The organism is Maribacter sp. ACAM166 (assembly GCF_005771495.1).
Classification (GTDB): domain Bacteria; phylum Bacteroidota; class Bacteroidia; order Flavobacteriales; family Flavobacteriaceae; genus Maribacter.
In genome coordinates, this window is sequence record NZ_VAUW01000016.1 from 1 (window position 1) to 84094 (window position 84094).

Here is an 84094-nt window from a genome sequence, read left to right on the forward strand (position 1 = left end):
CAGGGAAGTTAAGACCGTTTGCGCCGATGGTACTGCTATATCAAGTGGGAGAGTAGGTAGCCGCCTTTTTCGAAAGCCCCTTACAGAAATGTAAGGGGCTTTTTTTATACCCGAAATCCAGATGGCCCAAGCCATCGTCATTACCTTAAGGAATCTTATGTAGTAGTATAACAGCTTCCGCTTTGGTCACTCTGACCATGGATCAAGTCATAAAGTTGTGGGATTTAAGGATTAGGCAAAAATATTAGTTAGTATAAAGAGGAAGAATTCTACGTTTCTAACGCCTCTGAATTGTACCCTAAAAGACTTTATTTTAGCATTGAAAGATTCTGCCGAAGCATTTGTGCTTGGGTCTACACCTAACCCAATACATACCAGAACTTAATATTTTAATTATTTGTTCTATGTTTAATCGGTATCAAAATTTTTGCCTAGGAAAAAAGGGCATGAGCATACTAGAATAATGGCTTGTTGTAGACTGAATATGTAGCAGTGTCATTATTATAGATGCACAAGTACACTGTGGGTGTTAGTAATTAGGAGAATGATAATATACCTGTATAGGATAATAAACAGGGGATATGCGATTGTTGACTAGGTAGTTAGAAGTGTTTTGTGAGATTTATTACCAAATAAAAAAGCTCCCAATCAGTAAAATTGGGAGCTTTTTTATGATATTATAATTATTTTAAACCCTAGGTAAATCTCCATCCCCTTTTAAAGGTAATGCAGTTTCACCCATTAAATATTTATCTACGTGGTGAGCTGCTTGCCTACCTTCTGATATAGCCCAAACGATAAGTGATTGACCTCTTCTTTGGTCACCAGCTACGAATACGCCAGGAACATTTGTTTTGTAATTAATATCGGATGCTTTAATATTAGTTCTTGGATCCATATCTAAACCCAGTTGTTGAGCAACGGTAACTTCAGAGCCGGTAAAGCCTAAGGCCAATAATACCAAATCACATTTCCATTCTTTTTCGGTTCCTTTAACTTCTTTTAGTTGCGGTCGTTGGCCAGGAGTTTTAACCCACTCTATCTCAGAAGTAATTAATCCTTTTAAATTACCAGCGTCATCACCGATAAATTTTTTAGTTGATATACTAAAGAATCGTTCAGCTCCTTCTTTATGGGAAGAACTTGTTCGTAATCTCATGGGCCAAAATGGCCATGGTTGACCTTCTGGTCTTTCGCTTGTGCCCATCGGCATAATTTCAAAATTAGAAACCGAAGCAGCACCGTGACGAAAAGAAGTACCAATACAATCTGAACCAGTATCTCCACCGCCTATAACTACTACATTTTTATCGGTAGCTTTTATTTCTTCACCGAGCTCCTTTATACCACCAACTCGTCTATTATTTTGACCTAAGAAATCCATAGCTTGAACCACTCCTTTTAAATCAGAACCTTCGATGGGTAAGTTTCTTCTTATGGTAGCTCCTCCTGTTAAAACAATAGCATCAAAATCTTTTTTCAATTCATCAGCCTTAATGTCAACACCTATGTTAACTCCACAAGAAAACGTAATGCCTTCTTCCTTAAGAATTTCTAACCTTCTGTCGATTACAGTTTTTTCCATTTTGAAATCAGGAATACCGTAACGTAATAATCCACCTGGTTTTTCATCACGTTCAAAAACGATTACTTCATGGCCTGCTCTATTTAATTGTTGAGCAGTGGCAAGACCTGCGGGTCCTGAACCTACTACTGCAATTTTCTTACCTGATCTAGTTGCTGGAGGGTTTGCTGTAATCCAACCTTTTTTGAAAGCAGTTTCAACTATGTTTTTTTCAATATTTTCAATACTTACGGGGTCTTCGTTTATGCCTAGAACACATGCCTCTTCACAAGGTGCCGGACATAATCTTCCTGTGAATTCTGGAAAATTATTTGTTGAATGTAATATTTCACTAGCTTGTTCCCATTTACCACGGTAAACAGCATCATTAAAATCAGGAATCAAATTCCCCAACGGACAACCACTATGGCAAAATGGAATACCACAATCCATACAACGGGCACCTTGGTCTTTTAATTCCTTTTCAGGCATTGGCACTGTAAACTCCTTATAATTTTTAACACGCTCCTTTGCTGGTTCATATTGTTCCACTTTTCTATCGAATTCCAAAAATCCTGTAATCTTCCCCATATTTCGATTTTAAATAGTTTGTAAATTTTCTTCTTCTAATCTTATTAAAGCCAGTCTATATTCTTCAGGTAAAACCTTAATGAATTTAGGTAAATAGGATTCCCAGTTTTCTAAAATACGCTGAGCCAATGGACTTAAAGTTGAATTATAATGGCTTTCAATTAAATCTTTTAATTGTTTAACGTCAATATCTTCACTAACCTCTAGAAGATTTAATCCTTCCAGACTACATTGTTTTTTAAAAGTGTCATTGTTGTCTAAGACGTAAGCGATTCCGCCACTCATTCCAGCTCCAAAGTTTCTTCCAACCTCTCCAAGTATAACGGCTACACCACCGGTCATATATTCACAACCATGATCTCCAATTCCTTCTACCACCGCTTTAGCACCTGAATTACGAACACAAAAACGTTCACCGGCTTTACCGTTGATATATGCTCTACCTGCAGTAGCACCGTAAAGTGTTACGTTACCTGTAATGACATTGTCTTCAGGAATTATTGTTGATTTTTCTGGGACTTTAATTACAAGTTTCGCCCCTGAAAGTCCTTTTCCTAAATAATCATTCGTATTTCCATTTACGACCATTGTAAGTCCTCTTGTAGCAAAGGCACCAAAACTTTGGCCAGCAGATCCAGTAAAATTAAGACGAAGTGTATTGATAGGTAATCCTTCAGCACCATACGTTTTAGATATTTCATTACTTATAATTGCTCCGACGGCACGATCTGTATTGCAGATTGGATAATCTAAAGTTAATTTCTCCTTTCTAAATAAAGATGGATTAGCTTTCGCTATGATATCAAACTCGATTGATTTATCAATATCATGTTTCTGCTTTTCGGTATTGTAAAATTTAGTTCCTATTGGCACATCAACCTGGTGTAGGATAGGAGTTAAGTCAATACCAGCAGCTTTATAATGGTCGATAGCTTTATTGCGATCTAATTTTTGAACTTGGCCAACCATTTCATTGATTGTTCTAAATCCTAATTTAGCCATTATTTCACGCAATTCTTGAGCTACAAAATACATGTAGTTAACCACGTGTTCTGGCTTACCTGTAAATTTCTTTCTAAGATCAGGGTTTTGTGTAGCTATGCCTACGGGACAAGTGTTCAAATGACAAACACGCATCATGATACAACCGGATGCGACTAATGGTGCGGTAGCAAAACCAAATTCCTCAGCGCCTAAAAGACACGCGACAGCAACATCTCTTCCAGTTTTTAATTGACCGTCACATTCTAGAACGATTCTATTTCTCAAATCATTAAGTACAAGGGTTTGTTGAGCTTCGGCAATACCTAATTCCCAAGGTAGGCCTGCATGTTTCTGCGATGTCAATGGAGTAGCTCCGGTACCACCATCAAATCCAGAAATTAAAACAACATCTGCTTTAGCTTTAGCAACACCGGCAGCAACTGTACCAACGCCAACTTCAGAAACTAATTTTACATTTATTCGAGCTTTTCTATTGGCTGATTTTAAATCATAAATCAATTGTGACAAATCTTCAATGGAGTAAATGTCGTGATGTGGCGGTGGTGAAATTAATCCTACGTAAGGCGTAGAATTTCGAGTTTTGGCAATTTCTGGATTTACTTTAGGACCAGGTAATTGACCGCCTTCTCCAGGTTTAGCACCTTGTGCCATTTTAATTTGAATTTCTTTTGCATTAGTCAAATAATTGGAGGTTACGCCAAATCTACCAGAAGCAACTTGTTTAATGGCACTGTTTCTCCAATCTCCAGTTGCATTCTTATAAAAACGATCAGAATCTTCCCCACCTTCACCAGAATTACTTTTACCGCCAATACGGTTCATGGCAATGGCTAAATTCTCGTGAGCTTCCTTACTTATGGATCCATAAGACATTGCTCCCGTTTTAAACCTTTTTACAATTTCTGTCCAAGACTCAACTTCATCTAATGGTATAGGATCATAATTAGAAAACTCAAAAAGACCTCTAATGGTCATTAGGTTATGAGATTGTTCGTTAACCATATTTGAATACTCTTTGTAAGAATCTGGCTCATTATTACGAACGGATTGTTGAAGTTTTGCAATCGACAACGGATTGAACATATGTTTTTCTCCATCTCTTCTCCATCTATATTCGCCGCCAATCTCTAAATCTAAATCACCTGCAATTTCTTTTTTATTGTATGTTTTACTGTGACGTAATGCAATTTCTTTTTCTATTTGGTAAAGACCTATACCTTGAATACGAGTTGGTGTATTAGGAAAGTATTTTTCTACAACTTTGGTGTTGATGCCAATACATTCAAAAAGCTGAGATCCACGGTAAGAATTTAGTGTAGAAATACCAATTTTATTCATCACCTTTAAAATACCTTTTCCAACAGCTTTGTTGTAGTTTTTTATGGCTTCATCAAATGTGATTTCCGTGATATCATGCTCTTCAATTTGCTCAGCAATGATTTCATTTACTAAATAAGGATTTATGGCGCTTGCTCCAAATCCAAAAAGAAGTGCGAAATGATGAACCTCTCTTGGTTCGGCAGATTCTATAATCACACTTAATTTTGAGCGCTTTCCTAGTTTTTGTAATCCGCTATTCACAAATGAGCAAGCTAATAATGCTGGTATAGGTGCCATTTCTTCACTTACGCTCCTATCGGATAGTATTATAATATTTGCACCTTCATCAACTGCTTTCGAAGCTTGATTTAAGACAGATTCTAAAGCATCTTCCAATCCATTATGTCCTTTTTTAATTGAATATACAATTGGAATGGAAACCACTTTATAGTCTGGACTTTCGTCGTAATTTTTAATTTTATCCAAATCCTCTTTAGAGATAACAGGATTTTGAATCTTTAATTTTCTACAGTGTAATTCTGTAAATTCAAATATGTTATGGTCACTTCCTAACGTTAAACTAATATCTGTAATTAGTTCTTCTCGTATACCATCTAAAGGCGGGTTGGTAACCTGCGCAAATAATTGTTTAAAGTAGTTGTAGATTAATTGAGGGCGTTGTGATAAAACAGCAATCGGAGTATCTGACCCCATAGAACCTATTGGCTCTTTTCCTGCCTTTGCCATAGGTAAAACGATGGTGTCGATATCTTCTAAAGTATAACCAAAAACAGATTTCCTTTTCCCAAGAGTCTCTTCGCCTAAAAATAAAGGACAAACATTATACGGTATGTCTTTTAAATGAACCAAATTATCCTTCAACCATTTTTGGTAAGGATGTTTTTGAGCGATGTTTTCTTTTATTTCTTCATCATTAATAATTCTACCTTCTTCCATATTAACCAAGAACATTTTTCCTGGTTCTAAACGGCCATGAAACTCTACGTTTTCTGGGGCAATTTCAACAACACCTGTTTCTGAAGACATTACTACGTAATCATCTTTTGTTACGGTATATCGTGAAGGTCTAAGTCCATTTCTATCTAATACAGCTCCAATAAAGTTTCCATCTGTGAAGGGTATTGACGCAGGACCGTCCCAAGGTTCCATCATGCAAGACTGATACTCATAGAAAGCTCTTTTAGCTTCTGACATTTCTGCATTTTTTTCCCAAGCTTCAGGAACTAATATCATCATAACTTCTGGTAGAGATCTACCCGTCATCAACAATAATTCTACCACCATATCCATAGTGGCCGAATCTGATTTTCCAGGTAAAATTATAGGAAGTATATTTTTGATTTCATCACCGAACATATCGTTCTCTAACAATTCTTCTCTAGAGAACATACGTGTAACATTGCCTCTTAGCGTATTTATTTCACCATTATGACACATATACCTAAATGGTTGCGCCAAATCCCAAGTTGGGAAAGTGTTGGTAGAAAATCTTTGGTGTACCAATGCCAATCTGGTCACAACTCTAGAATCCATTAAATCTGAATAATATAAGCTAATGTCCAATGGCATTAATAGGCCTTTGAATATGATTATTTTGGTTGATAAACTAGGTACGTAGAAAAACTTGCTTTCCGATAATTTAGATTTAATTATAGTGTGCTCTGTTACCTTTCTGGCAATGAACAACTTTAAGTTAAATTCGAAATACGCTTGTTCTGAATTTTCTTTTGCAACAAAAATTTGCTTTACATAAGGTTCGGTTTCAGCGGCAATTCTACCGGGAATAGAACGGTTGACAGGTACATCACGCCAGCCTAAAAGCTTTAATCCTTGTTTTTTTATATTTTCTTCAAATACCGAGATGCAAAAATCACGTTGGTTTTCTTTTCGTGGAAAGAAAATATTACCAACCGCATAATCACCTACTTTTGGTAATTCAAAGTTACAAACAGCTTGAAAAAAGGCATGTGGAATATCGATAAGTATACCAGCTCCATCTCCAGTCTTTCCGTCAGCACTTACTGCACCTCTATGTTCTAAACGTTCAAGTATTTCCAACGCCTTATGAATAATGTCATTAGATTTTTTTCCTTTGAGACTGCAAATAAAGCCAGCCCCACAGTTGTCGTGTTCAAATTCTGGTAGATATAATCCTTGCTTCTTCAATGTCATCTTTGTGGTATTTCTTCAAAAATATCATTTTAAATGAATTATATTCAATGGTAAGAACGAATTCAAATAAAAAATTCAACGATTTCAATAAAACCCTAAAAAATCGCTAATTATCAATTTTTGATTGCTTCAATTTATCAGATCGATAAATTTAGGTTAGTATGATTTAATTTTAATAGTTTTTAAGGGGTGAAATTGATTTATCATAGATTTATAACAATTTCACCCTTGCTTATGTGGTGAATAACAAAACAAAAAAGGATAATTATGTAAGTAACCCCTAAGAATAATAGGGGTTAGAATTATTGTTGTTTAAATTAATTCAATATACTTCTCGAAATTACGATTTTTTGAATCTCTGAAGTACCTTCGTAAATCTGGGTTATTTTAGCATCACGCATCAATCTTTCTACATGATAATCTTTAACGAATCCATTTCCGCCATATATTTGAACGGCTTCTACCGTAGTTTCCATGGCTACTTTAGAGGCGTATAGTTTTGCCATAGCTCCTGAAAGTGTATAGTCTTTTCCATTATCCTTATCTAAAGCTGCTTGATATACTAAAAGTCGAGCGGCTTGAATTTCGGTGTGCATATCTGCTAATTTAAAAGCAATAGCCTGGTGATTACAAATTTCGGTACCAAAAGCCTTTCGTTCTTGTGAATATTTTAAAGCTAATTCATAAGCTCCTGCAGCTATGCCCAATGCTTGGGCTGCAATCCCGATGCGACCACCAGCCAAAGTTTTCATGGCGAATTTAAAGCCGAACCCATCTTCACCTATTCTATTTTCTTTAGGTACTTTTACATCATTAAAAATTAAAGAATGGGTATCACTACCGCGTATACCTAACTTGTTTTCTTTTGGGCCAATTTCAAACCCTTCTGCACCTTTCTCTACAATTAAAGCATTTATGCCCCTGTGTTTTTTTTCTTTATCAGTTTGAGCAATCACTATATATATTCCGGCAGAACTTCCATTGGTAATCCAATTTTTCGTTCCATTTAAAATATAATGGTCGCCTTTGTCGATTGCAGTGGTTTTTTGTGATGTTGCGTCACTACCCGCTTCAGGTTCAGAAAGGCAGAAAGCACCTAGTATTTCTCCTGTTGCTATTTTTGTTAAATATTTTTCTTTTTGTTCCTCTGTGCCAAATGCTTCTAAGCCCCAGCATACTAAAGAATTGTTGACAGACATGACAACCGAGGTTGATGCATCTATTTTTGATAATTCCTCCATCGCCAAAACATAGGATAAGGTGTCTAATCCACTACCTCCATACTTTGGGTCAACCATCATGCCTAAAAACCCTAAATCACCAAGCTTTTTAACTTCCTCCTTAGGAAAACGTTGGGCATCATCTCGCTCAATTACTTCTGGTAACAATTCGGTTTGTGCAAAATCTCTTGCAGCTTGTTGAATAAGTTTTTGTTCTTCTGTTAAAGAAAAATCCATGTAATTTGAGTTAAGGGGTTATGTTCTCAAAGATAAAGATATACGAACAGAAAATCTAGTCATAAAAGGGTGTAATATGCTATACTATAAGGTTGCTTACCTCTTATTAAGCTTAATATTTAAAAATCAGTATGATGTATTAGGCTACAACGATGTCAATAAAAACTTGTTAATTTTATATTAGATAGGTTTAAGTATTTGGATTTCAGATATCTTGGGTATTATTGTCAAATCATTAGGATTTCACATACAAATTTAAATATCTTTAAATAATTCACATTTTTGGAATTTGAACCTATATTTGACACCTTATTAGTAGTCATTAAAAAAACCAACGAAAATGGAAACCATCATTATTATTGTTTTTCTGGCAGGATATCTTGCCATTACATTAGAACACAACATTAAAATAGACAAGCTAATTCCGGCTTTAGCCATGATGGCCATATTGTGGGCTATCATAGCACTGAGTCATATGGATGTTTTTGAAGTTAATACGGTGCTTCAGGAGTTAGAACCCACCCACATTGATGAAATATTATTGCATCATTTAGGGAAAACGGCAGAAATTCTGGTGTTCCTGTTAGGAGCGATGACCATTGTAGAAATCATAGATTATTTTGATGGTTTTGCAACTATTAAAGGATATATAAGGACTCGAAGTAAAAAGAAATTACTTTGGTTGTTTGCTATTTTAGCTTTCATACTGTCTGCAATTATTGACAACCTTACGGCGACCATTGTATTGATCACTATTTTACAGAAAGTTGTTAGCGATAGAAATACACGCCTTTGGTTTGCTGGTATGATTATAATTACCGCAAATGCAGGTGGTGCTTGGTCGCCTATAGGTGATGTAACCACAACGATGCTTTGGATTGCGAATAAAGTGACTGCAGGGCAATTGGTTATTCACGTTCTACTACCTTCAATAGTTTGCATGGTAGTGCCTACATTTATTGCGAGTAAAAACAAGGCCTTTAAGGGGAATATAGATGGTGATTTAGTGTTGGAAGAAACAAAATCAAAGTATGGTTCTACAATGCTATACCTTGGTTTGGGTGCTATCGTTTTTGTGCCATTTTTTAAAACGATGACACATTTACCTCCTTATGTGGGTATGATGTTGTCATTAGCAGTAGTTGCTGCCTTTGCAGAAATATTTAGTAATAAAAAGTTTAGTATTTCTACAATCGATGGAGGCGAGCATGAAGAAGGTAGTCATCACAGTCCAGTACATCATTCGCTTTCCAAAATTGAACTACCAAGTATACTATTCTTTTTAGGGATTTTATTAGCTGTTGCTGCCTTAGAGTCATTAGGTATGTTATTCCATTACGCTCAAAGCTTGAACGAAGCAATACCGAATACAGATATAGTAGTATTGCTATTTGGTGTTGGTTCTGCTGTAATCGATAATGTTCCTTTAGTAGCGGCAAGTATGGGTATGTTCGGTCAGGCTCTTGATAGTCCGTTATGGCATTTTATTGCTTATTCGGCAGGTACTGGAGGTAGTATGTTAATTATTGGCTCTGCAGCAGGTGTTGTTGCAATGGGTATGGAGAAAATTGATTTTTTCTGGTATTTAAAGAAAATTTCTTGGCTGGCTTTCATAGGTTTTATTAGTGGTGCGGGTGTTTTTATATTATTAAGAGATTTTGTCCTTCACGGATAATTTAATTCACAAATCATCGTTATAAAGGCAAATTCAATACTTAAAGAACACTATGTTATTATTCCAGGATTTGGCTCAAGATTCGAGCGATGAAATATTATCAGAAGAGAAAACTCTTTCTGTTATAGATTTAATTATTAACGGGGGCACGGGTAGTGTAATCATTATTTCAGTGCTCTTCATTATGTTAGGGGTTGCTCTTTATATTTATTTTGAACGTCTTTTAGCGGTTAATGCGGCGTCCAAAATTGATAAGAATTTCATGAACCAGATAAGGGATTATGTAACCACGGGAAAATTAGAAGCAGCAAAGATTTTATGCACGCAAACTGATTCTCCTGTGGCCAGGTTGACTGAAAAGGGAATTTCTCGTATTGGTAAGCCACTGGATGATATCAACACCGCTATTGAAAATGCAGGTACGCTAGAAGTGTATAAGCTCGAGAAAAACGTTAGTATTCTAGCAACCGTTGCAGGTGCTGCTCCAATGATTGGATTTTTAGGAACGGTTATAGGTATGATTCTAGCTTTTCATGAAATGGCCAGCAGTGGTGGTCAGGCAGAAATGGGCTCGTTAGCATCAGGTATCTATACGGCAATGACAACTACAGTGGCTGGTCTTATCGTAGGTATTATTGCCTATGTTGGGTACAATCACTTGGTAAACCGTACTGATAAGGTAATTCATAAAATGGAGGCTAATGCTGTAGATTTTCTAGATTTATTAAACGAACCTCTTTAATTTTTTACTATGAAATTAAAAGGAAGAAATAAAGTTAGTCCAGACTTTAGCATGTCTTCAATGACAGATATTGTGTTCTTGTTATTGGTGTTTTTTATGCTAACGGCAAACTCACCGAATGCACTTGATTTGTTACTGCCAAAGGCAAAAGGTAAATCAACAAATACCCAAAATGTATCGGTAAGTATTGATAAGAACCTTCAGTACTTTGTGAATGATCAAAAAATTAATGGAGCGTATATTGAAATTGAATTAAGAAAAGTTTTAGCAGGTCAAGATAACCCAACTATTATTCTAAGAGCGGAAGAAAGCGTAGCTATTAAAGAAGCTGTTAGCGTAATGGATATTGCGAATAAAAATAATTACAAAGTTATTTTGGCAGTACGACCTAATTAAATGGCATTTTTAGATACAAAACATAAGAAAAAATCACTGACGCTTACAACACTGTTGTTAAGTGCACTCTTGTTGGTTTTATTTTATATTGGACTTTCCTATATGGATCCGCCCGAAGAGAATGGTATTTCTGTAAATTTCGGAACGACTGATTTCGGAAGTGGGCAAATACAACCAAAAGAAAAAATTCAATCTAAACCTTTAGATACTCCTCCTGTAGAGCCTACAAAACAGGAAATGGAAGAGGCAATTGAAGAGACAGAAGAGGTCGTTGAAGAGGCAGCCGAGAAAGAAGCGCCGTCTGAAAAGCTTTTGACGAAGGAAAGTGAAGAATCTATAAAAATAAAACAAGCTAAGGAGCTAAAAAGAAAGGCAGACGAAGTTGCTGCTGAAGCAAAGAGAAAAGCTGAGGCGGCTGAAAATAAAAGAAAGATTGAAGCTGCTAGAGTTGCTCAACAAAAAAAGGATGCCGAAGATAAGGCTAGGCGGGAGCAAGAAGCGAAAAAGAACCGTTTGGATGAAATGATGGGTGGTCTAAATAAATCTGACGGTACGGCTACAGGTAGTGAAGGTGATGATAATAAGGTGGGTGATAAAGGGCAGCCAGATGGCGACCCCTATGCTACAAGCTATTACGGTAGCCCAGGTTCTGGGAGTGGTACCGGAGGATATGGGCTAAATGGCAGGTCTCTTGTGAACAAGGGCAAAGTTCAACAAGAATGCAACGAGTCGGGTGTCGTAGTAGTTAAAATAGTTGTTGATAGAAATGGTAAGGTAGTAAGTGCAACACCTGGCGTAAGAGGTACTACCAATAATAATCCATGTTTATTAGAGCCAGCCAAAAAAACGGCATTTATGCATAAATGGAATTTAGATAGTAATGCGCCTAGTCAACAAGTTGGTTTTGTTGTGGTAAATTTCAAACTAGGGGAGTGACCTACAAGAAGACGTTAGATTGGATGTTCTCACAACTTCCAGTGTACCAAAATAAAGGTAAGATTGCATTTAATGCAAAAATGGACGGTATCATTTCACTTTCCAATCATTTAGATAATCCACACGAAAGATTTAAAAGTATACATGTTGCAGGAACCAATGGAAAAGGCTCTAGTAGCCACATCTTGGCATCTATATTGCAAGAGGCAGGATATAAGGTCGGTCTTTACACTTCACCGCATTTAAAGGATTTTAGAGAGCGAATTCGCATCAATGGAAAGAAGATTGGGAAAAAGAGGGTGATTGATTTCATTGATGCTAATAAATCCTTTTTAGAAAACCATAAACTGTCTTTTTTTGAAATGACCGTTGGTATGGCGTTTTCATATTTTGCAGCTAAAAATGTGGATATTGCCATCATAGAAGTCGGATTAGGCGGTCGATTAGATTCTACAAATATTATTACACCAGAGGTAAGTTTAATAACGAACATAGGGTTTGATCATACGGATATGTTAGGTGATACCTTAGCTAAAATAGCAGTTGAAAAAGCAGGAATAATTAAGGAACATGTTCCAGTTATTATCAGTGAGTTCAATGTAGAAACAGCACCTGTATTTATACAGATAGCAAAAGAATTAAATGCTGAAATTACATTTGCTGAGGACATGACTTATCAGGAGTACAAAATAGGATTACTAGGCTCATATCAGAAAAAGAATATTAAAGGAGTTCTAGCAACATTGGGTAAACTCGTAAATTTTAAAATTGAAGAGCAGCATATCACTCAAGGATTGAAAAAGGTTGTGGATAATACCAGCTTAATGGGCCGTTGGCAACAGTTAGGTGATAGTCCTACCATAATTTGTGATACCGCACATAATAAAGAAGGTCTATCTATTGTCTTAAATCAGGTATTAGAGCAAAAATATGACCAGCTACATATTGTAATTGGTTTCGTAAAAGATAAGGATGTCAGTGGCATATTGACTATGTTTCCGAAAAATGCCATCTATTATTTTTGTAAGCCTAAAATTTCAAGGGGACTTGATGAAAAAGTACTAGCTGAAATATTTCATCAATTGAATTTTGAAGGTGAAGCATATAAGTCTGTTAATAAGGCTTTTAAAGCTGCACAAAAGCAAGCCGGTAGTACTGATTTCATTTACGTTGGTGGAAGTAATTTTGTGGTATCAGAAGTTCTTTAATTTTTTATTGATTTTTCTTTTGGGGAATGTAAAACTATTATATATTTGCACTCCTTTTGGGGCTCTTAGCTCAGTTGGTTCAGAGCACCTGCCTTACAAGCAGGGGGTCACTGGTTCGAATCCAGTAGGGCCCACAGGTTAAAAGGCTTCCATGAAAATGGGAGCCTTTTTTAATTTTAGGATATTTTTTTTCTTAGATATGTACCTTCTTTTATCTTATCTTCGATTTAATGGGATATTAGCTCAGTTGGTTTAGAGCGCTGCCTTGACAGGGCAGAGGTCACCGGTTCGAATCCAGTATATCCCACTTTTCAATACCCTTCTGCTTTAGGTACTACATACCAAGTCTTTTTTGTTATACGGGTTTTGTTAAACTTCTCTTTAGTAGGTATTTGCCTTTGTGTATTCTTGTTATCCAGTGCTATTTTTGTAAAAAAAAAGAAGTACTTTAAAGAAAATTATTGGGTGTATGAAATTATATTCCTTCAAAGCAGCGCTAATTTCCATCGTATTTATTTCTTTTTTAGCGTTCAATCTTCCCGAACAGAGCAACAGGTTATTAAAAAAAATAACCGACAGTTTAGAAAAGTATTACGATATGGATGGTCCGGAAAAAGCCTTCTTGGAGACCGACAAGGATATGTATGTTCTTGGGGACACTATTTGGTTCAAGACCTATGTCGTGGATGGTATTACCCATCAAGCAAGCAAAAAGAGTAAGGTGGCCTATGTGGAGATGTTGAACGATAATGACAGTATCGTCGAAAAACGGAGACTTTTTGTAGAAGGCACTAGTGGTTTTGGTGATATTTTACTCTCTAAGATGTTAAACACGGGAGCTTATAGATTGCGTACATACACCAACTATATGTTGAATGACGAGTATGTTTCCTATTTTGAGAAATCGATATCCATTGCTACAAAGAGTTCATCAATGGTACAAGTTTCTTCAGAATCAGTTGAAATTGGCAATGAATCAAAGTTAGAGGAGGTTGATGCTATAGAAGTAGACCTAATGTTTTTTCCAGAAGGAGGTGATTTAGTAACAGGGGTTTCTGGGGTTTTGGGTATTAAGGCGCTTGACTCTAGAGGTGTAGGTCAAGCTTTGAAAGGAAGTATCCACTCAACTAATGGTGATTTGGTTGCCGAATTCGAGACCGCTGAATTTGGTTTGGGCAAGGTGAACATCATCCCAAAGAAAAATACGGACTATTATGCCCGTATCAATAAGGGCAATGAAGACAGGCGGTTCAACCTTCCCGTTGCGAAGGCAGCGGGGTATTCGTTGAACATTAAAAATTGGAAAGACAATCTATTACTACAGGTAACCACTACGAAAGGTAATTCGTTGGAAGGTACTCTTCTAATAGGTCATTTAAGGGGTGAGCTGATTTTTAAGAAATTGGGAACGGGCGTGGACAAAGATTCCTATGCCGTTCGTTTATTAACTGAGGAACTTCAGGAAGGAATAGCACAGTTCACACTTTTTTCATCAGATGGGAATCCTATTTGTGAACGTTTGGTATTCGTGGACCATCCGGGCATTCATGCCGAGGTGATTATCAAGACTAACAAGGATAACTTTGTAACCAAAGAGAAAGTGAATCTTGATATTTCAGTATTGAACAAGAAAGGTAATCCGTTACAAGGTGATTTTTTAACAAGTGTCATTCCTGCAACACATCAGTTAAAACAGGGTAATATGGGTCTCAAGGGTTGGCTATTGTTGAATTCCGATCTTGGGGGTACGGTCGTTGATCCTGATTTTTTCTTCAGTGAGGATACGAAGCAGAAACGTTTTCTTTTGGATGCCTTATTGCTAACTCATGGTTGGCGTAGGTTCGTGTGGAAAGAAATGTTGGGAGATGAAATTCAAAAAGATGTCGCTTATGTTCCAGAGAAGGGTATCATGATTAAAGGTACTATGGTCGATTATTATCATCCGTCCATGGCTAAGTCAGTAATAGCCAAGTTCAATGTACTAGAAGAAGCTTTATACGATGAGCAAGTGGCCGATGAAAAAGGGCAATTCAGTTTTGGGCCTTACTATTTCAACGATAGTATTACGGCCATCATTCAAGCTGTAGATACTACGATACGTGCAAAAAGCGCACAAAAAAATATTGCAATAATAGTTGAGGAATGGCCCGATATTCCGAAAACCGCCATATCGAAGGACAGTGTTGTAAGAGATTCCAAGATATTCAAAATAGAAGAATTCTATTCTCAAACGGAATACCCATCATCATATTTTCTAGATGAACAGGATTTGATTAAACTTAATCCTGTATCTATAAAGGCCAAAAAAATAAGTAGAGCCCGCTTTGTAGAAGAAGAATTAAATAAGACTACACCTTATGGAAGGCCAGATATTCGAGTATTCAGGGATTCGGTTTCAGGATGGCAGACTATGAGTGTATTGGGCCTTTTGCAGAGAAGAGGGGCTGTAACACGTGCTGGAACATCGATGATGACTAGTACTACATCTAATAGTATTTCAGCTGTGGGTCCATTGGTGTTGTTTAACGGAACTAGTACTAGTATTACTTTGGCCGAATTAAATATTATGAGAGCCAATGAGGTGGTTTACGTTGATATTATAAGAGGATATAACTCAGGCGCTTCAATGTATGGTGCTAGAGGTATGTTTGGTGTAATTGCAATTTATACGAATCCACCATCCATTGAGGGATTAGAAAAGTATAATAATCCTATTGATATTCCGGGTATAAAAACGGCAAGAATAACCGGGTTTTATAAGGCGTGCGAATTCTATTCGCCCAATTATTCAGAAGCCAGTACGTCAAAAACTGAGTTAGATTACCGAACTACACTTTTTTGGGATCCAAAGGTGAATTTGAGTAAAGATGGTAAGACACAAATACAATTTTATACAGGCGATGTAACCGGTGATTTTATGGTAAAATTTCAAGGTATTTCTGATACTGGCAAACTAGTGACCGGTAGTCATTACTTTACGGTAGATAATAGTTTGTAGTTTTATAGTACGGTAAACCCAACAAGATTAAAAAGTTGTAGCTAATTATAAATAATCCAAAACTCTTTCGAGCGCCATACCTCTTGAGCCTTTAATAAGTATCGATGAATTGGCCTGTAATTTGTTTTCAGTTAAATAATCTTTTAGCGCTTCAAAGTTTTTAAGCTTGATAGAATTCGTTTGTGTGCGGCAAAAATTTTCACCTACTAACAGCACTTTGTTAAAGTGTAATGTTTTTGTTAATTCAGCAATAGATTGATGCTCCTCATTGGCTGAATTACCCAATTCGAACATATCCCCTAGAATTAAAACCTTATCGGTCTTCGCTAACGCATTAAAATTTTCTAAGGCGACTTTCATGCTTGATGGATTGGCATTGTATGCGTCTAGAATAATATAATAGTCTTTTTTAGTTACTATTTGAGACCTGTTGTTGTCAGGAGTAAATTTTTCAATTGCACGTTTTATGTCATTCGTTGCCACATTAAAAAACATACCAATAATCACTGCAGCACAGCAATTATGAAAGTTATAGGCTCCAATAAGTTTTGATGCTATTTCTACATTTTCAAATTTTAGGCTTACAAATGGTTGTGCTCCTAAAAAATCGATTTTATAAAATTTTGAATTCCTTGCACTAAAGCCAAATTTTCTGGCGTATAAGCTTAACTTCTCTAATTGTATAGGGTCGTCTGCATTTAAGAAAATAGATTTATTATTTTTAATAAGATAATCGTATAATTCACTTTTACCTTTGATGACACCTTCAACGCCGCCAAAACCTTCTAGATGGGCTTTTCCGAAATTAGTGATATAACCAAAATCAGGCTCTGCAATTTCGCATAAAAACTGTATCTCATGTACATGGTTGGCGCCCATTTCTACAATTGCGATTTCGGTATCGAGTTCTATGGATAGTAGGGTTAAAGGAACCCCAATATGGTTATTTAAATTGCCTTTTGTGGCAATAGTATTGTAAGTGCTTGCTAGTACAGAATGAATCAACTCCTTAGTTGTGGTTTTTCCATTGCTTCCGGTAAGACTTACTATTTTAGCCTTGCAAAAATTTCTATGATAATTACCTAATTTTTGCAGCATTGCTAACGAATCATCAACAAGAATAGTTTTGTCATTGATATAGTATTCTTCTTGGTCAATGATTACATGGCTAGCCCCATATTTTAAAGCTTGTTTTGCATAGGTGTTACCATTAAAATTTTCACCTTTTAGGGCGAAGAAGATATCATTTTCTACTATTTTCCTGGTGTCGGTACTAACCGATGGGAACTTTAAAAAAATTGAATGTAAGTCTTGAACGTTCATGAAATCGAAGATAAAAAAAAGCCCTTTATGAAAAGGGCTTTTTTAAGATCGTAAGAAGAAAATTTATTTAGCTTTTTTCCCTCTAACAGTTTTGTTCTTGTTTTTTGATTTTGAACCGACTCTAGACATTGCACATCTAAATCCGATATTATCCGTAGCCATATACTGAGGCAGATATCTTCTCTGTGCTGGATCTAACCAATACGCTCTATCTCTCCATGAACCACCTTTATAAACTCTTACTTCATCATTGATAAGTGTTGTTCTGTTATTTGATTCATCATAGCCTTTGATAAGATTTCCAACAGAATCCCTTTCGACCGAATGTTTTGGGGAGTTGTACATTTTTTTGTTCTGACCCGGCTCTTCTTCATCGCTAAACCTGTCGTAAAATCTTGAAGAACCAGCATCTCCATCTCTATAACCTCTATTGTCACTAGAGGAAAAGTTGGTTCTTAAATACGTTTCTTCTTCATCAACAGGTACCATTTTAATTTCTCCTGGCAGATTCATTGCAACTACTTTTCCATTAGGTAAAGTGTCATAAATTATAGAGTCCCTTAAAATTTTAACCTTTCCATCTTCGCCGATAGCGCTTTTCATATAAATATTCCCTCTGTAGTAGTTGAAATCACTTACTTCATCATCAACAATTGGGCGGTATACATCGGCTACCCATTCAGCAACATTACCAGCCATATCGTAAAGACCTAAATCATTCGGTTTGTATGACATTACTTCAGCAGTAATATCGGCACCATCATCTGACCATCCGGCAATTCCGCCGTAATCACCTTTGCCTTGTTTAAAGTTTGCTAATTGATCTCCTCTACCCACTCGCTGTCCGCTTCGTGTGTAATCTCCTTCCCAAGGATATTTTTTTCTTCCACGGTAGTTGTTGTATTCTCTTTGACCAACTTGTGCCTGTGCGGCATATTCCCATTCTGTTTCAGTAGGAAGTCTATATTCTGGCATGATGATTCCGCTACTTCGTTTAGCAAAAACAGATACACTATCCTTTTTCATATCACCCTGTAAAGAATCTATTTGGCCACTATATACCGATTCAGGTCTTTTTAAATAAGCTTCCGTACTAAAAGTTCCTTGCACCTCTCCGGTTGAAGCTTGATACTTAGCGTCTTCAGATAAATACCCTTCGCGCTCCAACATCACTTCATTGACACGGTCAGTTCTCCATTCAGCAAATTGAGTTGCCTGTATCCAGTTAACACCTACAACCGGATACTCAGCATATGCCGGATGTCTTAGGTAGTTATTTGTCATTGTCTCATTGAAACCTAGTCTATTTCTCCAAACCAAAGTATCAGGTAGTGCACCAACATAGATGTTGGTGTATTTAGGATTTTCTGGTGGATATACACTTTTAAGGTAATCTAGATATTCTAGATACATTACGTTGGTAACCTCAGTCTCATCCATGTAAAATGATTGAACATGTTGTGACGTAGCAGTATTATTCCAATCATGCATCACATCGTCTTGAACTTTTCCTTTGGTAAATGTACCTCCTTCAACAAACACCAATCCAGGAGCTGTTTCTTGCTCTTTAAAATCAGTATTGTATTGAAAACCGCCTTCCTTGGCATTTATTTTCCAACCTGTAGCTCTAGACGTGTTTTTTGACGATGAAGATTTAGAACAGCTATTTACCGCTAAACCTCCTACTATAACCGTGCATGAGAGTACAACTTTTATTAAATGTTTTTTCATAATTAGGACTTGAGTTCAATTTGCATAAACTATAGTTGTTTCGCTTCTATAGCTTATAGTACTAGGTTTTATTTTAATTTGTTTGTCACTTTCGCTCAATAGAACGGTGTTTTTGTGAGATTATTTTATAATTGAAAATAATTTTAAGCTTCTTGATTCAAACTGATAATTAAAATTAGGTTCGCTTAAAGAGGTAAACGGCTAAATACGTTAAATAGTATGGTTTTTAATATTTCTTTTCAAGGCAATACAGTGTAATTAAATTGAAATGTCAATTGTTTTATGATTTCTGTATTTGAGTAAGATTGATTTTTTTTATAAAAATCTTAATATTCGTGCAAGATAACGGGAAAAAGTCCGTTTTCATGTAAAATATAAGAGCTGAAACATTGGAAACACTATATTTCGCCTTTTAAAATTAAGAACTATTCTAATGAGAAAAATATCAATAATTTTCTTTGTACTCGTAATCGGAAAAATATCTGCTCAAAACGATCAAAGAGTTATTACTACTGCCGTGCCATTCCTTACAATTGCAGCCGATGCTAGATCGGCAGGGATGGGAGATATGGGAGTTGCAACTTCCGCCGATGCCTTTTCCCAGCAATGGAATCCTGCAAAATTTGCATTTGCCGACCGAAAAATGGGTATTGGTATTAGTTATACTCCTTATTTGGAAAGTATTATTACCGACATATCATTGTTGAATGCGAGTTACTATAATAAATTAGACGAGCAGAGTGCATTTGCTGTGAGTTTGCGTTATTTCACTTTGGGTGAAATAGAATTACGACAATTCGCAAATGATCCAGGAACAATAGCAAAGCCAAATGAATTGGCTCTTGATGGTTCGTATTCGTTAAAATTAAGTCCGACATTTTCTATGGCGGTGGCGGGTAGATATATTAGGTCAAATTTAAAATTACCTCAAAATGGTTCTGAAGATTCGAAAGCTGCAGGGTCTTTTGCTGTTGATGTTGCAGGTTTTTACAGGTCTAGGGAGATAGCATACAATAATTTTGATGGTCGCTGGAGGGGAGGTTTTAATTTTTCTAACATTGGAGGGAAAATTCAATACGATGCAGGCGGACAGGAAAACTTTTTACCTAGTAACTTGAGGTTTGGTGGTGGTTTTGATTTTATTATGGATCAAGATAATGTGATAGGTATAACGACTGAATTCAGTAAACTCCTAGTTCCAACACCTCAAGATTTTGATAACGATGGTGATGTTGATGCACAGGATAATGATATTTATCAAAATGAAAGCGGATTCAGTGGTATTTTTAATTCTTTTTCTGATGCTCCAGATGGTTTCAGCGAAGAATTAAATGAGTTTACTTGGTCTTTAGGAGCAGAGTATACGTATCAAAATTCTTTTATGTTCAGAACTGGATATTTTAATGAGAGTGAGGAAAAAGGATCTAGAAAGTTCTTTACCTTAGGTGCAGGATTCAAGTTTAATTCCGCCCAAATTGATTTATCTTATTTGTTCTCAACATCACAAGTTAGAAATCCATTGGAGAATACCTTACGGTTTTCCCTTACTTTTAATTTAGGTGAAGAATATTACAATGACTAAAATCGGTTAGAAATACAGATTTAGAACCTGCAGGAATGCAGGTTTTTTGTGTTTAAACATTTCGGAATCAAATTAATTAATTTGTAGATTGACATTTAAATTGTGGATATGGCTTTTCAAAAGAAAATAAGTTTTGATGTGACAATATATGACTCGTTCGATGAATTGAGCGAAGGTGATAAATTGCTGATGTCTGCAGCGGTTAGTGCTAGAAAAAGGGCCTATGCACCTTATTCTAATTTTTTTGTTGGAGCTTCTATCTTATTGGAGAATGATGAAATCATAGAGGGAAATAACCAAGAGAATGCATCTTACCCCTCTGGTTTGTGTGCAGAACGGGTTGCTGTTTTTTATGCTGGAGCTAATTTTCCAGGTGTTCAAATAAAAACAATTGCTATTTCCGCTGCTGCCTTAAATCATGAAGTAAGTGAACCGGCAGCGCCCTGTGGTAATTGTAGGCAAGCAATTTCAGAGTATGAATTTAAACAGGCCAAACCGATTAAAATTCTATTAATGGGTGAAACTGGTGGAGTAATTGAATGTGATTCTGTGGCAGATTTACTTCCATTGGGGTTTAATAGTAGTTACTTGGAATAAACCCTTTATGAGAAAGGGTTAAGGATAACCACACTCTTTCCTGTTTTTGTTACCCATATAATTTCTTAATTGATTTGCTTCTATTATTTTTATCGATTCATTTATATGTGTATTTTTGTCCTTCTGCGATACCTAGGTCAATCGAACCTCTGGAATCTTTAGAGAATTTAAAACCTTTAGTTAAAATTGATGAAAAAAATCACCAAAGAAACGTATTTAAAATGGTATGAAGACATGCTGTTTTGGAGGAAATTTGAGGATAAATTAGCCGCTGTTTATATTCAGCAGAAGGTACGAGGATTTCTTCATTTGTATAATGGGCAAGAAGCCGTTTTGGCAGGTGCCCTTCATGCTATGGATCTTTCCAAAGACCGTATGATTACGGCGTATAGAAATCATGTGCAGCCCATTGGTATGGGAGTTGACCCTAAACGAGTAATGGCCGAACTTTTCGGGAAAGTAACGGGAACATCAAAAGGAATGGGTGGTTCTATGCATATTTTTTCTAAAGAACACCGTTTTCATGGAGGTCATGGTATTGTAGGTGGTCAAATACCTTTAGGTGCAGGAATGGCCTTTGGTGACAAATACCATGGAAGAGAAGCTGTTACTTTGTGTTATATGGGTGATGGAGCGGTAAGACAGGGTTCCCTTCATGAAACATTTAATTTAGCTATGTTATGGCAATTGCCTGTAGTTTTTGTTTGTGAAAATAATGGATACGCTATGGGAACTTCTGTTGCAAGAACTTCTTTTTCTACTGAAATTTGGAAACTTGGTTTAGGTTATGAAATGCCATGTGGTCCCGTTGATGGAATGAACCCAATGACCGTAGCTCAAGAAATGAGTAAGGCAATTGAAAGAGCTAGAAGTGGAGGAGGGCCAACGTTTTTAGAAATGAAGACCTATAGATATAGAGGTCATTCAATGTCAGATGCGCAGTATTATAGAACGAAAGATGAGGTTCTGGAGTACAAGAAGATAGATCCAATAACTCAGGTTTTGGATATTATAAAAGAAAACAAATACGCAACCGATACCGAAATCAAGGAAATTGATAAAAAGATCAAAGAAATGGTCAAGGAGTGTGAAAAGTTTGCAGAAGAATCAGATTATCCACCAGTAAACCAATTATATGATATGGTTTACGAGCAAGAGGATTTTCCATTTGTTCAACATAAATTGTAAGTAGATGGCTATAGTGATAAATATGCCCCGTTTAAGCGATACCATGGAAGAGGGTACCGTAGCTAAATGGTTGAAAAGTGTAGGTGATAAAATTGAAGAAGGCGATATATTGGCTGAAATCGAGACTGATAAGGCAACTATGGAGTTTGAGTCTTTTGATGAGGGTACTTTATTATATATTGGAATAAAAGAAGGAGAAGGTGCTCCTGTTGATACGCTATTGGCTATTATTGGCGAAGAAGGAGAGGATATTTCTTCATTGATTAATGGCGGTACCGAATCTAGTTCGGATGAAAAGTCTTCTAAAGAAAAGGTCGATACTGAGGTTAAATCTGAAGACGCTGATTCTGATGAAGCTGAAACTGGTTATTCAATTCCTGAGGGAGTTGAAGTAATTAATATGCCTCGATTGAGCGATACCATGGAAGAGGGTACAGTGGCAAGTTGGTTAAAGAGTGTAGGTGATGATGTTGAGGAAGGTGATATTTTGGCTGAAATCGAAACAGACAAAGCTACTATGGAATTTGAATCATTTTATTCCGGTAAATTATTACATATCGGTATTCAAGAAGGTGAGTCTGCTCTTGTAGATACTGTTTTAGCTGTTATTGGCCCAGAGGGAACGGATGTCGATGCTGTTTTAAATAATAAGTCTGGGGGAAGTAACAAGAAATCAAGTTCCGAAGCCAAAAAGGAAGAAAAGAAAGTAGAGGTTACATCTGAAATCAAAGAAGTGTCGAAATCAGTAACTGATGGTGATAGAATTTTTGTATCACCTTTGGCTAAAAAGATAGCTGCGGATAAAGGTATAGATTTGGCAAATGTTTCTGGTTCTGGAGATAATGGTAGAATTATTAAAAAGGATATAGAGAATTATAAGCCTTCTTCAGATTCTAAACCAACAAGTTCAAGTATTAAGACTGAGACTTCTTCTTCAAAAGTTCAACCTGTATCTACGGCTTTGCCATCTGGTGAAGAGGGTACTGAAGAGGTCAAGAATTCTAATATGCGTAAGGCAATCGCTAAGGCTCTTGGAAATTCTAAATTTAACGCTCCACATTTTTACCTTACCATCGAGGTAGATATGGATAATGCTAAGCAATCTCGTGTTCAAATAAATAGTCTGCCAGATACTAAGGTGTCTTTTAATGATATGGTATTGAAAGCATGTGCAATGGCGCTTAGAAAACACCCACAGGTGAATACATCTTGGAATGGGGATACAACGAAGTATAATAAGCACATTCATATGGGTGTTGCAGTTGCTGTTGATGAAGGTTTGGTAGTGCCAGTCGTGAAGCACTGTGATTTGTTGGGCTTAACTGAAATTGGAAGTGCAGTAAAAGATTTGGCAGGAAAGGCACGTAACAAGAAAATCTCTCCAGCAGAAATGGAGGGTAGTACGTTTACGGTTTCAAATTTAGGAATGTTCGGAATTCTTGAATTTACAAGTATTATAAATCAGCCAAATTCAGCTATACTATCTGTAGGTGCAATAGTCGAAAAGCCTGTAGTGAAAAACGGTGAGATTGTAGTTGGTAGTACTATGAAGTTAACTTTAGCTTGCGATCATAGAACAGTAGATGGCGCAGTTGGAGCTCAATTTCTTCAAACATTACGTTATTTTGTGGAAAATCCAGTAACAATGTTAGCATAGAAAACTATTTTTAAAAATAGAATTGTTAAAGCATCCTTTAAACGGGATGCTTTTTTTTATCTTTAAATTCTAAATTGATTTTGTTTATGAAACATTTAAGTATAGTCCTTTTTAGTTTTTTGGTACTAGGTTGTGGTGCAGCAAAAATTGAACAGACGACCGTATTAAATCCAACAAATAATCTTAAAGAAGTTCGTGGCGAAGTTGTGCCAAACCCAACTGAATCTAAGGATAATAGTGAGACTAACGCTTTGAAATCAACGTTAGAAGCGTTCAGTACGCCAGAGGATATTGAAAAGATTATGGTGTATCTAACTTCTAATGAATTACAGGGTAGGGATACCGGTAGCGAAGGTATTTCTAAGGCAGCAGATTTTATACAAAATGTATTTGAGGAGCATAACATTAAACCTTATTTTTCTTCATATCGAGATAGCTTGGTAAACTATGATAACGGAACGGCGTATAATGTAGTTGGATATTTACCAGGAACAGATTCAAAACTTAAAGATGAAGTTATTATCATAGGAGCTCATTATGATCATATTGGTTTATTAAGCGGTCAAATAGGAGATAGTATTGCAAATGGAGCGAATGATAATGCGTCGGGTACAACAACAGTTTTAGAGTTTGCCAAGTACTTTGGTAAAGTAAAGAGAAATAAACGGAGTATCATTTTTGCTATGTTTTCTGCTGAAGAAAAAGGCCTTTTGGGCTCCAAGCACTTAGCTAATAAATTGAAAGAGGAGAATATCAATCTGTATGCCATGCTAAATTTTGAAATGGTTGGGGTTCCAATGGTCGATAAAGATCATAGTCTTTATTTAACAGGCTATGAATTATCAAATTTGGCAGAAGTCAGTAATGCATACGCAAATAAAAAACTCGTAGGCTTTCTTCCTAAAGCAAAAGAGTTCAATCTTTTTAGACGGTCAGACAATGCTCCTTTTCATGATGTGTTTAATGTTCCTTCCCAGACTTATAGTTCATTCGATTTCACCAATTTCGGGGAGTATCATAAGGTAGGGGACGAAGCCTCTAAAATGGATTTTATTTATATGGCAACGATAGTCAACGAGGTTATTCCTGTATTAACGGGTATTGTGAATTCACCAATAAAGGAGATAAAATATAATTAATGGGATACATTATTATAACAGGTACTAGTAGAGGTATTGGCTTTGAGCTGAGTAAATTATTAGCAGATTCAGGACACAAGGTTTTGGCTCTTTCTAGAAACGAAAAGCCCATTAAGAATCTCAAGCATGAAAATATTGAGACGTTTTCATTTGATGTGTCTTCAATGGCGGATCGTGAAAAGCTAGCCAGTTATTTGAACGATACTGATGGTAAAGTAAGTGCATTGGTTAACAATGCTGGTAAACTAGTCAATAAGCCATTTTTAGAAACCACAGAAGAAGAGTTCAAGTCAGTATACGAAGTAAATGTTTTTGGGGTAGCGGAGATGACTAAATTGGTTGTGCCTTTTATGGAGAAAAGTGGTCACGTGCTTACAATAAGTTCTATGGGCGGGATACAGGGAAGTGCAAAATTTCCTGGTTTATCAGCATATAGCTCTAGTAAAGGGGCGGTGCTTACGTTAACCGAATTACTTGCGGAAGAATTTAAGGAGACGGGTCCATCTTTTAATGCTTTAGCATTGGGAGCCGTACAGACAGAAATGTTAGAGGAGGCTTTTCCTGGATATCAAGCCCCTGTTTCAGCAATTGAAATGGCTACATACGTAATGGATTTTACGTTGAACGGTCAGAAATTGTATAATGGTAAAATATTACAAGTAAGTAATAGTACACCTTAGAATGCAACAAACATTAGTAAAATATCTTCCAGAATCTGCCGTCATACCTAGTCTTGATCTAATTAAAAGTAGTCATGTACATTTAAAGATCGTTAATGAACGGGTAACCCGACATGGTGATTATAGGCGAGGAAAAGATGGTAATCATCAAATCACCGTTAATGCATCCCTCAATAAATATAGGTTCTTAATCACGCTAATTCATGAAATAGCCCATTTGGTGGCTTTTGAAAAGTATGGTAGGCATATTAAGCCACACGGATTGGAATGGAAGAAAACATTTCAATATTTAATGTTGCCCTTTATCCGTCCAGAAATATTCCCTTCTCAAGTACTCCCATTATTGGCTAGGCATTTTAAGAATCCAAAAGCAAGTAGTAGTACAGATGCTCATTTATCGATAGCATTAAAGCAATATGACGAGCAACAATCAGACAAGAATTACGTTTACGAATTACCTATAGGTAGCATTTTTCGAATGTATAATGGAAAACTCTTTAAAAAGGGAAACAGGCGAACTAAACGCTACGAATGTGTTGAAATATCATCCGGTAGGATGTTTCTGTTTCAACCAAATGCTGAAGTAGAACTAATAAAAAACTAACATGAATAAAAATTATTATGCCGTACTAATGGCGGGTGGTGTAGGGTCTAGATTTTGGCCAATTAGTACACGGGATAATCCAAAACAATTTCATGATATGTTGGGTACAGGCACCACCCTCATTCAGAAAACATTTGAACGACTTAACAAGTTTATTCCGACAGAAAATATTTTAATCCTAACTAATGAGCGTTATAACGATTTGGTTTTGGAGCAATTACCACTTGTTAAACAAGAGCAAGTAGTTCTTGAGCCTGCAATGCGTAATACGGCACCTTGCATACTATATGCTGCTATGAAAATTCAAAAAATGAATAAGGATGCAGTGATGATTGTTGCTCCTAGTGATCATTGGATTGAGGATGAAGTAGCCTTTGCTAATGATGTTACAGCTTGTTTTAAAAAGTGTGAAACTGAAGACGTTTTATGTACGTTAGGTATAAAGCCTTCTTTTCCAAATACTGGTTTCGGTTATGTAGAATATGATAAGGCTGATGCTGGGCGAATAAAGAAAGTGAATCAGTTTAGGGAAAAACCCGATTATGAAACAGCAAAAGAGTTTTTGTCTCAAGGTAATTTTCTTTGGAATGCGGGTATATTCATGTGGAGTGTAAAAACTATTGTGAATGCCTTTAAAAGTTATCAACCTGAACAATATCAGTTATTTCAAGATGGATTCTCGGTATATAATACAACCGAAGAAAATAAATTTATAGCGACCAATTATCCAAAAGCGGAGAATATTTCTATTGATTATGCCATATTGGAAAATTCCAGTTCAATTTATGTGTTGGAAGCAACCTTTGATTGGAATGATTTAGGTACTTGGGGCTCCTTATATGATAAATTGGATAAAAAGGAGAATAATAATGCGATCGTAAATGCTAAGGTTCTGACGCAAGATGCCAGTGGAAACATGATTAGGTCCAAGGCAGGCAAGGTAGTCGTTGTTGACGGGTTGAACGATTATATTATAGTAGATAAAGACGAAGTACTTTTAATCTATCCTAAGTCTAAGGAGCAAGATATAAAACAAGTACTTAATAAGGTTAAAGATGCCTTTGGTGATGAATTCGCTTAATTATGGAGAACAATCTTAATCAAGACAATAAAACCCCTTCGAATAATGAGGGTAATGGTGGTGAGGAAGTGAAAAAAAATTTTCAGGGTTTACTCGGCAGTACCAAAAAGTTTCTTTCGGAACTGCTTGATATACGTGCCAATACGGATCAGCAAGCTACTAAAGAAGCTATTATCGCAGATATTCCCTTTAAAGGGCATACGTCTTGGATCCTGATATGTTCGATTTTCATTGCATCCATAGGTCTTAATGCCAATTCAACTGCGGTGGTAATTGGGGCGATGCTAATTTCGCCATTAATGGGGCCTATTTTAGGTATAGGATTATCTGTAGCAATTAATGATATTGATACGTTAAAAAGATCTTTGAAAAATTTTGCTGTCATGGTGGTCTTGAGTGTAATCACTGCGTATCTGTTTTATCGTTTCTTTCCATTAAGGGATGAATCTTCAGAGCTATTGGCTAGAACTGCACCTGATATTAGGGATGTGCTTATAGCATTTTTTGGTGGACTGGCATTGGTTATTGCAAGAGCAAAAAAGGGTACCATCGCAAGTGTTATTTTTGGCGTGGCCATAGCAACAGCTTTGATGCCGCCTTTATGCACGGTTGGTTTTGGATTGGCAATAGGCAACTGGTCTTATGCTACAGGGGCACTATATCTTTTTACAATTAACACCATATTTATTGCTTTGGCAACGTTTCTGGTAATTAAACTTTTGCGTTTTCCCATGGTGCGCTATGTGAATTCTAAAAGAAGACGTTTAATAGGTAGGCTTGCCTCCTTGTTGGCTATTTTGGTTATGATTCCTGCTGGTGTGACTTTTTACAATGTTTTTCAAGAGTCTTTGTTTAAAAGGGATGCGGATAATTTTATAAATGAAAAAATAGTTCCATATCAATTTTCTGACGAGGGTAAATTTTTAAAGGATTTTAGTGAAATAGCCTATAATGATGTTGAGAACTCTAAAATTGAACTAGTTTTTATGGGGAATGAAGCCATACCAGACAATGTGATAGCGACATGGAGAAATCAGATGGCAGAATATAAGCAGTTGAAAAGAAGCGAATTAATTGTAGTACAGGGTTCTAGAAATGGAAATGCGAACGAGTTGAAATATGTGAATGAGCTTTACGAGTCTCAAAAAAGCATTTTAACAAGTAAGGATGAAAAAATTCAACTTTTAGAAAGCGAACTGATCCGTTTAAATCAAATTTCATCGAATCAAATTCCTTTTAAGGAAATCAGTCTTGAGGCCAAGGCTAATTATGAAAACCTAGAACGTTTGGGGTATGCGTATTTAATTTCTACGGATTTTAATAAGACCGATAGTATTCCCTTATTTGAGGTTACATGGAAAAAGGAAGTAAATAGGGCAGAAACTATAAAGAATATGAATAAGTTGCAGGAATGGTTGCGGCTGAGGCTAAATAATAAGAGTATTCAAATTAAAGAAATGCCTTAGGATTAATTTTGTTCTTGAATATACATCTGGCGCACTTTTTTGAAAAGGTCAGATGAATAAACAAAATCAGTCACCGCTTCATTGTCGGTTTTAAAAATTTCATTTTTTGTCCCTTCCCATTCTTTAAGCCCGTCCTTTAAGAAAATTATCTTTTCTCCAATTTGCATAACAGAATTCATGTCATGGGTGTTAATGACCGTAGTTATGTTATATTCTTCTGTGATTTCCTTAATGAGGTTATCGATTAGAATCGCTGTTTTTGGATCTAGGCCCGAATTTGGTTCGTCACAAAAAAGATATTTTGGGTTCATCACAATTGCTCTTGCTATAGCAACTCGTTTTTGCATGCCTCCAGATATTTCTGATGGAAATTTTTGATGCGCATCAATTAGATTAACTCTTTTAAGTACGGCATCTACACGTTCTTGCATTTCCGATTTAGATTGTTTCGTAAACATTTCCAACGGAAACATGACGTTCCCTTCTACGGTCATACTATCAAAAAGCGCGCTACCTTGAAATACCATTCCCATTTCTTGTCGCAGATCACGTTTTTCATTATCAGAAAGTTCAGAATATTTTTTTCCATCGTATGCTATATTTCCTTCTTCCGGGGAAAATAGACCTAAAAGACATTTAAGGAAAACCGTTTTACCCGAACCACTTTGACCAATAATCAAATTCGTTTTGCCTTTTTCAAATGTGATAGAAACACCTTTAAGAATATGAGCATCGCCAAAAGATTTATGTATGTCTTGTACTTCTATCATTATCCTAATAAGAGTTGGGTTAAAATATAATTTATGATGATGATGGCAACACTGGTCCAAACAAATGCAGTTGTGCTAGCCTTGCCTACTTCTAAGGCTCCACCTTTCATGTAAAAACCGTGAAATGAAGGTATCGTTGCAATGATAAAGGCGAAAATCAACGTCTTGATAAAGGCATATGCTATATGAAAAGGCACAAAATCGGTCTGTAGTCCTGTAACGAAATCGGTACTGGTCAAGAAACCACCAAAAACACCGGCCATCCAGCCACCGAAAATACCCACGTACATTGAAATGGCAATAGCAAAGGGGTAAAATAGCATGGCTATGATTTTCGGAAAAACCAAGTAGTTCAGTGAATTTACACCCATTACCTCTAATGCATCTATTTGTTCAGTAACTCGCATCGTACCAATGCTTGAGGTGATATAAGAGCCTACCTTGCCCGCCATGATTATGGAAACAAATGTTGGAGCAAACTCTAAGATTACTGATTGTCTGGTAGCGAAACCAATAAGATTCCTCGGTATTAAGGGGTTGGTGAGGTTAAGTGCAGTTTGTATCGCAACCACAGCGCCAATAAAAAACGAAATAAAAATGATAATACCTAAAGAGCTGAAAATCAATTCGTCTATTTCTTTATAAATAAGCGTTTTCATTATTCTCCATTTAGTGGGCTTTTTAAATACCTCACGGATCATAATTGCATAGCTTCCTACAGATGCTAAATAGTTCATTGATTAAAAATAGAATTCTTACTGTAAAAATAACAATAAAGGACTTGATTTAACCTGCGTTTAATCTTTAAAGCTGTAAATTATTTACATTTGCGCTACAATTAGATAGGTATGAAAATGAAAAATTATTTTATTATTACGTTGTTTATTGCTGGTCTGTTATTTACGGCTGATTTATCGGCACAAAATAGGAGTAAGTCTGATGAAGGAGATGAAGAATTAAGAACTACACCCAAACTTGTTGTAGGTATTGTTGTAGATCAAATGCGTTATGATTATTTGACACGCTTTTATGACCATTTTGGTAAAGATGGTTTTAAGAGATTGGTAGAGCAGGGTTTTAATTGCAAAAATAATCATTTTAATTATGCACCCACGAGTACGGGCCCTGGCCATACTTCTGTATATACCGGCGCCACACCATCGGTTCATGGTATTATAGGGAACAATTGGTATGATAAGGAAGCTGACTTGGATGTGTATTGCGCAGGCGACGATTCTTATAGTTCTGTTGGAACAACTTCAGATGCGGGTCAAATGTCACCGCATCGTATGACGGTCACCACCGTTACTGATGAATTAAGGTTGCATAATCAAATGCGAGGTAAAACCATTGCAATTGCATTGAAGGATAGGGGGGCTGTTTTACCAGGTGGTCACACGGCCAATGCTGCTTATTGGTTTCATGGAGCAGATGAAGGTAAGTGGATAACTAGTACGTATTATATGAAACAGCTTCCTAAATGGGTAATGGATTTCAATACATCGGGTAAGGCCAAATCCTATAAAAAAGCATGGAATACACTTAAGGATATAAAGGAATATAAGGAGAGCGGAACGGATGATAATGCATATGAGGGCTTGTTTGAAGGCGAAACAGCACCTACTTTCCCTCATAGTACAACATCGCTTTTAGATAAGACAAAGGATTTTGACCTAATAAAGGGGACACCTTATGGAAATTCATTGACTACTGACTTTGCTATAGAAGCCTTAAAACAAGAAGGGTTAGGAAAAGATGGAATAACAGATTTTTTAGCGGTAAGTTTTTCAAGTACCGATTATGTTGGTCATAAATATGGAGTCAACTCTAAAGAAGTGCAGGATACGTATTTAAGGTTAGATGAAGATTTAGCTAGACTGTTCAAAGCTTTGGACAAGAATGTAGGTGAAGGGGAGTATACATTGTTTTTGTCTGCAGATCATGCTGCTATTCAAGTCCCTGCATACTTAAGAGATCAAAAAATTCCGGCTGGATATGTAGATAATGCTTCTAATTCAAAAAAGCTTTCTGAGTTTTTAAACTATACGTATGGTACGGAAGATATCGTTAAAAACTATTCTAATTACCAGTTGTTTTTAGATCATGAAATCATCAAGAATTTAGATCTTAAACTGGCAGATGTTCAAGCAAATATCGCTCAAGAATTTTTAAGTTATGCTGCTGTTGATAGGGTGTACACGGCAGATCAGATGTGGAATAATGAATATACTTCTGGCATTCCTTACATATTACAGAACGGATATAACCAAAAACGATCAGGAGACATATTGATTGTTTTAAAACCTGGTTTTATCTCGTATTCGAACACTGGGTCTACACACGGCTCACCACAGATTTACGACACCCACACGCCATTGTTATTTTATGGTAAAGGAATAAAGCCTGGTTCAACTGTAAAGCGTACTGAGATACCAGATATAGCACCTACAATAGCTGCTCTATTAGGAATTTCTTTTCCGAGTGGTACTAGCGGTAAGCCTATAATAGCAGTATTAGAATAGTATGGATAAAAGGCCGATAGGTATTTTTGATTCTGGTATTGGGGGCACTTCTATTTGGGGTAAAATTCAAGAACTCTTGCCGTTTGAAGATTGTATTTATTTGGCTGATAGTAAAAACGCTCCCTACGGTGAAAAATCTGAAGAAATAATTTTAGATCTTAGTATTAAGAATACAGAGTATCTGTTAAGCTTAGGGTGTAAAATTATTGTAATTGCCTGTAATACGGCTACAACTAATGCTATTGACTACCTGCGAGAAAAGTACAAAGTACCATTTATAGGTATTGAGCCTGCCATAAAACCGGCTGCAATTAACTCTCAATCTAAGATAGTTGGCGTATTGGCTACAAAAGGAACCTTATCAAGTAGCTTATTTCATAGTACAACAAAAAACCATGCTGAGGGTATTACCATTTTGGAGCAACGAGGAACAGGTTTAGTCGAAATAATTGAAAAAGGAAAGTTGCAAAGTGATGAATTGTATAGGCTTTTAGAAGCCTATATCAAACCTATGCTTGAAAAGGGTATGGATTATCTGGTTTTAGGCTGCACTCATTACCCTTATTTAATTCCAATATTGAAAAAGATACTGCCTGCAGATATTAAGATTATAGATTCTGGGCAGGCAGTTGCAAGACAAACGAAAACGGTGTTAAAAAAATTTGATTTGTTAACTACTTCAACTGAGCTGGGAACATATCAATTTTATTCTAATGGAGATGAAAAGGTGCTATTTAATATTTTACAGTCGAATAAATTAAATCTAACGGTTTCTTTTAAAGACTTTTAAGAATAGTGCTCTTTCTTTCGTAAGTCAAATAAGTGAATGCATATTTGTGACGTTCGTCTGTAGAATGAAATTCTCGTTTGGTCATCACCCAACAATCGTCATCAATTTCTGGAAAGTACGTATCTGCATCTTCAAAGTTTGTATGAACACGAGTAAGTTCTATTTTGTCGGCGTGTTCTTCGGCCTGCTTATAGATTTCGCCGCCCCCAATTATAAAGGCTATTTCATTTTTAACTTGTGCAATTGCATCTTCTAAGGAATGTACTACAATGCAATCATCATACGCTACACTATAGTTTTTATCTCTTGTAATAATAAAGTGAGTTCTATTCGGTAATGGTTTTGGAAAGCTTTCAAAGGTTTTTCTGCCCATTATAATTTTATGACCAGAAGTGAGTTTTTTAAAACGTTTAAAATCATCGGGTAAATGCCATAGTAAATCATTGTCCTTTCCCAAAGCATTATTGTCTGCAGCAGCAGCTATCATTATTAACGTTTTCAAAGTAGTTTTTTTTTAGTGTCCGTTTCAATCATAGAGGGTAATTCTATTTCTTTCTCCATTTCAGAAATACGTTGCTTTTGTTTTTGCACTAATTTCTCTCGTTGAGAACGTTCCCATTCTTTACCTATAAACTTATTAGTGATAAAAACGTTGAAAATGTGAAGAACAAATAAAAATGCCCAAAAGGTAATGGCCCAAATGAACCAGTTATATTCCTGTCCGTATTTTAAAATTTTATTGATAAGAATTAAGAAGACACTTCCCACTAAAAAGGCTACAAAATGAGTGTATAAACGTTTTTTTTGTGAAATTCTTTTTTGAGCATTTTCTACAAGTTCGTGCTGCTCTAAATCTAATTTGGCTGTATTTTTAGTATTGGAAAACATAGCTCTTCCTATCTTTAAGTCAAAGATACAGGAAATGTATTTTAACCAAAAAAATATGAAAAAATTAAGAAAGGAATTTCCCATTTTACGAAATGGTATTTATGCGAATACTGCAGTATATGGCTTATTGTATGAATCGCTCTTGGAATGGAGACAAGAACATGATCTTGATTTTTTGATTCATGGCAGCGATATGCGAGAAAATTCTTTAAAAGTTATTTCAGATACGCGCCAAACGGTTGGTGAGTTTTTTAATTGTAAACGTGAAAATATAGCCTTGGTCAATAATTTTTCTACAGGGCTTAATGTTTTGTTGGAGGGAATACATCCTAAGAAAAAAATAGTGCTTATTGAGGGGGATTATCCATCCTTAAATTGGAGTTTTGAGAATAGGAATTTTGATATTCGCTATGTTCAAATGGTAGCTAATATTGAAGAACAAATACAGGAAATAGTAGAAAACGAACATATTGATGTTCTTGCTTTAAGCCTAGTTCAGTGGCTGGATGGTTTTTTTATTGATTTGGCTTTTTTAAAACGACTAAAAAGTGAAAATCCAGATTTGATGATAATCGCTGACGGAACTCAGTTTTGTGGTAGTACAGAATTTGATTTTGAAGATTCGGGTATTGATGTTTTGGGAGCAAGTGCATATAAATGGTTGTTGGCTGGTTATGGAAATGGGTTCATGTTGTTTTCTGACCGTGTGAAAGATGAGGTTTATGTTAAAAATATTGGTTTCAATGCGGCAAACGGTGATCTAAATAAAAAGGATCATATTAGATTTGCTAAGTTATTTGAACCAGGACATCTGTCTTCATTAACCTTTGGGAGTTTAAAGTTTTCGTTGAATTATTTAACAAAAATAGGTGTAGATAAAATTACTGCCCATAACCGTAAATTGTCAGAGAAAGCAAAACATGAATTTCAAGGGTTAGGACTCCTAGATGATAAGTTTTATGGCAGAGGAAATCATAGTACAATATTCAATATCGAGGCTAATGAGGCAACTTTTCAACACCTTCAGAACAACGATGTCTATTGTGCCAAAAGAGGACAGGGAGTGCGCTTAAGTTTCCATTTATACAATACTGAAGAAGAAATCGATACAATTGTAAAAATCTTAAAGACAAGTAGATAGCTATTCATTAAAGTCAATTAAAGAAGGATAAAAATCGTTTACATAGATAAAATACTTTATTTTTTATCAAATTCATAAAAATGGTCTTAGGTGTTGGAAATGAGTCTTTTATTATAGTAATTTTGCTTTGAATTATTAAAATTAATATCATGGCAATTGCAAAACAATATTTAAAGACAAAACCTGTATGTAAGGTAACTTTTACAGTTCCTGCAGAAGAAGCAAAAAAAGTATCTGTAGTAGGAGATTTCAATAACTGGAACCCAAAAGGTAGTACTTTGAAGAAATTAAAGAATGGAACTTTTAAAGGAACGTTTGATTTTCCTAAAGAAAATTCTTATGAATTCAAATACATAGTTGACGGTAACTTCATTAATGAGCCTGAAGCTGATCGTTATCAGTGGAATGATTATGCTGGTTCTGAGAACGCTGTTTTAGAATTGTAGAAGATTATTAACATCTATATACAATATATGAGGCGTGCTATGTTAAGTAGTGCGCCTTTTTCATGTTTAAGAAGTTGGTAGTACAAAATACATATTTTAGATGCTTTAGAACTAAAAACTGTCCTTTTTAAAATCTAGCTCTTTTACATGTGATCTGCTGTTTATTGTGTCAGTATATTCATGTAATTCTATTTCCTTTTGTGGAAAATATACAGATAAACTACTTTGAGAAGAGCAGAATGTAGAGGCAAGAATTATAATAATAAAACAATAAGGTATTTTGCCATTGATATGTTATATGGCAACTTTCCCTTTGATGTGTGCATGCGGATTATAATCAACCAACGTAAAGTCCTCAAATTTGAAATCAAAAATATCTTTTACGTTTTGGTTGATTTCCATTTTTGGCAAAGGTCTAGTTTCTCTGCTTAGTTGTAGTTCAACCTGTTCCATGTGATTGTTGTAAATATGGGCGTCGCCAAACGTATGAATGAAATCACCAACTTCATACCCGCATACTTGTGCCATCATCATGGTGAATAATGCATAAGATGCTATATTAAACGGTACGCCTAAGAAAATATCTGCACTTCGTTGGTATAGTTGACATGATAATTTACCATCAGAAACGTAGAATTGAAAAAAGGCATGACATGGTGGTAAAGCGGCTTTGCCATTGGCGACATTCTCAGAAAAAGTTTTCGAGGTATCAGGTAATACACTTGGGTTCCATGCAGTAACCAACATTCTTCGGCTATTGGGGTTAGTTTTTAATGAATGGACGACTTCTTTAATTTGGTCGATCTCATCATCATTCCAATTACGCCATTGATGACCATATACAGGACCTAAATCGCCACTTTCATCAGCCCAATCGTTCCAAATACGTACTCCGTTTTCCTGTAAATACTCAATATTGGTATCTCCTTTTAAGAACCACAACAATTCATATACGATGGATTTTAAATGTAGTTTTTTAGTGGTTACCATAGGAAAACCTTTACTAAGGTCAAATCTCATTTGATATCCAAAAACACTTTTTGTTCCCGTTCCTGTTCGGTCACCTTTTTGGTTGCCTTCTTTAAGAACATGTTTTAAAAGGTCATGATATTGTTTCATAGCAATTGAATTAACGTTTATCCAAAAAGGGATTTACAGGTTCTACAAAAATACTATTACCGTTAATTATTAAAGAAGTTTTACTGAAAGGTTTATGAAAATTTGTTAACCAAAATTAATATCAAATGGAACACCTATCCTAAAATCATACCCGCAATAGTTGCAGAAAGTAGAGAAGCTAACGAACCACCTAAAACGGCTTTCATTCCAAACTCGGATAATGTCTTGCGCTGTCCTGGTGCTAAAGACCCGATACCCCCTATTTGTATGCCAATTGAGGCGAAATTGGCAAAACCACATAGCATATAGGTGGCCATAATAATCGATTTGTTAAACTTAAGATGTGGTGAAGTTGCAATATCCTTTAATTCTGCCAGTTGAATGTAGCCGACAAATTCGCTAGCTACTAATTTAATACCTAATAATTGACCCATCAACATAATATCCTCATTGGCAACACCGATTAACCACATTAGCGGTGCAAATATTGTCCCTAAAATAGCTTCAAGCGAGAATTTTTGATAAGATGTATTTTCTGCAATCCAAGAGTTTAAATTGGTAAAATCACCTGTCCATTCTAGAATACCATTTACCATTGCGATAATGGCAACAAAGACTAATAACATGGCACCTACGTTGACTGCTAATTTTAAACCTTCTGTAGTTCCGTTCGCTATGGCATCTAATACATTAGAGCCGATTTTTTCTGATGAGACATGTATATCGCTATTTACCTTTTCAGTTTGCGGATAGAGTATTTTTGAAATTACGATTGCGCCAGGTGCGGCCATAACAGATGCAGCTAATAAATGTTTCGCGAAAACCAATTGTAACAACTCATCCTCACCTCCCAAAAACCCTATATATGCCGCTAAAACAGCACCAGCTACGGTTGCCATACCACCAATCATCACTAATAGAATTTCTGACCGTGTCATTTTTTCCAAATAGGCCTTTATAAGTAATGGAGCTTCTGTTTGACCTAGAAATATGTTTCCGGCTACAGAAAGGCTTTCCGGGCCTGATATACCTAAGCTTTTAGACAATAACCAAGCTAAGCCTTTTACTATTTTTTGAATAAATCCTAAATAGAATAATAAGGAAGTAAGAGCGGAAAAAAATATAATTGTAGGTAATACTTGAAATGCAAATATGTAGCCGAAAGTACCTGTGTCTACTACTAGACCTTCAAAAAGAAATTTACTTCCTGCACGGGTAAACTCTAGAATTTTAACAAAGACTCTTCCGATTTGCTCAAAAACTAATTGGACAAAAGGAATTTTGAGAACGCCAATGGCAATTACCAATTGTAGCGCCAAGCCAATACCAACTGTTTTCCAGTTAATTGCTCTTCTATTAGAGCTGAACAAAAATGCTAATAGTAATAATACGAACATACCTAAGACACCTCTTCCAAGGCTGTTGATGGAAAATCCATCATTAGAAGCCATGTCCATAAGGTTAGTAGTCGCAGCATTTTGATTAACAGCCACCTCGGTACTTGTTTCGAGTGCTTGTGTTACTTCTATGTCTTGAGCAAATGTTATTGAGGTAAGTACTAGTGCAAAAAATAGTAGCCATTTGCCCTTTTTCATAAACTATAGTTTAATGTTTAGTCGCGCTTAGAGATTTCATCCCTCAATTTTGCTGCCTTTTCGTAGTCCTCATTGGCAACTGCTTTCTTTAAATCTGCATCGAGTTCCTCAATCGTAAGCTCGGTATAACCATCGGTAGCACCAGACTCTATTTCTATGGTTTCGCCTTCTTGCAGTATTTCATCTACCATAATACTGTCATCGTTATCCTTTTGTTCTTTATCCTTTGATGAGAATTTCAAGAATATACCTGCTTTATCCAGTATGGTTTTATAGGTGAATATAGGTGCGTTGAAGCGTAATGCCAAGGCAATGGCATCACTGGTTCTTGCGTCTATGATTTCTTCGATTCCGTCTCGTTCGCAAATAATACTGGAATAAAAAACACCATCAACCAATTTGTGAATAATGACCTGCTTTATAACAATATCAAACCTATCAGAAAAGTTCTTGAAAAGGTCATGTGTTAAAGGGCGTGGAGGTTTAATTTCTTTTTCCAATGCGATTGCAATAGATTGAGCTTCAAAAGCTCCAATGACAATGGGAAGTTTTCTATCGCCTTCTACTTCGTTCAAAATTAGTGCATAGGCACCGTTCTGAGTTTGGCTATAGGAAATCCCCTTTATTTTTAAACGTACTAGACTCATATGTTTTTAACTAAAAAAGGCTGTTCAAAATACTTGGGGTTCCAACTATCTGAACAGCCCTTTAAGGGACACAAAATAACAAAAAATTAGCCGTTTTGAGCTTTAAATTCCTTTAATTTTTCAATCAATTGTGGAACAACTTCAAAGGCATCGCCTACAATTCCATAATCTGCAGCTTTGAAAAATGGTGCTTCTGGGTCATTATTGATAACAACTTTAGTTTTAGAAGCACTTACACCGGCCAAATGTTGAATGGCTCCAGATATACCAATGGCAATATATAGGTTGCTTGCTACAGGTTTTCCAGTTTGGCCAACGTGTTCACCGTGAGGTCTCCATCCAAGGTCAGAAACTGGTTTCGAACAGGCTGTTGCAGCACCTAGAATTTCGGCAAGCTCTTCAATCATGCCCCAGTTTTCAGGTCCTTTAAGTCCTCTTCCGGCAGACACCACTATATCGGCATCGGCTATTGTCGCTTTACCTATTACTTTATCGATTTCTATGGATTTAGTGTCATTTACAACCGCATCCGACGAAACACTAAATTCCTCAACACTTATATCCGTTTTAATTTCATGTACACCAAATGCATTATTAGAAACACCGATAATTTTAATATCCGTGTCTATTTGCGTGTGTGCAAATCCTTTATTACTGAAAGCCGTTCTTTTGACCATAAATGGAGAAGTGCTTTCAGGAGCTTGCACGACATTAGGTACATATCCGGCAGATAGTTGGGCTGTTAACAGAGGAGCTAAATATTTTGTGTCTGTGCTAGAGCTAAGAATGACAACCTTTGCATCTGTACTTTTGATAGCTTGTGAAATAGATTTGGCATAGGCTCCAGCATTAAAAGTTGCTAAAGATGAATCATTGATAAGCAGTACTTTGGAAACACCATAGGTAGCTAATGACTCATTTTCAGTGGTATTGAATGCTACTGCTGTAACGGTAGTACCCATCATTTTTGCAACTGCCGAGGCATAGGAAGCAACCTCAAATGCATTTTTTTTAAATTTTCCTTTTTCAGATTCTGTATATACTAATACTGACATTTTTCTTATTTTTTATTTTCACCCATGTTTTGGGCTATTAAATCACTTTAGCCTCGTTGTGAAGTAAGTCTACCAGTTCATCTACAGAAGTAGCAAGTTTTACTTGTCCCTTAGGTGCAGGTTTATCGAATTTTTTGTCTTCAGTAGCTTTTATGCCATCTACAGGTTCAAGAACACTCAAGCTTTTCTTTCTAGCCATCATGATTCCGCGCATATTTGGAATTCGAAGATCACTTTCCTCTACCAACCCTTTTTGTCCCCCAACGACAAGAGGAAGTGAGCTGCTCAGTTTTTCTTTTCCACCATCAATTTCTCTCACTGCGGTAACATTGTCACCCTCTATTTCTAGATTGATACATGAATTTATAAAATTCATGTTGGTCAATGAAGCTAAAATTCCAGGCACCATTCCTCCATTATAATCAATGGACTCCCTGCCGCCAATTACCAAATCGTAACCACCTGTTTTAACAACTTCAGCCAATTGTTGTGCTACATAAAAACCATCTGTTGGTTCTGCATTCACTCTAAAAGCTTCGTCTGCTCCAATGGCTAGAGCCTTACGCATTGTAGGTTCAACATTTGGGCCGCCAACGGTTGCTATATGAACTGTAGCGCCTTGCTTTTCTTTGAACCACATTGCTCTGGTCAATCCGAATTCATCATTAGGGTTGATTACAAACTGAACCCCATTGGTGTCGAATTTTGTGTCACCATCAGTAAAATTTATTTTGGATGTGGTATCTGGAACATTACTTATGCAAACTAATATCTTCATGTATAATAACTTTAAATCAATGACTACGAAGATAACTATTTAATTTCGTTTTTACTATGCGTGCATAGTAAATTTATAACTTTTTTTAAATCCGCCATTCTATTAATTGACATTATATTTCCTATTTTTGCTTGCTTTCTAGCATAAAACAAAGAATAATATTTTCTATAGATGAAAACACTACAATTTAGAGAAGCGATAGCCGAAGCCATGTCTGAAGAAATGAGAAAGGACGAGTCTATCTATTTAATGGGTGAAGAGGTAGCGGAATATAACGGCGCTTATAAAGCTTCCAAGGGTATGTTGGATGAATTTGGACCTAAAAGGGTCATTGATACACCAATTTCAGAACTTGGATTTGCAGGAATAGGAGTTGGTTCTACCATGACCGGGAATAGACCAATCATCGAATTCATGACCTTCAACTTTGCGTTGGTAGGTATCGACCAAATTATAAATAACGCAGCGAAGATTAGACAAATGTCTGGTGGACAATTTCCTTGTCCTATTGTATTTAGAGGACCAACAGGTTCTGCAGGTCAATTGGGAGCTACGCATTCACAAGCTTTTGAAAGTTGGTATGCCAACTGTCCTGGTTTAAAGGTGGTAGTGCCATCTAACCCTGCTGATGCAAAAGGATTATTAAAAGCGGCAATTCGCGATAATGATCCAGTTATTTTTATGGAGTCTGAACAAATGTATGGTGATAAGGGTGAGGTGCCAGAAGGGGATTACACTATTCCACTAGGTGTTGCTTCTATTCGTCGAGAAGGAAAAGATGTTACAATCGTATCTTTTGGTAAGATTATTAAGGAGGCTGATAAAGCTGCTGATGAATTGGCTAAAGATGGTATTAGCTGTGAGATAATTGATTTACGTACTGTTAAGCCGTTAGACTATGAGGCAATTCTAAAGTCTGTTAAAAAGACGAATCGTTTAGTTGTTTTGGAAGAAGCTTGGCCATTTGGAAACGTTGCAACAGAAATCACCTATCATATTCAAGCACATGCGTTTGACTATTTAGATGCACCAATTGTAAAGATTAATACTGCCGATACGCCGGCGCCATACTCTCCTGTTTTATTAGCAGAGTGGTTACCGAACTATAAGGATGTAATTAAGGCTGTTAAAAAAGTTTTATATAAATAATATACAGTTTTGTAAAGTACCTTAGCTTCTCCGACCAAGTCTGGAGAAGCTTTTTTTATTGGTATCTTATTTGCGACAAAAAACCCTAAGACTAAGTAATTTCATGAAAGGTATATTCTTTATAGTGATAGGTTTATGTTTTTTCATGGTACAGGCCCAGACGAAGGTTGGTGGTATTGTAATTGATGAACAAGGTGACCCGGTGTCCTTCGCTAATGTTTTTTTTAAAAACTCTACAGAAGGCACTATAACCAATGATGATGGTAGGTTCTACTTAGAGTCCGACAATGACTATCTCACGGTAATATTATCATTCATTGGGTATACGGAATATGAACTTGAACTCAAATCTAAAGTAACCTACGATTTAACAATCACACTTGTTGAGTCGGCCGAACAACTGAAGGAGGTGGTGTTAATAGCTGGTAAACAGTCAAAAAAGAATAATCCTGCAGTTGACATTCTTCGTAAGATTTGGGCAAAGAAGCGGCAAAACGGGGTTAGACAGTTTAACCAATATGCCTTTGATAAATATGAAAAGGTTGAGTTTGATTTAAATACCATAGATAGTGCTTTAATAAGGAGTAAAGTATTTAAAGGACTTGAATTTGTATTTCAAGATTTGGACACGTCTAGAATTACGGGAAAAACCTATTTGCCCATATTCTTGAATGAAACATTCTCAAAAGTGTACGGTGATAATAAACTGAACGAGGAAAAGGAGGATATCTTAGGGAATAAGAATTCAGGTTTCGAGAATAATCAAGCTATTATTGCCTTCGTGAAAGATTTGTATCAGGAATATGATGTATATAATAATTACCTGAAATTTTTTGATAAAAGCTTTACCAGTCCCTTATCTAGAACAGGTGTAGATACCTATAATTATGCGCTGCGGGATAGTGCTTTTATAGATAGTAAATGGTGTTACAATATTGTGTACTATCCACGACGTAAAAACGAACTTACCTTCAAAGGTGATTTTTGGGTAAATGATTCCACTTATGCTATAAAAAATATAAATCTTCAGGTTACCAAAAGTGCCAATATCAACTGGGTAAAAGAAATCTATATTGAACAAGATTTTGAGGTGGTGAATGATTCGGTATTTCTACTGAAACGAGATTATATGTTAAGTGATTTCAGTTTTAATAAAAAGGAAGAATCAAGGGGGCTTTATGGAAAACGGACTACAGTTTATGATAATTACGTCTTTGATGAAATCAGGCCTAGAGAAGTATACAGAAAAGACCGTAATCCATTAGATGTTAGCCAAATTCTAAAGGATGATGATTTCTGGGAAAAGAATAGATTAGAGTCTTTAAATAAGGATGAACAAGGTATTTACAAGTTATTGGATACCCTTAAAACGGTGCCTAAATTCAAGTCCTACTATAATTTTATAAGCATTTTAGGGTCTGGTTATGTAGAAGTTGATAAATGGAACCTTGATTTAGGTTCAGTATATGACTTTTTTGGATATAATAGTGCTGAAGGTGCTCGTGTTAGAATCGGTGCAAGAACCTATTTTGGACAAAATGACCCATGGAGAATTGAAGGCTATACAGCATACGGTTTTAAGGACCATAAATTTAAATATGGTCTTGCGGGTAAATTTTTGATAGACAGAAATAGCAGATTGATTGTCTCTGGAGGTAACCGCAGGGATATTGAGCAGCTTGGTGTGAGCTTAACAGCAACCAATGATGTGCTGGGTCGAAGCATTGCCTCTTCGTCCTTATTAACGGTCGGAGCCAATAATCGATTGACAAGTATTAACCTTAGTGCTCTTAATTTTGAAATTGAACCGCTAACTAACTTAAAGATTTCTGCAGGGGGTACCTTTAGAACATTGAGTTCCGCTCTACCAAATGATTTTAGCTTAGATTATGTTGATTCAGAATCATCAACGGGGGTTTCATCAGAAATACGTCAGTTTGATTTTAATGCTTTAATCTTATATACGCCAGGTAAGAAGACCATTGGTTATGGGGTCGAACGGCGTGATGTTAATGATACCTACAGTACCTTGCTGTTAAACTTTACAAAAGGAACTAAAGGTGTATTGGATAGTGATTTTGATTACAGTAAGCTTCAATTTTCATATAGTCAACCATGGCAATTGGGAGGCTTAGGTAGGTTGTTGAGTACAGTAGAACTTGGTAAAACATTTGGAGCAGTACCTTTGGGGCTTTTAAGTGTAGTGCCTGGTAATCAAACTTTTTTCTCTAATTATGGAACTTTTCCAAATTTAGATTTTTATGAATTTGTGACTGATACCTATGCTTCGGTTCATTTACAACATAATTTCAACGGACGGTTTTTCTCGAGAATACCGTTCTTAAGAAAATATAATTTGAGGGAAATAGTGGCGATACGAGGAGTATGGGGAGATTTGTCTGATGCGAACAAGACCTTGAGCGCACCAGCGACGGTAAATACACCATTAAGAGCCCCGTCAGAAAAAATATATTATGAGTACTCTTTTGGAATTGGTAACATTTTTAAGGTATTTAGATTGGATTTTAATTTTAGGGGTAACTATTTGGATAATCCCGACGCAAGGCCTTTTGGAGTTACGGGGACGTTTGGATTTGTCTTTTAATTCAACTAAATTTTACAATTATTAGATGGAAGTAACGTTTTATGAAAACTATAAACTAAACAAAAAAAAGATATGGCTGCTACTCAAGGACTGACCTTTGATGTGTTAATAGAAATACCGAAAGGAAGTAGGAATAAATACGAATACGATTTCACATTGCATAAGATACGTTTTGATCGTATGTTGTTTTCTTCCATGATGTATCCTGGAGATTATGGGTTTATACCAGAAACCTTGGCGTTAGATAAAGATCCTTTAGATGTTTTGGTGATGGGTACAGAGCCTACCTACCCAATGACTGTGATGGAAGTAAAACCTATTGGCGTGTTTCATATGACGGATGAAAAAGGACCAGATGAAAAAATTATCTGTGTTCCTGTGTCGGATCCAATTTGGAGTAATAACAATGATATTAGTGATTTGAATCCACATAGGTTAAAGGAAATCGAACACTTCTTTCAGGTTTATAAGGACTTAGAAAAGAAAAAAGTAGATACTCGGGGTTGGGGAGATGCTAAGGAAGCAGTAGCAATATACCACGAATGTGTTAAGAGATATAATGAAAGTGAGCATAAAGCAAAGCGCACTTTTACGATTTAAATAATTTTTATCAACTTTAAAGTCACTTTTTTTAGCTAAAAGTGGCTTTTTTTATTCTATTCTAATTTACTACTTTAGCCGCGCTAATTTTATAACTAAACAAACAACAGATTAAATGGAGTCACTAATGATTTATATGCCAATAGTAATGGCTATTTTGGGCCTAATTTATATGGGTATTAAGAAGTCTTGGGTCATGAAACAAGATGCCGGAGATGGTAAAATGAAAGAGATATCAGATTACATTTATGAAGGCGCATTGGCTTTTTTAAATGCAGAATATAAACTTTTAGCCATATTTGTAGTAATAGTAAGTGTTTTACTTACTATAGTTTCCTTTGTTGTTCCTACAACACATTGGTTAATAGTCGTCTCATTTATATTTGGCGCTATATTTTCGGCATTTGCTGGTAATATAGGTATGAAAATCGCAACAAAAACGAATGTAAGAACTACGCAGGCGGCTCGTACAAGTTTACCAAATGCGTTGAAAATTTCTTTCGGTGGTGGTACTGTTATGGGGCTTGGAGTTGCCGGTTTGGCAGTTTTGGGACTTACTATTTTCTTTATCATCTTTTTCCAATTTTTCATGGGAGGTGTTTGGACGTCGACTATGGACATGACTATCGTATTGGAAACTCTTGCCGGTTTTTCATTGGGAGCTGAATCAATTGCATTATTTGCACGTGTAGGTGGTGGTATTTACACAAAGGCTGCCGATGTAGGAGCAGATTTAGTGGGTAAGGTAGAAGCAGGTATACCAGAAGATGATCCACGAAACCCAGCAACTATTGCTGATAATGTTGGTGATAATGTTGGTGATGTTGCAGGTATGGGAGCAGATTTGTTCGGTTCGTATGTAGCAACTGTTCTAGCAGCCATGGTTTTGGGTAATTATGTAATAAAGGATATGGGCGGAAGTATTTCTGATGCCTTTGGGGGTATTGGTCCGATACTACTGCCAATGGCAATTGCTGGAGCTGGTATCATTATTTCGATTATCGGAACGATGTTGGTGAAAATTAAAAGCAACGATGCCAAAGAGGCTCAAGTTATGGGTGCTTTGAATATAGGTAACTGGACATCTATTGTTCTTGTAGCAATTTCTTGTTTCGGATTAGTGATGTGGATGCTTCCTGAAACCATGCAAATGGAATTCTTTGGGGAGGGTATTCAACAAATATCTTCAATGCGTGTTTTCTATGCTACGTTGGTTGGTTTAGTAGTAGGAGCTGTTATTTCTTCGGTTACCGAATATTATACAGGGTTAGGAAAAGCTCCGATTTTAAAAATTGTACAACAATCTTCTACAGGTGCAGGTACAAATATCATCGCAGGTCTAGCAACAGGTATGATTTCCACGTTCCCATCTGTGTTATTATTTGCAGCTGCTATTTGGTCTTCATACGCATTTGCAGGGTTTTATGGTGTTGCTTTAGCGGCATCGGCAATGATGGCAACAACGGCTATGCAATTAGCTATTGATGCATTCGGACCAATTTCTGATAATGCAGGAGGTATTGCTGAAATGAGTGAGCAAGAACCGATAGTAAGAGAACGTACTGATATTTTAGATTCTGTTGGTAATACTACAGCTGCCACAGGTAAAGGATTTGCCATTGCTTCTGCAGCATTAACTTCTTTAGCGTTATTCGCAGCTTATGTCACCTTTACTGGTATTGATGGCATAAACATTTTTAAGGCTCCGGTTTTGGCGATGTTATTTGTTGGTGGTATGGTGCCAGTTGTATTTTCGGCTTTGGCTATGAATGCGGTAGGTAAAGCTGCTATGGAAATGGTTGAAGAGGTTAGACGTCAATTTAAAGAGATTCCTGGTATTATGGAAGGCACCGGTAAGCCTGAATATGATAAATGTGTTGCTATCTCTACAAAGGCTTCTCTAAGAGAAATGATGTTACCAGGCTTACTAACGATTGGTTTCCCATTAGTAATTGCTTTCGTACCGTTATTATTCGGAATGAACAAATTGGCAATTGCCGAAATGTTAGGTGGTTATATGGCCGGAGTCACCGTTTCAGGGGTTTTATGGGCTATTTTCCAGAACAACGCTGGTGGGGCTTGGGATAATGCCAAAAAATCATTTGAGGCTGGTGTTGAGATTAATGGTGAAATGACCTATAAAGGGTCAGAAGCACATAAGGCAGCAGTAACTGGTGATACTGTTGGTGATCCGTTTAAGGATACGTCAGGGCCATCAATGAATATATTGATAAAATTGACTTGTTTAATCGGTTTGGTAATTGCACCAATATTAGGAGGACATGATGAGGAAGGTGTGGCAATGCAGAACGATACAAAGGAAATCACAGTAGGCTTGAATGTTGAGAACGAGGATTTGGCTGAAGCTAACCTGACGTATACATCTACAATCAATGGTGAGGCCGTAACTGAAGTAGTTACTTATAAGGGAACTAAAGCAGAGGTAGAAGCGCAATTAGCCGCATTTGAAAATGCAACTGTTCAGAAAAAGGGAGCTGAAACTGAGATTACAATTGAAGAAGTGGAGAATAATAAATAGGTATTTCATTTTTGTTATAATAAAAACCATCAGCACCGCTGATGGTTTTTTATGCTTTCAATTATTGTAATTTAAATGTAATCGGAATACTATAAGGTACTTTAACGGCTGTGCCGCGTTGTTTTCCTGGTGTCATTTTTGGTATTTTTGGTAGTTTCGATAGTATTCTTACGGCCTCTTTTTCTAATAGTACATGCGGACCTTTTTTTTGAATAGTACCGATGCTTCCGTCTTTATTAATAATAAATTGAGTGTTTACCCTACCTTGAAGTCCTATTTCCTGAGCTATTTCTGGGTATCTGAAGTTTTTTCTAATATGCCTTTGTATCATTTTATTAAAACAAGCTCTCTTATCTTTTTCGTTCTCACATCTTGGGAAAACAGGAACTTTTTCTATGGTAACCCAATTTACAATTACTTCGTCAGGTTCTTCAATAACGTCTAAATCTGAAGCAACTAAGATTTCAGTTTCTTGAGTCATCTCAGTAGCTTCTATTAAGGTTTCTTCAATTGGGTCATCATCTTCAGCTATTTCTATTTCTGATGGTGCAACTGGAGGCGTTGGTGGAGGTGTGGCTTTTAATTCGAAAATGGGTACATCCTCATCAATAGATTCGTCTATTTGGTTGAGACTCGTGTCATAATGATAGAAACTGTCATATGTTTTCCATTCCAAGGCTACAAATACCATGGCCAAAACTAAAAGCAGTCCGATTACAAAATACATGCTACTTTTCTTGTTGAGGTCTTGCTCTGGATTTTTTTTTGGATCTATAATTTTAAAATTTAGACTTGCTTTAAACAAGTTGGTTTATTATTATTCTTGTTTTCATAAATCTAATTGGTTGAAGCTGCACTGGAAACAAGGAATGAGTCATCGGTACAAATGAATGAGTGAAATGGCTATTTTATTATTCTGTCTGGTACACCCATCCCGAAATTTCATCAATGGGTTGAAAATAATTAGTTAAATAAAAATTTAAAAGGTTGTTGAAAGACCGTAATTTTAACACCATGAGTATTTTTAAGAAAGACAAACTTCAGATTATCAACTTTCAATCATACGGTAGTACAAACCGATTGTATGTGAGGGGTCGTGCCATTGAGGATGAGAATATTAATTTAGATCAAAAAGGTATTTTCAATTTGATGCAGAATACTTGGAAGCGTTTTGAAACTGATGAAATTAAAAATTCCCCGATTAAGATTATCTTTTCTAATGGTGAGACGGCAGAGGGTACTACCGATGAAGATGGGTATTATTTGATTGATAAAAATATTGAGGGACTTCAGAAATTAGCCAATGATGAGGGGTGGGTCAATTTTGCACTATCATTTACCGATAGCAATTTAAAAAGGGAAATACTGCTAAAAAATAGATTTCCCGGTGAAATGTTGATTCCGAGTGAAAATGCTAGATTTGGGGTTATTAGTGATATTGATGATACTATTTTACACACAGGGGTAGTTTCTTCTCTAAAATGGAAGGTGATTTTAAACACCATGTTTAAAAGGGCAACTAAACGCTTGCAGCTAGAAGGTGCTTCTGATTTTTATCTAAGACTCCACCATGGAAAAACAGGAAACGAATCCAATCCTTTGTTTTATGTAAGTCATAGTCCTTGGAATCTGTATCGGTATCTTGCACTTTTTTTAAAAACGAATAACTTCCCCAAAGGCCCTATTTTATTACGAAGTATGGCCAGTTTTAGAATGCGCAAAAAGAACGATGAGAAGCCACAAAAGCAACGGGAAATCAGTAATCTGTTAAAAGCCTATCCTTTTCTACCTTTTATACTCATTGGAGATAGCGGTGAAAAGGATGGGGATATTTACCAAGAAATTTCAAGGTTGTTTCCAGGGCGAATAAAGGCCATTTATTTGCGTAGTGTAAATCATTCTAGACGAATGGAGCGAATAGAGAATCTATTTGTTGACTTTACCGATATTCCATTTTTAATGGTCAATAAAACAGAGGAAGCTATAACCCACGCCAAAGAACATGGTTTTATTTAGATTTAATTTTTAGAACCTAATACCTATTCAAAGTATTAGTCTATAATGCTATTTTGAATAGTAACCCATCTGTTTTCATCAAAATCGTTCAAGGCATTGATCAATTGAAAACTTTGGAATTGCTTAATACTTTTTAGTGTAATTTGTACTTCTTGAACTTTATTTTCTGCAATAAGTCTAGCCCTACAGGTCCCGTGTAATAGGGGAGTAGAAGGTGTTGCTATCTGTGACCCATCGGTAAAAAGTATATTGGAATAGGATGCGTCGGTAATATGTCCATTTTTAATTAGTAGAACATCATCTGCACCATCTCTTTTTTTATAGATTTTGTCTAGATCGCTACGGTCGGCATATTTTAAGGCATAGTCTATAGAATCATCTTGAAGTAGTCGAAGACTAGTCGGTATTTTGTTTTTATATTCAGAAATAGTCCACTCTATGCCAGTTTCATGATAGCCAATTCTCAACTTCAATTTGAGGGAGCTATCTAATTTCGGTAACGTAAGGTTGTTAAGCAATGAATACTTCGGTTCAAAACCAAAGTGTTCGAAATACGAAGTGAGGAACCGAAATTCATGATATTGACCATTTTGAATCTGGCCATTCTGTATACATACAGATTCAAATAACGGGTACATAAATCTTTTCTAAAAGTTCTTGATACTCTTCGTTCAATGTGCTTAAGTGTGTAATGCCACCACCGCTTTTATAATGGAGTTGTCCATCTATTTGTTCAATATAGCGAATGCTAACGGCACTATCAATTTGGTTGCCATCAAAGATGCCAAATACGCCAGTATAAAAACCACGGGGTATTGACTCAGCGTTGTCGATAATCTCCAATGTTTTCTTTTTGGGAGCGCCGCTTATCGAACCTGCCGGTAAGGTCTTGAGTAATAAGTTTGCAAAATTATCTTTCCAGCTTATTGGTAATTTACCTTGAATTTCACTACTTGTTTGTAGTAGTTCTTGCTTGCCTTTTTTAATTTTTTCGACGTACCTGAATTTATTGACCCTTACATATTTAGCAATCATAGAAAGGTCGTTTCTGATTAGGTCTACAATGGTATTGTGCTCATATAATTCCTTTTTATTGGAAAGTAATAATTCTTGTGCGTTTGGTATAGTACTGTTTATGGTGCCTTTCATGGGATATGAAAATATATTCCCATCCTTTATCTTTAAGTAGCACTCTGGTGAAAAAACAACAAATTTATCTTTGTATAGTAATTTGTAAGGCGCAGATGCTTTGTTATATATCTCGTTTAAATCTGCGGTGGTTTTTAGCGCTGTAGGGAATGTAAGATTGAGTAAAAAGCTGTTGCCGTTATTCAATTCCTTTTTTACGGTTTCGAAACCTTTTTGATAGATTTCTTTAGATATTGGCTCCGGTCGGAGTTCAATTTCCTTAGTGTCTACTGTATTTGATACCGGATAATGGTCGTTTCTTATTCCCTTAATATTGAAATAGATGTTTTCGTTGGCTGCTTCTTCAAATGAATAGACCAATTTTTCAGACTTTTTAAAGTCAATTATAAATAAAAATGGTATTCCTTCGTGAAGGAAGCGGGTAACCTTTTGTTCAAAATCTTCCAATGAGGTTGGGATTGTGGAAGGTGTGACTAAAATAACCCGTTGATTTGAGCGTCTATTTTGTTTAAGATTATTCCTAAATCTTCAGGATTATCAACAAAGTCTAAATCGTCAACATCAATGATAAGTAAGTTCCCTTTTTCATATCCATGAACCCAAGCTTCATACCTTTCGTTCAAACGGCTTAGGTACTCTATTGAAATTGTGTTTTCGTATTCTCGTCCTCGCTTATGAATTTGCTTTACCAAATTAGGAATAGAACTGCGTAAATAGATAAGTAGATCTGGTGGTTCTACAAAACTTTCCATCAAGTCGAACAAGCTAGTGTAGTTCTGAAAATCACGATTGGTCATCAAGCCCATTGCGTGAAGGTTAGGAGCGAAAATATGTGCATCCTCATAAATCGTCCTATCTTGTATAACATCTTTACCGCTTTTTTTAATTTGTAAAATTTGACGGTACCTACTGTTTAAAAAGTAAATTTGAAGGTTAAAACTCCATCGTTCCATTTGATTATAAAAATCATCTAGATATGGATTCTCGACAACATCTTCAAAATGCGCTTCCCACTTATAATGTTTTGAAAGTAATCTGGTTAGGGTTGTTTTACCTGCTCCAATATTTCCAGCTACGGCAATATGCATTTTGATTTCGTTTAACGGTTAGTTTAGTGAAAAATATAACCCACAATATACAAAGTATATTAAGTATTTAAAAAAATTATAGGTGAAATACACCTATAATTAAGCGCTCATAAAGTTATGCCAAGAATGGTATAAAAACCCTTACTTAGGTTTTAAAAGGAAACAATTTTCATACTTTTGTGTTATTATTAAAGAGGAAGGATTTGTCTGATTGCAACCTCGGGGCCTTAAACCAGTTTTAGGGTTAAAAATGCTAAAGCAGTTTATTCCAAATTGTATTTGGATTCTCGTCTAGAGACTTGTAAACTTCTCCCCGATTATCATCAAATTTATTCCTGTCAAAAAAATTGTAATGGCTTATTTATTTACATCAGAATCTGTTAGTGAAGGACATCCGGACAAAGTTGCGGACCAAATCAGTGATGCTTTGTTAGATCATTTCCTAGCATTTGATCCCGAAAGTAAAGTTGCTTGTGAAACGATGGTAACTACGGGTCAAGTAGTATTGGCTGGAGAAGTGAAAAGTGATACCTACTTAGACGTTCAGAATATTGCACGTGAGGTCATCAATAAAATAGGGTATACCAAAGGAGAGTATCAGTTTAGTGGCGATTCATGTGGCGTAATTTCGTTAATTCATGAGCAATCACAAGATATTAATCAAGGTGTTGACCGTGGTTCGAAAGAGGAGCAAGGTGCAGGTGATCAAGGTATGATGTTCGGATATGCGACTAGCGAAACCGAAAACTACATGCCTCTAGCATTGGATATATCCCACAAAATCCTTCATACTTTAGCGGAAATTAGACGGGAGAATACAGAAATCACCTATTTAAGACCAGATGCCAAGGCACAGGTTACTATTGAATATTCAGATACCAATGACCCACAACGTATAGATACGATTGTAGTTTCTACTCAGCATGATGCTTTTGATGCTGATGATGAAAAAATGCTCGCCAAGATAAAATCAGATATTATTTCTATTCTTATTCCACGGGTAAAGGCACAATTGCCAGCGGCTACCCAAAAATTATTTGACGATCAAATCAAATACCATATCAATCCAACAGGAAAGTTTGTAATTGGTGGCCCTCATGGTGATACCGGTTTAACGGGACGTAAGATTATCGTTGATACCTACGGTGGAAAAGGAGCGCATGGTGGTGGTGCTTTTAGCGGAAAAGACCCTAGCAAAGTAGACCGTAGCGCTGCTTATGCTGCACGGCATGCTGCCAAGAATTTGGTTGCTGCCGGTGTTGCCGATGAAATTTTAGTGCAAGTTAGTTATGCGATTGGGGTTGTGGAGCCTACCTCTATTTATGTAGATACGTACCGTACTTCTAAAGTAGGGTTGAGTGATGGTGAGATTGCCAAAAAAGTAGCTCAGCTATTTGATATGCGACCATTTGCCATTGAAGAGCGCTTGAAGCTTAGAAATCCGATTTACTTGGAAACTGCTGCATACGGACACATGGGCAAAGAACCAGTAATAATAACAAAGGTATTTGAATCACCGTATAATGGGCGTATCGAACGGGAAGTAGAATTATTTACTTGGGAAAAATTAGACAAGGTAGATGCGATAAAGGAAGCGTTTAATATATAACGTCATTGCGAACAATGTGAAGCAATCTATTTCTTTGGGGACATAAAACTCAAAGTTTACTTCGTACTTCGAAAAGACGTTATTCAAGTCACGTATCTATATTAAAAGTTCGTTGTCATTGCGTGTTCAGAAGCAACCTCTTGCTTCTGAACACGCAAATTGCCAATCTATGTCACATTGATTGCAGCCGAAATGCATAGTCATTGCATTGATAATTATTTAGCTAGAATTTAGCGTATCCCTTTCCCTCCATTACACTTTATTAAGCCCTTGTCGAACTTTATAAGGTACATTTTTTTTTGAATACAAACTGTTTAAGAAGCTTACACAACAACTTTGAATGGTTTTACAACAAAATTAATTTTGTAAGAAAAAGATTACATATATTTGAATTGTAATGTATAGTGAGTCCCAAAAATCACTGAATACTAAAAAATCATATACATAGTACTCGTACTAACCACATTCCGACAGAAATAGGTTCAGATTGAAGCCCCAAGAGTTGACCTAAATGTGTTACTGTCTACGTGTATCGAGTCTTTAAAACCTACGTGTTAAAAAAATAACTTAACCTATGAATGTTTGCCTAAGATTTCCCAAATTGTCTTTAGCTATTTTAATATGTATTGTTTTTCAATCCTGTTCTAAAGATACGGACCTAATATCTGAATTTGTCCTACTAAATATAGAGAAAACTGAAGATCTCTCAGTAGTACATAATGATGATTTTATTCGCCTTGTTGCCGACAAAAATGGACAAATAATAGATGTCTCAAAATCTTTTAATGACGTTATTATACATGGTAAAAAATAACCCATTTCAAATTATCCCTAAGAAAATCTTAACCTAAAAAAATGTCCCAATGAAAAATCAACTTAACCAAGAATCAGTAGTACAAGTTAATCGAAACAATTTTTACGCAGGAATACTACTTTTAACAAAGAAGTTATTCATGATTTAAAAGATTTGAATCAGAAAGGTAAAAAGAGTGACTCACCTACAGGTTGCTCTTTTTTGTCTTAAGGTGCAGGAATCTATTACTCCGGGATATGTAAGTTAGAGTTTGCGTTGTACCTCACAAAGACGCTAATCCCTGTCATATTGAGCGCAGTCGAAATCTCGTCATTGCTAATAATTTGAAGCAATCTGTTTATTAGGAACACGCAATCATAGTCAAAATGCCACGTTAGTATCTGAAATTTAAAGGACCTTATTTCGGTCATTTTTATTTCGTGCAGTAGTAAACTTTCTTAGCTTTAGGATTTTAAATTTTAAAGCCATGTTAAAGTTTACAATCAGATACTTAACCACCTTCTTTTTTATTGCGACCATAGTTGTTTCCTGTAAAAAAACCACTAAAGTTGCCAGTGTTGAAGTTGTCGAAACCTATGTTGCGGATAACTACACTAAAAAGGAAGTAGAAATCCCAATGCGTGATGGAATAAACCTCCATACCACCATTTATTCCCCAAAAGGTACATCAAAAGAATACCCCATCATCATGCAGCGAACTCCATATAGCTCACAACCTTATGGCGATGGAAAGTTCAAGACGAAAATTGCACCGAATATTCATATGATGCAAGATGGGTATATCGTGGTGTACCAAGATGTTCGTGGCCGTTGGTTAAGCGAAGGGCATTATGAGAATATGAGGGCTTATATTCCTAATAAAACTTTGGATACCGATATAGATGAAAGTTCAGATACCTATGATACGATTGATTGGTTGGTGAACAACGTGGAGAACAATAATGGCAATGTAGGTATTTGGGGAATTTCCTATCCCGGATTTTATTCCACCTATGCAGTGGTAGATGCGCACCCTGCGTTGAAAGCGGCTTCTCCACAAGCAAGTATTGCCGATTTCTTTTTTGATGATTTTCACCACAATGGAGCCTATTTATTGAGTTATTTTAGGGCAACTTCTTTATTTGGAACGCCACGCCCAAATAATGACCAACCTATAGACACGGCTTGGTATGTATTGCCAGAATTACCTACCGAAGATCAATACCAATTCTTTTTAGATGAAGGGCCGTTGAAGAATCTGGATCGTTTCTTTGAATACGAAACCGCCGATACGCCACGTATGGCAAAAGAGGGTGTTACCGATGATTATTTCTGGAACGAATTAAAAGAACACCCAAACTATGATGAGCTTTGGCAAAGTCGTGGATTGATTCAACATTTGAAAAATGTAAAACCGACAGTTGCCACTATGGTTGTCGCAGGGGAGTTTGATGCAGAAGATTTATACGGACCGTTGGAAACCTATAAAAATATTGAGAAGTACAATGCCGGTAATTACAACACGTTGGTATTCGGACCTTGGGACCACGGTGGATGGGCGCAAAGAAAAGGGCAGAATAGTGTAGGGAATTACTACTTCGGAGATTCTATTTCTGAGTTTTTCCAAGAGAATATTGAGACCAAATTCTTTGACCATTTCCTAAAAGGAAATGGCGACAAAAACAGTGGATTGCCAGAAGCCTATGTTTTTGATACGGGAAGAAAAGAATGGAAAACCTATGATACATGGCCACCCAAGGGAGTGGTTAAAAAAGATATGTATTTATCTGCAGACCAAGCGCTGACTGCAGAACCAAAAGGTGTTGAAGGGGTGAGGTTTGTAAGTGATATTAAAAAACCGGTTCCATATTCAGAGGATATCAAAACCGTATTTACCCCAAGAAAATACATGACCGATGATCAGCGTTTTGCTGCACGTCGAAGTGATGTACTCGTTTTTGAAACCGAAGTCATGGAAAATGACTTGACGTTGGCTGGAGATATTCTAGCAAAACTTAAAGTAGCGACCACAGGTACAGCAGCCGATTGGATTGTAAAGATTATAGATGTGCACCCAGCAGATGAACCAGCCTATGAAGGCATGCAAGATCATTTAAAAATGAGCAACTATCATTTAATGGTGCGTAGTGAGGTATTACGTGGGCGTTTTAGAAATAGCTTCTCAGAGCCAGAACCTTTTGTAGCCAACCAAAAAACCGATGTCACCATTAAGCTGCAAGATGTGTTCCATACCATTAAAAAGGGACATAAATTACAGGTGCAAGTACAAAGTACGTGGTTCCCACTAATCGATTTAAACCCACAGACCTATGTAGATAATATTTTTGAAGCGGATAAGGCGGACTTTAAAACCCAAACCCATACTGTATTTACAGATTCTAGTATTGAGTTTTTGGTGTTAGAGTAGTGGATTTAGAAATATGTTATAATTATTAAATATGATTAGCTAAAAGCAATTAAAATTAATCAATGACTTTAGGAAAAAGCATTATCCAGTCCAAGAAAAAAGCTTTCTGATTTGAATGATTATTTTCAAAATCAGGTTAATACCCAAGGTGTGTATTTCTTAATAGGTACAGATAATCAGACCGGTAAGGCAATGGTATATATTGGAGAAGCTGAAAATGTTTGGGAAAGGCTAAAGAATCATGCTTTGAATAAAGACTTTTGTAGCGAAGTGATATTATTTACGAGTAAAGATGATAATATTACAAAATCCCACGTAAAATATCTTGAAAGTAGGCTTATTGAGATTACAAAGGAGATAGAGAGGTGTCTTTTGGATAATAGTAATACGCCTAATTTAAGCTCTTTGCCTTTGCCGGATAGAGATTCGATGGAGGAATTTATATTAAATATTAAGTTATTAAACGGTGTTTTTGGTCATAAGTTTCTTGAATATCAGGTTGGTAAAAAAAAGGTAATATTAACAGCGGAAATTAATACGGTTGAGCAAACGGAAACTTATAAAGTTTCAGAAGAAGCTGAATTCAATTTGAATGTAAAAAACATCTTGGCTAAAGTTATTCAAACAGATGAAGAAATTATAGTTTTATCTGGTTCAGAGGTGTCTGAAAAAAAATCTAAAATTTATGGATCTTAAACTCTAAGAGAAGAACTTATCCAAGATGGTACTATCAGGATATTACAAAACGGAAAATTAGGATTTTTTAAAAATCATTTATTTGCTAGTCCATCTGCAGCGGCCGCTGTTATTGTCGGTTATTCAATAAATGGACGAAGAACTTGGAAAGATAAAAATGGTAGGACTTTGAGCGAAATTGAAAAAGTGAAGATAAAATAACATATTTATTTTAGAAAAATCATATTCAATCTATAGTGAAGAAATTAATTATCAGCTCTAAGAAATAAACTTCCCCAGAAATTTAGGTTTTAAAATACTTTTAATATAGTTTTTATTGAAGTCTTTGAATAAAAAATAAACCACCTAAAAATTCCTTAGTTTTATAAAAATCAACACACCAAACAACAGCATAGAAAATGAAAAAAATAATTGTTGCAGTAGTAGGTCTTTTATTCCTAATACCTCTAGAAGGCATAGCACAAAAAAGTAAAACGAAAAGACCGAATGTTATTTTCATCATGTCAGATGATCATGCGTATCAAGCGATAAGCGCCTATGATGATAAACTGATAGAAACGCCTAACATAGATCGTTTGGCTAAAGAAGGCATGTTATTTACCAATGCAAGTGTTACCAACTCTATTTGTGCGCCATCTAGAGCTACAATTCTAACCGGAAAACACACACATATAAATGGAAAAATAGACAACTATTTTCCTTTTGACACCACACAGGTAACTTTTCCGCAGATATTTAAGAAGAATGGATATAAAACGGCCATGTTCGGTAAGCTTCATTTTGGTAACAACCCAAAAGGGGTTGATGAATTTATGATTCTACCAGGTCAGGGACATTATATTAATCCCGATTTTATCGTCACCAACGGCGATACCATTACCAAACAAGGTTATGTGACCGATATCATCACAGATGTATCTCTAGATTGGTTAAAGAAAGAAGCTTCAGCAGACGAACCGTTTATGATGATGTACCTGCATAAAGCTCCACATCGCCCTTGGTGGCCTCGAGCTGATAAATTTAAGGAGTTTACCAAGAAAACATTTCCTGAGCCTGCGACTCTTTTTGATGATTATAAAAACAGGGGTACTGCAGCAAAAACAGCCGAAATGAATTTGTTTGAGCATATGATGTATAGCCATGACAGCAAAATAAGACCAGAAACATTGGCCAAAATGGAAGGTAAGGTTTTTCCTGAAATTGAAGAGTTTCCTAATGGTTTTTATGGTCCGTATAATCGTGCTACGGAAGAACAAAAAGCAGAGTATAATCCTACTTTAGCTTCCATCAATGATTTCTTCTACGAGAATTGGCCTAAAATGACCGATAAAGAAAAAATGCAATGGAAGTACCAACGATACATGCAAGATTACTTGGGAAGCATATCTTCTGTTGATGATAATGTAGGGCGATTGTTGGATTATTTAGATGAAAGTGGATTGGCAGAAAATACCATTGTCATTTACACCTCTGATCAAGGCTTTTATTTGGGAGAGCATGGTTGGTTCGATAAAAGATTTGTGTATGATGAGTCTTTTAAAACTCCGTTATTGGTGCGATGGCCAGATGTGGTTAAACCTGGTTCCGTTGAAAATGAGATGGTACAAAATTTAGATTTTGCCCAAACCATGTTAGAGGCTGCGGGTATTAAACCACCCAACGATATGCAAGGGGAGAGTTTGATTCCGTTGTTGAAAGGGAAAAAAGAAGATTGGACACGAGATGCGGTGTATTATCATTACTATGAATATCCGGCCGTACACATGGTGAAACGTCATTACGGTATTGTAAATAAAGAATTTAAGCTGGTACATTTCTATTATGATGTAGACGAGTGGGAACTCTACGATAGATTAAACGACCCGAATGAAATGAACAATGTGTATGCTGATCCTGACTATGCGGCAACAGTTAAAAAATTAAAGAAAGAGCTTAAGGATATGCGAAAGTTATACAAAGATTCACCTGAGCAGGATAAAGAATTTATTGAGTTGTATAGGAGCAACGGAAAACTATAAATCGTCATCTTAATACGGGAGAATAGGCCTTTTGTACTTTAGTTTATATAAAAACGAATGTCAGTTCGAGTGCTGATTTTCTAATCTTTTATTAGAAAATTAGTGTATCTAGGATCCTTTGTCTAAACTTAGTACATTGGCTATGGAGCATACATGCTTCTCGATATAATTTTTTCTCCCTAAAAGGTCGAAAAAATCACTCGAAGTGACATTCTTTAATCAATACAGTACGCTAAACCAGTCTTATTACTTTATCAAAAGTTTGGCCTATTATACGCGTTGGTTTATATAAAAACCTTTGTCAGTTTGATTGCTTAATTTTTGATTTTTTTATTAAAAATTAAGTGTATCGAGAACCTTCGGGGTTAGAATATATCTTGTTGCCTAAATTCCCAGATAGAAATCGTCGTTAGAAAAATCACAACAGACAAGTTTAATATATATTTTCCTCAAATCATTAGGTTTTTAAAATCCTCTGCCCTTATATTTGCAGTTCAAAGTTCAAACACATATTGAATAGTTATCAAGAAAGGTGGAGGGATTAGACCCTTTGAAACCTTAGCAACCCTTTGTTCCATACAAAGAAGGTGCTACATTCTACCCGATTTGGGAAGGATAACAGTAATCGAATTTTTTTCGATCTCACTTTCTTATAACTTTTTGATTTTACCAACCCACATCGTCCGTGGCTAGGGCCTGTTTTTTAACAGGAAGGTTTGGCTTTTTTAATCATATTCTCGCCCTGAGCATAGTCAAAGGGTTAATTATTAAAAAAAACAAAATCATGAGTAATCACAAATTAGCAACAAACGCACTACACGCAGGGCATGACACAACCACCAATGGTGGGACTAGAGCTGTGCCTATTTACCAGACATCATCCTATGTATTTAAAGATACGGATCATGCTGCCAATCTTTTTTCATTGAAAGAACTTGGGTTTATATATACCCGATTAAACAACCCTACAAACCAAATTCTACAAGATAGATTGGCCGCTGTAGAAGGTGGTATTGGTGCCGTTGTATTCGCATCGGGTACGGCAGCAATTTCGACAGGATTAATGACCTTGTTAAAAGCAGGAGACCATATTGTAGCATCTAGCAGTTTGTACGGTGGTACATTTAACTTATTAAATGTTACGCTTCCAAGATTTGGCATCACAACTACGTTTGTTGATGCTTCAGATGCCAATAATTTCAAGGATGCCGTACAAGATAACACGCGAGCATTTTTTGTGGAATCTTTGGGGAACCCGAAATTAGACGTATTGGACCTGAAAGCAATTTCTAAAGAAGCTAAAGCGGCAGAAGTACCATTTATTGTGGATAACACCGTGGCTACACCAGTATTGTTGAATCCTATTGAACATGGTGCCGACTTGGTGATACATTCACTGACTAAATATATTGGCGGACAAGGAACTTCTTTAGGAGGTGCCATTATCGATGCAGGTACTTTTGATTGGACCAACGGGAAATTTCCTGAGTTTACCGAGCCATCTGCCGGATATCACGGTTTGGTATATAGCGAAGCTTTAGGAGCGGCTGCCTTTACCTTTAAATTGATTTTGGAAGGATTACGCGATTTTGGTGGCGCATTGAGTCCGTTTAATGCTTTTCAAATTATACAAGGTTTAGAAACCTTACCGGTTCGTATCAAGCAGCATAGTATCGGTGCCTTAGAATTGGCTACATGGTTAGAAGGTAGGGAAGAAGTGGTATGGGTAAATTACCCAGGTCTGAAAAGTAATAAGTACTATGCATTGGCTAAGGAATACTTACCAAAAGGGCAAAGTGGTTTGGTCACCTTTGGCGTAAAAGGGGGCTTTGAAGCAGCTAAAAAAGTAACCGATGCAACCAAAATATTTTCATTGCTAGCGAATATTGGTGATACCAAATCATTGATTATTCACCCTGCAAGTACAACACATCAACAGTTGAATGCGGAGCAACAAGATAATGCGGGAGTTAGTCAAGACTTAATTCGTTTGTCCGTTGGTTTGGAGGATATAGAAGATTTAAAATCAGATTTAGCACAGGCATTTAAAAGCCTGTAACGATTCTATTTCTATTTAATTTCATATAACAAGGTTGGCCTTGGCGGAAAAAATGCAGTTCTTGCTTTTTTTCCGCCAATCAATACATACAAGCAATTTTTCTACGGATGTTACATCAAGTACAGATTAAAGAATACAAGACCCTAAGCGGTGCGACTCAGGATATTCAATTGTCCTATCAGCTTTTCGGGAAGAAATTACATACGGCGCCCATCATTTTGGTGAACCATGCCCTAACGGGTAATTCGAATGTAACGGGAGAAGATGGATGGTGGTCGGCACTTATCGGAGATAAAAAATGTGTTGACACTCAGAAATATACCATTTTAGCATTCAATATTCCGGGAAATGGTCATGATAAATTCATTATAGAGAACTATAAGGATTTTGTTGCTGGCGATGTCGCCCGATTATTTTTATTGGGTCTAGAGCAATTGAATGTTGAACGGTTGTTCGTAATTATTGGTGGTTCGTTAGGTGGAGGAATAGCTTGGGAGATGGCGGCTGTTAAGCCAAACCTAACCGAGCATTTGATACCTGTAGCATCTGATTGGAAATCTACCGATTGGCTAATTGCCAACTGTCAGATACAAGAGCAGTTTTTGGTAAATTCGAAGCAACCTGTACACGATGCCCGTATGCATGCCATGTTGTGCTACCGTACACCGGCCTCGTTCAAAGAGCGTTTTAAAAGAAGCACCAATGAAGAGTTAAAGGTCTTTAATGTAGAGAGTTGGTTAATGCATCACGGGGATAAGCTTCAGGAACGTTTTCAGTTATCGGCTTATAAATTGATGAACCAGTTATTAAAGACAATTGATATAACGAGAAGCGGAGAGCAGAATTTCATCAATCTTCAGAATAGTGAAACCAATATCCATATTGTTGGTGTGGATTCTGATATGTTCTTTACTGCACAAGAAAACAAGGATACTTTTAAGCAATTGGCACAGGCCAAAAGCAATGTTACGTATGGCGAGGTTCAATCGTTACATGGCCATGATGCCTTTTTGATTGAGTTCACCCAAATGGAAAAATTGCTGACGGGTATTTTCAATACTAATGGCAGTATCAAGAAAATTAAAATCTTGAAATTTGGTGGTAAGTCTTTAAGCAATGGCGAAGGACTTGAACGTGTATTGGATATTGTCAAGAGGAAGGTAACTAATGATGAAAATATAGCCATAGTGTTATCCGCTAGAGAAAAAGCTACGGATCAGTTAGAGACTATTCTAGAGAAAGCTGCGAAAGGCAAAGAGTATAAGAAGGATTTTGAAGCGCTAGAAAAATACCAAAAGCATACCTATACCAATGTGAATTTATCGGCTGAGTTCAAAGGCTTGGCGAAGTTATATGAAGGTGTTTCGTTGTTAGGGGATTATAGTGCTAAAATCAAAGATGAGGTTTTAGCTTATGGGGAGCTAATTTCTGCGAAATTAGTAACCAAATTATTAATTGGAAAAGGCATAAAAGCCAAACTAGTTGATACGCGTGAACTTATCAAAACTGATAATATATTTGGAGATGCCAAAGTGTTGGAGGCTGAATCGAAAGAACGTGTACTATTGAAATTTTCTGAGATACCAAAGGATACGGTTGCTGTTGTTACCGGATTTATTTCCTCTACACTAGATGGTGAAACGACCACCTTAGGAAGAAATGGAAGTAACTATTCTGCTGCCTTACTGGCGAATTTTTTAGACGCAGAAGAATTACAGAACTATACCCATGTAGATGGTATTTATACGGCAAATCCTGATTATGTGCTAGAAGCGAAACGGTTGTCTAACCTATCGTATGCCGAGGCAAATGAACTAGCTAATTTTGGCACGACCATTTTACACGCCAAGACCATTATTCCGCTTATAGAAAAGAATATTCCATTGCGTATTTTAAATACGTATAATGATGATAATGAAGGTACGTTAATCAGTGCCAAGACCAGTAAGGAAGGTATAAAATCACTTTCGGTGATAGAGGATGTGGCCATGATCAATATTGAAGGTCGCGGGTTGTTAGGTAAGGTTGGTGTCGATGCACGTATTTTTAAAGCATTGGAATCGAGTAATATTAGTGTAAGCATTGTATCTCAAGGTTCTTCGGAAAGAGGTATTGGCTTAGTAGTGAAAAAAGATAAGGCCAAAAGAGCCAAGATTGCTTTGGAGAATGAATTTAGTACAGATTTTGAGTCTAAAGATGTCAATATGATAACAGTGATAGATGATGTATCCATCATATCAATTGTTGGTCAGGATTTAAGTACGTTTCATAAGCCGTTCAATGCGCTGATAAAAAATCAAATCGTTCCCTTATTATTCAACAATACCGTATCTGGTAAGAATGTAAGTTTGGTGGTTAAAAAAACCGATTTGCACAAGGCTGTAAATGTAATTCACGGCCAAGTTTTTGGTTTTAGCAAAAAAATTAATATCGTTATTTTTGGACATGGAAATGTCGGTGGTACGTTGATAGACCAAATATTAAAATCAGCCAAGACCATTAAGGAGCGAAAAAGTCTCGATTTGCGTGTTTTTGGAATCGCCAATTCTAAAAAAATAATACTCAATGAAAAGGGTATAACTGAAAATTGGAAAACTAGTTTAAAACAAAAGGGTAAGTTATATAAAATTCAAGATGTCTTTGATTTTACAAAGCGTCATCATTTGGAAAATCTTATTGTTATAGATAATACGGCAAGTAGTGATTTTGTTGCTAATTATTTTGATTTTGTAGAACATGGCTTTGATTTGGTATCATCCAATAAAATAGCAAATACGTTGCGGTATGATTTTTATCAATTGTTACGCGAAGAATTGAAGAAGAACCAAAAGCAATACCTGTATGAAACGAATGTTGGTGCTGGTCTTCCTTTAATCGATACGATAAAGTTGTTGCATTTATCCGGAGAAAATATCACGAGAATCAAAGGGGTGTTTTCAGGGTCGTTAAGTTATATTTTCAATACGTTTTCTGAAGTTGATATGCCTTTTTCAACGATATTGAAAGATGCCATGAGACAGGGTTTTACAGAACCTGATCCCAGGGAAGACTTGTCAGGAAACGATGTGGGCCGTAAATTATTAATTTTGGCCCGTGAACTCGATTTGCATAACGAGTTTTCGGATATTCATATAGATAATCTAATACCAAAAAAGCTTCAAGATGGGAAAGTGGATTTCTTCATGGAGCATTTAGAGGTTCTAGATGCGAAATTCAATGAGATTAAAAAAAGTCAAAAGCCAAACCATGTTCTTCGCTATGTGGGTGATTTGCATGGAAACCTTCAAAAGGAAAAAGGGGTGTTAGATGTGAAATTAGTATCTGTGCCAAAAGAAAGTGCTTTGGGGCAAGTAAAAGGTTCAGATTCTATCATAGAAATTTATACTGAATCGTATGGTGAAAATCCACTTGTAATTCAAGGAGCAGGAGCGGGTGCAGCAGTTACGGCAAGAGGTGTTTTTGGTGATATACTCAGGATTGCAGATAAAGGCTAACTTCGGCAACGCTCAGTGACCTATAAATAGTTGGCTACACATTGTCGCAATTAAGAATGAATTAATAGCATGAAAGAAAACAGCAATAAGTTTGAAACTAACGCAATACGTACACAACTTAAACGTAGTGAGAATCTGGAGCATTCCGTTCCTTTGTATTTGACCTCTAGTTTTGTATTTGAGGATGCAGAAGATATGCGGGCTTCTTTTGCGGAAGAAAAGGAACGGAATATTTATTCAAGATATTCCAATCCGAATTCATCTGAATTTATAGAAAAGGTATGTCAAATGGAAGGTGCCGAAAGCGGTTTTGCATTTGCATCAGGTATGTCAGCAGTTTTTTCAACGTTGGCAGCGCTGCTAAATAGCGGTGATCATGTCTTGTCGGCAAGAAGTATATTCGGTTCCACGCATTCGTTGTTTACTAATTTCTTTCCAAAATGGAATATTGACCACACGTATTTTAAGATTGACGAATTGGAGCATATCGAAAATCTGATTACTCCAAAAACAAAAATAATCTATGCAGAAACACCTACGAATCCTGGTGTTGATGTATTGGATTTGGAAGAATTGGGGAAAATTGCAAAAAGGAACAATCTTATTTTGGTCATTGATAATTGCTTTGCCTCTCCCTATTTGCAACAACCTATAAAATTCGGTGCCGATTTGGTCATACATTCCGGTACTAAATTGATGGATGGCCAGGGCAGGGTACTCGCTGGCATTACTGTTGGAAGCGGTGAATTGATGGATAAAGTGTATCGTTTTTCACGTATAACTGGTCCGGCGTTGTCACCATTCAATGCATGGGTGCTTTCAAAAAGTTTGGAAACATTAGCGGTACGGGTAGACAGGCATTGTGAAAATGCGCTTAAATTGGCAGAATACCTTGAAGGAAACGATAAAGTCAATTGGGTTAAATATCCATTCTTGAAATCGCATCCTAAATATGAGATTGCCATAAAGCAAATGAAGGCTGGTGGTTGCGTAGTCGCATTCGAGGTAAAAGGGGGCTTAGATGCTGGTAGGTCATTTTTCGACTCCATTAAATTATTATCACTTTCCGCCAACTTAGGTGATTCAAGAACAATAGTTACGCATCCGGCATCAACTACGCATAGTAAATTAAGTGTTGAAGAACGTGCGGCGGTAGGTATTTCAGATGGTTCGGTTCGTATATCTGTCGGTTTGGAGCATATAGATGATATTATTGCCGATATTGAGCAGGCATTGGGTTAAACCCAGTTTTAACCATTAAAAAAGCCCGGTATTCACCGGGCTTTTTTGTGTTAAATACGTAAAAAAATCACCTAGTTAAGGTCATATTGTACGTAGCACTAACGCTAGTGGTTGCTCCAAATATATCTAGAGTCTCATCTAATGTATAGCGGAGTGATATTTTAGAATCAGTAAGATCTGTTATCGCAAAGCCCACTTCTTCTTCACCAGTTCCAAAATATAGGATACTTCCACCTAATCTCCACTCATCTGATTCAAAGAAGTCTTCACCTTCTTCTTCCTCTGTTGATGTTTCTCCTAGTATTGTGGTCGTTAATACAGTGGTGTATGAGCCTTCGCTAGTAACAATTTGTGGTTCTTCTGAGAATGTGACAACCGTGTCAAAATCTTTTCCCATTGCATTAAAAGTGGCTGGGATAGAGGTTCCATCAAAGTTAGTATCAGATTTGCCATCGGTTGCTTCCAATGCGGTTAGATTCCATGCGCCTATAATGGAAACTTCACTTACACCAGATACACCGTCTTCATCTTTTGAACACGAAGAGAATACTAAGGTACATACGGCAATTACAGATAATAAGACATATTTTTTCATGAATTGTTTTTTCCGGTTGAATGTAGTAACGATAAAATTGATGGCTAAAGTATATTAGCGATATTTTTATATTTGGCTATCTTAGCATCATGCTCTCCAAAAAGACAAAATATGGGTTAAAGGCCCTTGCCTATTTAGCCTCACAGCCCGATAGAAAACCTGTTCAGATTTCAGAAATAGCTGAGAAGCAGAATATATCCCAAAAATTTTTGGAAAGTATTCTACTGAGTCTTCGAAAAACAGGTTTTTTAGGTTCCAAGAAAGGCAAAGGTGGCGGTTACTATTTATTAAAGATACCAGAAGAGATCTCGATGACCGATGTGATGCGAGTTTTGGAAGGTCCTATTTCTATGGTGCCTTGTGTAAGTTTAAACTTTTATGAAAGTTGTGATGATTGCCCTGATGAACATGCATGTTCTGTTCATAAACTAATGCTTCAAGTGCGTGATAGTGCTTTAGATGTATATAAAAATAATACACTAAAGGATATTATCTCTTAAATTATACCGTTTTAGTATATCCTTTTTATGCAATTGTCTTTGATACTGCGAAATATCAAATATTTATAGCTCTTTATTAATAATCTACTAAATCTATAGGGTAATTAGACTTATTGAAGAGTTAGTGAGGCCTATGTTAAAAATATACGCTATTTTTGAAAACCCTATTAAATTAGTAGGGTAATAAAAATTGGATTAAGAGATGATTGCAGATCAACTTATTTTTAATAAAAAAGAGACCAAAACAACGTATCAGGATGATAAGACATCTGAAAAACCTTTACGTAGTATCGCCAAGGCATTTAGCTGGAGGGTGATAGGTACTTTAGATACGTTGATTATATCGTACATACTAACAGGTGAAATTTCGGTAGCTGCCTCAATTGCCTCAATAGATTTTGTAACGAAAATGGTGTTATACTTTTTTCACGAGCGCTTTTGGAATTTAATTAATTGGGGTAAATAAAAGAGAGAAGGTATTATGGCACTAACAGAGGTACAAGTTCAAAAATTGAATGTTCAGTTTAAGGGTATTCCACCGGAAGAAATAGTTTCATGGGCAGTGAAACATGGTCATGCCCCAGTAGTGACTACTAATTTTAGGCCTTATGAAGTGGCTATTTTGCATGCGGTATCTGAGGTGCGTAGTGATATTCCTGTAGTTTGGTGCGATACTGGGTATAATACTTCTAACACCTATAAGCACGCTGAAGAATTGACAACGAAATTAAACTTGAATATTCAATTGTATGTTCCCAAACAAACAACGGCACATAGAGATGCTGTTATGGGAATTCCGCAAATTGATGATCCCCGACATGGGGAGTTTACTGAGCAAGTGAAACTAGAACCTTTTAAAAGGGCGATGTTAGATTTTAAACCAGATGTATGGTTTACAAATCTTAGAAAAGGACAAACTGCCTTACGTGATAGTTTAGATATTTTAAGCTTAAGTAAAGCCGGTGTTCTAAAGGTGAGTCCTTTTTACCATTGGAACGATACGCAGTTAGATACCTATTTAAAAAAATATAAACTTCCCAATGAGCATAACTATTTTGACCCGACAAAGGTGTTGGAGAATAGAGAATGTGGATTACATAGTTAATAAAGGGACGGAAAAGAATACATATAATTTATCTAAGAAAAAGCATAATGAGTAATACAAGTATAGAATTAGAATTAAAACCTCAGCTTGAACTTTTAAGAGATACGGCACATATTAATGCCCTAGAGAATGAAGCTATTTATATTATAAGGGAGGTTGCTGCTCAATTTGAGAAGCCAGTTCTTTTATTTTCTGGAGGTAAAGATTCTATCACATTGGTTCGTTTGGCACAAAAAGCTTTTTGGCCTTCAAAAATACCCTTCCCGTTAATGCATATTGATACAGGGCATAATTTTCCTGAAACGGTAGAATTTAGAGATCGATTGGTAAAAGAATTGGGCTTAGAGCTCATCGTACGAAATGTACAGGATTCTATAGACCAAGGAAAAGTAAAAGAAGAGTCGGGCAGGTATTCTAGTAGAAATAGTCTACAGACCACGACCTTATTAGATGCTATCGAGGAATTTAAGTTCGATGCCTGTATTGGAGGAGCACGCAGAGATGAGGAGAAAGCACGGGCTAAGGAACGTATATTTTCAGTTCGTGATGATTTCGGACAATGGGATGAGCGTAATCAGCGTCCGGAGTTGTTTGATATGTTGAACGGTCAAATAGAATTAGGTCAGAATGTACGTGTATTCCCAATATCTAACTGGACAGAATTAGATGTATGGTCGTATATCAAAGAAGAAGAAATTGAAATTCCGTCTATCTACTTTGCGCACAAGCGTAAAACCTTCTTAAGGGATGGTATGATTTGGTCTGCGGAAGATGAAATCGTTTTTAGGGAAGAAGATGAGGTAGTAGAAGAGCGATTGGTGCGTTTCCGTACCGTAGGTGATATGTCTTGCACGGCGGCTGTATTATCTGATGCTGTAAGTATCGACAAAGTGGTAGAAGAAATTAGGGATTCCACTATTTCGGAACGAGGTGCACGTATCGATGATAAACGGTCTGAGGCTGCTATGGAAAAAAGAAAACAACAAGGATATTTTTGAAATTTTCAATTGAGAATTTAGCTCTTAGCTTCTGGCTATTGAGCGATAAAATGAAATAATAATAAAAGCCAACAGCAAATAGCTAAAGGCTAACAGCTTAAGAATGGAAGTACTAAAAATAGCAACAGCAGGAAGTGTAGATGATGGTAAGAGTACCTTAATCGGTAGAATTTTGTATGATACAAAATCTCTGACAAGTGATAAGTTAGAAGCCATTGAAAAGACCAGTAAGCAGAAAGGGTATGATTATTTAGATTTCTCTTTGGCGACAGATGGTCTTGTAGCAGAACGTGAGCAGGGTATAACAATAGACGTTGCCCATATCTATTTTTCAACGGCAAAGAAAAGTTACATCATTGCAGACACGCCTGGCCACGTAGAGTATACACGTAATATGGTTACAGGTGCATCTACTTCACAAGCGGCCATTATTTTAATTGATGCACGAAAAGGAGTTATCGAGCAGACCAATAGACATTTTTTTATCAACAATTTGTTACGCATCAAAGATGTTGTCGTAGCAATCAATAAAATGGACTTGGTAGATTATTCTGAAGAAAAGTATAATGCCATTAAAGCCGATTTTGAACAATTGATGGCTAAGCGTGATTATCAAGATCAAAAAATAACGTTTATCCCTGTCAGTGCATTAAAGGGTGATAATGTGGTAAATAAATCTAATAAGACACCTTGGTACATAGGTCAAACACTTTTAGAACACTTTGAGTCTTTAGATAGAAAAGACATTTTTAATGTGGGTACACCACGTTTTCCAGTGCAGTATGTGATTCGTCCAAAAACGGATGAGCATCATGATTTTAGAGGATTTGCTGGTAAAGTTTATGGAGGTGAATTAAGTGTGGGTGATGAGGTAGTTGCACTTCCGTCACAAACACGATCTAAAATAAAAGAAATTTATTTCCATGACAAGAAATATAAAACAGCTTCAAGAAGGTCATCGGTTACCATAACCTTAGAAGATGAAATTAATCTAAGTCGTGGTGACATGTTAGTGAAAGTTGATGACTTACCTACTGTAGATAAGCAATTTACCGCTACTATCTCTTGGATGGATTCATTGCCTTTGGCAGTAGGAAATAAATATATTGTTCAACATGGTGTCAATAAAGTGTTGGCTAAAGTTGAGCAAGTTCATCATAAGATTGCGCCAGATTATTCAGGTATCGATGCAGAAACCGAATCATTGGGTATGAATGATATTGCTAAGGTAAGTTTCCGTTTGAACAAACCAATTTTCTATGATCAATTCAAAAATCATAGAACAAATGGTTCGTTTATAATAATTGATACCAAATCAAATAGTACGGTAGGGGCAGGCTTCATAAGCTAATACAAGCATTAACCGATATAGGAAGAAGTTTTTTTACTTTTATAACCTATAAAGTCCATAGGAAATATAGATAATAAACTTAGTGCGGATTACGCAGTACTAAATACGAGAAAAGGAATGCAGAGTTTTAGAACAGAAATAGAAAATCAAGTAGTTGCAAAGGATATTTTAGAATTGGAACGCAAGATTCATGAGTTCCATGGTGGTAAATTAGATGAAGAGAAGTTTAGAAGTCTTCGTTTGGCACGTGGTGTCTATGGCCAACGTCAAGAAGGAGTTCAAATGATCCGTATAAAATTGCCTTATGGTAAAGTAACTTCTAAGCAATTGCTGCGTATTTGTGATGTATCCGATGAATATTCTACAGGTAGATTGCATATTACGACACGTCAAGATATTCAAATTCATTATGTGGATTTGAATAGGACTCCTGAGCTATGGTCGCAATTGGAAAAGGATGATATTACACTAAGGGAAGCTTGTGGAAATACAGTACGTAATGTGACAGCTAGTGAAACAGCAGGTGTTGATGTGGATGAGCCTTTTGATGTATCACCCTATGCACATGCCCTATTTCAGTACTTTCTTAGAAATCCTGTTAGCCAAGAAATGGGCCGTAAGTTCAAGGTTTCGTTTTCTGCAAGTGATGCCGATACCGGACTTTCATACATGCATGATTTAGGATTTATTGCAAAACTTCAGAATGGAGAACCTGGTTTTAAGGTCATGTTGGGTGGTGGTTTAGGCTCACAACCTAGACATGCAGATGAATTGTATAGTTTCTTGCCAGCGGACCAAATTATTCCTTTAATGGAAACCGTGGTACGCGTTTTTGACCGGTATGGTGAGCGTAAGAGTAGAGCAAAGGCCAGAATGAAATTCTTATTGAAGGATTTAGGTTTAGACGGATTTAAAGAATTATTGGCTGCTGAAAAAACGGCGGTACCTTTTGATTCTTTTCCGATTGATGCTGATGGGTATCCAAAAATAAAAGTAGCTGCTCTAGAAGTACCGAGTGTAGAAATAGCTGATGCAAAAGAATTTGAACAGTGGAAATCTACCAATGTAATAAAGCAAAAACAACCAGGTTTTATAGCTATTGGTATCAAGGTGTTATTAGGAGATTTTTATACGGATAAAGCTCGTTTATTGGCAGGTTTGGTTCAGAAATATGCAGCTGGTGAGATTCGATTATCGTTACGTCAAAATATTCTGATTCCATTCGTAAAAAAAGCGCATATAGAATTTTTCTATACTGAATTGAAAAAATTAGGGTTTACGGATGCGGGTTATAACAAAGCAGTAGACATAACAGCTTGCCCTGGTACAGATACTTGTAACCTAGGTATTACTAGTAGTACAGGTATTGCAGAAGAATTGGAGCGTGTCATAAAAACAGAATTCCCGGACTACATTAATAATGAAGATGTAGTGATAAAAATTAGCGGATGTATGAATGCCTGTGGTCAACACAACATGGCCAATATCGGTTTTCAAGGAATGTCTGTACGTACGAAAGATAAATTAGTGGCACCTGCATTACAGGTATTGTTAGGTGGAAGCAATGATGGGAACGGTCAAGGGAGATTTGCAGATAAGGTAGTGAAAGTGCCTAGTAAAAGAGGACCGGAAGCCTTGCGTTTAATTTTGAATGATTTTGATGCTAATGGTGGCGAATTATCTTTCCCTGATTATTATGCAGAAAAAGGACAAATGTATTTTTATGAATTTCTAACGCCGTTATCATCAGTAGATGATTTAAGCGCAGAAGATTTTATTGACTGGGGTAATACAGAACGTTATGAAAAAGCAATTGGAGTTGGTGAATGTGCCGGAGTTGTCATTGATTTGATTGCAACCCTACTTTTTGAAAGTGAGGAAAAAATTCAGAATGCGCAAGATATGTTAGACGCAGAAAAATGGTCGGCCAGTATTTATCATGCTTATTCATCGATGGTGAACTCTGCTAAGGCGATGTTGACATCAGAAAATACCAAGGTGAATACGCATGTAAGTATTATAAAAGATTTTGACGAGAAGTTCGTTGCCGATGGTAGAATATCTGTTGATGGCGGATTTGAAAAAATGGTGCTTCAATTGAACCAAAATGAACCTTCAAAAACTTTTGCAGAGTCATATATAAAGAATGCTAAATTATTTTTAGAAACCGTTGCGAAATTCCGACAGCAAGAATTGGCAGAAGTATAGGCAATGGCAGAAACAAATCTAAATCATATTAAACAGCCTAGGTTGACCGTAGTAGGGGCAGGACCTGGGGATATAGAACTCATCACTTTAAAAGCAATCAAGGCTTTGGAGAATGCAGATGTAGTATTGTATGATGCCTTGGTGAACGAAGAACTATTGGCATACGCGAAGAATGCCGAGTTGATATTCGTAGGCAAGCGTAAGGGTTGTTATGCATACCAACAAGAGCAAATCAATGAGCTTATTGTAAGTAGAGCAAAATCTCAAGGACATGTGGTACGATTAAAAGGAGGTGATCCTTTCGTTTTCGGCCGTGGATCTGAAGAAATGGAGTATGCAGCGACCTTCGGGTTAGACGTTAATATGGTGCCAGGTATTTCATCAAGTTTAAGTGTCCCTGCGTATCAAAATATACCAGTAACTAAAAGAGGCGCGGCAGAAAGTTTTTGGGTAATTACCGGAACCACAAAAGAACACAAATTGTCTGCAGATGTAGCACTGGCTGCTAAAAGTAGTGCAACTGTGGTAATTTTAATGGGGATGTCCAAGCTCCCCCAAATCGTAGAATTATTTAAAAGTGAAGGCAAGTCTGAAACACCAATTGCTATCATTCAAAATGGTACCCGAGATAATGAAAAATTGGGTATTGGAACCATTGAAACAATTGTACAGGTGGTTGAGAAAAATAAACTATCAAATCCCGCTATTATTATAATTGGGGAAGTCGTGAAGCATAGAGAGTCATTGATTAAAGCAAAAAATACCTATGCTAAGAATACTGTTGTTCGACCTATACTAGACGGCATATTAGATTGGTAAATGCACACAGTACGAAGTGATGAGTAATCAGTGATAGGTGAAATGTTAAATTAACAGGAATGAAAAGGTAGCGTCTATTGAGGTACAAACTTGGTGCTAACCACTTAAGACTAAAGAAAAAGGGAAGTATGATTAAAACAGATATGCTCATAATAGGGGCGGGACCAACCGGATTATTTACGGTATTTGAAGCGGGATTATTGAAATTGAAAACGCATTTAATTGACGCACTCGCACAACCAGGTGGTCAATGTTCAGAGATATATCCTAAAAAACCAATTTATGATATTCCGGCATTTACAGAAATTTTGGCTGGTGACTTGGTGCGCAATTTAATGGAGCAAATAAAGCCTTTTGAGCCTGGTTTTACGTTAGGTGAAAGAGCCGAGACGCTAGATAAATTAGAGGATGGTTCATTTGTGGTAACTACAAACAAAGGAACGAAGCATAATGCACCAGTCGTCGTAATTGCAGGTGGCTTAGGTTCTTTTGAGCCTAGAAAACCACCAATTTCCAACATTGTAAATTTCGAGGATACTGGAGTTTCTTATATGATTAAGGACCCTGAGTTGTATCGAGATAAAAAAATTGTTATTGCTGGTGGAGGAGATTCTGCCTTGGATTGGGCAATTTTTCTAACGGATGTTGCCTCTGAAGTAACCTTGGTTCACAGAAGAGATGAGTTTAGAGGTGCTTTGGATTCCGTTAAAAAGGCAGCTGAACTAGCTAAATTGGGTAAAATTATGTTGGTTACAAAAGCTGAGGTTAAAGAGTTGTATGGTACGAACCATCTTGAAGCGGTAATTCTTAAACATACAGATAAAGATAAAGAAGATACGTATTTAGAAGTAGATCATTTTATTCCACTATTTGGACTTTCGCCTAAATTAGGACCGATAGGTGGCTGGGGACTGGAAATAGAGAAAAATGCAATTAAGGTCAATAATGCAAAAGACTACCAGACCAATATACCTGGGGTTTATGCGATTGGTGACGTAAATACCTACGAAGGAAAGTTAAAATTGATTTTATCAGGTTTTCATGAGGCTGCAGTGATGTGTCAGTTTGCATACCAACAAATCAATCCGGGAAAAAGATATGTTATGAAATATACTACCGTAGGTGGTGTAGAAGGATTTGATGGTTCTAAAAAAGAAGCCAAAAAAGAAGTAGTACAACGTATTTTATAAGGTAAATATACGATGAGTAAAACCTCTGAATACTTCAACGTTTCAGAGGTTTTTTATGATAATTTCTCAAAATTTAGTAGGCTAAAAAGTCTGTTGAAGTTTTGGATTTGAACCTGTAGTAGCGTTACTTTGCAATTCGTTCATAAATAGATTGAAACGTTATCAAGAAAGGCGGAGGGACTAGACCCGGTGAAACCTTGGCAACCCTTTCCTATTTGGACAAGAAGGTGCTACATTCTATCTTTTCCTGCTTCGAAACTTCGGGGGTTACAGGACGTGTCTTTTGTAATGACACGATAAAGACAGATAACTTAAGAAGGTGCACTCTCCCATCCTTTCCTTGCTTCGTATTAATTTTTATTGGACGTAGAACCTTTTACAGCATATAATGAAGGATATAAAGGAAATTTTAAAAGAGCGAATTTTAATATTGGATGGTGCAATGGGCACCATGTTACAGCGATATAAATTTCAAGAAGCCGATTTTAGGGGCGAACGCTTTAAAGACTGGAAACACCCACTTCAAGGAAACAATGACTTATTGTCCTTAACACAACCCGAAGCAATAGCAGCAATTCATCGTAAATATTTTGCTGCAGGAGCTGATATTGTCGAAACTAATACCTTCTCTAGTACTACTATTGCCATGGCAGATTATTACATGGAAGATTTGGTATATGAACTCAACTATGAATCGGCTCGTATCGCTAAAATGGTTGCCGATGAATTCACTAAAAAAGAACCAAATAAACCACGTTTTGTTGCAGGGAGTATTGGTCCTACTAATAAAACTGCAAGTATGTCGCCAGATGTAAATGATCCTGGCTATCGAGCAATTTCTTTTGATGAATTGAGAATTGCTTATAAGTTACAGGTTGAAGCATTGTTAGATGGCGGGTCTGATTTGTTGCTCGTAGAAACTATATTCGATACCTTAAATGCAAAAGCTGCATTATTCGCTATTGAAGAAGTAAAAGAAGAACGAAATATTGATGTTCCCATAATGGTAAGTGGCACAATTACAGATGCATCGGGTAGAACATTATCTGGGCAAACAGCAGAAGCATTTTTGATTTCAATTTCCCATATTCCGATATTATCTGTAGGTTTTAATTGCGCCTTAGGTGCTAGTCAATTGGTGCCTCATTTAGAGGTTTTGGCAACGAAAAGTGAACATGCAGTATCTGCACACCCCAATGCCGGTTTACCAAATGCTTTTGGAGAATATGATGAATCACCGGATCAGATGGCGGAACAAATTAGGGAATATGTAGAGAAAGGTTTGATAAATATCGTAGGTGGGTGTTGTGGTACAACACCTGAACATATTACAGCAATCGCGAAGTTGGTTGAAAATTTTGCTCCGCGTCAATTTTAGTTGGTAGTTGTTGGTAGTTGGTTGTTTGAAAAATAATAATAGTATGAAAGTTTACACTGAATTGGATGTTTGGAAGGAATCAAGAATTCTCGTAGGTAGTGTATACAAATTAACAAGGTCGTTCCCCAAAGAAGAACTTTATGGCTTAACCAATCAACTTAGACGTTGCGCTGTTTCTATCCCTTCGAATATAGCAGAAGGTTGTGGAAGAAGAACAGCAGCAGATACGATACAGTTTTTACATATCTCAAGAGGTTCATTGTATGAATTGGAAACCCAATTATTTATAGCTCTTGATTTAAATTATATAAGTCAAGAAGATTTTAACAATCTAAACAATAGAGTTATTAGTTGTAAGAAGTTGATAAACGGATTTATCAATTATTTTAAAAGTAATAGAAAATAGATGAGTGATATTTCTGATATACCAACAACCAACAACCAACAATCAACAACCAAATATCTTAGGTTAAGCGGTCTTGAACCTTTAATTGTAACGCCAGAAACCAATTTCATCAATGTAGGTGAGCGTACCAATGTTGCTGGTTCTAAAATGTTTCTTCGATTGATTAAAGAAGAAAAGTTTGAAGAAGCCTTAGTTGTAGCAAGGGAGCAAGTAGAGAATGGCGCACAGGTTATCGACATTAATATGGACGATGGCTTGATTGACGGTAAACAAGCTATGGTCAAGTTTTTGAACCTTGTCATTGCCGAGCCCGATATTTCTCGAGTACCTATCATGATCGATAGTTCTAAATGGGAAATCATAGAGGCAGGTTTACAAGTAGTGCAAGGTAAATGTGTAGTGAATTCTATTAGCTTAAAGGAAGGTGAAGAACAATTCATGCACCAAGCTAAATTGATTAAACGTTATGGTGCTGCTGTAATCGTTATGGCTTTTGATGAAGTAGGCCAAGCCGATAATTATGATCGTCGAATCGAAATTGCTAAGCGTTCGTATAATGTATTGGTTGATAAAGTAGGTTTCGCACCAGAGGATATCATTTTTGACCTTAATATTTTTCCTGTTGCTACGGGCATGGATGAGCATAAGCACAACGCACTAGATTTTATTAAAGCAACCAAATGGGTACGGGAAAATCTACCTTATGCAAGTGTCAGCGGTGGGGTAAGTAATGTTTCTTTTTCTTTTAGGGGAAATAATCCTGTTCGAGAGGCCATGCATTCAGTATTCTTATATCACGCTATTAAAGCGGGGATGAATATGGGTATTGTCAACCCAAGTATGTTGGAGGTATATGATGATATTTCGAAGGGTCTTTTGGACCGTGTAGAGGATGTTATTTTAAATAGACGGGATGATGCAACTGAACGTTTACTTGATTTTGCAGAATCAGTAGTAGGGAAAACAAAAGAAAGTAAAATTGATTTATCATGGCGTGAGGAACCTTTACAAAATAGGATAACTCGTGCCTTGGTGAAAGGTATCGATCAATATATAATTGAAGATATAGAAGAAGCTAGGCAAGCTGCAGATAAGCCAATAGAGGTTATTGAAGGAAATTTGATGACAGGAATGAACGTTGTTGGAGATTTATTCGGAAGTGGAAAAATGTTTCTTCCCCAAGTGGTTAAATCTGCACGGGTAATGAAAAAGGCGGTAGCGTATTTGTTACCGTATATCGAGGAAGAAAAATTATTGAATCCCCAAGCGGGAGACTCCAATAGTGCTGGAAAAATTTTGATGGCAACGGTTAAGGGAGATGTTCATGATATTGGAAAAAATATTGTAGGCGTTGTTTTGGCCTGTAATAATTATGAAATTGTCGATTTAGGGGTGATGGTGCCGCCAGAAAAAATCATTGCTGCTGCCATTGAGCACAATGTAGATATTATTGGTCTAAGCGGATTGATTACGCCTTCTTTAGATGAAATGGTACATATGGCTAAAGAAATGGAGCGTAAGAATTTCAAACTTCCGTTATTGATTGGTGGTGCTACAACAAGCAAGGCGCATACTGCCGTAAAAATTGATACCAAGTATAGTGAGGCGGTAGTTCATGTAAATGATGCATCTAGAGCCGTCACTGTTGTAGGTGACTTACTGAAAAAGGAAACCTCGTCTAGTTATAAAAAGAAAATTAAGGAAGATTATGATGTGTTTAGGGTCAAGTTTTTAAACCGCTCTTCTAGTAAAACCTATAAGACTATTGCAGCGGCGAGGCGCAACAAGTTTAAAATTGATTGGAAAACAACGGTAATAAGCAAACCGAATACTTTGGGTATACAGGTTATTGAAGATTTGGATTTAAATCTCCTAGTGCCTTTTATCGATTGGACTCCGTTTTTTAGAAGCTGGGAATTGCATGGTAAATATCCAGCTATATTAACCGATGATGTCGTAGGGGTTCAGGCTACCGAATTATTTGCTGATGCTCAAGAAATGTTGAAGCAAATCATTTCTAAAAAGCAGTTGAAGGCGAAAGGAATTTTTGGTTTATTTCCTGCGAATACCATCAATGAAGATGATATAGCTCTTCAGCTACACTCATCTGACGAAGATGATGTTGTGGGGTTGCTAAGCAAAGCCGAAGCGAAAGATGAATTTATATTTCGCACCCTACGCCAACAACTACAGAGAAGAGAGGGAGTTGCAGATTTTGCGTTGGCAGATTTCGTTGCGCCTAAAGAAACTGGTAAACAAGATTATATTGGTTGTTTTTGTGTATCAACTGGGTTTGGTACAGCAGAACTAGCTGGGCAATATGAAAAGGATCTGGACGATTACAATTCCATTTTGGTAAAAGCGTTGGCAGATCGTTTGGCCGAAGCATTCGCAGAGTATCTACACAAAGAGGTTCGTATGAAGCATTGGGGTTATGCAGCTAATGAAGACTTGAGCAATGAAGATTTGATTCACGAATCGTATAAAGGAATTCGCCCGGCACCGGGTTATCCTGCTTGTCCGGATCATTTGGAGAAATTGACTATTTGGGATATTTTAAAGGTTAACGAAACCATTGGTGTAGAGCTGACCGATAGTCTTGCGATGTGGCCAGCATCGTCAGTTAGTGGGTATTATTTTGGAAACCCGGAAGCACGCTATTTTGGCTTAGGAAAAATAAAGGAAGACCAAGTGAAGAATTTTGCTGAAAGAAAAGGAATAGCTTTTGAGGAGGCAGAGAAGTGGTTGTCGCCAAATATTGTCGATGCATAATATGCGTTAGGGATTGAAGCGGCATCTTTTTCTATTTTTGTTCATATGATGTAGCGCTCAAGTTGCTTAATAGAAAAAATACAGCTGAAAGCCCGCCCGAACGCCCAACTGGAAGTTGAATAAAATATTAATTAAAAAAGCCTGATTTAGGTTTCCTCTCTTTTGAGAGGGCAGTAGGAGAGGATATGAAAGTAACTGACCATATAACCAACGCCAAAGGAAAAACGCTATTTTCTTTTGAAATAGTGCCACCGGTAAAGGGGAGAAATATACAGGAATTATATAATAATATAGATCCATTGATGGAGTTCAACCCGCCGTTTATTGATGTGACCACATCACGTGAAGAAACGGTATATGTACAAAAAGAAGGACTTTTAGATAGGAAAACAACGCGTATGCGACCTGGTACCGTAGGTATTTGCGCATCTATTAAGCATAAATATAACATTGATACTGTTCCGCATGTAATTTGTGGAGGTTTTACCAAAGAGGAGACGGAATATATGTTGGTCGATTGTCACTACTTAGGGATACAAAATGTGATGGCTTTGCGTGGAGATGCAAGAAGCGAACAAAAATATTTTGAACCTACGGATGGCGGACATCCGTTTGCTATAGATTTAGTAAAACAGATTCAAGACCTTAATGGAGGTAGATACCTACATGAAACGGTAGAGACAGACCATACAGGCGAGTTTTGTATTGGTGTAGCAGGATATCCTGAGAAGCACTTAGAGTCACCTTCCTTACAGTCTGACTTGAAACGATTGAAGGAAAAAGTGGATGCAGGAGCGGATTATGTAGTGACGCAGATGTTTTTTGACAACCAAAAATATTTTGAATTTGTTGAGGCTGCAAAAGATATAGGGATTACAGTTCCGATTATACCGGGTATAAAGCCCATTGCGGTGAAGCGTCATTTACAGTTGTTACCACAGGTTTTTAGAATTGATATTCCACAAGATTTAATTGAAGCTGTAGATAGTTGTAAAAACAATAAAGAGGTTAGAGCAGTTGGTATAGAATGGGCTATTCAGCAATCAAAAGAATTGAAAGAAGCTGGTGTGCCTGTATTACATTATTATTCAATGGGAAAATCTGATAATATTAAGGCTATCGCAAAAGAGCTTTTTTAGTTTATACACAATAATAAGTAAATAGTAGTAGGTCGTTAACGGTAATGTTTAAAAAAGAACTTGTTACTTAATACGCAGTACTAAAGGCTAATATTTATTTTTGCATTTCATGAACTTTAAACTTCTTTTATTCACCCTCTTTTTTAAAACTTTTTGTTTTTCGCAAGAAAGTACAAAAGGTGCGAAATACACCCTAGATGCGAATCAGTTCTACGGGTCAATTATTCTGCACAATCCAGATATTTCACATTTAATAGATGCACACCCTGGTGGCGTAATATTGAGTTATAACCGTAAGACCTATGGCGCTGAATCTTGGGAGGAATTATATAATTATCCAGATTTAGGTTATTCATTTATTTATCAGGATATGAACAATGAGACCTTAGGTAAGAACTATAGTCTTTACGCCCATTACAATTTTTACTTTTTTAAGCGTAACATACAATTGCGGGTAGGCCAAGGTATCGCCTACAACACCAATCCCTATGACAAGGAAACCAACTTTAGAAACAATGCTTATGGGTCTGATTTTTTGAGTTCTACCTATTTAATGTTTAATTACCATAAAGAGAATGTTTTTGAAGGATTGGGTTTTAAAGCCGGTATTTCTATTATCCATTATTCAAATGCCAATTTTAGGGCGCCGAATACGTCAACCAATACAATGGCCTTTAATGCGGGCTTGGTGTATCACCTTGATGGAGGTAAAGAAATGGACTATGAGCATCGAGAAAAAGAAAAGGTAACAGAACCATTGCGATACAATTTCGCGCTAAGAACCGGATTGAATGAAAGTGATGTCATTGATTCGGGCCAATATGGGTTTTTTGTGCTTTCGGCTTATGCCGATAAACGGTTGGGGCGAAAAAGTGCTATTCAATTGGGTACAGATGTATACTTCTCTAATTTCTTAAAAGAATTGATTCGCTATCAAAGCATCGCATTTCCTGAAAATAATGTTTCCACAGATGATGATTATAAGCGGGTAGGGATATTTGTAGGTCACGAACTGTTTATTAATAAAATGTCCATTATTTCTCAATTCGGGTATTACGTATATTATCCTTTTGATTTTGAAGGTAGTATGTTTAATCGCATGGGATTGAAGCGTTATTTTGGAGATAAAGTGTACGGGGCGATAACCTTGAAATCACATGGAGCAAAAGCAGAAGCCGTCGAATTTGGAATTGGGATTAGATTATAAAAAGATGTCAGAGCTAAGAAATAAGTGTAGAACCAAGAACAATTTCCTTAACGGTGGTTTAGGGCTGTTCGTGTCCTATTTTAAAAAAGCTTTGAGCATATCTATTGTATTATTCATTACTTCCTGTGACTCTGAAAATGGTTCGGATTGTTTTCAAGATACTGGGCAAATTGTAAAGGAAGAAGTTGAGGTGCAAGATTTTACTACAATAACTGTTTTTGAAAACGTAACCTTGGTTGTAAAACAAGGCATAACACAAAAAGTTGAAATTGAAACTGGTGAAAATTTAAGGAACGAGGTAGCTGCGGTGGTAGAAGATGGTCGACTGTTGCTCACAGATACGAATGACTGTAATTATGTGAGGGACTACGGTACAACGATAGTGTATGTGACAACGCCAAGTTTGACAGAAATACGAAGTAGTACTGGTTTTCCTATTCGTAGTGATGGCGTTCTAAATTTTGAACGATTAAGCTTGTTGTCCGAAAGTTTTTCAAACCCCAAAGCTGAAACTACAGATGGTGAATTTGACTTAGCGTTGAGTGTAACATCTTTGAGTATTACGGTTAATGGTATTGCCTATTTAAAATTAAAAGGATCTGCGGAAAGTTTAAACGTAAATATTGCAGCAGGAGATTCTAGAATTGAAGCTCAAGAGTTGATAGCTCAGCATGTGAACTTAAATCATAGAGGTTCTAATGATATTCTTATTAATCCGCAGTCAAGGCTGTCTGGTGTTCTTAGAGGTACAGGAGATGTTTTGAGTTATACCAGACCTGCTGAGGTTGACGTTGAAGAGTTGTATAATGGTCGATTGATATTTGTGGAATGAACCCCATACTAACATATCTTAAAAATGTCTTTGCTTCCAAACGAATAGTAGGAGGTGAATTGCATTTAAATGGACATACCAAGGCAGATGCTCTTTTGCAAAACTTATTTCTACAGAATAGAATCCCTGGGCTTGCAATAACGGTATTAAAAGAAGGTGAAACCATTTTTCAAAAAGGATATGGCTTTGCAGATGTACGAGAGAACATACCTATTAACCCACAACAAACGATTTTTAGAATTGCAAGTGTTTCAAAACCTATTGCCGCTACGGCACTAGCATACATGGTAAAAGAGGGCATACTAGATCTGGATGTTTCCTTTTATACGTATGTACCTGATTATCCCAAAAAACGATGGGATTTTACCATTAGGCAATTGGCAGGGCATACTGCGGGAGTCCGAGCTTATAAAGGAAAAGAATACGGCTTAAATGAACCGTATACTATAAGGGATAGTTTAAGGATATTCAAAGAGGATCCTTTGTTATTTGAACCAGGAAAAGGTTATTTGTATACTAGCTTTGGTTGGGTTTTGATTTCTTTGGCAATGGAAGAGGCTAGCGGAATTCCTTTTGAGGAATATGTTCAAGAAAAAGTATTGAATCCGTTAGGGCTGACAAATACCTTTATTCCAAAATATCATCCTGAGCGTAGTCGAAGTAAAGGAGGTAAGGATGTTAATGAGATTTCCACTTTTCATGAACAAGCAAATTTAGCAACCTTTTACACTAAGGTAGCAGCCGGTTTTAGAAAGGCGATTTTAGTCAATAATTTCTATAAATTAGCCGCCGGTGGTTACCTCTCTACATCAGAAGATGTAGCTAAATTGGGGCAGGCATATTTGGATAAAAAAGTAATAGCCGAAGATGTTTTGAAGCAATTCATCACTTCTCAAGAACTAAAAGGAAAACCTACGTATTATGGCTTAGGCTGGCAGGTAAGTAAAGATGCACATGGCAGAAAATTTCACGGGCATGTGGGTAATGGAGTAGGAGGGTATTCGAATTTTTTTGTATATACTGATGAGCAATTGGTAGTTTCAATTTTGATTAATTGTACAGATCCAAAAATACAGCATGAGTTGGATGAAGTAGTGGTGTAGGCTTCCCCATAAGTAGGACAGTTAATAATTCAAATTTACTAACTTTAAATTCAAACTGTCATCATGAAAAGCAGCAAGTTTAGCGAGAGCCAGATTATTAAAGCTCTAAAGGAAAATGAACA

The 84094-nt window shown here is 36.5% G+C and carries 67 protein-coding genes, 2 tRNA genes and 2 riboswitches; of the genes, 49 read left to right on the forward strand and 20 right to left on the reverse strand.

From position 1 onward, the window contains the following. Positions 1-231 precede the first annotated feature (231 nt). From ES765_RS22910 to ES765_RS12020, 4 genes are all read right to left on the reverse strand, one after another. On the reverse strand, positions 232-378 hold the full coding sequence (locus tag ES765_RS22910) for a transposase (RefSeq protein WP_410504567.1): 147 nt from the start codon (positions 376-378) through the stop codon (positions 232-234). 310 nt (positions 379-688) lie between these two features. Then, a complete protein-coding gene (locus ES765_RS12010) occupies positions 689-2155 on the reverse strand; it encodes a glutamate synthase subunit beta (RefSeq protein ID WP_138114567.1) in 1467 nt (488 codons plus the stop codon). Positions 2156-2164: 9 nt separating this feature from the next. Further along, complete coding sequence (gene gltB, locus ES765_RS12015; RefSeq protein WP_138114568.1) at positions 2165-6673, reverse strand: glutamate synthase large subunit; 4509 nt, start codon at positions 6671-6673, stop codon at positions 2165-2167. A 317-nt stretch (positions 6674-6990) separates the two neighbouring features. After that, the gene (locus ES765_RS12020) at positions 6991-8130 is read right to left on the reverse strand and encodes an acyl-CoA dehydrogenase (protein WP_138114569.1); all 1140 of its coding nucleotides are present in this window, start codon (positions 8128-8130) and stop codon (positions 6991-6993) included. Positions 8131-8470: 340 nt separating this feature from the next. Here ES765_RS12020 and nhaD point away from each other — a divergent pair, with 340 nt between their 5' ends. The 8 genes from nhaD to ES765_RS12060 all read left to right on the forward strand — a co-directional run bounded on the left by nhaD (position 8471) and on the right by ES765_RS12060 (position 16085). Beyond that, on the forward strand, positions 8471-9805 hold the full coding sequence (gene nhaD, locus ES765_RS12025) for a sodium:proton antiporter NhaD (RefSeq protein WP_138114570.1): 1335 nt from the start codon (positions 8471-8473) through the stop codon (positions 9803-9805). A 52-nt stretch (positions 9806-9857) separates the two neighbouring features. After that, positions 9858-10547, forward strand: coding sequence for a MotA/TolQ/ExbB proton channel family protein (locus tag ES765_RS12030; RefSeq protein WP_138114571.1), 690 nt, complete (start codon positions 9858-9860; stop codon positions 10545-10547). A 9-nt stretch (positions 10548-10556) separates the two neighbouring features. Further along, complete coding sequence (locus ES765_RS12035; RefSeq protein WP_138114572.1) at positions 10557-10943, forward strand: ExbD/TolR family protein; 387 nt, start codon at positions 10557-10559, stop codon at positions 10941-10943. Beyond that, positions 10944-11879, forward strand: a complete 936-nt coding sequence (locus ES765_RS12040) for an energy transducer TonB (RefSeq protein WP_138114573.1) — start codon at positions 10944-10946, stop codon at positions 11877-11879. Further along, entirely contained in the window at positions 11876-13087 is a 1212-nt protein-coding gene (locus tag ES765_RS12045; RefSeq protein ID WP_138114574.1) for a bifunctional folylpolyglutamate synthase/dihydrofolate synthase, read from the forward strand. Before ES765_RS12040 ends, ES765_RS12045 begins: the two co-directional genes overlap by 4 nt. A gap of 59 nt (positions 13088-13146) precedes the next feature. Then, positions 13147-13221: transfer RNA gene (locus tag ES765_RS12050), tRNA-Val, on the forward strand. A 98-nt stretch (positions 13222-13319) separates the two neighbouring features. Then, positions 13320-13394: transfer RNA gene (locus ES765_RS12055), tRNA-Val, on the forward strand. Positions 13395-13556: 162 nt separating this feature from the next. Beyond that, positions 13557-16085: a hypothetical protein gene (locus tag ES765_RS12060; RefSeq protein ID WP_138114575.1), complete on the forward strand. Its 2529-nt coding sequence runs from the start codon at positions 13557-13559 to the stop codon at positions 16083-16085. A gap of 45 nt (positions 16086-16130) precedes the next feature. On the opposite strand, the gene ES765_RS12065 is transcribed toward ES765_RS12060, so the two are convergent. After that, the gene (locus tag ES765_RS12065; RefSeq protein WP_138114576.1) at positions 16131-17408 is read right to left on the reverse strand and encodes a UDP-N-acetylmuramoyl-tripeptide--D-alanyl-D-alanine ligase; all 1278 of its coding nucleotides are present in this window, start codon (positions 17406-17408) and stop codon (positions 16131-16133) included. Between the two features lie 63 nt (positions 17409-17471). Then, entirely contained in the window at positions 17472-19139 is a 1668-nt protein-coding gene (gene gldJ, locus ES765_RS12070) for a gliding motility lipoprotein GldJ (RefSeq protein ID WP_138114577.1), read from the reverse strand. Positions 19140-19572: 433 nt separating this feature from the next. Between gldJ and porV the strand changes: the two genes are divergently transcribed. The 9 genes from porV (at position 19573) to ES765_RS12115 (ending at position 29133) form a co-directional block, all read left to right on the forward strand. Beyond that, positions 19573-20721, forward strand: coding sequence for a type IX secretion system outer membrane channel protein PorV (gene porV, locus ES765_RS12075; protein WP_138114578.1), 1149 nt, complete (start codon positions 19573-19575; stop codon positions 20719-20721). A 108-nt stretch (positions 20722-20829) separates the two neighbouring features. Further along, positions 20830-21318 (forward strand): cytidine deaminase, encoded by a 489-nt coding sequence (gene cdd, locus ES765_RS12080; RefSeq protein ID WP_138114579.1) that lies wholly within the window; start codon positions 20830-20832, stop codon positions 21316-21318. A 189-nt stretch (positions 21319-21507) separates the two neighbouring features. Further along, positions 21508-22506, forward strand: a complete 999-nt coding sequence (pdhA, locus tag ES765_RS12085; protein WP_138114580.1) for a pyruvate dehydrogenase (acetyl-transferring) E1 component subunit alpha — start codon at positions 21508-21510, stop codon at positions 22504-22506. Between the two features lie 4 nt (positions 22507-22510). Then, entirely contained in the window at positions 22511-24163 is a 1653-nt protein-coding gene (locus ES765_RS12090) for a pyruvate dehydrogenase complex dihydrolipoamide acetyltransferase (protein WP_138114581.1), read from the forward strand. Positions 24164-24249: 86 nt separating this feature from the next. Further along, the gene (locus tag ES765_RS12095) at positions 24250-25302 is read left to right on the forward strand and encodes a M28 family metallopeptidase (protein WP_138114582.1); all 1053 of its coding nucleotides are present in this window, start codon (positions 24250-24252) and stop codon (positions 25300-25302) included. Continuing rightward, a complete protein-coding gene (locus tag ES765_RS12100) occupies positions 25302-25982 on the forward strand; it encodes an SDR family NAD(P)-dependent oxidoreductase (RefSeq protein ID WP_138114583.1) in 681 nt (226 codons plus the stop codon). Before ES765_RS12095 ends, ES765_RS12100 begins: the two co-directional genes overlap by 1 nt. Position 25983: 1 nt before the next feature. Further along, a complete protein-coding gene (locus tag ES765_RS12105; RefSeq protein WP_138114584.1) occupies positions 25984-26586 on the forward strand; it encodes a SprT-like domain-containing protein in 603 nt (200 codons plus the stop codon). A gap of 1 nt (position 26587) precedes the next feature. Next, positions 26588-27667, forward strand: a complete 1080-nt coding sequence (locus ES765_RS12110; protein WP_138114585.1) for a mannose-1-phosphate guanylyltransferase — start codon at positions 26588-26590, stop codon at positions 27665-27667. 2 nt (positions 27668-27669) lie between these two features. Then, positions 27670-29133, forward strand: a complete 1464-nt coding sequence (locus ES765_RS12115; protein WP_138114586.1) for a DUF389 domain-containing protein — start codon at positions 27670-27672, stop codon at positions 29131-29133. Between the two features lie 2 nt (positions 29134-29135). Here ES765_RS12115 and ES765_RS12120 read toward each other — a convergent pair whose 3' ends face one another. Continuing rightward, on the reverse strand, positions 29136-29903 hold the full coding sequence (locus tag ES765_RS12120; protein WP_138114587.1) for an ABC transporter ATP-binding protein: 768 nt from the start codon (positions 29901-29903) through the stop codon (positions 29136-29138). After that, entirely contained in the window at positions 29903-30640 is a 738-nt protein-coding gene (locus ES765_RS12125; RefSeq protein ID WP_138114588.1) for an MlaE family ABC transporter permease, read from the reverse strand. Before ES765_RS12125 ends, ES765_RS12120 begins: the two co-directional genes overlap by 1 nt. A gap of 111 nt (positions 30641-30751) precedes the next feature. Here ES765_RS12125 and pafA point away from each other — a divergent pair, with 111 nt between their 5' ends. Then, positions 30752-32425: an alkaline phosphatase PafA gene (pafA, locus tag ES765_RS12130; RefSeq protein ID WP_410504560.1), complete on the forward strand. Its 1674-nt coding sequence runs from the start codon at positions 30752-30754 to the stop codon at positions 32423-32425. A 1-nt stretch (position 32426) separates the two neighbouring features. Beyond that, positions 32427-33215: a glutamate racemase gene (gene murI / locus ES765_RS12135; RefSeq protein WP_138114590.1), complete on the forward strand. Its 789-nt coding sequence runs from the start codon at positions 32427-32429 to the stop codon at positions 33213-33215. On the opposite strand, the gene ES765_RS12140 is transcribed toward murI, so the two are convergent. Both ES765_RS12140 and ES765_RS12145 read right to left on the reverse strand, forming a co-directional pair. After that, positions 33202-33717 carry a dihydrofolate reductase gene (locus ES765_RS12140; protein ID WP_249356362.1) on the reverse strand — a complete coding sequence of 172 codons (516 nt, stop codon included), beginning with the start codon at positions 33715-33717 and terminating at the stop codon, positions 33202-33204. The genes murI and ES765_RS12140 overlap by 14 nt on opposite strands. Beyond that, positions 33714-34103 (reverse strand): 2TM domain-containing protein, encoded by a 390-nt coding sequence (locus tag ES765_RS12145; protein WP_138114591.1) that lies wholly within the window; start codon positions 34101-34103, stop codon positions 33714-33716. Before ES765_RS12145 ends, ES765_RS12140 begins: the two co-directional genes overlap by 4 nt. Positions 34104-34158: 55 nt before the next feature. On the opposite strand from ES765_RS12145, the gene ES765_RS12150 reads away from it, so the two are divergent. Then, on the forward strand, positions 34159-35244 hold the full coding sequence (locus ES765_RS12150; RefSeq protein ID WP_138114592.1) for an aminotransferase class V-fold PLP-dependent enzyme: 1086 nt from the start codon (positions 34159-34161) through the stop codon (positions 35242-35244). 149 nt (positions 35245-35393) lie between these two features. Beyond that, positions 35394-35690, forward strand: coding sequence for an isoamylase early set domain-containing protein (locus tag ES765_RS12155; protein WP_138114593.1), 297 nt, complete (start codon positions 35394-35396; stop codon positions 35688-35690). A gap of 294 nt (positions 35691-35984) precedes the next feature. Here the strand turns inward: ES765_RS12155 and ES765_RS12160 are convergent, their stop codons facing one another. From ES765_RS12160 to ES765_RS12180, 5 genes are all read right to left on the reverse strand, one after another. Continuing rightward, positions 35985-36809: a thymidylate synthase gene (locus ES765_RS12160; protein ID WP_138114594.1), complete on the reverse strand. Its 825-nt coding sequence runs from the start codon at positions 36807-36809 to the stop codon at positions 35985-35987. Positions 36810-36943: 134 nt separating this feature from the next. Further along, positions 36944-38404, reverse strand: a complete 1461-nt coding sequence (locus ES765_RS12165; protein WP_138114595.1) for a NupC/NupG family nucleoside CNT transporter — start codon at positions 38402-38404, stop codon at positions 36944-36946. 17 nt (positions 38405-38421) lie between these two features. Further along, positions 38422-39051, reverse strand: a complete 630-nt coding sequence (locus ES765_RS12170) for a bifunctional nuclease family protein (protein WP_138114596.1) — start codon at positions 39049-39051, stop codon at positions 38422-38424. 86 nt (positions 39052-39137) lie between these two features. Further along, positions 39138-40106, reverse strand: a complete 969-nt coding sequence (locus tag ES765_RS12175) for an electron transfer flavoprotein subunit alpha/FixB family protein (RefSeq protein WP_138114597.1) — start codon at positions 40104-40106, stop codon at positions 39138-39140. A gap of 37 nt (positions 40107-40143) precedes the next feature. Beyond that, complete coding sequence (locus ES765_RS12180) at positions 40144-40884, reverse strand: electron transfer flavoprotein subunit beta/FixA family protein (protein ID WP_138114598.1); 741 nt, start codon at positions 40882-40884, stop codon at positions 40144-40146. A 171-nt stretch (positions 40885-41055) separates the two neighbouring features. Between ES765_RS12180 and ES765_RS12185 the strand changes: the two genes are divergently transcribed. The 4 genes from ES765_RS12185 (at position 41056) to ES765_RS12200 (ending at position 47777) form a co-directional block, all read left to right on the forward strand. Next, a complete protein-coding gene (locus ES765_RS12185) occupies positions 41056-42033 on the forward strand; it encodes a pyruvate dehydrogenase complex E1 component subunit beta (protein WP_138114599.1) in 978 nt (325 codons plus the stop codon). A 103-nt stretch (positions 42034-42136) separates the two neighbouring features. Continuing rightward, positions 42137-44638, forward strand: a complete 2502-nt coding sequence (locus ES765_RS12190; RefSeq protein ID WP_138114600.1) for a DUF5686 and carboxypeptidase-like regulatory domain-containing protein — start codon at positions 42137-42139, stop codon at positions 44636-44638. A 72-nt stretch (positions 44639-44710) separates the two neighbouring features. Continuing rightward, on the forward strand, positions 44711-45238 hold the full coding sequence (locus ES765_RS12195) for an inorganic diphosphatase (protein WP_138114601.1): 528 nt from the start codon (positions 44711-44713) through the stop codon (positions 45236-45238). Between the two features lie 115 nt (positions 45239-45353). Then, positions 45354-47777, forward strand: a complete 2424-nt coding sequence (locus ES765_RS12200) for a sodium-translocating pyrophosphatase (protein ID WP_138114602.1) — start codon at positions 45354-45356, stop codon at positions 47775-47777. A gap of 61 nt (positions 47778-47838) precedes the next feature. On the opposite strand, the gene ES765_RS12205 is transcribed toward ES765_RS12200, so the two are convergent. Then, positions 47839-48582, reverse strand: coding sequence for an energy transducer TonB (locus ES765_RS12205; protein ID WP_317131414.1), 744 nt, complete (start codon positions 48580-48582; stop codon positions 47839-47841). Positions 48583-48791: 209 nt separating this feature from the next. On the opposite strand from ES765_RS12205, the gene ES765_RS12210 reads away from it, so the two are divergent. Further along, positions 48792-49793 carry an App1 family protein gene (locus tag ES765_RS12210; protein WP_138114603.1) on the forward strand — a complete coding sequence of 334 codons (1002 nt, stop codon included), beginning with the start codon at positions 48792-48794 and terminating at the stop codon, positions 49791-49793. A gap of 35 nt (positions 49794-49828) precedes the next feature. On the opposite strand, the gene ES765_RS12215 is transcribed toward ES765_RS12210, so the two are convergent. From ES765_RS12215 to ES765_RS12225, 3 genes are read right to left on the reverse strand one after another with little or no spacing between them, the layout of a single operon-like run. After that, a complete protein-coding gene (locus ES765_RS12215; RefSeq protein WP_138114604.1) occupies positions 49829-50431 on the reverse strand; it encodes an aminotransferase class IV in 603 nt (200 codons plus the stop codon). Beyond that, positions 50415-51389: an aminodeoxychorismate synthase component I gene (locus tag ES765_RS12220; protein WP_138114605.1), complete on the reverse strand. Its 975-nt coding sequence runs from the start codon at positions 51387-51389 to the stop codon at positions 50415-50417. The genes ES765_RS12215 and ES765_RS12220 overlap by 17 nt, the downstream gene beginning before the upstream one ends. 26 nt (positions 51390-51415) lie before the next feature. Further along, positions 51416-52030: a deoxynucleoside kinase gene (locus ES765_RS12225; RefSeq protein ID WP_138114606.1), complete on the reverse strand. Its 615-nt coding sequence runs from the start codon at positions 52028-52030 to the stop codon at positions 51416-51418. Between the two features lie 352 nt (positions 52031-52382). On the opposite strand from ES765_RS12225, the gene metK reads away from it, so the two are divergent. The 8 genes from metK to ES765_RS12265 all read left to right on the forward strand — a co-directional run bounded on the left by metK (position 52383) and on the right by ES765_RS12265 (position 66369). Further along, entirely contained in the window at positions 52383-53639 is a 1257-nt protein-coding gene (metK, locus tag ES765_RS12230; protein WP_138114607.1) for a methionine adenosyltransferase, read from the forward strand. Between the two features lie 1280 nt (positions 53640-54919). Beyond that, complete coding sequence (locus ES765_RS12235) at positions 54920-56860, forward strand: CocE/NonD family hydrolase (protein ID WP_138114608.1); 1941 nt, start codon at positions 54920-54922, stop codon at positions 56858-56860. Between the two features lie 111 nt (positions 56861-56971). Continuing rightward, positions 56972-57556 (forward strand): GIY-YIG nuclease family protein, encoded by a 585-nt coding sequence (locus tag ES765_RS12240; protein WP_138114609.1) that lies wholly within the window; start codon positions 56972-56974, stop codon positions 57554-57556. Positions 57557-57574: 18 nt separating this feature from the next. After that, the gene (locus ES765_RS22915; RefSeq protein WP_138114630.1) at positions 57575-57757 is read left to right on the forward strand and encodes a DUF4357 domain-containing protein; all 183 of its coding nucleotides are present in this window, start codon (positions 57575-57577) and stop codon (positions 57755-57757) included. 197 nt (positions 57758-57954) lie between these two features. Continuing rightward, positions 57955-59574: a sulfatase gene (locus ES765_RS12250; RefSeq protein ID WP_138114610.1), complete on the forward strand. Its 1620-nt coding sequence runs from the start codon at positions 57955-57957 to the stop codon at positions 59572-59574. Positions 59575-60091: 517 nt separating this feature from the next. Continuing rightward, positions 60092-60196, forward strand: a riboswitch (SAM riboswitch). Between the two features lie 162 nt (positions 60197-60358). Beyond that, the gene (locus ES765_RS12255) at positions 60359-61633 is read left to right on the forward strand and encodes an O-acetylhomoserine aminocarboxypropyltransferase/cysteine synthase family protein (RefSeq protein ID WP_138114611.1); all 1275 of its coding nucleotides are present in this window, start codon (positions 60359-60361) and stop codon (positions 61631-61633) included. Between the two features lie 107 nt (positions 61634-61740). Next, the gene (gene thrA, locus ES765_RS12260) at positions 61741-65127 is read left to right on the forward strand and encodes a bifunctional aspartate kinase/homoserine dehydrogenase I (protein ID WP_138114612.1); all 3387 of its coding nucleotides are present in this window, start codon (positions 61741-61743) and stop codon (positions 65125-65127) included. Positions 65128-65196: 69 nt separating this feature from the next. Beyond that, positions 65197-66369, forward strand: a complete 1173-nt coding sequence (locus ES765_RS12265; RefSeq protein WP_138114613.1) for a trans-sulfuration enzyme family protein — start codon at positions 65197-65199, stop codon at positions 66367-66369. A gap of 67 nt (positions 66370-66436) precedes the next feature. Here the strand turns inward: ES765_RS12265 and ES765_RS12270 are convergent, their stop codons facing one another. Next, on the reverse strand, positions 66437-66964 hold the full coding sequence (locus tag ES765_RS12270; protein WP_138114614.1) for a hypothetical protein: 528 nt from the start codon (positions 66962-66964) through the stop codon (positions 66437-66439). 89 nt (positions 66965-67053) lie between these two features. On the opposite strand from ES765_RS12270, the gene ES765_RS12275 reads away from it, so the two are divergent. From ES765_RS12275 to ES765_RS12345, 15 genes are all read left to right on the forward strand, one after another. After that, a complete protein-coding gene (locus tag ES765_RS12275; RefSeq protein ID WP_138114615.1) occupies positions 67054-67464 on the forward strand; it encodes an RrF2 family transcriptional regulator in 411 nt (136 codons plus the stop codon). A 202-nt stretch (positions 67465-67666) separates the two neighbouring features. Continuing rightward, the gene (locus ES765_RS12280) at positions 67667-67930 is read left to right on the forward strand and encodes a DUF2061 domain-containing protein (RefSeq protein WP_138114616.1); all 264 of its coding nucleotides are present in this window, start codon (positions 67667-67669) and stop codon (positions 67928-67930) included. 15 nt (positions 67931-67945) lie between these two features. After that, positions 67946-68569: a phosphoadenosine phosphosulfate reductase family protein gene (locus tag ES765_RS12285; protein WP_138114617.1), complete on the forward strand. Its 624-nt coding sequence runs from the start codon at positions 67946-67948 to the stop codon at positions 68567-68569. 47 nt (positions 68570-68616) lie between these two features. After that, positions 68617-69567 (forward strand): sulfate adenylyltransferase subunit CysD, encoded by a 951-nt coding sequence (gene cysD, locus ES765_RS12290; protein ID WP_249356365.1) that lies wholly within the window; start codon positions 68617-68619, stop codon positions 69565-69567. A gap of 103 nt (positions 69568-69670) precedes the next feature. After that, complete coding sequence (locus ES765_RS12295) at positions 69671-70918, forward strand: sulfate adenylyltransferase subunit 1 (protein ID WP_138114618.1); 1248 nt, start codon at positions 69671-69673, stop codon at positions 70916-70918. Between the two features lie 117 nt (positions 70919-71035). Further along, a complete protein-coding gene (locus ES765_RS12300; protein WP_138114619.1) occupies positions 71036-73126 on the forward strand; it encodes a HEPN domain-containing protein in 2091 nt (696 codons plus the stop codon). Positions 73127-73129: 3 nt separating this feature from the next. After that, the gene (gene cobA, locus ES765_RS12305) at positions 73130-73945 is read left to right on the forward strand and encodes a uroporphyrinogen-III C-methyltransferase (protein ID WP_138114620.1); all 816 of its coding nucleotides are present in this window, start codon (positions 73130-73132) and stop codon (positions 73943-73945) included. 128 nt (positions 73946-74073) lie between these two features. Next, entirely contained in the window at positions 74074-75135 is a 1062-nt protein-coding gene (locus ES765_RS12310; protein ID WP_138114621.1) for an NAD(P)/FAD-dependent oxidoreductase, read from the forward strand. Between the two features lie 156 nt (positions 75136-75291). Further along, positions 75292-75413: riboswitch (SAM riboswitch) on the forward strand. Between the two features lie 110 nt (positions 75414-75523). Beyond that, entirely contained in the window at positions 75524-76513 is a 990-nt protein-coding gene (locus ES765_RS12315) for a homocysteine S-methyltransferase family protein (RefSeq protein ID WP_138114622.1), read from the forward strand. Between the two features lie 43 nt (positions 76514-76556). Continuing rightward, complete coding sequence (locus ES765_RS12320) at positions 76557-76919, forward strand: four helix bundle protein (protein ID WP_138114623.1); 363 nt, start codon at positions 76557-76559, stop codon at positions 76917-76919. Then, positions 76920-79691, forward strand: coding sequence for a methionine synthase (metH, locus tag ES765_RS12325; protein WP_138114624.1), 2772 nt, complete (start codon positions 76920-76922; stop codon positions 79689-79691). Between the two features lie 185 nt (positions 79692-79876). Beyond that, on the forward strand, positions 79877-80830 hold the full coding sequence (metF, locus tag ES765_RS12330) for a methylenetetrahydrofolate reductase [NAD(P)H] (RefSeq protein WP_138114625.1): 954 nt from the start codon (positions 79877-79879) through the stop codon (positions 80828-80830). A 109-nt stretch (positions 80831-80939) separates the two neighbouring features. Continuing rightward, a complete protein-coding gene (locus ES765_RS12335; RefSeq protein WP_138114626.1) occupies positions 80940-82037 on the forward strand; it encodes an acyloxyacyl hydrolase in 1098 nt (365 codons plus the stop codon). 4 nt (positions 82038-82041) lie between these two features. Next, positions 82042-82869: a head GIN domain-containing protein gene (locus tag ES765_RS12340; RefSeq protein ID WP_138114632.1), complete on the forward strand. Its 828-nt coding sequence runs from the start codon at positions 82042-82044 to the stop codon at positions 82867-82869. Beyond that, positions 82866-83972 carry a serine hydrolase domain-containing protein gene (locus ES765_RS12345; protein ID WP_138114627.1) on the forward strand — a complete coding sequence of 369 codons (1107 nt, stop codon included), beginning with the start codon at positions 82866-82868 and terminating at the stop codon, positions 83970-83972. Before ES765_RS12340 ends, ES765_RS12345 begins: the two co-directional genes overlap by 4 nt. Positions 83973-84094: the final 122 nt, after the last annotated feature.

Coding starts and splice junctions, on each gene's coding strand:
- ES765_RS12010 (WP_138114567.1), bottom strand. CDS start 2,155: ATGGGGAAGATTACAGGATTTTTGGAATTCGATAGAAAAGTGGAACAA.
- gltB (WP_138114568.1), bottom strand. CDS start 6,673: ATGACATTGAAGAAGCAAGGATTATATCTACCAGAATTTGAACACGAC.
- ES765_RS12020 (WP_138114569.1), bottom strand. CDS start 8,130: ATGGATTTTTCTTTAACAGAAGAACAAAAACTTATTCAACAAGCTGCA.
- nhaD (WP_138114570.1), top strand. CDS start 8,471: ATGGAAACCATCATTATTATTGTTTTTCTGGCAGGATATCTTGCCATT.
- ES765_RS12030 (WP_138114571.1), top strand. CDS start 9,858: ATGTTATTATTCCAGGATTTGGCTCAAGATTCGAGCGATGAAATATTA.
- ES765_RS12035 (WP_138114572.1), top strand. CDS start 10,557: ATGAAATTAAAAGGAAGAAATAAAGTTAGTCCAGACTTTAGCATGTCT.
- ES765_RS12040 (WP_138114573.1), top strand. CDS start 10,944: ATGGCATTTTTAGATACAAAACATAAGAAAAAATCACTGACGCTTACA.
- ES765_RS12060 (WP_138114575.1), top strand. CDS start 13,557: ATGAAATTATATTCCTTCAAAGCAGCGCTAATTTCCATCGTATTTATT.
- ES765_RS12065 (WP_138114576.1), bottom strand. CDS start 17,408: ATGAACGTTCAAGACTTACATTCAATTTTTTTAAAGTTCCCATCGGTT.
- gldJ (WP_138114577.1), bottom strand. CDS start 19,139: ATGAAAAAACATTTAATAAAAGTTGTACTCTCATGCACGGTTATAGTA.
- porV (WP_138114578.1), top strand. CDS start 19,573: ATGAGAAAAATATCAATAATTTTCTTTGTACTCGTAATCGGAAAAATA.
- cdd (WP_138114579.1), top strand. CDS start 20,830: ATGGCTTTTCAAAAGAAAATAAGTTTTGATGTGACAATATATGACTCG.
- pdhA (WP_138114580.1), top strand. CDS start 21,508: ATGAAAAAAATCACCAAAGAAACGTATTTAAAATGGTATGAAGACATG.
- ES765_RS12090 (WP_138114581.1), top strand. CDS start 22,511: ATGGCTATAGTGATAAATATGCCCCGTTTAAGCGATACCATGGAAGAG.
- ES765_RS12095 (WP_138114582.1), top strand. CDS start 24,250: ATGAAACATTTAAGTATAGTCCTTTTTAGTTTTTTGGTACTAGGTTGT.
- ES765_RS12100 (WP_138114583.1), top strand. CDS start 25,302: ATGGGATACATTATTATAACAGGTACTAGTAGAGGTATTGGCTTTGAG.
- ES765_RS12105 (WP_138114584.1), top strand. CDS start 25,984: ATGCAACAAACATTAGTAAAATATCTTCCAGAATCTGCCGTCATACCT.
- ES765_RS12110 (WP_138114585.1), top strand. CDS start 26,588: ATGAATAAAAATTATTATGCCGTACTAATGGCGGGTGGTGTAGGGTCT.
- ES765_RS12115 (WP_138114586.1), top strand. CDS start 27,670: ATGGAGAACAATCTTAATCAAGACAATAAAACCCCTTCGAATAATGAG.
- ES765_RS12120 (WP_138114587.1), bottom strand. CDS start 29,903: ATGATAGAAGTACAAGACATACATAAATCTTTTGGCGATGCTCATATT.
- ES765_RS12125 (WP_138114588.1), bottom strand. CDS start 30,640: ATGAACTATTTAGCATCTGTAGGAAGCTATGCAATTATGATCCGTGAG.
- pafA (WP_410504560.1), top strand. CDS start 30,752: ATGAAAATGAAAAATTATTTTATTATTACGTTGTTTATTGCTGGTCTG.
- murI (WP_138114590.1), top strand. CDS start 32,427: ATGGATAAAAGGCCGATAGGTATTTTTGATTCTGGTATTGGGGGCACT.
- ES765_RS12145 (WP_138114591.1), bottom strand. CDS start 34,103: ATGTTTTCCAATACTAAAAATACAGCCAAATTAGATTTAGAGCAGCAC.
- ES765_RS12150 (WP_138114592.1), top strand. CDS start 34,159: ATGAAAAAATTAAGAAAGGAATTTCCCATTTTACGAAATGGTATTTAT.
- ES765_RS12155 (WP_138114593.1), top strand. CDS start 35,394: ATGGCAATTGCAAAACAATATTTAAAGACAAAACCTGTATGTAAGGTA.
- ES765_RS12160 (WP_138114594.1), bottom strand. CDS start 36,809: ATGAAACAATATCATGACCTTTTAAAACATGTTCTTAAAGAAGGCAAC.
- ES765_RS12165 (WP_138114595.1), bottom strand. CDS start 38,404: ATGAAAAAGGGCAAATGGCTACTATTTTTTGCACTAGTACTTACCTCA.
- ES765_RS12170 (WP_138114596.1), bottom strand. CDS start 39,051: ATGAGTCTAGTACGTTTAAAAATAAAGGGGATTTCCTATAGCCAAACT.
- ES765_RS12175 (WP_138114597.1), bottom strand. CDS start 40,106: ATGTCAGTATTAGTATATACAGAATCTGAAAAAGGAAAATTTAAAAAA.
- ES765_RS12180 (WP_138114598.1), bottom strand. CDS start 40,884: ATGAAGATATTAGTTTGCATAAGTAATGTTCCAGATACCACATCCAAA.
- ES765_RS12185 (WP_138114599.1), top strand. CDS start 41,056: ATGAAAACACTACAATTTAGAGAAGCGATAGCCGAAGCCATGTCTGAA.
- ES765_RS12190 (WP_138114600.1), top strand. CDS start 42,137: ATGAAAGGTATATTCTTTATAGTGATAGGTTTATGTTTTTTCATGGTA.
- ES765_RS12195 (WP_138114601.1), top strand. CDS start 44,711: ATGGCTGCTACTCAAGGACTGACCTTTGATGTGTTAATAGAAATACCG.
- ES765_RS12200 (WP_138114602.1), top strand. CDS start 45,354: ATGGAGTCACTAATGATTTATATGCCAATAGTAATGGCTATTTTGGGC.
- ES765_RS12210 (WP_138114603.1), top strand. CDS start 48,792: ATGAGTATTTTTAAGAAAGACAAACTTCAGATTATCAACTTTCAATCA.
- ES765_RS12215 (WP_138114604.1), bottom strand. CDS start 50,431: ATGTACCCGTTATTTGAATCTGTATGTATACAGAATGGCCAGATTCAA.
- ES765_RS12225 (WP_138114606.1), bottom strand. CDS start 52,030: ATGCATATTGCCGTAGCTGGAAATATTGGAGCAGGTAAAACAACCCTA.
- metK (WP_138114607.1), top strand. CDS start 52,383: ATGGCTTATTTATTTACATCAGAATCTGTTAGTGAAGGACATCCGGAC.
- ES765_RS12235 (WP_138114608.1), top strand. CDS start 54,920: ATGTTAAAGTTTACAATCAGATACTTAACCACCTTCTTTTTTATTGCG.
- ES765_RS12250 (WP_138114610.1), top strand. CDS start 57,955: ATGAAAAAAATAATTGTTGCAGTAGTAGGTCTTTTATTCCTAATACCT.
- ES765_RS12255 (WP_138114611.1), top strand. CDS start 60,359: ATGAGTAATCACAAATTAGCAACAAACGCACTACACGCAGGGCATGAC.
- thrA (WP_138114612.1), top strand. CDS start 61,741: ATGTTACATCAAGTACAGATTAAAGAATACAAGACCCTAAGCGGTGCG.
- ES765_RS12265 (WP_138114613.1), top strand. CDS start 65,197: ATGAAAGAAAACAGCAATAAGTTTGAAACTAACGCAATACGTACACAA.
- ES765_RS12270 (WP_138114614.1), bottom strand. CDS start 66,964: ATGAAAAAATATGTCTTATTATCTGTAATTGCCGTATGTACCTTAGTA.
- ES765_RS12275 (WP_138114615.1), top strand. CDS start 67,054: ATGCTCTCCAAAAAGACAAAATATGGGTTAAAGGCCCTTGCCTATTTA.
- ES765_RS12280 (WP_138114616.1), top strand. CDS start 67,667: ATGATTGCAGATCAACTTATTTTTAATAAAAAAGAGACCAAAACAACG.
- ES765_RS12285 (WP_138114617.1), top strand. CDS start 67,946: ATGGCACTAACAGAGGTACAAGTTCAAAAATTGAATGTTCAGTTTAAG.
- cysD (WP_249356365.1), top strand. CDS start 68,617: ATGAGTAATACAAGTATAGAATTAGAATTAAAACCTCAGCTTGAACTT.
- ES765_RS12295 (WP_138114618.1), top strand. CDS start 69,671: ATGGAAGTACTAAAAATAGCAACAGCAGGAAGTGTAGATGATGGTAAG.
- ES765_RS12300 (WP_138114619.1), top strand. CDS start 71,036: ATGCAGAGTTTTAGAACAGAAATAGAAAATCAAGTAGTTGCAAAGGAT.
- cobA (WP_138114620.1), top strand. CDS start 73,130: ATGGCAGAAACAAATCTAAATCATATTAAACAGCCTAGGTTGACCGTA.
- ES765_RS12310 (WP_138114621.1), top strand. CDS start 74,074: ATGATTAAAACAGATATGCTCATAATAGGGGCGGGACCAACCGGATTA.
- ES765_RS12315 (WP_138114622.1), top strand. CDS start 75,524: ATGAAGGATATAAAGGAAATTTTAAAAGAGCGAATTTTAATATTGGAT.
- ES765_RS12320 (WP_138114623.1), top strand. CDS start 76,557: ATGAAAGTTTACACTGAATTGGATGTTTGGAAGGAATCAAGAATTCTC.
- metH (WP_138114624.1), top strand. CDS start 76,920: ATGAGTGATATTTCTGATATACCAACAACCAACAACCAACAATCAACA.
- metF (WP_138114625.1), top strand. CDS start 79,877: ATGAAAGTAACTGACCATATAACCAACGCCAAAGGAAAAACGCTATTT.
- ES765_RS12335 (WP_138114626.1), top strand. CDS start 80,940: ATGAACTTTAAACTTCTTTTATTCACCCTCTTTTTTAAAACTTTTTGT.
- ES765_RS12340 (WP_138114632.1), top strand. CDS start 82,042: ATGTCAGAGCTAAGAAATAAGTGTAGAACCAAGAACAATTTCCTTAAC.
- ES765_RS12345 (WP_138114627.1), top strand. CDS start 82,866: ATGAACCCCATACTAACATATCTTAAAAATGTCTTTGCTTCCAAACGA.